Origin of the sequence: Aeromonas genomosp. paramedia (assembly GCF_023093515.1) — a bacterium.
Taxonomy (GTDB): Bacteria; Pseudomonadota; Gammaproteobacteria; order Enterobacterales; family Aeromonadaceae; genus Aeromonas.
Genome location: NZ_JAAROG010000003.1, coordinates 115,344 through 228,637, shown reverse-complemented (window position 1 = coordinate 228,637; position 113,294 = coordinate 115,344). Strand labels below are relative to the sequence as shown.

The window sequence follows — 113,294 nt, the reverse complement described above, 5'->3', positions numbered from 1 at the left end:
CATCAGCCCGAGGGTCGGGAACCCCTGCCCGCCGAGCCGACGCAGCCAGCCCTGGCTTTGGGCCAGATGCCCGGCGAGATCCACCTGACCAAAGGCCAGGGCGAATGCCTCCGGCGCTATGCCCTGCTCCTGCGCCAGCCGCGCGAGATGGGCCTGGTCGCCGACCCACTGACCGTCAAGGTAATGGGACTGCTGAATGCGATGCAGCAGGCTCAAACCATCACCACCCAGCTCGGTGACCGCCAGTATGGCCCGGATGGGGGGCTCTGAGTCGAGCAGGAGGCCGTCCCTGAGCAAGAGATCGTTGAAGTAGCGCTCACCAAAAGGCTGGCCGGTCAGGGCCTGGATCCGTTCGTCATGGGGGCGGACATGGTCCCGCAGGGCCTGGCCCATAGGCTGGCGGCGCGGGCCCAGCCAGAGGCCGCCCGCATGCAGCGCGATCTGCAAATCCGGGATCCCGGCTGCGGCCTCGAGCAGGGGGGCGGCGCCATAGCACCAGCCACAGAGGGGGTCATAGACATAGTGCAGTGTGATGTCGTTCATCTGAGTGATCCTCGGCAGTTGATCAAAAAACCGGGCAGTCAATGCCCGGCAAAAAACACAGGGAAAGGGACTCAGGCCATTACCACTTCATCTCGCCCATGTTGACCTTGGCACCTATGGCCAGGCCATCGTCCACCGGCAGGGACGGGAACGCCTTCTTCAGGCCGTCGATCAGCTGATCGCTGTTCTTGGCGGAGGCCAACGCCTGCTCGAAGCGCTGGACGTAGTCACGGGTAAAGGTCACGGCGGCAGTGCCTTTGGGTGCGGTGCCCAGGAAGTGGCCCGGTACCACGCGCTCGGGTTTCAAGGTCAGCAGGTTGTCCAGCGCCTTGACCCAGTTGCTGCGGGCCGCCTTGGTCTGGCTGTCCGCCATCCAGACGTGCACCCCGCTGTATACCGGCACGCCGCCAAACGCCGTCTTGATGGAGGGAGCCCAGAGGTAGGCATTCGGGGTGTTCATCTCCTTGATTTCAATCTTCTCGCCATCCAGGGTCAGGTGGGAGGCCGTCATCACCTGCGGCACGGTCAGACTCTTCGGTGCGCCCTCGCCCAGGATCGGGCTCCAGTAGCTCAGCTTGGCATCCTTGGTCTGGTTGATATGGTCAACCACATGCTGGTCGGCCAGCACTTTGACATCCGGGAACGCCGCCATGACGGGCTCCAGACCGAAGTAGAAGTCGGGGTCACCGGCACTGATATAAACAGTGGTCAGCTTCTTGCCGCTCTGCTTGATCATCTCGACCAGCGCCTGGCCATTTTGCACGTCGAACTGGGCATCGATCAGGATCGCCTCCTTGTCACCGGTCACCAGTGAGGAAGAGACCGGGAAGATCGCCTTCTCGCCAGGGTTGTAGACGGTCACATTCAGGGGAGCGGCCAGCGCGGCGCCACCGAGCAGGGTGGTAGCCAGAGTCAGGTTGCGGACCAGGGTGTTGTTCATCATCTATTCCTCATTAAGTATTCGGGGTTCATTTGATGGACACAGTGTATTGGATCGCCTAAGGTGCAAATACAGCATAAAAAGCGCATCACTGTTGCACATATCGAACATATAGAGGCACTGAGCATGGACCGACTGACCGCATTGCGGGTCTTCGTCTGCGTGGTCGAACAGGGCAGCCTGAGCGGCGCCGGAGAGAAACTGGAGATGTCCCGCGCCATGGTCTCGCGCTATCTGGCCGAGCTGGAGCGCTGGATGGGGGCCAGATTGCTGCACCGCACCACCCGTCGGCTGAGCCTGACCGGACCGGGGGAAGAGGCACTGAACCGGGCCAGGGCCATGCTGGCGCTGGGGGAAGAGATGGAGCATCTGGCCATCCGCAGTGACGAGGCCCCCAAGGGGCAACTGCGCATCACCAGCAGCTACTCTCTCTCGGAAGCCCTGCTGGTCAAGGCGGCGGACGACTACCTGGCTCGCTACCCCGGTACGGCCATCGACATCCTGCTGCTGGACAGAACCGTCAACCTGGTGGAGGAGCGGATCGATCTCGCGGTGCGCATCACCAACGATCTGGATCCCAACCTGGTGGCGCGCCGCCTCGGCACCTGCCACTCCGTCGTCTGCGCCAGCCCCGCCTATCTGGCCCGCCATGCGCCTTTGCAGCAGGTGCAGGATCTGGCCCTGCACAACTGCCTCACCTACACCTATTTCGGCAAGAGCCTGTGGGAATTTCAGGGACCCGGGGGCCCGGAGTCCGTGCCGGTGAGCGGCAACCTCAGCGCCAACATCTCCAACCTGCTGCTGGCGGCAACCCTGGATGGGGCGGGGATCAGCCTGCAGCCACGCTACTCGGTGCAGGCCCACCTGGAGAGCGGCGCCCTGGTGCCTCTGCTGACCCAGTGGCAGCCCAAGCAGCTGGGCGTCTATGCCGTCTATGGCACCCGCAAGCAGATGTCCCCCCTGCTGCGCAGCTTCCTCGACTTCCTGATCGCGCACATGGCGGACGATCCCCTGTGGCAGGCCAGCTGAGGGCCCATGAAAAAGGGGCCTGTCGGCCCCTGTCATCCTGTGTCGGTTTATGCCTCGAAGCCAAACGCCTTGACCGGCGACTCGCCGTCGTCGGCAGCCTCCTCGTCCACATAGATGTCGCGATAGGCGGCGTAGATGGAGTAGTTGATGGCAGGCAACACCACCAGCAGACCCACCAGCATCAAAAGCGCACCAAAGAAAATCAGCACTGCTCCCAGCAGCCCCCACCAGAGGAAGGGCCACATATTGCACAGACAGCCCTTGAAGCTGAGCCTGGCAGCCTGCCAGGCCCCCACGCCGTGGAAGAAGATGAGGGCGGGAGCAAAGGTGATGGCCATCAGCACGGGCACCAGCAAGGCCAGCCCCAGCAACAGGCAGAGCAGGAACCCCTGCGCCTGTTCGGGCGTCAGGGTCAGGGTCTCCGGATCCTGGGAGAGCAGGCCGGTCAGGCCCCACTGATGCAGCATGAAGGCGCAGATGAGCAGTATCCCCATGAACAGGGCGAGCACCATCAGCCCCCCCAGCATCAGCGGGGTCAGCCGGTGACGAAAACCGGCGAAGAAGTCGGCGAACTGCAGGGGGTGACCCTCATGACCCCGGCGGGCCACCGCCACCCAGCCGGCGCCCCACACCATGTAGAGCAGCTGGGAGATGAAGCCCCCTGCCGGCAGCTGTTCCAGCAACATGCCCACCAGGAACCAGATCACTATCATGGCCACGCTGGCACCCATGCCCCTGTTGAAGATGTCGAACCCGGTGCGGATCCAGATCCAGCCCTGCCCTATGGTGTGGCGTCTGGGTTCGCGGCGCAGGGCGCTGTCACTGTTCATCATTGACCTCGTCGAAAATAGGGGCAGATAACCCTGTCATCAGGGCACGCTCACCGTGACCATGATGGTGCCCGTGTAAGCACCGGTGCGCACCACCTGACCCGGCAACCGGGTCGGATACAGCCTTACCTGATATTGGGTGTTGTGGCTGGCCGCCGAGTAGGGTACCGCGATGGCAGTATCAAATGGAATAGGGGTCAGCGTATCCTGCTCGACCATGCCCACCCCGACCCCGGCCAGGCTGGTGGTGATGAAGCGATTCTGGCTGCTGAGCGTCCCCCCGAAGCTGTATTGCAGCGGCACCAGGTAGTCACTCGGGATCTGGCTGCAGGTCACGCTCACATTGACGCTGCGCGGGGCATACCCCCTGGGGATCTCCCCCTCGACGAAGGCACTCTGCGCCACGGCGCCAAGATCGATGGGAATGCTGGTGCCGGCGGGGAACTGGCAGGTCGGCGTCGAGGTGACGCTGATGTTCATCGCCAGGGTGCTGAAGGCATTGACCGGGCTGGTGTCCGGCGCACTGGCGCGGCGCACGAAGAGATGGGCGACGGTGCCGCTGAAGGTCTGGGTACCCGTGATCCCCTTGAGCAGTTTCAGGGTATAGCGGCCGCCGTTAACATCAATCCCGCCCAAGGCCAGATTCAACACGTTGCCGATGCAGACGGCCAGCAACCCGCTGCTGGTCGCGTTGAAAGGTATAGTCCGATAATTCCCTGCCGCATTGAACTCGACCTTGAGGCCGAAATAGGGATTGAGCTTGATGAGTGTCCCCAGAGGATCGGAGACGGTGGGCAGACTGGTGGTGCCCTGGTAATAGACGGTCACAAACAGCCCCACCGAGATGCCGGTGCAATCACAGGTGGCCGTGCCCGTGGTCGAGAAGGAGGTGGCAGCATTGGTCCCTCCGGGCTGATAGAGACCGCTATCGGCGGTGATGGCGCCGGTCGCCACGAAGGGACTGGTGCACTGGCCATTGACGGCCCGTGCTTCGCCCGCCCACAAGCTCCCCAGCAACAGCAGCGCCGCCACCAGCAAGGAAGGCAGGCCCAGGTTTCCGACGCCGTCACTCATCCCGCTCTCCTCCCTTCCTGCCCAGGACAAATTCCTGCTCATGATAATTGCCATCGTCGTCGATCCAGCGCAGCCGCCCGCGGGCCCCCGCCGGCACGGCGTCCGCCATGGGAAGCGACAGGGAACCATAAGGCGGCAGCACCCCGCCCTCGCGCCAGGCGAGGTGCGGTGCGCGCAGCAGCACCTCGCTCAGGCTGATGTGAAAGGGGCCAGGATTGCTGACCCTAAGTCCGCCCCCCGCCAGCCCCTGCCAGCCAAGCCGGCTAACCGCCTCGGCCGGGGAGCCCGCCAGGCCGGACGGCCGATAGAACAGCTTGATGCGGGTGCGATACGCCAGCTGCACGCTCCCCTGCGAGGCCTGTGCCTTGGGGGGCAGTCCGAGGACATTGAGCCAGAACAGGGACTCCCTGTCTTGGGGAAGCCCGCTCAGATCCGCTCCCAAGATGCGCAGCACCTGCCCCTTCTGCGACCCCAGCCGCATCATGGGCGGCACCACCAGAAAGGGGGTCGAGACATCGGCCGGCCCCTGCTGCTCATTGCCGCCATCGACCCAGGCCTGCAGCAGGCTGGGCTCGCTGCCGTCGTTGCGCACCATCAGACTGGCCTCTGAGCCCCCTTCATAGATCACCCGGGTACGCATCAGGTTCAGGGCGGCCTCGCTGCTTGAGCACCACAGCAGGGAGCACAACGCCAACCATGACAGCATGGCGTATCCTTCCAGGGCCCGGCGCCAGCCATGGCAATTAAGGGGGTCTCTCATGAACTTGCTCCCAAAGCGAGGCAGCGGGCGGCGACCTGCTGATAGGGCACGGCAGGATCCGGCCGAGGAACCCGATAATCGAGCCGACACCGCTCATCCCCCTCCCTGCCCCACTGGACATGGAGGGTCCCCTGCTCGCCACGCACGAAGATGAGCCCCCCCTGACCGACCACGGCCACGGCATCGCCGCGGCCATCGACCACCTCGGCACCAAAGGGCGGCGCACTGCCATCCTGACGCACGGCCTTGAGCAGCAAGGGCTGGCCGACATGGGTCTCGTATGCCAGCTTGACGATGGCCCCCCGGCGCGGGGCGACCATCTGGGCGCTGCCATCTATCTCCACATCCAGCGGCAAGCCGCTGGGATCCAGGCCTATGATGTTGGTGCGATAGGGGTTGAGCCCGGCCAGCACGGCATAGCCATCCCCGTCCACCTCGCTGCCGATCCCGTGGCTGACCCTGGCCCCCTGGGCTCCCTTGGCTTCCACCAGCGCCATCGTCTCCCCTTGCGTCTGCCCCAGCACCCAGCCCTCCTCATGGACCAGCAGGGTTCCCTTGGCCGAGGCCACGTACTGGGCGTAACCCTCCCCCTGGCTGGTACTCAACCCCAGCTGGGTAGCCGCCGTCTGATACTGCAGGTTGGCGCCATAGCTCAGGGCCGAGCTGCCACTCACCCGACTCTGATTGCCATAGACACCGTAATAGAAGCGTCCGTCCCGGGTCCCTCCGTTGAGATCCAGTCTGGCGCTGGCGCCCTGGCCTTCCTGATAGGAGAGGGTGCTGCCAAGACGCGGCGACCCCAGCTTGTCCCCGATGGGGATGCTGAGGCTCAGCACGTATTGATCCCCCACCCCCTCGTCCAGGGAGTGGCTGGCCGACAGGGTAAGGCTGCCCCAGTCAAACCCCCGGTTGTAGCCGAGCTGGAAGCTGCTGCTCTCCCCCTGGCCCCCCCAGTAGTCGCGGCGAATGCCGTTGAAGTAGAGATCCCCCCACTCCCCCACCGGCTGGTTGATGTTGAGCTGGAAGCGATTGCGCTCCCGCTGCAACCTGTCCAGCGCCTGGACCTGTATCGCCGCCACGTCGTTGAGGTCGAGATAGCCTTCGCTGGAGAAGCGATAGGCGGCCAGGGTGAAGTAGGTCTGGGTCCTCTCCATCTGCTTGCTGTAGGTGAGGCGATAGCTCTGACCGGCGAGGGAATCGGGCACGTTCGCGCTGGCGGGCAACGCCCGCGCCCAGGAGCCGGTCACATCCAGGGCCAGGGCGCCGTAGTCCGAGCCCATGGCCACGCCCCCCAGCAGGGCACCATAATCCTCGGCGGCTATGGTTCCGCCATACAGGGTCAGGGCATCCGAGAAGCCGCGCCTGTAGGTGCCTTGCAGAAAATCCGGACCATCGGGGCCCGCATCATTGCGATAGCGTCCCAGGGTCAGGCTGAAGCGGGAGGTGTCGTCTCGCAACATCTGCACCACGGAGGAGAACGGCAGGGTGAAGCTGCGCTCGCTGCCATCCGCCTCCGTGATGGTCACATCCAGATCACCGGCAAAGCTGGTGGCGTAGAGATCGTCTATGGCAAAGGCGCCGGGGGCGACCTGGGTCTCATAGATGAGGGCGCTGCCCTGCCGTATGGTGACCCTGGCATTGCTCTGGGCCACCCCGCGCACCACGGGGGCAAAGCCCCGCTCGAAATCCGGCAGCATGGCGTCGTCGCTGGCGAGCTGCACGCCGGTGAAGGGCACGCTGTCGAAGCTGTCGCCCGGGGTGAAGTACTCCCCCAGGGTCAGCTGGGCTTTGCGGGAGGTGACATCCCGCTGTACATAGCTGTTGAGGGGCTGATAGCCGCCTCCCTGGTTGCCCTGCCAGGAGCCGTTGTGGCGCAGGCGCCAGGCGCCGAGGTTGATGCCGGTGTTGAGGTTGACGCTGCTGCTCAATGGCTCCCCTGTGCTCCCCTGCTCGCTGTAATAGAGGTTGGCGTTATAGCCGACGAAGGCCGCATTGATCCCCTGCACCCACTGCTCAGGCCCCACATAGTCCCGCCTGGCCTGACCGAGATAAGCCTGGGGCAGGCTGAGTGCCCCGCTCAGACTGGCCAGATCGAAGGTGAAGCTGGCGCCGGGCACCAGGGCGCCCACCTCGATGCAGTCGCTCCGGAGTTGCTGCTGCACCGCCCCCTGGTCGGGCAGCTTGTCGACCAAGAGCCCCCACTGGGTCAGCTGATCCGGATGAAAGCAGAACAGGGGCGTCCCGGGATCCTGCCCCGCTCTCACCTCCACCTGCTGGCTTATCCTCTCCTTGCCATTGATGGTGATGTCGAGCTGATAGCGCCCGGGGGGGATGAAGTCGGCACGGGAGAAGCGGGCCAGGTCGATGTTGACCCCCAGGCTGTCGAGCAGGCGGCTGTCAAACTCGATGTCAGCGGGTGGGCTGATCGCTTGTCCGTCCAGCTCCTCCCCCATGGCAAGGGCGCCCCAGAGCAACAGGGAGAGACCGCAGGCGGGGTGCCAGAGGACGGTGGTATGAAGGCAGCAAGAGAGGGGCATTCTGGCTGTCACGGCAAACCTCCCCCTCAGCGCCGGCCTGTGCACCGGGAGCGCCGACCCCTGGGGCCCGCTCCGGCATCTTCCGGGATCAATTGAAGACGAATTGGCCCACCTCGCGGGCACCATAGTCGTTGAGCCAATAGAAGGTCACGGCCTTGGCATGGACGACCCCGGACAGCGGCTCAAGGGGAAAATCGAAGCTGCCCCCCGGCGCCACCATGCCGCCACTTGAGTTGCTGTAGCGCTGCGACGACGCCGTCGCCTGCAGCTCCAGATTGCTGATGCTGACGTGATAGAGGCTGGGGTTGCTGGCACGCAGTGCGTAACCGTCCCCCTGCCGGATCAGGCGCCAGCTCAACTGCTTGGCGGAACGCTCGACATTGCCAGGCAGCCCGGAAGGCCGGTAGAACATCTTGATCCGTGAGCGGAAGGCGAGCTGCACCAGATTCTGACCCGCCTGGGTCGACTTCACGCTCGGCGGCACCTCCAGCACGTTCAGCCAGAACACCGACTCGCGATCCTGGGGCAGCCCCTGCCCCACATAGGCCAGGCGCAGGGACTGGCCACGCTGGGCCTCGATGCGGGTGATGGGAGGGGTTACCAGGAAGGGGAGTGCCTCGGCGCCGGGCCGGATGCGGCGATCGCCCGCATCTATCCACACCTGTACCAGCGAGGGGGTGCTCCCCTTGTTGGTCAGCTCCAGGGTGACCTCACGGGCGTTGGCCGGGTAGATGACCCGGGTGCCCGAGATCTGGACATGGCCCCAGGCCAGCCAGGGCAGGAGCAGCACGCACCAGAACATGAGCATCAGCCCCGCCCTGCGGGGCCGATGGATGCGAAGCGCCTTCATGGCAGAGCGCTCAGTGGTAGTCCAGGGAGTAGATGAGATCCGCCGAGACCAGGCCGGCACCGACGGCACCTGTGGCTATGTACTGGGCGCTGTAGTAGAGGGTTGCCCCCCCGGTGGCACTGAAGTTGACCAGCACGTTGTTGCCTGTGTTGGTCCTCAGATCGATGGGGGTGCTGTTGGCCGAGAGGATCTGCACCTCGACGTTCTGGGCCGGGTTCTTGCCGCCCGAGGCGACGGCCTTGTTGCTGAGGTTGCCCGTGGTCTGCTCCACCCCGATGTTTTCGAAGTAGGCCCGCACCGACCCCGTGGTCGGGCAGCTGGTGAGGGCGAGGTTGAAGCCTGTCGCCCCCGCGGTCTGGCCTATGCTGCCGAGCGCATTGGTGCTGACGGTCGGCAGGGTCACGGTCGCCGACGCCGTCCCACCATTGACCGCGATGGCACAGGTCCCGGCGGTCACCTCGCCATTGATGGTAATGACCCCGTTGAAGGCGGCAACGGGTGCCGACATCCCCATGGTGAGTCCGAGTATCAAGAGAGCCTTCGTCTTCATCACAACCTCCACCTGTCCCTGGATGTCGCTGGCGACTGCTTTTCTCCTGCCAGTGCCTTGCTGCCTGCCGCCATAGGTGCCATTCAAAGACACCTTTAGTGACACATTAGTAAATAGCACAGAGTTCTCACTCCTGCCCTGTTCCAGGCAATCCCTGACGCACCCCATGACCCGAGGTGACGGACAGCCGGGCAAGAATGTGGCATCATTTTCCCCCTTTTATCTCACCGCCTTGTTCGATGGAGCCACCATGCGCCGCCTGTTCTTCCTCGTTCTGCTGCTCGGCAGCGCCTCCCTTCATGCCGAACCCGGCTTCATCAGCCGATTGCTCAACCACCCGGTGCCGGGGGGCGTGGCCGTGGTGCCGCTGGGGGATGGGCCCAAGGCGCCCGCCGCGCGCTATCAGGACAAACCGGTCCTGGTGGTGCGGGAAGAGGGGCGGCACTGGATTGCCATCGTCGGCATTCCGCTCAAGAGTCAGGCGGGCCCCCATCAGCTGCAGGTGAGCGATGGCCGCACCCTGGGCTTCACGGTCGGCAACAAGCACTATCGGGAGCAGCACATCAAGCTGAAGAACACCCGCCAGGTCAATCCGCTGGCCGAGGACATGGCCCGCATCAACCGTGAGCTGGCCGAGCAGAACAAGGCCTACCAGACCTTCAGCCCGGCCCAGCCGAGCAACCTGCTGTTCGACAAACCGGTCTAGGGCCCCCTCTCCAGCCCGTTCGGGCTGCGCCGCTTTTTCAACGGCGAGGAGCGCAACCCCCACTCCGGTCTCGACTTCGCGGTCGGTGCCGGTACCCCCATCAAGGCACCGGCCGCCGGCAAGGTGATCCTCATCGGCAACTACTTCTTCAATGGCAATACGGTGTTCGTCGATCACGGTCAGGGGCTCATCAGCATGTTCTGCCACATGTCCAAGGTGGACGTGAAGCTGGGCCAGAGCCTGCCCCGCGGCGGCATCGTCGGCCGGGTCGGCGCCACCGGTCGCGCCACAGGTCCCCACATGCACTGGAACGTCAGCCTCAACGATGCCCGCGTCGACCCTGCCATCTTCATCGGCGCCTTCAAGCCCTGATCCGGGCAGCACGAAACGAAAAAGGCAGCCCGGGCTGCCTTTGTCGTTCATGGAGAGAGGGGCTAGTCACGGGGCTGCGGCATGCTGCCCGGCCTCCTTGCCCATGGCCCGCCACATCACCAGTACCAGCAAAGTGCTGCAGGTGGGCAGTGCCAGCCAGACCCCGGCCACTCCCCACAGGGAGGAGAAGCCCCACAGGAAGCCGCCAATCAGCACCAGCTTGCCCCCGGTGAGCAGGGAGGCGATGCGGGCCCGGTTGATGGCCTGGAAATAGGTGGCCCCCACCAGCAGCAGGCCTTCCATCGGCAGCCCCCAGAAGTAGAGCCAGATCCCGAGCGTCGCCACCGGCAGGAGGGCCGCGTTGTCCCCCGCAAACAGATAGACCACCCCCTCGGGCCAGACATAGAGCGGTATCATGCCGCACAGCGCCACCGCCAGGGTCACCCCCAGCGCCAGGTTGCGCACCCGCAGCACCCGCTGCCAGTTGCCCGCCCCGGCATTGAAGCTGGCGATGGGCTGGATGCCCATGGCGATCCCCTCGAAGATGAGATAGAAGAAGGCCTCGCTGTAGCTGATGACGCCGTAGGCGGCCACGTGCAGGGAGCTGCCGACCGACAACAGCGCCTTGTTGTGCAGCGCCAGCACCACAGAGAGATAGAGGTACATCAGGAAACTCGACACCCCGAGTCGCAGCGTCTCCCCCATCAGGCGCCAGTCCGGCACCAGGGTATCCAGGCGAATGCGCAGCTGGCTGCGGGGGGTGAAGAAGTGCCACAGGCAGAGGCCCCCGGTCACCGCCTGGGAGAGCATGGTGGCGATGGCCGCCCCCGCCAGTCCCCAGGGGATCACCGCCATCAGCAGGTAGTCGAGCAGCACGTTGAGCACGCCGCCCCCCACCAGGATCCAGGTGGTGAGGCCGGGTCGCCCGTCGTTGCGTAGCAGGGCGGTGAACGCCATGGAGAGCACGGCAAAGACCCCGAGCCAGGCGTACCACTGCAGGTAAGCGAACCCGGCGTCGAAGATGACCCCCTCGGCCCCCATCCAGGTCAGCATCTCCTTGCCGTACCGGATGCCGATGAAGGCGAGCACGGCGGAGGCGATGAGCACCATCACCAGGGCATTGCCGACGATGTGGCGCGCCTTGGCCTGCTCCCCCTTGCCCAGATAGAACGAGGCGAGCGACGAGGAGCCCATGCCGATCAGCGCCCCCACCGCATAGAGCACGGCGCAGATGGGGTAGGCCAGCATCATGCCCGCCAGGCCGTCCTGACCCAGGATATGGCCGACGAAGATGCCGTCTATGGTGACGTAGATGCCGGTGACCAGCATGGCGGCGACCGTCGGGGTGACGTAACGCAAAAAGAGACGAGAGAGGGGGGCCGTGCCCAGATCGACAGTGGACATAAATTGCTCAAGGGAGGGGAACGGCCAGAATAATAGCCAAACAAGACCCGGATCACCCGTTATTTATGTTGCAGATCATTAATGTGGAAGGCTTTACCCACCCCTGCCCCTGCTTTAGGCTAAGGCGACTTCTCATGAACGGAAACGTGCGCCATGTTGCAACGCCTGCTCTGCCTGATGCTCTGTCTCAGCCTGCTCCCCTTCTCCGCTGCCCAGGCCGATGATGCCGTCACCCAGGTGGAAGAGTTGCTGCAAAGCGTCCCCAAGACCGACAGCCCCGAGAACCAGCAACTGCGGGAGAGCTATCAGCAGGCACTGCAGTATGCCCGGGATGCCCAGCGCTACCGGGAGCAGGGCAAGGCCTATCAGCAGATCCTCATCGACTATCCCAAGGAGTCGGCCCGCCTCAAGGAGAGCCTGCACAACTATCAGCCCCAGTCACGCCCGCCCCTCTCCTCCCTCAAGGAGGAGGCGCTGCGCCAGGCCATCAGCCTGAGCAGCAACCGCCAGATCAACCTGCGCAAGGAGCGCCAGGCGGTGACCGACAGCCTCAACCAGCTGGAGAGCACGGGCCAGGAGTACCATGTGCGGGTCGATGAGCTGCGCAAGCAGTTGCTGCAGACCCGCTCCCAGCTCGATCGCTTGAGCTTCAGCAACGAGTCGGACAGGCTGCAGGAGGCCCAGCAACTGGCCACCCGCCTCAAGGAGCAGAGCCTCTCCGACCGGATCCAGATGCTGGAGCTGGAGCAGCTCTCCGCCCAGCAACGCAACGATCTCGGCAAGCTGAAGCTGCAGGAACTCAACCTTGCCATCACGGACGAGGACGAGTGGCAGAACAGCCTGCTCAACCAGCAAAACCAGCTTAGGCGAGAAAAAACGGAGCAGGCGCTGGCGGAAAGCGAGCGGCTGCGCCGGCAGCTCACCTCGGATCTGCCCCTGCTGCAGGAGCAGCAACAGCAGAACCAGGCGCTCTCCCTGCAACTCGGCGCCCTGGAAGATCAGATAGAGCGGGTACAGGACGAGCAGCGCGGCATCGACACCTCCCTGTCAGGGCTGAGCGATCTGGTCAACTCGGTGCGGGAGCAACTGGAGTGGCTGCAGATAAGCAACGCCTACGGCGAAAACCTGCGCAGCAAGCTGGCGGATCTGCCTGCCTACTTCCCCCTGGAGAAGCTGGAGTCCGACATCGTCAAGGCGCGCATGGCGAAGTACCAGTACGAGACAGAGCAGGATGCCCTGAAGGATCCCGTGCAGATCCGCAACAACCTGCTGAGCGGGGATGAGATCACCCTGGACAGGGCCCAGCGCGCCGTGCTCGACAACCTGCTCAAGGCCAGACGCCAGCTGCTGACCCGGCTCAACGACGCCTCGGATACCCTCATTCAGGAGCAGACCCGGCTCAAGCTGCTCTACAGCCGCCAGAACAGCAAGATCGACGAGATCCGCGAGATCAGCGCCAGCCACCTGTTCTGGATGCCGGACGTACGCCCGCTCACCCCGGCCGTCCTGCTCGGCGTGCCCACCGCCCTGAGCCTGCTGCTCGATCCCGTCAACTGGCTGCAACTGCCCAGGGCCATAGTGGAAAACAACCCCATGACCCTGACCCTGGCGGGGCTCGGCCTGCTGGTGCTGGCCTGGTGCTGGGCCAAGCTGGGGCGCCACCTGGTGCAGTACAGCCACTACATAGCCCCGCGCATCGGCAAGGTGACCCAGGACAAGTTCAGCCTCACCAGCCGGCTGCTGGTGCGCTCCCTGCTCGCGGCCCTGCCGCTGCCCGCCATGGTGCTGATGATGCGCGGCCTGCTGGACGGCGCCTGGCAATACCCCTTCGCGGTGGCGGTGGCCCGGGGCCTTGGCGAGATCTGGTTCCTGCTGCTGGCGCTGCTGGTCGCCCGCCATCTGACCCTGGAGAAGGGGATCCTCATCCTCCATTTCCGCTGGCCAAAGGAGTCGGTACAGCGGGTCTGGGGCCAGTTCCGCACCCTGCTGCTGGTGCTGATCCCCAGCTTCTTCGTGCAGGGCATGGCCAACAGCTATCAGGAGCACGCCGTCTACGACTCCCTGGGTCGCCTCGCCTTCATCATCGGTGCCCTCTGGCTGCTGCTCTTCTTCGCCCGCCTCAACCGGGAGAGGCTGCCGCTCACCTGGGGCCAGGCGGACATGACCAAGCCCCACCTGCTGCACCACTTCATCTGGAACAGCCTGATGCTGGCCCCCCTGCTGGCGGTGCTGGGCTCCCTGTTCGGCTACTTCTATACCTCCCGCATCCTGCTGCGCCAGCTGGAGCTGAGCCTGCTGGCGGGGCTCGGCTGCCTGCTGGTCTACTACCTGGCCCATCGCTGGATGCTGATCCAGCGCCGTCGCCTCGCCTTCGATCGCGCCAAGAGCAAGCGGGCCGAGATCCTGGCCCAGCGGGAGCGAGAGGATGACGACTTGAGCTCCGAGATCCCGGACGCGGTGGAGGAGCCCGAGCTGGATCTGGACACCATCAGCGCCCAGTCCCTCGGCCTGGTGCGCACCCTGCTGATGCTGGGCTTCACCATGCTGGTGGTGGTGCAATGGTCGGATCTCAACTCGGCCTTCAGCTTCCTCAGCAGCATCGAGGTGTGGCAGGTGAGCAGCAAGGTGGCCGGCATAGAGCAGCTCTCCGCCATCACCCTGCAGGATCTGATGCTGACAGCCTTCGCCTTCATCCTGACGGTGGTCACCGCCCGCAACCTGCCGGGGCTGATGGAGCTCACCCTGCTCCAGCACCTGAGCCTCTCCCCCGGCACCGGCTTCGCCCTGACCACGGTCAGCAAGTATCTGGTGATCCTCATCGGCGCCCTCACCGGCTTCTCCATGCTCGGCATCGACTGGTCCAAGACCCAGTGGCTGGTGGCGGCGCTCTCGGTGGGGCTGGGCTTCGGTCTGCAGGAGATCTTCGCGAACTTCGTCTCCGGCCTCATCATCCTGTTCGAGAAGCCGATCCGGCTCGGCGACACCGTCACCATTCGCGATCTGACCGGCACTGTCACCAAGATCAAGACCCGCGCCACCACTATCGTGGACTGGGACAGGAAGGAGATCATCGTCCCCAACAAGGCCTTCATCACGGAGCAGTTCATCAACTGGTCCCTGTCCGATGCCATCACCCGGGTCAAGCTGCGCATCCGCATCGGCCTGACCCAGGAGCCCAAGCGGGTGCAGCAGCTGCTGGAGCAGTGCGTGCAGGAGTCCACCCTGGTGCTGGATACCCCCACCCCAGAGGTGTTCCTGATCGAGTTCACCGACTCGGCCCTCATCTACGAGATCCGCCTCTACGTCAACAACATGGATCACCGGATGCCGATCACCCATGAAGTCCATTCGCTGATCCTGGAGAAACTCAACCAGCTCGGCATGCCTCTGCCCCACCAGCAGATCGACATTCGGATGAGCCGGGGATGATGGACCCCTCCCCTTGTGAAGGGGAGGGCCGGGGTGGGGTTATCACCATCCCCCAAAGACGACAACAGGAGCAACGAATGCAGATCATTGCCCATCGCGGTGCCAGCAAACTGGCGCCGGAGAACACCCTCAAGGCGATGGAGATAGCCATCGCACTCGGAGTCGGCGCCATCGAGCTCGACGTGCAGTGGGCAGACGGCGAGCTCTGGGTCTTCCACGACCGGCGGCTGGAGCGTTGCACCGACGGCCACGGGGTGCTGACCGAGCAGTCCCGGGACTATCTGGCGAGCCTGGATGCGGGGGACGGGGAGCGGATCCCGACCCTGTGGCAGGTGATGGGCCTGGTGGCGGGACGCTGCGAGCTGCACATCGAGCTCAAGGGGGCGCACACCGCCGAGCCGGTGGCGGCCCTGACCCTCCGCGCCGAGGCGGAGCTTGGCTTCACCCCGGCCCACTGGATCGTCTCCTCCTTTCACCATCCCGAACTGGCGCGCTTCAAGGCACTGCGGCCAGAGATCCGGCTTGGCGCCCTGACCGCCAGCCTGCCGCTGCACGGTGCCCGTTTCGCCGAAGAGCTGGGAGCCTGGTCCCTGAATTGCGACGTGGATTTTGTCGACGCCGGGCTGGTGGCGGATGCCCATCGCCGTGGGCTCAAGATCCTGGTCTACACGGTCGACGAACTGAGTGATGGGGCTGCCTTGGCGGCCATGGGTGTCGATGGCATCTTTACCAACCGACCAGATCGATTCAGCTGAGTATCGGCGCGCCCTGGCGGCCCATCAGGAGGTGAAAAAAGATCGAAAATTTCCTGTGCACCGGGATACATAAAGTCCACTTTCAGCCGATACAGAGTTGGCTCATAACAATAACAAACACCACACAGATCTCAGACCGACGCTCACAAGGATGTAAACATGAATCTATCCATCAAGAACAAGCTGGTCCTCGCCATCGGGGCCATTATCCTGGTCATCTCCAGCCTGCAGGTCTGGTACAACACCACCCAGCTGCGCAGCGAAACCCAGCGGCTGATCTGGAGCTTCATCGACGACAGCTCCATCTCCAACGTCAAGGGGATCTCCCGCTGGCTCGATGCGCGCATCAATCTCGTCACCGCCACCAAGGAAGCCTTCACCAAGGAGGATGAGCCCCTCAGCCACCTGGCCCAGTCCATGAACGCAGGCAACTTCGACCTGGTCTATGTGGGTACCAAGGATGGCCGGATGATCCAGAGCAAGCAGACCAACCTGCCTGCCGGTTATGATCCGCGCCAGCGTCCCTGGTACAAGGACGCCATGGCCGCCGGCAAGCTCGCCATCACGGCCCCCTATGCCGATGCCTCGTCTGGCAACCTCATCATCACCATCGCCGAGCCCTTCAGCCGTGGCAACACCGACGGCGTCATCGCCGGTGACGTCTCCATCGACGGCCTGGTGCGCGACGTGCTGGCCATCAACTCGGAAGGCACCTACGCCATCCTGGTGGACAGCAACGGCACCATCATAGCCCACCCGGACAAGGCGCTGACCCTCAAGCCCGCCACCGCCCTCTCCCCCGAGCTGACGGCGGCCAAGGTCAACGAGCTGGCCCATGACAACACCATCTCCGAGATGGATATCAGCGGCAAGGCCAGCGTGTTCGACCTTACCGAGATCCCCAATACCAACTGGTATTTCGGCATAGTGGTGGACGAGGCGGTCGCCTACCAGTCCGTCTCCCGCATGGTCACCTCTGCCCTGCTGCAGGGCCTGCTGACCATACTCATCGTCGCGGGCTTCTCCTACGTGGCCATCAACAGCTCCCTGGCCCCGCTGAAGACCCTCGGCGAGGCGATCGCGGATCTCTCCCGCGGCAACGGCGACCTGACCCGCCGCATCAAGATCGAGCGGGAAGACGAGGTCGGCACCGTCGCCAAGCACGTCAACACCTTCATCGAGCGCATCCACGTCATGGTGCAGGACATCTCCAACTCCTCCGGGCAGCTGAACCAGCAGGCCAGGTCCTCCCACGACATGGCGGAGAAATCCAACCAGGGTCTGGCGCGCCAGCAGAACGAGATCTCCCAGATAGCCACAGCGGTGCACGAGATGTCCGCCACCGCCGTCGAGGTCGCCAGCAATGCCGAGCAGACCGCGGAGGCAGCCCGCAGCTCCTCCAGCAGTTGCGAGCACGGCAAGCAGGTGATCGCCCGCAACCAGCGTTCCATCACGGATCTCGCCACCCAGGTCAAGCAGGCCTCCGGCATCATCCAGGAGCTGGAGAAGAACGCCCAGGAGATCAACACCATACTCTCCACCATCCAGGGCATCGCCGAGCAGACCAACCTGCTGGCACTGAACGCCGCCATCGAGGCCGCCCGGGCCGGTGAGCAAGGTCGCGGCTTTGCGGTGGTCGCCGACGAGGTACGGGTGCTGTCACAACGCACCCACAGCTCCACCGTCGAGATCCGCAGCATGATAGAGACGCTGCAGCGCAACACCCAGGGGGCCGTCAGCACCATGCACGAGGGCCAGCTGCTGGCCCAGAACAGCGTGGAAGATGCGAACGATGCCACCCAGGCCCTGGAGCAGATCACCACCTCCATCAACCAGATCTCCGACATGGCGACCCAGATCTCCAGTGCCGCCGAGGAGCAGCGGGCGGTGACCGACGAGGTCAGCCGCAACATCCAGGCGGTCAAGGACGTCTCGGACGAGCTGGCGGTGGATGCGGACAGTTCACGCAATCTGTCGGCTCAACTTAAAAATATTTCAGGTGAGCTCAACAATCAGGTCGGTATGTTCCGCATCTGATCGAACCAATCAAAAGGGGCCGTCCAGGCCCCTTTTTTTATATAAACCCTTTTCGTTTCAATGGTTATAATTCCCTTTCGACACCGGACACCCTGTGATCCGCCTCTCCATTCGAGTATCATTCTGACGCGACTGGTGCCTGCCCTGACTATATTCGCATTACTTTTTTCGATGTTTTTTCAGCATCCCCAAGGTGATAATAGTTATCACTAAACATTTCTGATAAAAAACTTAAAAACTTTAGGGGTAATACCTAAAAAGAGAGGCATTTCTCATTTTTTTGAAAGAAAACTACGTACAATCTTGGGGTTAAAATCACCAGAGTAGCGAGTACGGCTGATCCAGATCACTGATGGATGGCGATAATGACGGCATTTTCATCCAAGGAATGGGGTGGTTGTAATAAAAATCACCGTTGCCAAGCACTAAAACAAAGCAGTTTGACTTGCATCAAGCCTGAATTTTTTTCATAGAGCAAAATCGTGCCCAGCAAATCTATCCCTAAGGAGGCAGATGTGGATATTATCAAGACCGATGTTGCCATCATCGGTGCCGGTGGCGGTGGCCTGCGTGCCGCAATCGCCATTGCAGAAGCCCACCCGGAGCTGGAAATCGCCCTGATTTCCAAGGTTTATCCGATGCGCAGCCACACCGTGGCCGCCGAAGGTGGCGCCGCAGGCGTCGTCCGTGATGACGACTCCCTCGAAAACCACTTCAACGACACCGTCTCCGGTGGCGACTGGTTGTGTGAGCAGGACGTGGTCGAGTACTTCGTCAACAATGCCACCAACGAGATGATCCAGCTGGAGCACTGGGGCTGCCCCTGGAGCCGCAAGCCGGATGGCAAGGCCAACGTCCGCCGTTTCGGCGGGATGAAGATCCCGCGCACCTGGTTCGCCGCAGACAAGTCCGGTTTCCACATTCTGCATACCCTGTTCCAGACCTCCATCAAGTACCCGACCATCAAGCGCTATGACGAGCACTTCTGTCTGGATCTCATCGTGGACGATGGCCGCGTCCAGGGGGTACTGACCTTCGACATCCAGAACGGCATCACCCGCTTCATCCAGGCCAAGTCCGTGGTGCTGGCCACCGGCGGTGCCGGTCGCGTCTACCGCTACAACACCAACGGCGGCATCGTCACCGGCGACGGCATGGCGCTGGCCTACCGTCACGGCGTGCCTCTGCGTGACATGGAGTTCGTCCAGTATCACCCGACCGGCCTGCCGGGCACCGGCATACTGATGACCGAAGGCTGTCGTGGCGAGGGTGGCATCCTGCTCAACAAGGATGGCTACCGCTACCTACAAGACTACGGTCTGGGCCCGGAAACCCCGGTCGGCCAGCCGAAGAACAAGCACATGGAGCTGGGTCCGCGCGATCGTCTCTCCCAGGCATTCTGGCAGGAGCAGCAGAAAGGCCGCGTGATCCAGGGCCCCATGGGCGACGTGGTTCACCTCGACCTGCGCCACCTCGGCGAGAAGTACCTGAAAGAGCGTCTGCCCTTCATCTGCGAACTAGCCAAGGCCTACGTGGGTGTGGATCCGGTCAAGGAGCCGATCCCGGTCCGTCCGACTGCCCACTACACCATGGGCGGCATCGAGACTGACGGCAAATGCGCCACCCGCATGCCGGGCCTCTACGCCGCTGGCGAGTGCGCCTCCGTCGGTCTGCACGGCGCCAACCGTCTGGGCTCCAACTCCCTGTCCGAGATCGTGGTGTTCGGCAAGGTGGCCGGTGAGCAGGCAGCCGAATTCGCGGCGACCCAGCAGCACGGCAACACCCAGGCGCTGGCCGCCAAGGCCGAGGCACTGATCAAGCAGCACCTCTCCCTGCTCGACATCGACGGCACAGAAAACCCGGCCGATATCCGCAACGAGCTGGGCATGTCCATGGAAGCCGGCGTCGGTATCTACCGTACCGAAGAGCTGATGCAGGGCACCATCGACAAGATCAACGAGCTCAAGGCCCGTTACAAGAAGGTCAAGATCAACGACAAGTCCTCTGTCTTCAACACCGACCTGCTGTACGCCATCGAACTGGGCTACATGCTGGAAGTGGCCGAAGCCATGGCCCACTCCGCCCTCAACCGCAAAGAGTCTCGTGGCTCCCACCAGCGTCTGGACGGTTACGAGGAGCGGGATGACGTGAACTACCTCAAGCACACCCTCTCCTTCTACAACCAGGAAGGCGCCCCGACCATCGATTACTCCGATGTGAAGATCACTAAATCCCAACCGGCAAAACGTGTGTACGGTTCCGAGGGTGAGAAACAAGACGAGGCTAAGAAGAATGGCTGAGATGATCGAAATTGAAATCCTGCGCTACCGTCCCGAGCAGGATAACGAGCCCTGGATGCAGACCTTCCAGGTACCTTACCTCAAAGAAATGTCCCTGCTGGATGCCCTGCAATACATCAAGGATCAGCTGGACTCCACCCTGAGCTTCCGCTGGTCCTGCCGGATGGCGATCTGCGGCTCCTGCGGCATGATGGTCAACGGCATTCCGAAGCTGGGTTGCAAGACCTTCCTGCGGGACTACCTGCCGGGCAAGATGACCATAGAGCCCCTCAACAACTTCCCGATCGAGCGCGACCTGGTGGTCGACATGTCCGATTTCATCGAGAAGCTGGAGAGCATCAAGCCCTACATCATCCCGAGCGAGCCGCGCAGCCTGTGCGACGGCGAGTACACCCAGACCCCGGCCGACATGGCGAAGTATCACCAGTTCTCCATGTGCATCAACTGCGGTCTGTGCTACGCCGCCTGCCCGCAGTATGGCATCAACAAGAAGTTCACCGGCCCGGCGGCCCTGGCGCTGGCCTATCGCTACAACGCCGACAACCGCGACAGCGCGTCCAGGGAGCGGATGAAGATCATCAGCCAGGACGAGGGCGTCTGGGGCTGTACCTTCGTGGGTTACTGCTCTGATGTCTGTCCGAAGGGCGTGGACCCGGCCGCCGCCATCCAGCTTGGCAAGGTCGAGAGCGCCAAGGACTACATGATCGCCATGTTCAAGCCGGATTGAGGAGTGAGACCATGAACAACACAGAGAGCAAACGTAAGCCCTACGTGCGCGAGATGAAGAAAGACTGGTGGCTGAAGAATGCCTTCTACACCGGCTACATGATCCGCGAAGGCACCAGCATCTTCGTCTCCATCTACGCCGTGGTGCTGATGTGGGGTCTGATGCGTCTGGTGCAAGGTCAGGAGGCGTTCAACGGCTGGCTGGAGTCCCTGCAGAGCCCCATCGCCATCCTGTTCCACGTCATCGCCCTGGCCGCCTGCCTGTTCCACGCCAAGACCTGGTTCGCACTGGCCCCGAAAGCCATGCGCATCTTCCGTGGCGAAGACCTGGTGCCGGAGAAGCCAATCGTCATTGCCCAGTATGTGGCACTGGCGGCGGTATCCCTGCTGATCCTGATCATCGTGGCTTGAGGAGATTAATGATGAGACGTTCTGACGAACCCATTTACTGGGGACTCTTTGGTGCCGGTGGCATGGTGGTTGCCATGCTGCTGCCGGTGATTGTCCTCATTACCGGTCTGCTGGTGCCCATGGGCATCATGGACGTGGAGACCATGAGCTACGAGCGCGTGCTCGCCTTCGCCAGCTCCTGGTGGGGTGCCTGCATCCTGCTGGTCATCATAGCCCTGCCCATCTGGCACGGCATGCACCGCATCTACCACGGCCTGCATGATCTGGGGATCCACACCACCAAGCTGCACCACTACGTGTTCTATGGCTTCGCCTTCCTGGTGTCCGCCATCACGGTCGGCCTGCTGATGGTGCTGGTGCTCCAGTAATCCTTAAGTTGCCAGCAACAGATGATAAAACCGGGCCCAGTGCCCGGTTTTTGTTTGGCTGATATGCAGCGGCGGGCTAAGGGCCCGGCGTTGGCCACAGGGCCAGCAGGGGCGCGGGGATGGCGCCAAGTTTCAGGGTCGGGGTCTGGTGCCAGTCGGCCAGCTTTTGCAGCGCCTTCTCCAGATCCTGCGCCAGGGTGCGCGTCACCCTGACCCCGTCTTCCAGATAGAGGCTCTTGACCTCGAACACCCCCTCCTTGCGATGGGCCTTGGCGTCCATCCTGCCCACCAGCTTGCCGCGATGCAGCAGGGGCAGCACGAAGTAGCCGTACTGGCGCTTGGGGGCCGGGGTGTAGCACTCGATGCGGTAGTCAAAGCCAAAGAGCTCGCTGGCACGCTTGCGATCCCACACCAGGGGATCGAAGGGTGAGAGCACGGCGGTGTGGGTCGCCTTGAGGCTGCCAGCCTGGGCCTGGGCCAGCTCATCGGCCAGAGAGGCGTGAACGAAAGCGCCGTGCTGCCACCCCTCCACCCGCACCGGCAACAGCTCCCCCTCGTCCGCCAGCTGATGGAGCAGAGCATCGTATTTGCCTCGCTTGAGCCGGTAGTAATCCGCCACCCAGCCGGTCTTGACCAGCCCCAGCGCCCGGCAGCTGGCCCGCACCATGTCCCGCTGGGCCTGCTCGACACTCGGCAGATCCCGCTCGTCGTTCCACTCAGGCATGACCCGCTCGGCGAGATCGTAGACCCGCTGGAAGTTGCGCCGCTCGCGCACCATCAGGCGCCCTGCGGTGAACAGCACCTCCAGGTGGCGCTTCTCGGGCTTCCAGTCCCACCAGCCGTTGCCCTTGCCCTCCTTGCGTTCGAAATCGCTGGCCCGCACCGGGCCATCCCGGCGAATGCGCTCGACTATCTGCTCTATCTCGCCGCCGTGGGTCTTGAGCCACTGGGCGGAGAACTTCCAGCCCATGGCGGCGGGATCCAGCATGCGATGGCGCAGCAGCCGGTAATCTTCCCGGGGGACGAAGCAGGCCTCGTGGGCCCAGTATTCATAGATTTCGCCATCGGCCAGCAACTGCTCCAGCCAGCGCGGATCGTAATGGCCGAGCCGGCTGAACAGCACCAGATAGGGGCTGCGGGCCACCACAGATATGGTGTCTATCTGCAGCAGCGCCATGCGCCTGATGCAGGCCAGCAGATCGGAGGGAGAAGCCTTGGCGCGGCGCGGGGTCAGCAGCCCCTGGGCGGCGAGTTGCAGGTGGCGGGCGTCTTGCAATGACAAATGGGGGATCGACATGGAAATAGGGGCATCCGTTCCTGGGTTTCAGGCCACCAGCATGCCCAACTCATGGCCAAATGAAAACGCCCGTCTCAGGGTTTGACGAGCACGGCCACATCGGCGTGGGGAAACTCGAGCTGCGCCTGCCAGCGGGCCGCCAGGGCGCGGAACGAGGCCTCGGCGAAGAAGACGATGTGGGTCGGATCGTGACGGTAGCGCCAGCTCTTGAAACGCTCGTCCCCCAGCACCCGCTGGGTCTGCAACACCAGCACCCCGCCGGGGTTGAGGCAGGCCCAGAGCCCGTCCAGCACGGCGCGGGGAGCGGCCAGGTGCTCTATCACCTCGGTGCTGGTGATGAAATCGTAGCGACGGGTGAGCAGCTCGGGCTGGTCGGCATAGAACTTGTCGTAACCCGCCATATCAAAGCCCGATTCCCGCCCCATGGCGATGAGGGCAGGCCCGGGACCGCAGCCGAAATCGAGGCCGCTGGCAGGAGGGCTCACCCGGGAGAGCACCTCGCCGAAGGCCCGCATCAGAAAACCGCGATAACGGGGATCGTCCACTTGGTTGTCGTGCCCGTCATAGACCGCCTTCTCGGCGCCCTCGTCAAGGTGATCCGCCTCATCCAGCCAGACCAGCTCGCAGTCCAGACAACGGTGATAGCGCTTGCCCGCCACCGGCAGGGGGTAGCTGTGGCGAGCCGAGCAGAGGGGGCAGCTGGCGCTTGATGACATGACGGATCCTCCTGGGTGACAGCCGCGCAGATTGCCTGCCCGCCGCCTCCCTGACAACTTTTTTTACTCCTTAAGGGTTTCTTAAGTTTGCCCTTTTACTCTCAAGCCATCCCAAGAGAAGGAGCCAACCATGACCATAGAGATCCAAGCCCCCTACAGGTTGATCCTGGCCGACTCCCCGCAGCAGGTCATGGCGCTGCAAGTTTATATCCAGGCCGCCTACACCCTCGAATTCAACGCCCGCATCCCCCATTTTCTGCCCTGCCTGCTCGGGCTCTACCGGGCCGATGGGGTGCTGGTCGGCGCCTGCGGCCTCAACCAGGCCTGCAACGGTGAGGGCGAGCAGCCCCTCTATCTGGAGCAGTATCTGGAGCAGCCCATCGAGGCCGCCATCGAAACCCGCCTCGGGGTGCGTCCGGCCCGCAGCCGCATCATCGAAGTGGGCAACCTGGCCTGCAGCGAGCCGGGCAATGCCCGCCTGATGTTTGCCGCCCTGTGCCGGCTCTTGTGCGACAACGCCCTCGACTACGTGGTGTTCACCGGCACCGCCAAACTGCGCAACAGCTTTGCCCGGCTGCGCCTCAACCCGGTGGAGCTGGCCCCCGCCCAGGCCTATCAGGTGGGGGAAGACGCCAGCGCATGGGGGGAGTACTACCGCTGCCAGCCCAAGGTGATGGCCGGGGACATCAACCAGGGGCGCGAGGTGCTCGCCCAGAGCAGCCTGCTGCTCAACCTGCTGGGGCCCATGCCCATGCTTTTTAACCAGGCTGGCCATGACAAGAGGTGCGCCCAATGAGCCTGTTCGACGCTATCGCCCGCCACGCCAGCCTGACGCCGCACCAACCGGCGCTGCAAGGCAGCCAGGGGGAGCTGGATTACCAGACCCTGTGGCAGCAGATCCAGCACCTGGCCGACCGCCTGCGGCAAGCCGGCATTCGCCGCCTGGCACTGCAGCTCGACAACGGCCTGCCCTGGGCGCTGATCGATCTGGCCTGCACCCGGGCCGGCATAGTGGTCATCCCGGTGCCCCACTTCTTCAGCCCGGCCCAGCAGTCATGGCTGCTGGAGAGCAGCGGGGCCGATGCCCTGGTGGGCCCCGAGCATGAGGGCTGGCAGGCCGCCGCCCCCCTCATCCTGATGACGGGCAGGCCGGATGAACAGGCGCTGCCCCTGTGGCGCCGCATCCCGGCCAGCCTGCCCGAGCTACCGGCGGGCACCGCCAAGATCACCTATACCTCGGGCACCACGGGCCAGCCCAAGGGGGTCTGCCTCTCCCTTGCCCAGATGACCTCGGTCTGCGAGTCCCTGGCCCTGCGGGTCGCCCCTGCCCGGGTCGAGCAGCACCTGACCCTGCTGCCCCTGGCCACCCTGCTGGAGAATCTGACCGGTCTGTACGTGCCGCTGCTCACCGGCGCCTGCAGCCGCATCCCGTCCCTCGGCGAGCTTGGCTTCACCGGCTCCAGCACCCTCAACCCGGCCATGCTGGGCCAGGCTCTGGCACGCTGGCCCAGCCACAGCCTGGTGCTGGTGCCCGAGCTGCTGCGCCTGCTGCTGGCGCTGTGCGCCAATACCCCGGCCCTGGCCGAGCGGCTCAAGGGGCTGCGCTTCGTCGCCGTCGGTGGCGGCAAGGTGGCCCCCGAGCTCATCGCCCATGCCCGCGCCCTGGGGCTCCCTGTCTATGAGGGCTATGGCCTGTCGGAATGCGGCTCTGTCGTGGCGCTCAACGGCCCGGACGCCGACCGTCCGGGCAGCGTCGGCCGCCCCCTGCCCCACTGCCGGGTATCGATCGCCGCCGACGGCGAAGTCATGGTGAGCGGCAGCGCCATGCTCGGCTATCTGGGGGAAGAGGCGCCCGCCATCCCGCTCATCGCCACCGGTGATCTGGGGCGGATCGACGAGGATGGTTTTCTCCACATCACGGGGCGCAAGAAGAACGTGCAGATCACCGCCTTTGGCCGCAACTTCTCCCCCGAATGGGTGGAGGCCCAGGCCCAGCTCTGCCCGGCCATCGCCCGCATCGTGATCTTCGGTGACGGCCAGCCCGCCAACGTGGCCCTGATCCAGCCGCTGCCGGGCACCCAGTTCCAGCTGGCCGAGCAGATTGCCCGGCTCAACCAGCAACTGCCCGACTACGCCCGCATCCATCACTGGCTGCCGGTGGCGCTGGATCAGCACCCCGGCCTGCTGACCGCCAACGGCCGCCCCCGTCGCAACGAGATTTATCACCACTTTTCCCGGCAGATCGACCAATGCCTGACCCAAGGCCTCACAGGAGAGACCTCATGAGCTTCTACCAGACCCTGCAACAAGCCACCGCCTGCGAGCGCGAGCACCTGTTCAACGCCCCCATCATCGAGGCCTGCCGCCGCGGCGACATCAGCCGGGAGACCTACCTCGCCTTCCTGGCAGAGGCTTACTACCACGTGCGCCACACTGTGCCGCTCCTGATGGCTACCGGCGGCAAGCTGGGACAGGAGTACGAATGGGTGCGCGGCGCCATCCGGGAGTACATCGACGAGGAGTACGGCCACCAGGAGTGGATCTTAAGCGACATCCGCGCCTGCGGCGGTGACGCCGAGGCGGTGCGCCACGGCCGGCCCGGCCTGCCCATCGAGCTGATGGTGGCCTTCCTCTACGACCAGATCCAGCGCGGCAACCCCATGGGCTTCTTCGGCATGGTACAGGTGCTGGAAGGCACCAGCGTCGCCATCGCCCTGACGGTGGCGGACCAGCTCAAGCGCGGTCTGGGCCTGCCACCCCAGGCAATGAGCTACCTGAGCTCCCACGGCGCCCTGGATCAGGAGCACCTCAAGTTCTTCGAGTCCCTGATGAACCGGGTGGAAGACGTCGCCGATCAGGCGGCCATCATTCACTCGGCCAGGGTGGTCTACCGCCTCTATGGCGACATGCTCCATCAGCTCACGGGATCCTGCCAATGAAGCTTGAAGGGAAACGCATACTGCTCACCGGCGCCAGCGGCGGCATAGGGGAAGCCCTGGCCATGGAGCTGGCGGCCCAGGGGGCGCACCTGCTGCTGCACGGACGCCGGGCCAGCGCCCTGGAGCGCCTGCGCAAGGAGCTGCCTCACTCGGAGCGCCATCAGACGGTGACCGCCGATCTGGGCTCGCCCCAGGAGCGGGCCAGGCTGTTGCAGCACCCGGCGCTGGAAGAGGGGCTGGATGTGCTGATCAACAGCGCGGGCTGCAACCAGTTCGCCTGGCTGGAGGATCAGAGCGGCGAGCAGGTGACGCGCCAGCTGCAGCTCAACATCGAGGCGCCCATCCAGCTCACCCGCGCCCTGCTGCCCCGGCTGCGCAAGCCCGCCGTCATCATGAACATAGGCTCCAGCCTCGGGGCCATCGGCTATGCCGGCTACAGCGTCTATTGCGCCAGCAAGTTCGCCCTGCGCGGCTTTAGCGAGGCCCTAGGGCGGGAGCTGGAGGGCACCGGCATCAAGGTGCTGCACTTTGCCCCCCGCGCCACCCGCACCCACCTCAACTCCGAGGCGGCCTACGCCATGAATGCGGAGCTCGGCACCCGGACCGACAGCCCCCAGGACGTGGCCGAGGAGGCCGTCATCGCCCTGTGCAACGAGACGCGCCGCCGCTGGCTTGGCTGGCCGGAGAAGCTGTTCGTGCGGCTCAATGCCCTGTTACCCGCCCTGGTCGACCAGGCGCTGGCCAGACAGCTGCCCGTCATCGAACGCCATGCCCGCCACCCCGCCCCCCTGGCCACAGATCACGGGGACAACTCCACCTGTGCCACGAACGAGAAGGAACATTGAGATGAAACACGCCACTTTGCGCCCCCGATTTGGTCACAGCCTCCTGCTGCTCGCCCTGGCAAGCAGCCTGGTTCAGGCCGCCGATGCCCTGCCCACCATTCAGCAGCAGTGGGCCCACTGCCAGTATCAGGAGACCGGCAAGGCCAAGGAGAGCTGCCTGGAGGCCCTGAGCGCCCAGGCGGATCAGGCCAGTGCCAAGGAGGCCTTTCGCACCGATCTGCTGATCTGGTCCGCCATCGTCAAGAGCACCTGGGCCGGCGCCAAGGGCGGCCTCGGGGCCCTCAGCCTGGTGAAGGAGGCCAAGGCCAGGCTGGAGATCGCCATCAAGCAGGATCCCAAGGCGCTGGAGGGCTCCGCCTACACCAGCCTGGGTTCGCTCTACTACCAGGTGCCGGGCTGGCCGGTCGGCTTCGGGGATGACGACAAGGCCGAGCAGTTGCTCAAGCAGGCGCTCGCCATCAACCCCAACGGCATCGATCCCAACTTCTTCTACGGCGACTTCCTGCTGGATCAGGGGGACAAGGCCCAGGCGAAGCGCTACCTGGACAAGGCCCTGGCCGCCCCGGCCAGACCGGGCCGCGAGCTGGCGGACGAAGGGCGCAGGACGGAAATCCGCGAGCGTCTCGCCAAGCTATAAACGCAAGCAGATCAGTGCGCTATTTAAACTCTGCCCACCAACTTGCATACTGGTGGGCAGCGTCATTTGAGGGAGAGAACAATGCGGATCCTGTTGGTGGAAGATGATGTGATGCTGGGGGATGGCATGGTGGATGCCCTGCGCAGCAGCGGCTACACGGTGGACTGGCTGCAGCAGGGGCTGCCCGTCCTGTCGGTGCTCAAGAGCGAGGAGTTCGCCGCCTTAATCCTGGATCTCAACCTGCCGGACATCGACGGCATCAGCCTGCTGCGCAAGCTGCGCCGGGAGGGGCAGACGCTGCCGGTGCTCATCCTCACCGCCCGGGATGCCCTGGACGATAGGGTGCTGGGGCTGGATGCGGGCTCCGATGACTACATGGTCAAGCCCTTCGCCCTGCAGGAGCTCAACGCCCGCCTGCGCGCCCTGGTGCGCCGCAGCAAGGGGCAGGCCCAGGCGGTGCTGGAGTATGGCGACATCCTCATCTACCCCGAGTCCCAGCAGGTCACCTATCAGGGGGAGGTGGTCAGGCTGACCCCCCACGAATACAAGCTGCTGCAGGAGCTCATCACCCAGAGCGGCCGGGTCCTGAGCCGGGATCAGCTGCAGCAGAGCCTCTATGGCTGGGACGAGGGGGCCGAGAGCAATGCGGTGGAGGTGCACATCCACCACCTGCGCAAGAAGTTCTTCCCCGAGCTCATCCGCAACATCCGCGGCGTCGGCTACATAGTGCCGCAGCCAGATACCCCGGGCAGCAGAGGGATGCCCGCCCGATGAGTCGCGTCCGCTCCATCCGCCGCTTCCTGCTCTCCGGCATCCTGGCCCTGGTCAGCGTCAGCCTGGCCGTCAGCGGCCTCATCGGCTACCTGGAGGCCAACCACGAGATGGAGGAGCTGTTCGATGCCCGTCTCGCCCAGTCCGCCCGCATCACCAACCAGCTGCTCAGCCGTTATCTGAAGCAGCGCGGCGAGCTGCCCAGCAACGGGGCCGTCTACCAGGAGTGGGAGCAGGCCGTGCCCGACGACCCCCATCAGGAGAAGCGCAGCTTCAGCCAGCTGGGGCGGGACAACGAGTTCACCCCCTACGGCCACGAGTTCGAGCGCAACCTCACCTTCCAGCTGCTCGACGAGCAGGGCAACATACTGCTGCGCTCACCCAATGCGCCGAGTCAGCCCCTGGCCACCCTGGAGCGCGGCTTCGGCAGCGAGACCAAGGATCACCACGAGTGGCGCACCTTCACCCTCTACAACGAGGATGAACACACCTGGCTCATCGTCGCGGAGCGGGATGACGAGCGCGGAGAGCTGGCCAGCAAGATGGCCACCCTGACCATGCTGCCGCTCTTCATCACCCTGCCCTTTCTGCTCGCCCTGCTGTGGTGGCTGGTCACCCGGGGGCTGGCCCCGCTGCACCAGCTGACCCAGGCCATAGGGGAGCGCCATCCCGCCAACCTGAGCCCGCTCAACCTGGCCATCAAGGCCGAGGAACTGACGCCCCTGGTGGCGGAGATCAACCGGCTGATGCATACCCTGGCAGACACCATAGAGCGGGAGAAACAGTTCACCAACGAGGCGGCCCACGAGCTGCGTACCCCGCTCGCGGTGCTGCGCATCCACAGCGAGAACGCCCTGGCCGCCGAGGATGAGCAGAGCCGGGAGCAGGCACTGCGCAAGATGCTGCTGGCGCTCGATCGCAGCGACCGCCTGATCCGCCAGCTGCTGACCCAGGCCCGCATCGACAACCAGCAGGCCCCCGCGCTCGGCAAGCTGGATCTGAGTCTGCTGTTGCAGGGCACCCTGGCCACCCTGGCCCCCATCGCCCTGAAGAAGGATCTGCAGCTCTCACTGGAGGGGGACGAGCATCTGCAGGTGATGGGGCAGGCCATGTTGCTGGAGCTGATGTTTGGCAACCTCATCGACAACGCGCTGCGCTACACCCAGGTGGGCGGCGAGGTCGCCGTGGTGATCAGCCAGGAGGGCAACAGGGTCAGGGTGGATGTGCGGGACAACGGCCCCGGCATCCCCACCGCCGCCCTGTCGCGCCTGTGCGAGCGCTTCTTCCGGGTCAACCCCCAGCAGGGGGACGGGGTGGGCCTTGGCATGGCCATAGTCCAGCGCATAGTGCAGCTGCACGGCGCGGATCTCGACATCCACAACCGGCCAGAGGGGGGGCTTGAGGTGAGCGTGCTGCTGCCCGCCCCGCCGCGCCCGGCATAGGTGGCGCAGGCCTCAGCAAAGAAAAAGCGCGGGGGCCCAAGCCCCCGCGCACCATAGATGATCCCAACGCGGCCTTCCTAGCCGCAGCTCGGCTGCACCGTGAAGGTGCGGGAAGAGTCCACCGGCCCCAGCTCCGCCAGCAGGCGACGACCCAGCAGCACGGGATAGATCATGTCGCTGCGATCCCGCAGGGTGAACCACTCCTTGTAGACCTTGTCACCGACACAGATGGACATGGTGACCGTGGGGCGCTCCTCCATGCCACCGGCGCCGCGCACCGTCACGCTGCGCTCCACCGGCCGCTCCAGGGTCTGGCGCACCTCCTTGTCGGTGTTGGCATCGGTCAGTGCCAGGGTGAAGCGCACCCAGGGCTTGCCGTCACGCTTGAAGTGGTGCAGCTCCCGTGCATCCAGCGAGGACGTGAGGGCGCCGGTATCCAGCTTCATCTTGACCGCCACCCCACCGGGCATGAGCACGCCCTTCTCTATCCAGCCATAGACGGTGGGGGCGGCCCAGGCGCCCGATGAGAGGCAGAGGCTGGCCAGCAGCAACCAGCCGGCTTTGTGTGATACGGACAATGTGTTCTCCTCGTCGAAGCGGGCCCACGCTGGCCCTCTGCGCCAGAGTGGGCAGCACGCAGGCCCCTGTCAACTGACAAACGCGGCTCAGGCGCCCAGAACCCGGGCTTCTGGCGTTCACGGCATGGGGGATCCGACAGCCGTTGACTCTGAGGCAGGGGCAATAAAGAGGGGAGAGAGGGGCCATGGCGAGGTGCTGGATGAAGCTGGTGGCCAACCTCGGGTTGTGACGCCAAAGGCTACCACAATGATGAGCGAATTATCAGTCTTGTTCTGGCGGGATTTTTGCCTAGACTGTTGTAAACCGGAGGCCTTGAAAACCTGCGGTTTTTTTGTGCCTGCCGAAAATAAGCCACTGCAAAGTGACGTTCACAAGGCTCAATAAGGAATTTGCAATGCGTATCGAAGAAGACTTGAAGCTCGGTTTCAAGGATGTCCTGTTTCGTCCCAAGCGCTCTACCCTCAAGAGCCGTTCCCAGGTCAGCCTGACCCGCCAGTTCACCTTCAAGCACACCCGGACCCAGTGGCAGGGGGTGCCCGTCATCGCCGCCAACATGGACACCGTCGGCACCTTCGCCATGGCGCGCACCCTGGCGGGCTTCGAGATGATGACGGCGGTACACAAGCACTACAGCCTCGCGCAGTGGCAAGCCTTCGTGAACGACACAGATCCGGCCCTGCTCGGCCATGTGATGGTCTCCACCGGCACCTCGGAAGAGGACTTCATCAAGACTCGCCAGATCCTCGCCATGTCCGAGGCACTGCGCTTCATCTGCGTGGACGTGGCCAACGGCTACTCCCAGCACTTCGTCGAGTTCCTGCGCAAGATCCGTGAAGCCTGCCCGAACCACGTCATCCTGGCGGGCAACGTGGTCACCGGCGAGATGGTGGAGGAGCTGATCCTCTCCGGCGCCGACATCGTCAAGGTGGGCATAGGCCCGGGCTCGGTCTGCACCACCCGGGTCAAGACCGGCGTCGGCTATCCGCAGCTATCCGCCATCATAGAGTGCGCCGATGCGGCCCACGGCCTCGGCGGCCAGATCGTCGGTGACGGCGGCTGCACCTGCCCGGGTGATGTGGCCAAGGCGTTCGGCGGCGGCGCCGACTTCGTGATGCTGGGAGGCATGCTGGCGGCCCACGAGGAGTGCGGCGGCGAGGTGGTGGATGTCGATGGCGCCCCCTTCATGAAGTTCTACGGCATGAGCTCCTCCAGCGCCATGGACAAGCACGCCGGTGGCGTCGCCGAGTACCGTGCCTCCGAGGGCAAGACGGTGCTGCTGCCCTACCGCGGCCCGGTCGAGAACGCCGTGCGCGACATCCTTGGCGGCGTGCGATCCACCTGCACCTATGTCGGCGCCAGCCAGCTCAAGGAGCTCACCAAGCGCACCACCTTTATCCGGGTCCGCGAGCAGGAGAACAACGTCTACGGCAAGGAGTAACCTGCCGCAGCCACCGTCACGCGCTGACGGTTAGAAGCCAAGTCACCGGTGTGCTACCCTGCGCACCGGTTTTTTGCATCTGGAACCCCGAGCCATGACAAGCCCCCTGCCCCCCTTTGACTGGGACATCTTCTGCACCGTGGTGGACAACTTCGGCGACATCGGCGTCACCTGGCGGCTGGCCCGCCAGCTGGAGCGGGAGGGGCATGGAGAGGTGCGACTCTGGGTGGACGATCTGGCGAGCTTCGCCCGCATCTGCCCGGGGCTGGATCCCGCGCGGGATCGCCAGTGGGTTGAGGGAATTCACATCCAGCGCTGGCAGGGCCCCCTGCCAGCGGATGCCATCCCGGCCAAGGTCGTCATAGAAGCCTTTGCCTGCGAGCTGCCCGCCCCCTTCATCGAACGCATGGCCGAGCAGAGCCCGCCCCCCTGCTGGATCAATCTGGAGTATCTCTCGGCGGAGAGCTGGGTCGAGGATTGCCACGGCCTCGCCTCCCCCCAGCGGGTGGGTAACCAGAGTCTCAACAAATACTTTTTCTTCCCGGGCTTCACGGCTAAAACCGGTGGCTTGCTGTGCGAGCAGGGGCTCATCGCCGAACGGGAGCGGTGGCAGCAGGATGAGGCTGGCCTTGCCGCCTACTGGGCGAGCCTGGGGCTGTCGCCCAGGGCGCAAGACGAGCTGCGGATCAGCCTCTTCACCTACGAGAGCGAGGCGCTGAAAAGCCTGGTCCAGTGCTGGAGCCAGGGCGCCACCCCGGTCACCCTGCTGCTGCCCATGGGGCGCGCCCTCCCCGACGTGCTCAGCGGCGCAGGGCTTGAGAGTGCCATCGGCACGGCCCGGGCGGGGGATCTGCTGCAATCGGGCCAGCTCGCCATCAAGCTGCTGCCGATGACGAGCCAGGCGGGCTACGATCGGCTGCTGTGGAGCTGCGATCTCAACCTGGTGCGCGGCGAGGACTCCTTCGTGCGGGCCCAGTGGGCGGCACGGCCCTTCCTGTGGCACATCTATCCCCAGGACGATCAGGCTCACATTGCCAAGCTGGATGATTTCCTCGATCACTATCTGGGGGCGCTGCCCGCCGATGGCGGCCAGTGGCTGCGCGCCTTCAACCATGCCCTCAACCATGGGCAGGATGTGCGCGAACTCTGGGCCCAATGGCCGCAATTCGGTACTATTTGGCAACAACATGCGCGAAGCTGGTCACAGAAGTTGCTTGCCGATGGGGATCTCGTCACTCGGCTGGTGAAATTTTTAGAAAGCCGTATATAATCTGGCAGTTTTTATCTGCCCGTATACGAACAGGAATTTTTACATGAAAACCGCACAGGAAATCCGCGCTGGTAACGTCGTCATGATCGGTACCGAGCCGATGGTGGTCCAGAAAGCCGAATTCAACAAATCCGGCCGTAACTCCGCCGTGGTCAAGATGAAGCTGAAAGGCCTGCTGAACGGCAGCGCCACCGAGACCGTATTCAAGGCCGACGACAAGCTGGAAGTCGTTCAGCTGGAGCGTAAAGAGTGCACCTACTCTTACTTCTCCGACCCCCTGTATGTCTTCATGGACACCGAGTACAACCAGTACGACGTCGAGAAAGACAACCTGGGTGACGCCCTGAACTACATGGTTGACGGCATGGAAGACATCTGCGAAGTGACTTTCTACAACGAGAAAGCCATCTCCGTCGAACTGCCGACCACCATCGTTCGCGAAGTCGAGTACACCGAGCCGGCCGCCCGTGGCGACACCTCCGGTAAAGTGACCAAGCCGGCCCGCCTGAAAGGCACCACCTACGAGCTGGCCGTTGCCGCCTTCGTAGAGATCGGCGACAAGATCGAAATCGACACCCGCACCGGCGAGTTCAAGCGTCGCGTCAACTGAGTTGACGGCTTCACGCCCGTGTTGAAAAAAGCGAGCCCCAGGCTCGCTTTTTCTTTATGGGCACCGGCCCTGCGATCATTCAGCCCCGGTCAGTGACAGCGGCCCGCCCATTGAGGGAGAATTCCCCTGCCCCCTTTCGTCTCGCGCCGATTGGGGCTACACCATGAAGTCAGGTTCTTCCTTCGCCACAGGCTCCCTATGACATCTCATCAAAAACTCCTGCTGTTGCTGCTCACCCTGGTCCTGCTGGTGCTCTCCGGCTGGCAACCCTATGACAGGGTCACCTGGCTGCTGGAAGTCGCCCCCGTGCTCATCGTCGTGCCGCTGTTGCTGCTGAGCCAGCGCAGCTACCCCCTCACCAGCCTGCTCTACTTGTGCATCTTCCTGCACGGGGCCGTGCTGATGCTGGGGGGCGCTTACACCTATGCCCGGGTGCCGCTCGGTTTCGATCTGCAGCAGTGGTTCGATCTCAGTCGCAACCCCTATGACAAGATTGGCCACTTCTTCCAGGGATTCGTGCCCGCCCTGGCCTGCCGCGAGATACTGCTGCGCGGCCACCACGTGCAGGGCAAGAAGATGCTGGTGTTTCTGGTGATCTGCGTGGTGCTCGCCGTCAGCGCCAGCTATGAGCTCATCGAGTGGGGCGCCGCACTGGCACTGGGTCAGGGCGCCGACGAGTTCCTCGGCACCCAGGGGGATCCCTGGGATACCCAGTCCGACATGTTTTGTGCCCTGGTGGGGGCCGTCAGCGCCCTGTTGCTGCTCTCCCCCCTGCACGACCGCCAGCTCGGCAGGCTTGCCCGGCCCTGAGCCCGTCGAGGGAAGGGCTTGCCCCTTCCCTCTTTCTCGTGGATTCCCCCGACCCCCTTCAGAAATCCGGCACGCCGCCGCTAACCCAGTCAACCGGGGAGCGCATCATGGCCAGATTATCCTTACCACTGCTGTTTTTGACCCTGCTGGCGAGCACCACCTTGCCGGCCAACGAGATCTCGCCCCCAGCCCCGCTCGATCACTGGCAGGAGAGCGACTGGAAGGGGATGTCTGACAGTACCCGGATCGACAAGCAGCGGGTGCTCTTTGCCAAGCACGACGGCGACAGCTACCTGGGGCTCGCCATCCTGCTGCCGGACTGGCAGCGCAGCGGCCAGCTGTGGCAGCTGACCCGGGAGCTGGGGCGACTCGGCTTCGACACCCTGCTGCTGCTCCCCTCCCCCCAGCAGACAGAGCTGGATCCGGCCTCCGAGAAGAAGCAGGAGAACATTGACGCATTTCGCCAGCAATTTGCCGAGCGCATCGTCAAGCTAGGTGACGCCAAGCTGCAGGAGGGCGGCTTCAAGCTGCTGCTGGCGCAAGGCACCAGCGCGGCCTGGGCCGCCAACCTCATCACCAGCGAACAGTTGCCCGCCCCCGATGCCCTGGTGCTGCTCGACGGTTTCTTTCCCAACCAGCTGAGCAACCAGACCCTGGCCAAGCAGGTGGCCCAGGCCAGCATTCCCACCCTGGATCTCTATCAGGAAGACGGGGGGCGCTGGCCCCTGCTGGCGGCCGAGGCGCGCCAGAGCGAGAGTCGCCGCAGCCACAAGCTCAACTACCGCCCCTATGCCCTGATGGCACTGGACGAAACGCCGGGGCGCATCCAGGGCTGGCTGACCCATCTGGGCTGGATCTGACCCGAACTGCTAGAGAGCATGGAGTTGGGCCATCCGGCCCGTCTGCATCCGTGCTGGTCAGCCGCCCCCCATCTTTGGCATCATGGCGACTCCCACGCGGCAGCGAACGGCAGGAGGCTTCATGCAGCAAATCGTGTTTCTCGACAGTGACACCCTGGACGCCGGCATCAATCTGCGTCGCCCCGATTTCCCCCATCACTGGCAAAGCTACCCCGAGACGAGACCGGAACAGGTGGTGGAGCGGCTCAGGTGCGCCAGCATCGCCATCATCAACAAGATCCGCATCGGCAAGGACGAGCTGGCCCAGCTGCCGGAGCTGCGCCTGATCGCCCTGGCGGCCACCGGCAGCGACAACCTGGATCTGGAGGCGTGCCGCGCCGCCAATGTCGCCGTGTGCAACATCCGCAACTATTCGGGCCCCTCGGTCCCCGAACACGCCATGGCACTGATGCTGGCCCTGTCACGCAACCTGTTCGCCTGGCACCAGTCCCTGCAAGAGGGGCGCTGGCAGCAGAGCGGCCAGTTCTGTTTCTTCGATCACCCCATCATGGATCTGCACGGCAAGCACCTCGGCATCATAGGCAAGGGCACCCTGGGTCAGGCCCTGGGGCAGCGGGCCAGCGCCATCGGCATGGAGGTCTTCTATGCCCAGAGCCAGGTCGGCGCCCCCGGGGATGAAGACAGACTGCCCCTGGAGGCCCTGCTGCAGAGTTCGGATGTGATCAGCCTGCACTGCCCGCTCACTCCCTACACCCACCACCTCATCGGGGAGCGGGAGCTGGCCATGATGAAACCGGGGGCCCTGCTCATCAACGTGGGCCGCGGCGGCCTGGTGGACGAGCAGGCCCTGCTGGAGGCGCTCGGCAACGGTCGCCTCGGCGGTGCCGGGTTCGACGTGGCAAGCGTGGAGCCGCCGCCCCCCAACCACCCCCTGATGCAGGCGCTGCGTTACCCCAACTTCATCCTGACGCCCCATGTGGCCTGGGCCAGCGAGGAGTCGATGCAGCGCCTCGCGGATCAGCTGATCGACAACATCAACGCCTTCGCCCTCGGCAGGCGCCAGCACCGACTGGTCTAGAGGACGGACACGAAAAAGGGGCCCCTGGGCCCCTTTCTCTCTCCTGGCAGATCTCAGTCGTCGTCATGCCATCTGTGCTTGCGGTGCTTCTTGTATTTCTTGTGGTGCTTGTGATAGCGCCTGTCGTCGTAATAGCGTTCGTTCTTGCTCTCGTGGCTATCGCCGGTTCTGGCACCGATGGCGGAGCCACCGGCCCCGCCAATGCCGGCGCCGATCAGCTGGCCCGTGCTGCCACCCACGCTCTTGCCGATGGCGGCGCCACCCAGGGCACCGACGGCGCCACCCAGGGCAGCCTCATTCTTGTTGCCCCTGTCGGCCGTCGCCGCACCGCCCGCCGCGCCGCCGACGGCGGCCCCCACCAGGGCGCCGGTGTCGCCCCCCAGCTGCTTGCCTATCATGGTGCCCGCCACCCCGCCGACACCGCCGCCGAGTATGGTGTTGAGGGTCTCGGACGCCTGCGCCTGACCATTGCCCAACAGCAGCGCGCCCAGCAGCGCCACCGCGCTCATGCCGTATTTGTTCATCTCCATGGGGTACTCCTGTCAAACCTGATGTCTGATTGATTATTTTTCCCTGCACTATACAAAGCGCCCCGGACTCCGCTACCGGGATTACGGCGTCTTCGCCGACAGGCTGACTGTCTCTCCTTCGCGACATTGCCCAATCACATGGGCTAACCGACTGAAAATGAATTAAAAAAAAAGGTCACATGGGAAATTATCCCCACCGTGACCCCTTTCCCGGCCATTCAGGCCCTTTTTCTCCCGATGGCGGTCAGACAGATACTGTCACTACAGCCCCTTTGGAGGGAGGCGAAGTGGCGGACAGATGCCAGCAGTCCCGTCCCTGCCGCTTGCTCTGGTACAGGCACTCGTCCGCTCGATCGAGCAGGGCTGCGGCGTCATCCGGGTAGTGTGCTCCGCCCGCACTCAGGGTGATGGACTCCTCAAACTCGCGCCACTGCAGCGCCCGCACCCGGGCCAGCAGACGGGTCAGGCGATCCTCGACCTCCTCCCGCTCCCAGGGCAGCAGGGCCGCGAACTCATCCCCCCCGATGCGGTAGACCTGGGCCTCTCCCAGGGTTCTTGCCATGATGGTGGCCACCCGGAACAGCACAGCATCCCCCACCCCGTGCCCCCAGCTGTCATTGACGCGCTTGAAGCAATCCACATCAAACAGCACCAGCCAGTGGGGCCTATCCTCCTGCGCCAGCCTGGCCCTGTCCTGCTCGAAGGCACGCCGGTTCATGATGCCGGTGAGAGGATCGTGCAGCAGGGCATCCTGCCCCTGCAGCAGGCTGTTTCTCACCTGATGGATCTCCCCCAGGCTGCCGTGCACGAACCAGGTGCGCTGGCGCAGCTGGATCTCCATCAGCGCCTCATCCTGAACGAGGCCGCTGAGGGAGCGCTGCACCAGGGTCTGCTCCTGACGAAAGATCCGCACCAGAAACAACAGGCTGCACAGCCAGATACCGAGCAGCGCCAGTGCGGGCAGCACCACCATCAGCAGGGTATCTTGCAGGTTGCCATGAAAGTGGGCGGGGGGCAGATAGATGTTGAGATCCCAGTCGATATCCGACAGCGGCTGCTTCAGGTAGCAGCCCTCCCGGATCACGTTCAACACGGCGCCCTGGCTCGGCGTGCCGGACACCGCGGGCAGCAGTGACAGATTGTGCCCGACCACCAGCCGGCCGCCCTTGCGCTCTGTGATGTAGATGGCGGCCTGATCGCTGCCCATCGCCCGTCGCAGCGCCGCCTGCAGCGAGTTGAACGACATGTCGACCATCAGCAGGCCCAGCAGCTGCCCCTCGTCATCCTTGACCCGCTTGATCAGGGTCAGGACCTCTGCGTTGCCGCCGAACTCCTGGTAGGGACCAAACCAGACCAGTTCGTCGCTGTCGCTGGCCAGGGTCTGATACCAGGGGCGCTTCTGCACCTGGTAGCCGGTCGGCATCTGCCAGTCGGGATAGCTGTCGAAACGGTCGAAGCGGGTGTTGTAGAAGTAGAGGAAGTGGGCGTCGTGCTTGAACTGGTGGGCTATGGCCCAGATCCCGTTGATGGCCGAGCCGCCCCTCGCAATGGCCTGCTTGTCCAGGGACGCTTCCAGCACGCCGAGCTGCCGTCGATTGGCCAGCACCATCTCGTGGATCAGGGTGGCATCGATGGAGGTGAGCATGTGGTTATAGCCGGCCAGGGTCTTGTCGATGCTGCGCAGGTAGCTGGTCGCCGCCAGCAACAGGGTGGCGACCAGCACCAGGGCACCGAGCAGAAACGACAGCGGCGTCAGTATGTAGTAGCGTTCCTTGATGATGGTTGCAGCCATGCCACTCTCTATAAAATGTCGTGTGGCATGCATTTTATAGTTGAAAACACCACCAACATATTGATTGAAGTCATTAACCCCACCGTTAATGACAACAAAGACATCAAGGGGGCATACCCGCTTTGGTCATGTGAATATCCATAAAAAGTAGAAACAGTCATCACCCAGCGTTGACGGTTTCTTGCACAGAAGGTGTTATAGTCCATCACTCGAGAAATCGGAGCCAGATGACCTTTGTCGGCAACGCTGGCAGCCACGATTCATCAACCAAGGAGATGTTATGAGCAGTCCGTTTATCGAACAGATCAAAGTACGTCGTACCATCTATGCCCTGGGTGACCAGGTGACCCATTCCGAGGCCCAGCTGACGGCCCTCATCAAGGATGCCGTCAAGCACAGCCCCTCCTCCTTCAACTCCCAGAGCTCCCGTGCCGTCATCCTGTTTGGCGAGCAGCACCACAAGCTGTGGGACATCGTCAAAGCTGAACTGAAAAAGATTGTGCCGCCAGAGGCTTATCCCCAGAGCGAAGCCAAGGTCAACGGCAGCTTCCGCGCCGGTTTCGGCACCGTGCTGTTCTTCGAGGACACCGCCGTCATCCAGGATCTGCAGCAGAAGTTCGCCCTCTATGCCGACAACTTCCCCATCTGGTCCGAACATGCCACCGGGATCGCCCAGTTTGCGGTCTGGACCACCCTGGCCCAGGAAGGCATTGGCGCCTCCTTGCAGCACTACAACCCGCTGATCGACGAGGCGGTCCGCAAGGAGTGGGACCTGCCCGCCAGCTGGCTGCTCCGTGCCCAGATGCCCTTTGGCAGCATAGAGCAACCGGCCGGTGACAAGACCTTCATGGATGACGAGGTCCGTTTCCGGGTCTTCGGCTAACCCCTCAGGCCCCCTCGCCGAGGGGGCCTTTGCCCCTGCTTCCCCCGCATTTTCCATGGTGTGCAACCATACTCAGGGCTATCACGCCAACCGCCCTCAGGAGAGACGCATGGGAGAAGCCAGACGCCAGCGTATCTTGTCCACTCTCTATCCCTTGTTTGCCCTGCTCTGTGTCGCCACCATCATCCTGCTGTTTTCACTTGTCGGCATCTTCACCCGGCCTCCCAGCCTGCTGGCGGCCTTCTGGCCCGCCAATGCCGTCCTGCTCGGCATACTGCTGCGTTACCCGCGCCTGGCCTCGCCCCCAGGCTGGCTGGGGGGCCTGCTGGGCTATCTGCTCGCCTCCCTGTTCACCGAGGACCCGCCCCTCAAGACGGCACTGCTCACCCTCGGCAACCTGGCTGGCGTCAGCGTCGGCTACCTGCTGTTCCGCCGGCTGGATCTCGAAGACAAGCGGCTCCGGCGGCCCGCCTCCATCGTCTATCTGCTGCTGATCGCCATGACGGCCTCCCTCGCCGCCGGCCTGGTGGGGGCGGCGATCAACCCCATGCTGTTTCAGGGCTCACACCTCTACGGGCTCGGCTTCTGGTTCGCCAGCGAGCTGGTCAACTACATGGCCATACTGCCGGTGATCCTGACCCTGCCCCCGCCGGGCACACTGCCGGACTGGCGCCGCCTCCTGTATCAGACGAATATCTCCTGGCGCAGGCTGCTGCCCCTGCTGAGCCTGGTTGGCACCCTGCTGCTGACCCTGCTGATCGAGGGGCCTGGCTCCATTGCCTTCCCGGTCCCGGCCCTGCTCTGGTGCGCCATCAACTACTCCGTCTTTGCCACCAGCCTGCTCTCGCTCTCCTTCAGCACCCTGATCCTGCTCGCCCTCTCCAACGGCTATCTGACCATCAGTCAGGATGTCCAGACCCAGTACTGGATGTTCTCGGTGCGGATCGGCGTCATGCTGATTGCCCTCACCCCGCTCACCGCCGCCAGCATAATGGCGACACGCAATAACCTGCTGCGCAGGATGGAATACCTGGCGCACCACGATCACCTCACCGGCGTCCTCAATCGGGCCGGCTTCTGGCCCGGTGCCGAACAGATGGCGGAGAAGCTGGAACGGGGGAAACGCCCCCTCGCGGTCTGCATGCTGGATCTGGACAACTTCAAGGGCATCAACGACCACCATGGTCACGAGACGGGCGACAGGCTGTTGAAGGCCTTCACCACCACGGTGAGCCAGCATCTGCGCCAGGAAGACCTGTTCGGCCGGCTGGGGGGCGAGGAGTTTGCGGTGCTGCTGCCCGATGCCACCGGGGCCCGGGCGCTGGACGTGGTCGAGCGGCTACGGGAGGCGGTTGCCCGGCTGAAGGTTCTGGATGGGGAAGGCAAGCCGGTCTCGGTCACTGTGAGCGTAGGGATAGCCTGCCAGCACCAGGGTCACTTCAATCTGGACAGGCTGCTCTCCCGCGCCGATCAGGCCCTCTATCGGGCCAAGCATCATGGCCGCAACCGGGTGGAGCTGCACGGGGGCGAGGAGGCAGACAGGTGCTCGGGGGAGGCGGCGCCCGCCATGGACTCGGATCCCCCTTGACTCAAAGAGGGCAGCCTCAGTCCGGCAGCAGGCTTGCCATGCAAAGCTGCAGGCCAGCCTCGTCCTCGGTCAGCCGGATCTGCCGCCAGTCCTCCAGCCGCGCCCTGACCCCGCCATCGAACCGCTTGTCGCCCCCGATCTGCACCACCTGACAACCGGCCTGCAGGGCGCTGCGTATCCCCGCCGGGGCATCCTCGAACACCAGACAGTCGGCAGGGGCAAGGCCAAGGTGGCGCGCCGCGAGCAGGTAAGGCTCGGGATCCGGCTTGCCCCGCTCCACATCTTCTGCCCCAATCAACCATCTCGGCAACGGCAGCCCGGCACTGGCCAGGCGGTGCCGCGCCACCCGCTGGCTCGCGGAGGTCACCAGCGCCCAGCGCGCCGGCGGCAGGGCTGCCAGCAGGGTGCGGGCCCCGGCGATCGGCTCGGCCACTCCCGCATGCTGGATCTCCAGCTCGTCGAGCAGCGCCACCTCCCTGGCCAGACCCAGCTGTGGCGCCAGTGCGCGTATCACCTCCCGCGAGCGCACCCCGTGGCACATGGCCAGCACAGGCGCGGGATCCAGCCGATGGCCCTGGCACCAGAGCCGCCAGACGGTCTCCACCTCGGTGGTGGAGTGCACCAGGGTGCCGTCCATGTCCAGCAACAGGGCCTCGGCCCTCAGGGTGAGCACTGTCATGGGGTTCTCCCCGCCAGCACGTCGACGAAGGCCTGTCGCTGGGCCGACTGCTCATAGCAGGCGAGCGCCTGCTCGGTATTGCTCGCCCACACCGGCAGGGGCCCGACGGCAAATCCCTGCTGCAACAGGCTGGTCAGAAGCTCCCCCGTCTCCGGCGCAGCCAGTGGCTGGGCCATTACCAGGCTTCCCTTGATCAAGAACAGATAGCGTTCGCTCGACATGACATGACTCCTTGTGGCTGGTCAGAGGGCCAAAGGCCCGTTTCGAGACCATTAGAACAAGGGTGTTAGATAATTTATAATCAATAAATCGCCACATTAGATAACCAAATGGAATGAAATTCGACTTAAGACAGCTGCAGGCCTTCGTCATGCTGGCCGAGACCGCCAACTACCGGGAGGCCGCCAGTCGGCTCTTCATCACGCAACCGGCGCTGACCAAGCAGATCCAGGGGCTGGAGCTGGCGCTCGGCAGCACCCTGTTCAACCGGGGCCGCCACGGCGCCGAGCTGACCGCCATCGGCACCCAGTTGCTGCCCCAGGCCCGCGCCCTGGTGGAACACGGCAAGGGATTCGAGCACCACGCCCTGGCGCTGGCGAGTGGCGCTGCCGGGCGCCTCAAGATAGGGTTCGGGCTGTCGAGCTTCGCACTGGCCCCCTCCCTGGTGGCCCGCTTCAAGCAGCAGGCCCCGGATGTGATGGTGCACCTGCAGGACATGACCTCCGCCGTCCAGCACGATCTGCTGCTGGCGGGGCGGCTGCAGATCGGCTTTATGCGAAGGCCGCAGGCGCCACAGCTGAGGGAGCACAGGTTGCTGACCGACCGGCTGGTGCTGGCGGTGCCGAGCCAGATGACGGGGCCGGATCCGGCTGCGTTCGACGTGGAGCGGGCGCTGACCACGCAGCCGCTGTTGCAGATGGTGGGCCACCGCTGCCCCGGCCTCAGCCAGCAGATCGCGCGCTTCCTCGGCGCCAACCGGCTGACCGGCATGATCCAGGAGGCGGAAGACATCCAGACCCTGGTGGCCCTGGTGGCCGCCGGCATAGGCAACGCCATACTGCCCCGCAGCGTCGGCTTCATCGCGGGCAAGGACGTGACCCTCTATCCCCTGTCCGGCCCCTGGTCCGAGTGGGAGATAAGCCTGGTGTGGAACCCCGACTTTGCGGATCCCATTCGGGATCGCTTCCTGACCCTGGTCAGGGTCATGCACCCGGAGGCGGAACAAAACGGCGGCAAGGCAAACGGATGAGCACGCACTCTCGTGCTGGCAGGAAGGGCGGGAGAAGGGACACACACATCATCTGATGTGCGCGCCCTCAAGGCTCAGCCGGGATCTGACAACAGCCGGGCCACCTTGATCACCTCGGCGATGCGGCCGAGCTGGCGCAGGGAGGCATGATGCTCATTGGCATCGGCGGCGGCGCAGGCATCTTCCAGTATGGTGATGGCGTAGTCCCGATCGTGGCCATCCCGGGCGGCGGCCTGAATGGCCCAGCCGGTGCTGACGCCGCACAGATAGAGGTGATCGATGTGATTGGCCCGCAGTGCGGGCTCCAGCGCCGTGCCGTAGAAGGGGCTGACCCTGGGCTTGGTCAGCACCAGATCCCCGGGTTGCACGTCGAGCTCGGGGTGAAAGTCGGTGCCTGCCTCAGCCAGGGAGAGGGCGCCGAGCTGGTGGGCCCGGCCAAACATGGGGGAGCCCTTGGGCTGCAGCAGATAGCCGCCATCGAAGCCGACCTTGATGAGCACCACCAGCCAGCCCCTCGCTCGGGCATGGGCCAGCGCCTGGTTGGCATGGAGAATGGCATCCTGCTCCTGCACATGGGCCGCCGAGGCGGCGATGCGTCCGTCCGGGTGGGCGATGTCGTTGATAAAGTCGATCACCAGCAATGCCTTGTTCATGGGTCTGCCTCCTCGGCGTCAATATCCGGCCCCTTACACCAGCCCCAGAGCATAGCGCAGCGCCATCTCCTTGAGCGGGCCCGCCTTGTCCGCCAGGGTCAGGGCCAGGTTGCGGGTCAGGCGCAGCGGCCCTATGTCGTTGCTGAACACCCCGTAGAAGAGATCCATCCCAGACTGCATCAGCAGGTTGTCGGGGTGCCGACGCCGCTCGTAGCGGCTGGCCAGGGCGATGTCGTGCCAGTCAGCCCCCGCCTTGCCGAGCAGCTCGGCCCAGCAGGCCACGTCCTTGAAGCCGAGGTTGACCCCCTGCCCCGCCAGCGGGTTGATGGTGTGGGCGGCGTCGCCGAGCAGCAGCACCCGTCCGGCGTGGTAGTGGTTGGCGTGGCGGCGCACCAGGGGGAAGCTCCCCTTGCCGGTGACGGTGAAGCCGCCGAGCCGGGCCGGGAAGTGACGACGCACCTCCTCCCCCAGCTTCTCGTTGCTCATGGCGGTGAGCGCCCGGATGCGGGCCGGGCTGTCGTACCACACCAGGGAGCCGTGCCGGCCGGGCAGCGGCAGGAAGGCGCGCGGGCCCTGCGGAGTAAACTGCTGCCAGGTGATGTCTTCCTGCTCGAACTCGGTGTCGATATTGATCAGCATGCAGTGCTGGCGGTACTCGAAGCGCGACACCCCGATCCCGGCGAGGCGGCGGGTGAGCGACTCGGCGCCGTCGCAGGCCAGCACCCAGCGCGCCTGCAGCTCGGTGCCGTCATCGAGCAGCAGGCTGGCGTGCTCGGCACCTTGCTGCAGCCGGACCACAGCCGCCGGGGTGTGGGTCTGGATGTTGGGGAAATCCTCCATTCGCCTCAGCAGGGCGATCTGCACCAGCCGGTTCTCTATGATGTAGCCGAGCTGGGGCAGCCCCAGATCCGCCGCGTCGAAGCGGGTGGCAAAGCCGTCCAGCTCCCAGGTCTCCAGCCGGCGGTAGGGGCACAGCCGCATCTGCTGCAGATGCGACCAGGCGCCGGCCTTGTCCAGCAGCGCCACCGAGGCCTGGCTGATGGCGGAGACCCGCAGATCCAGCGGCTGATCCGGGGCGTAATGTTCCGGCAACCGGGTCTCGATGACCCGCACGTTGAGACCCTCTGCCGCCAGCAGGCAGGCGGTGGCGGCGCCCACCATGCCGGCGCCGACGATGGCGATATCACACTGTTCCATAACTTGATTCCTGCAAGGGGTCGCCCCGAACAAGGAAGAGAGGGGCGAACCGAATGGGGCATGATAACGCAAGGAGACCGGATAAACAGTGCGTCAGGCGGGCAATTGCCGCGACGGGCCAGACCATATGGCGGCGGCGCGGCCCCAGACTGGTCAGCACCGGGATTGCGGAGTAAAATGGCCGGTCCTTTGACCCTGCCGATCTCAAACACAGTCAAGAGTAGCAATGAGCAAGAAACTTCATATCAAGACCTGGGGCTGCCAGATGAACGAGTACGACTCGTCCAAGATGGCCGACCTGTTGGACGCCAGCAATGGTTACACGCTGACCGAAGAGCCCGAGGAGGCAGACGTCCTGCTGCTCAACACCTGCTCCATCCGTGAAAAGGCCCAGGAGAAGGTGTTCCACCAGCTCGGTCGCTGGAAGAAGCTCAAGCTGAAAAAACCGGGACTGGTGATCGGCGTGGGGGGCTGTGTCGCCTCCCAGGAGGGGGAAGCCCTGCGCAGCCGGGCGCCCTATGTGGACATCGTCTTCGGCCCCCAGACCCTGCACCGCCTGCCCGCCATGATCAAGCAGGTCCAGGAGGGACGCGGCGCCCAGGTGGACATCGCCTTCCCCGAGATAGAGAAGTTCGACAACCTGCCGGAGCCCCGCGCCGAGGGGGTCACCGCCTTCGTCTCCATCATGGAAGGCTGCTCCAAATACTGCTCCTTCTGCGTGGTGCCCTACACCCGCGGCGAGGAGGTGAGCCGGCCGCTCGACGACGTGCTCTACGAAATCGCCCAGCTCGCCCAGCAGGGGGTGCGCGAGGTGAACCTGCTCGGTCAGAACGTCAACGCCTACCGCGGCCCGACCTTCGATGGCAATGACTGCACCTTCGCCGAGCTGCTGCGCCTGGTGGCCGCCATCGACGGCATCGACCGCATTCGCTACACCACCAGCCATCCCATCGAATTTACCGACGACATCATCGAGGTCTACAAGGACACGCCGGAAGTGGTCAGCTTCCTGCACCTGCCGGTGCAGAGCGGCTCGGATCGCATCCTGACCATGATGAAGCGCCCGCACACAGTGCTGGAGTACAAGTCCAAGATCCGCCGCCTGCGCGCCGCCCGTCCCGACATCACCATGAGCTCCGACTTCATCGTCGGCTTCCCGAACGAGACGGACGAGGATTTCGAGGCCACCATGAAGCTCATCGAGGAGATCAACTACGACATGAGCTTCAGCTTCATCTACAGCCCGCGCCCCGGCACCCCGGCCGCCGATCTGCCGGACGACGTCGACATGGAGGTGAAGAAGGCCCGTCTCACCCGCCTGCAGAACCAGATCAATCACCAGTCCATGCTCATCGGCCGCGCCATGCTGGGCTCGGTACAGCGCATCCTGGTGGAGGGCCCCTCCAAGATGGATCCCATGCAGCTCAGTGGCCGTACCGAGAACAACCGGGTGGTCAACTTCGAGGGGCCGCACCGCCTCATCGGCGGCTTCGCCGACGTGGAGATCACCGACGTGCGCCCCTACTCCCTGCGTGGCCGCTTCATCCGCGGCGAGGACGAGATGAATCTGCGCATCGCCACCGCGCCGAGCGAAATCCTGGCTCGCCGCCCGGATAACGTCCCCGATGATCTCGGGGTGGCGGCCTTCAGACCCCATTAATTTTCTCCCCCCTCCCGAGGGCGGGGGGAACAGCCGATACGAGGACATTTTGAGCCGACACATCTCGACCCTGAACCTGCACCTGGAGCCCGCCGACAACCTGCGTCTCGCCAGCCTGTGCGGCCCCTTTGACGACAACCTCAAGCAGCTGGAGCGCCGTCTCGGCATCGAGATAAGCTACCGTGACAACCACTTTCAGGTGCTCGGCAAGCAGGCCCAGATTGATGCGGCGGCCGCCATCCTCAAGCACCTCTATGTGGAGACCCAGCCCCTCAAGGGGGGCAAGGTGAATGACATCACCCCGGAGATGGTGCACCTGACGGTGCAGGAGTCCCGTGTGTTGGAGCAGGACGATGAAGCGGTCTCATCCCAGCCCTATGGCAAGGAGGTGACGGTCAAGACCAAGCGTGGTCTCATCAAGCCGAGGAGCCCGAACCAGGCCCAGTACATCGCCAACATAGTGCGCCACGACATCAGCTTCGGTATTGGCCCGGCCGGTACCGGCAAGACCTATCTCGCGGTGGCCGCCGCCGTGGATGCCCTGGAGCGCCAGGAGATCCGCCGCATCCTGCTGACCCGCCCGGCGGTGGAAGCCGGTGAGAAGCTCGGCTTCCTGCCCGGGGATCTCTCCCAGAAGGTGGACCCTTACCTGCGCCCCCTCTACGACGCCCTGTTCGAGATGCTGGGCTTCGAGCGCGTCGAGAAGCTGATGGAGCGCAACATCATAGAGGTGGCACCGCTTGCCTACATGCGCGGAAGAACCTTGAATGACGCCTTTATCATCCTGGACGAGGCCCAGAACACCACCACCGAGCAGATGAAGATGTTCCTGACCCGCATCGGCTTCAACTCCAAGGCGGTGGTCACCGGCGACATTACTCAGGTGGATCTGCCGCGCAGCACCAAATCCGGCCTGCGCCACGCCCTGGAAGTACTGCAGGGGGTCGATGGCCTGTCGTTCAACTTCTTCGAATCCAAAGACGTGGTGCGCCACCCCGTGGTGGCCCGCATAGTGCAGGCCTACGAGGCGTTCGACGCCCAGCAGGCGGCCGAGAAGAGCGCCCCCAATACCCGTAACGAGAACACCAGCAAAGAGAGTGCCCAATGAGCGTGACCCTGGATCTGCAGCTGGCCTGCGCCAGCACCGACGGCCTGCCGACCGAAGCCCAGCTGCAAGGCTGGCTCGATGGCACCATTTCGGGTTTCCAGGACGAGGCCGAGGTGACGGTGCGCCTGGTGGACGAGGCGGAGAGCCGCGAGCTCAACCACACCTATCGCGGCAAGGACAAGCCCACCAACGTGCTCTCCTTCCCGTTCGAAGCCCCCCCCGGCATGGAACTCCCCCTGCTCGGGGATCTGGTGATCTGTCGCCAGGTGGTCGAGGCCGAGGCGGTCGAACAGGGCAAGCCCCTCATGGCCCACTGGGCTCACATGGTTGTGCACGGCAGTCTGCATCTGCTAGGTTATGACCATATCGAGGACGAGGAGGCCGAGGAGATGGAGGCGCTCGAGCGCGACATCATGCAGGAACTCGGTTTCCCCGACCCCTATCTAAATGATGAAGAGTAAGGGCTGACGAGGCGATCACGGCATTGAAACACGCCGCTGTCATCCTTATATAACCAAGACAATATCCCCTGTGTTCACACGAGTAACCAAGAGAGAAAATGACCGACGATCACCCTAGTACCGGCTCGCCGAAGAAAACCTGGCTCGACAAGCTCAGCCAACTCTTCCAGGGCGAGCCAAAAGACCGCAACGATCTGGTGGAAGTCATCGCCGATGCGGAAGAACGTGACCTCATCGATCAGGACACCAAGGACATGATCGAAGGCGTGCTCGAAATTGCCGAGCTGCGCGTGCGTGACATCATGATCCCCCGCTCCCAGATGGTGACCATAGAGAAGTCCCAGCCGGTGGACGACTTCCTGCCCGTCATCATCGAATCCGGCCACTCCCGCTTCCCGGTGATCAACGAAGACAAGGATCACGTGGAGGGTATCTTGCTCGCCAAGGATCTGCTGCCGTTCGGCTTTGGCGGCCATCACGCCAGCGAGCCGCTGCAGCTCGAGAAGATCCTGCGCCCCACTGTGATAGTGCCGGAGAGCAAGCGGGTCGATCGCCTGCTCAAGGAGTTCCGCGAAGAGCGCTACCACATGGCCATAGTGGTGGACGAGTTCGGCGGCGTCTCCGGTCTGGTGACCATAGAAGACATACTGGAACTTATCGTCGGCGAGATCGACGACGAGTTTGACGACATCGAGGATGAGCCGGAAGAGATCCGCCGCATCAGCAAGCGGGTCTTCTCCGTCAGCGCCCTGACCGAGATCGAGGATTTCAACGACTTCTTCGGCACCCAGTTCAGCGATGAAGAGGTGGATACCGTGGGCGGCCTGGTGATGCACGCCTTCAGCCACCTGCCCAAGAAGGGCGAGGAGATTGAGCTGGACGGCTATCTGTTCAAGGTGATGCACGCGGACCGTCGCCGCCTGCAGCAGTTGCAGGTGAAGATCCCGGAGAATCACGCGGCGGCCCAGCCGGAGTCCTGATCCCGCCCTCTCCGCGCCGTCAATCAACGCCCCTGCACTCAGGGGCGTTTGTCATTCTGCCGCCCTTGCGCCTTCCCATTCCCCTGCTGCGCGCCCCTTCGACATCCGGCTGGCCGGGAGGCTCGTCGTTGGCGCGGTTTGCGGTTAAGATGTCGGCCATTCCACATTATTCAGCCCAATTCGAGCCCCGATCCCCCGTGAAATCGAAACTTCTGACAAGCCTGTTCGCCCTGGCCTCTGGCGCCATCGCCGTGCTGGCCTTCTCCCCTTTCGGCTACTGGCCTCTGGTGATCCTCTCCCTGCTTGGCCTCTATGCCCTGCTGGACAAGGCCAACCCCAAACAGGCGGCCTGGCGCGGCTTCGGTTATGCCATGGGGCTGTTTCTGCCCGGACAGTGGTGGATCCATGTCAGCATGACGGAGTTTGGCGGCATCCCGCTGCCCGCCGCCTTCGTGCTGCTGGCCGGCCTCTGCGCCTATCTCTCCCTCTACCCGACCCTGGCCTGCTGGGTCTTCGCCCGCTTCTTTGGCGGCCGCCACTGGAGCCGCTGGCTGCTCGCCTTCCCGGCGCTCTGGCTGATGGCCGACTGGCTGCGGGGCTGGGTGATGACCGGCTATCCCTGGCTCTGGTTTGGTTATACCCAGATAGACGGCCCCCTCAAGGGCTTCGCCCCCATCCTCGGGGTTCAGGGCATCACGCTCGCCCTGCTGCTCACCACCTCCGCCCTCTGGCTCACCTGGCAGAGCCGCAAGCCCGCCTGGCTGCTGCTGCCCGTCGTGCTGGTCGGTGCCGCCCAGGGGCTGATGCAGCTCAACTGGGTGACCCGGGGCGAGCCGGTCAAGGTGGCCCTGGTGCAGGGCAACATAGCCCAGTCCCTCAAGTGGGATCCCGAGGCCCTGATCCCCACGGTGCGCACCTATCAGGATCTCAGCCGCGAGAATCAGGACGCCGACATCATCATCTGGCCTGAATCGGCGATCCCGGCCATCGAGAAGGAGATGGGCACCTATCTGGAGAGCCTGGACAAGGCGATGAAGGTGAACGACACCGGCCTGCTGGCGGGGATCATCCATTACGATCTGAAGCAGCAGCGTTTCTTCAATACCGTGCTCGGCATGGGGGTGCAGGATCTGGACGGCAAGGAGTCCTATCACTACGAGCACAAGAACCGCTACTACAAGTACCACCTGCTGCCCATCGGCGAATATGTGCCGTTTGAAGATCTGCTGCGCCCCATAGCCCCCTTCTTCAACCTGCCCATGTCCTCCTTCAGCCCGGGAGATGCGGTGCAACCGAACCTGATCGCCAAGGGGCTCAAGTTCGCCGCCGCCATCTGCTACGAGATCATCTTCCCGGACGAGGTGCGCCGTAATGTGCAGCCGGACACCGACTTCCTGCTGACCGTCTCCAACGACGCCTGGTTCGGCACCAGCATAGGCCCCTGGCAGCACATGGAGATAGCCCGGATGCGCGCCCTGGAGCTGGCCCGTCCGCTGCTGCGCGACACCAACACCGGCATCACCATAGTCACCGAGATAGACGGCAGCATCATCGCCCAGATCCCCCAGTTCGAGGCGGGGGTATTGAGAACCGAGGTGCGCCCCGCCCACGGCGCGACCCCCTACCTGCGCTTTGGCAGCTGGCCCATGTACGCGCTGGCCGCCCTGCTGCTCGGCCTGGCGCTGGTGCTGCGCCCCCGCGCCCACCCCTGGGCGCGCAAGCTCTGAGCATGTTAAGAACATAAAAAGAGGCGCCCAAGGGCGCCTCTTTTTTATAACCTCATCACCCTATGTCAAGGTGAGAGCGGTTCGCGATGATACTCGTTGGCCCCGCACTCTGGGCAGGTACCGAGCTGCTGCGGGTGCAGCACAGTCTGGCGCCACTCGCAGTGATCGCATACCAGCACCCCCAGCCCCACCCAGTCGCCAGCCCGATAGATGCCCTTGTGTTCCAGCTCGTCCGCCAGCTCGCTCCACTCCACCTGGGCGCGGTCGGTCACGTCCGCCAGCCAGGACCACACTGTATCCTTCAATGCCAGCATAAAGGCGGACTCGGGCACCTCGGCGCGGCTCTCGTCATAGTTGCCGAGATCCCGCTTCACGTATTCTGCGATCAGCGCCAGCTCGTCCTGGGTCAGATCGCCGGCCGCCTCCAGATAGGCCTGTACCTTGGCGATCATCCGGTTGAGGCGCTCTCCCTGAAACTCTTCGGTCTCCTCCCACTGCTTCTTGAGCTGGGCGATGAAGGCTTCATACCCTTGTCGACGTTTGTCCATGGCCATTACTCCTCTGCTGAACCCTGATCGTGCCCGGCCTGAGCCAGAGACTGAGCCGTGCTGGCGGTGGTTGCCGCCCTCTGTCACCCCTGCTGCTCCGTGAAACCTCGATGCTGCCCGGGGCGGCCTGAGGCCGGGCGGATGCTGGCGGTTGTTGCCGCCGCAGGATATGGGTATTCTATCGGGATTTCCCAGCTGATTTATCTATTCATTTCACAGATCCGGATGTCACCAATGCAAGAGCAATACGTTCCCCAATCCATAGAACCAGCAGTGCAACAGCACTGGGATGCCAAGAAAACCTTCAAGGCCGTGGAGAAAGTAGACAAGGAAAAGTTCTACTGCCTCTCCATGTTCCCTTATCCGTCTGGTCGTCTACACATGGGGCACGTGCGTAACTACACCATAGGTGATGTGATCTCCCGTTATCAACGGCTCAATGGCAAGAATGTGCTGCAACCCATCGGCTGGGACGCCTTCGGTCTGCCGGCGGAAAACGCCGCCATCAAGAACAGCACGGCACCGGCCCCCTGGACCTACGAAAACATCGAATACATGAAGAACCAGCTGAAGATGCTGGGTCTGGGCTATGACTGGGACAGAGAGCTTGCCACCTGCAAGCCGGACTACTACCGCTGGGAGCAGTGGTTCTTCACCAAGCTCTACGAGAAGGGTCTGGTCTACAAGAAGACCTCCTCCGTCAACTGGTGCCCGAACGACATGACGGTGCTGGCCAACGAGCAGGTGATCGACAACTGCTGCTGGCGCTGCGACACCCCGGTGGAGCAGAAAGAGATCCCCCAGTGGTTCATCAAGATCACCGACTACGCCGAAGAGCTGCTCAGCGACATCGACAATCTGGAAGGCTGGCCGGAGATGGTCAAGACCATGCAGCGCAACTGGATTGGCCGCTCCGAAGGGGTCAACATCAGCTTCAATATCGAGGGTCAGGACGAGCAGCTGGAGGTCTACACCACCCGCCCGGACACCTTCATGGGCGTGACCTATGTGGGCATTGCCGCCGGTCACCCGCTGGCCGCCCAGGCTGCCGCAACCAATCCCGAGCTGGCTGCCTTTATCGAGGAGTGCAAGCACACCAAGGTCGCCGAGGCTGACATGGCGACCATGGAGAAGAAGGGCATGGCCACCGGCCTGTACGCCATTCACCCGCTGGATGGCCGCAAGGTGCCGGTCTGGGTCGCCAACTTCGTGCTGATGAACTACGGCACCGGCGCCGTCATGGCTGTGCCGGGCCACGACCAGCGTGACTTCGAGTTCGCCACCAAATACGGCCTCGACATCAAGGCGGTGATCAAGCCGGTCGATGGCGACGTGGACGTGAGCGAAGCGGCTTACACCGAGAAGGGCGTGCTGTTCAACTCCGGCGAATTCGACGGTCTGGACTTCCAGGGCGCCTTCGATGCCATCGCCAGCAAGCTGGAAGGCCTCGGTCACGGCAAGCGTACCGTCAACTACCGCCTGCGTGACTGGGGCGTCTCCCGTCAGCGTTACTGGGGTGCCCCCATTCCCATGCTGACCCTGGCTGACGGCACCGTGGTCCCGACCCCGGAAGATCAACTGCCGGTGCTGCTGCCCGAAGACGTGGTGATGGACGGCATCCAGAGCCCCATCAAGGCCGACGCCGAGTGGGCCAAGACCACCTACAGCGGCCAGGAAGCGTTCCGGGAAACTGACACTTTTGACACCTTCATGGAGTCCTCCTGGTACTACGCCCGTTACTGCTCCCCGGACTACGACAAGGGCATGCTGGATCCGGCGGCCGCCAACCACTGGCTGCCGGTGGATCAGTATATCGGCGGTATCGAGCACGCCTGTATGCACCTGCTCTACGCCCGTTTCTTCCACAAGCTGCTGCGGGACGCAGGCCTGGTGAACAGCGACGAGCCGTTCAAGCGCCTGCTCTGCCAGGGCATGGTGCTGGCCGACGCCTTCTACTACAAGGACGAGAAGGGCGGCAACGTCTGGGTCAGCCCGACCGACGTCAAGGTGGAGCGTGACGACAAGGGCCGCATCACCAAGGCCGTCGATCTTGAGGGCCGCGAGGTGATCCACTCCGGCATGACCAAGATGTCCAAGTCCAAGAACAACGGCATAGACCCGCAGCTGATGGTGGAGCGTTACGGCGCCGATACCGTCCGCCTGTTCATGATGTTCGCCTCCCCGGCCGACATGACCCTGGAGTGGTCCGACTCCGGCGTAGAGGGCGCCCAGCGCTTCCTGCGTCGCCTGTGGCGCACCACCTTCGAGCACGTCTCTGCAGGTGCCGCACCGGCACTGGATGCCGCCGCCCTCTCCAACGAGCAGAAGGCTGTGCGCCGCGAGCTGCACAAGACCATCGCCAAGGTGAGCGATGACGTGGGTCGCCGTCAGACCTTCAACACCGCCATCGCCGCCATCATGGAGCTGATGAACAACCTGGCCAAGCTGGGCTCTGACGAGCAGGACCGCGCCCTGATGCAGGAAGCGCTGGAAGCCGTGGTCGTCATGCTCTACCCCATCACCCCGCACATCGGCTTCGAGCTGTGGAAGATGCTGGGCAAGGAAGGGGACATCGACGTCGCGGCCTGGCCGGTGGCGGATGAAGCGGCCATGGTCGAGACCGAGAAGCTGGTGGTGGTGCAGATCAATGGCAAGATGCGCGGCAAGCTGACCGTCCCGGCCGAGATAAGCCAGGCCGACCTCGAGAAGCTGGCCATGGCCGATGCCTCGGTGCAGAAGTTCACCGAAGGCCTGACAGTACGCAAGGTGGTCTACGTACCGGGCAAGCTGCTCAACATAGTCGCAAACTGAGGATGACCAGCACTCCCGACCTCCTCCCCCTGTCGGGGGAGGAGGGCTGCCGGGGTCTGAATCCATATGTGACGGCGGGCAAGCGCCCGCCGTTCTTCACTTGATGCAAAGAGGAATTCACATGGGCATGTCCCTCACTCGCTGGATTGCCATCATGCTGACGGGCCTGCTGCTGCAGGCCTGCGGTTTTCAGATGCGGGGAACCGCCATCCCCCCGGAGCTGATGACCATGAAGGTGGTCGGTGACAACAAGAGCGACTTCTATCGGCTGGTGACCACCCGCCTCAAGGCCTCCGGGGTGACCCTGGCAGACAAGGAGGGCATTCCGGTGCTGACCCTGTCCGGCGTCGGCAGCACCAGTCAGGTTGCCTCGGTCGACTCCATCGGCCAGGCCCGTGAGTACCTGCTGGGCTACAACACCCAGTTCACCGTCTCCATGCCGGGCAAACCGACCCAGGTCTTCCCCATCACCTTCAACCGCAGCTTCCTGAACAAGCCGGATGCGGCGCTGGCCTCCTCCCGCGAGCAGGAGCAGCTTGGCAAGGAGATGCAGGAGCAGGCCGCGAACCTGGTGATCCGTCAGCTGAGCCAGGTCAAGTTCTGATGTGCGTATCTTGATGAGAGTGTGTTGATGAGAGTCTATCCCGAGCAGTTCAGCGATCATCTCAAGGCAGGGCTCAAGCCCTGCTATCTCGTTTTTGGTGACGAGCCGCTGCTCAAGCTCGAGGCCATCGACGCCGTGCGCCAGGTGGCCCGCAAACAGGGGTTCGATGAACGCCACAGCTTCGTGGTGGAAGCCGGGCTGGACTGGAATCAGGTCTATGATGCCTGTCAGGCCATGAGCCTCTTCTCGGCCCGCCAGATCATCGAGCTGGAGCTGCCCGCCAAGGTCGACAAGGATCTCGCCGCCCGCATCACGGAGATCGGCAAGCAGCTTCATCCCGACCTGCTGCTGGTGCTCTCGGGGGGGCGTCTCAACCAGACCCAGATGAAGGCAGCCTGGTTCGACAAGCTGAGCCAGAGCGGCACCTATGTGCCGGTCAATCACCCCGAGCCCCGTTTTTTCCCGCGCTGGATGAGCGCACGATTTCAGCGTTTCGGCCTCAAGGCGCTGCCGGATGCGGTCAACTTCATGTGTCACGCCTTTGAGGGCAACCTGCTGGCCGCGAGCCAGGAGATAGAGAAGCTGACCCTGCTCGGCCCGCCCCAGCCCATCAGCGTCGCCTATCTGCAAGAGACCATCATACGGCACGCCCACTTCACCCCGTTCCAGCTCGTCGATACCCTGCTGGAGGGCAAGGTGAACCGGGCCCAGCGCATCCTGCTGGCGCTGCGGGCCGAGGGCACCGAGCCCGGCATGCTGGCCTGGACCCTGTGCCGGGAGCTGGAGCAGCTCACCGAGCTGGCCCTGGCCGCCCGCGCCGGTCAGCCGCTGGTGGAACACTTCAGCCGGTTGCGCATCTGGCAGAGCCGCCAGCAACTCATTCAGCAGGCCCTGACCCGGCTGCCCGTTGGCAAGATACAGCAGCTGTGGCAACTGATGGCCCGGCTCGACGACGCCCAGCGCCGGTTCGACACCGAGCAGGCCTGGCTGATGTTGCAGACCATAGCCCTGGGTTTTCGCGATGGCACGCCGCTGCCCCTGCTGGAGGCAGGACCATGCTGAGCGCCCCGGTTGAACGCAGGGCCAGCCCCTTGGGGACCCTCCATGATCTGACTGGGAGAATCTCATGCTGAAGGCCCCCATCGGCATCCTGGGCGGCACCTTCGACCCCATCCACATCGGTCATCTGAGGCCCGCTATCGAGGCCCGCGACGCCCTGGGCCTGGCCGAGGTGCGCCTGCTCCCGAACCATATCCCGCCCCATCGCGCCAACCCCTTCTGCTCCAGCGAGCAGCGGCTCGCCATGGTCGCACTGGCGGCGGCGGAGAACCCGGGCTTCGTGGTGGATGAGCGGGAGCTGCAACGGGACAAGCCCTCCTGGACCATAGACACCCTCATCGAGCTCAAGCAGGAGCTGCCGGATACCCCAATCTGTTTCCTGATGGGCATGGACTCCCTGCTCGGCTTGCCGAGCTGGCATCGCTGGCAGGAGCTGCTCGATCATGCCCACCTGGTGGTGAGCAAGCGCCCGGGCTGGCAACCGGATTACCCGGGCGAAGTGGCCAGCCTGCTGGCCCGCCACCAGACCCGGGATGTGCAGGATCTGCATCGACACCGCCAGGGCCATGTCTGGATCGCCGACAACCTGCCCATAGAGCTGTCGGCCACCCGGCTGCGGGCTCTGCTGGCGGCGGGGCAGGATCCCAGGTACCTGCTGCCGGCCCCGGTCGCCGACTACATCCGGCAGCACCGGCTCTATCAGCCATCGCCAGGCCGGTGAGCGGCGCCACGCGGGTTTGTCAGCCGACACCCTGAGGCGCAGCCGGCACAGGCTTGACTATTGTCCCGCCCGGTTGCGCACTATAGTGATCAACAGGGGCCTGCCTTGCCCACGGGCGGCGGCCCCGGATCCATTCCCCTTTGCCAGACTGGGAAACGGGAGTGACCATGATATAATCCGCCGCCCTCTGGCGCCGGAAGATAGGAGAAGACATTGCAAGGCCAAGAACTGCTCGCCTTTATCGTCGACAAGATCGATGACATGAAAGGCCGCGACATCATCACCCTGGATGTACGCGGCAAATCCAGCATCACGGACACCATGATCATCTGCTCCGGCAACTCCAATCGCCACGTCAGCGCCATCGCCCACCACCTGGCCAGCGAGGCCCGCCATGCGGGGCTCGATCTGCTCAGCGTGGAAGGTCAGCTCACCGGTGAATGGGTGCTGGTGGACATGGGTTCCGTCATCGTCCATGTGATGCAGGATGAGTACCGCGACTTCTACCAACTGGAGAAACTCTGGGGTGGCACCCAGGTGCAAGCGTAACGAACGATGAAGATCCAGTTGATTGCAGTGGGCACCAAGATGCCTGCCTGGGTAGAGCATGGCTTCGAAGAGTACCGTCGCCGTTTCCCGAAAGACATGCCGTTCGAACTCGTCGAGATAGGCGCGGGCAAACGCGGCAAGAATGCCGACATTCCCCGCATCCTGCAAAAGGAGGGGGAAGCCATGCTGGCCGCCGCCGGCCGCTCGCGCATCGTCACCCTGGACATTCCCGGCAAGCCCTGGACCACGGAGCAGCTCGCCGTGCAACTGGAAGCCTGGAAGCTCGATGGCCGGGATGTGGCGCTGCTGGTGGGCGGGCCTGAAGGCCTGTCCCCCGAGTGCAAGGCCGCCGCCGAACAGAGCTGGTCCCTGTCACCGCTGACCCTGCCCCATCCATTGGTGCGGGTGCTGGTGGCCGAGAGCCTCTACCGGGCCTGGAGCATTACTACCAATCATCCGTATCACAGGGAATGAGCCATGATCCCTTGGCACATCACGCCCCCATACACCCAGTACCACAGGGAATAGTCCATGTGGTACCCGCCCTTGCTCCCCGTCAGCCATAAGGTAACGGCATGCTGAAGAATCGCATCGAAATGCGCGATCACAGTGCCGAGGGACGTCTGTTCTTCCGGCGCACCCTGGTAGCCTACATCGGCATGGTCGTCCTCATGCTGGTGCTGCTGGGTAATCTCTACTACCTGCAGGTAGAGTCTTACGAAACCTATCAGACCCGCTCCAACGACAACCGGATCCGGGTCGTGCCGGTGGCACCGCCACGGGGCCTCATCTATGACGCCAACGGGGTGCTGCTGGCGGAGAACCGCCCTGTCTACAGCCTGGAGATAGTGCCGGAAGAGACCGAGGATCTGGAGAGGACGGCCGACGAGCTGATCACCCTGCTGGCCCTGCCGGAGGGGACCAAGGAGCGGTTCCTGGCCGAGGTGAAGCGCCAGCGCCGCTTCAAGCCGGTGCCCCTGTTCGAGAAGCTGACCGAGTATCAGGTCGCGCTCTTCTCGGTCAACCAGCACAACTACCCGGGCGCCAGCATTGAGGCCTATCTCAAGCGCTACTACCCGTTTGGCGATACCCTGACCCATGCGCTGGGCTATGTGGCCAAGATCAACACCCGTGACGTGGAGCGCCTCGACAAGGAGGACAAGCTCGCCAACTATGCCGCCACCAAGGACATCGGCAAGCAGGGGGTGGAGAAGTTCTACGAGGATCAGCTGCACGGCGTGGCGGGCTACCAGGAGGTCGAGGTCAACAACCGCGGCCGGGTGGTGCGCACCCTCAAGTTCCAGCCGCCGGAGCCGGGCAAGGACATCTACCTCAACATCGACATCCGCCTGCAGTTGAAGGCGCAGGAGCTGCTGGCCGGCCGTCGGGGCGCAATCGTCATGATGGATCCCAATACCGGCGCCATCCTGGCCATGGAGTCGAGCCCGAGCTACGACCCCAACCTGTTCGTGACCGGCATCTCCAACACCAACTACTCGGCGCTGCTCAACGATCCGGCGCGCCCGCTGGTGAACCGCACCACCCAGGGCATCTATGCTCCCGCCTCCACCGTCAAGCCCATGATGGCGGTGATGGGGCTGAACGAGGGGGCCATCACCCCCAACTATCGCTACTTCGGCGGTCCCAGCTTCTCCATCCCGGGCACCACCAAGAAGTTTCGCGACTGGCGCCGCTGGGGCCATGGCTGGCTCGACGTCTATCGCGCCATCGAGGTATCGGCTGACACCTACTTCTACGATCTCGCCTACCGGGTCGGCATCGACAAGATCCACAGCTACATGACCAAGTTCGGCTTCGGTCAGTACAGTGGCGTCGACCTCTATGAAGAGACCAAGGGGGTCATGCCGTCCCGCGACTGGAAGATGGCGCGCTGGCGTCAGCCCTGGTATCAGGGGGACACCATCTCCATCGGCATCGGTCAGGGCTACTGGAGCTCCACCCCCATCCAGCTCGCCAAGGCGATCAGCATACTGACCCAGAACGGTCACGACGTGACGCCGCACCTGCTCAAGAGCACCGCCTCGGCGGATGGCGTGGTCAACGCCCCCATCAACCCGAACGTGGCCATCGCCGCCAAGAGCGACACCTACTGGCAGGTGGCCAAGGATGGCATGTGGCGCGTCATCAACGGCCATGAGGGCACCGGCCGCCGCGCCTTTGCCAATACCCCCTACAAGGCGGCGGGCAAGTCCGGCACCGCCCAGGTGGTGGGCCTCAAGGAGAACCAGGTCTACAACGCAGCCACCACCAAGGTGGAGCACCGTGACAACGCCCTCTTCGTCGCCTTCGCACCGTTCGAGGCCCCCAAGGCCGTGGTGGCCCTGGTGCTGGAAAACGCCGGTGGCGGCAGTGCCATGGGGGCGCCGGTCGCCCGCCACATGCTGGACGCCTACCTGCTGCCGCCAGAACCCCAACTGCCGCCGGCGCCCGACAAGCCGTCCACCCAAAGCCCGGATCAGAGCGAGGCCGTGCCCAATGAATAACGTCGCACGCCCGCCTCTTGCCTCCCCGCCCGAGGCCATCCATGCAGAACGAGGTCTTCTCTCATGAGTAACTCCGCCCGCCAGCAGAGTATCTGGTACAAGCTGCACATCGACCTGCCGCTGCTGCTCGGCCTGCTGGCGCTGATGACCCTCTCCATGGTGGTGCTCTACTCCGCCTCGGGCCAGGACTTCGACTCCATAGTGCGCCAGCTGGTGCGTGGCGGCCTCGCCTTCGGCCTGATGATAGGCCTGGCCCAGCTGCCCCCCTCCCTCTATGCGCGCTGGTCCGTGCCCCTGTTCACCCTGGTGGTGCTGCTGCTCATCGCGGTGGACGTGTTCGGCCATATCGGCAAGGGGGCCCAGCGCTGGCTGGACCTCGGTTTCATGAAGTTCCAGCCCTCCGAGGTGATGAAGCTCTCCATGCCCATCATGGTGGCAGCCTGGCTCAGCCGGCATTCGCTGCCGCCGAAGTTCAGCCATGTGATGATAGCCCTGGTGATGGTGCTGCTGCCCACCCTGCTCATCGCCGCCCAGCCCGATCTCGGCACCTCCATCCTGGTGGCGGCCTCCGGCTTCTTCGTCATCTTCCTGGCGGGGATCAGCTGGTGGCTGATCGGGCTCGCTGTCTTGCTCATCTGCGCCTTCATGCCGGTGCTCTGGTTCTTCCTGATGCACGACTACCAGCGCCAGCGGGTGCTGATGCTGCTGGACCCGGAGAAAGATCCCCTCGGCCGCGGCTACCACATCATCCAGTCCAAGATAGCCATCGGCTCAGGCGGCGTGTTCGGCAAGGGCTGGCTGCAGGGCACCCAGTCCCAGCTGGAGTTTCTGCCCGAGCGCCACACCGACTTCATCTTTGCGGTGTTCAGCGAGGAGTTCGGCCTGGTGGGGGTGGCCCTCTTGCTGGTGATCTACCTCTATATCATCAGCCGCTGCCTCTTCATCTCCATGCAGGCCCAGAACAGCTTCGAGCGCCTGCTCGGCGGTGCCCTGACCCTCACCTTCTTCGTCTATGTGTTCGTCAACATGGGCATGGTGAGCGGCATCCTTCCTGTGGTGGGGGTGCCCCTGCCCCTGGTGAGCTACGGCGGCACCTCCATGGTGACCCTGATGGCAGGCTTCGGCATCCTGATGTCCATCCAGACCCACAGACGACTGCTGGCCTGATGAGAGCTGGCTGGCTGGTGCTCTGCGCCTGTTCGCTCACGGCGGGCGCGAGCGTCTCCCCCGAGCGGCTGAGCCTGCTGGCCGAGCAGCAATCCGTGCCGCTGGCCGAGTTGCAGGCCGCGACCGCCCAGGCGCGGCTGCGCCAGGAGGTGCTCGACACCATCAGCCGTCCCTGGGAGGCCAAGCCCTGGCATCGCTACCGGCCGCTGTTCGTCACCCCGGAGCGGATCCGGGACGGGGTCGGCTTCTGGCAACGCCACGCCGCCACCCTGACCAGGGCCGAGCAGCACTACCGGGTGCCAGCCTCCCTCATCGTCGCCATCATCGGCATAGAGACCTTCTATGGCCGCCAGATGGGCCGCCACCCGGTGCTCGACAGCCTCTATACCCTGGGGTTCCACTACCCCGCCCGCGAGGAGTTCTTCGCCAAGGAGTTCGCTCAGCTGGTGCTGCTTGCCCGGGAAGAGAAGTGGCCACTCACCGCTCTCAAGGGCTCCTATGCCGGCGCCATGGGCATGGGCCAGTTCATGCCCTCCAGCTATCGCCACTACGCCGTCGACTTCGATGGCGACGGCAAGCGGGATCTGTTTGCCAACCCGGCGGACGCCATCGGCAGCGTGGCCAACTACTTTGCCGAGCACCGCTGGCGCTGGGGGGAGTCTGTGGTGGAACCCGCCTTGATCGGATTGGCGCCTGTAGGTACCCTGCTTGCGCCCGAGCCCGAGCTCAAGCAGCGCTGGGCCGAGCTGGCTGCCGCCGGGATTGAACTCGCCACCCCGCTGGCACCGGACACGCCAGTGAAACTGCTGGCATTGGAGCAGGCCGATGGACCGGAATACTGGGTCGCGCGCCACAATTTTTATGTGATCACCCGCTACAACCGCAGCCCTCTCTATGCGATGGCGGTGCATCAACTCAGTCAAGCCATCCAGGACGCATATGCATTACAGCCACAAACTTCTCCCCCTCACGCTGACCTTGTTGCTGGCCGCCTGTAGCAGCCAACCGGAGCAGGCTCCCCCGCCGCCGGTCCAGGTGCAGCCGGAAAAACCCCAGGTGATCGAGATACCGCAGGCGACCGGCGCCATCCCGCGCCCCGAACCCATGAGCGAGAGCGGCAACCGGGACTACTGGATCGGCAAGCAGAAGTACGAGGTGTGGCGCGACATCAAGCACTACAGTGAGGAGGGCACCGCCAGCTGGCTGTCCCAGGATCTCGATGGCAACAAGACCGCCAACGGCGACGTGCAGGACAGCACCCTGTTCAGCGCCGCCCACCGCAACCTGCCGCTGCCGAGCTATGTGCGGGTCACCAACCTGGACAACGGGCTGGAGACCATAGTGCGGGTCAATGATCGCGGCCCCTTCGGCAGCGAGCGCCTGATCGATCTCTCCCATGCCGCGGCCAAGCAGCTGGAGATGGTCGATGGGGGCGAGGCCAGGGTGCGTCTCGAGCTCATCACCGATCAGCCGGATCAGATGGTCGAGATGGTGCCCATGACACCGATGCAACCCATGCAGCCGGCTGCCCAGGAGGCCGCCTTCCTGGGTGAGGCCCAGCCTGCGGCTGCAACCACAGTCACCCCGGCCAAGGCGGCTCCCGCGGCCGCCGCCACGGCGACCGGCACCCTCTCCACGCCCAAGGCCGCAACCGGCCAGGGCAAGATGATCCAGGTGCTGGCCAGCGGCTCCCAACCCAGGGCCGAGGCCATGGGCAAGGTGATGACCCAGCGCTACGGCGTGCCCTACCAGGTGGTGGCCCACGACGCCATCTTCCGGGTGCTGCTGGGACCGGTCGCCGCCGATCAGCAGGCAAGCCTGCTGGAACAGATCCGGCAGGGAGGGCTGGAGCAGGCCTTTATCGTTCCTTGATAGAAACGGAACACAACCTTATCCAGGCGTCACGTCGTTTCCCGGCGTGACGCCGACAACCGATGGATAAAAAACCAGACCAGATGGCACACCGGACTATGACCGACCGGCACATCTGGTATAGTGGAGCCCGCTTTTTTTCAACTTGGGTAATCCCCATCCAGGCACCAGGAATTTCAAGATGTCCAAATTTGCCCGTTCCGTTATTCTGGCCTCCCTGCTAAGCGCGACCGCCCAGGCCAACCAGCCGGTACCGACGCCGGATTCGGCGCTGCCGACTGCCCAGCCGGTCCCCACCCTGAACAGCGCCCCCATGGTGGTGCCTGCCGCGCCGGAGATCTCCGCCAAGGCCCATATTCTGATCGACTACTACTCCGGTCAGGTGCTGGCAGAGCAGAACGCCGAAGAGCGTCTGCCCCCCGCCAGCCTGACCAAGATGATGACCTCCTACATCATCGGCCAGGAGCTGCTGAAGGGGAACATCAAGCGCACCGACATGGTGACCATCAGCCAGAACGCCTGGTCCAAGAACTACTCCGACTCCTCCAAGATGTTCATCGAGGTGGGCAAGCAGGTCTCGGTCGATGATCTCAACAAGGGCATCATCATCCAGTCCGGCAACGACGCCTGCGTCGCCATGGCCGAACACCTGGCGGGCAGCACCGACTCCTTCGCCAGCCTGATGAACTCCTGGGCCGCCAAGCTCGGCATGAACGACAGTCACTTCATGAACCCCCACGGTCTGGATGCGGAAGGCCACTACAGTACCGCCCATGACATGGCCCGCCTGGGTCAGGCGCTGATCCGCGACCTGCCGGAGGAGTACAAGATCTACTCCCAGAAGTCGTTCGTGTTCAACGGCATCACCCAACACAACCGCAACCGCCTGCTGTGGGATCAGTCCCTGCAAGTGGATGGCATCAAGACCGGCCACGTCAGCCAGGTCGGCTACAACCTGGTCTCCTCCGCCACCAACAACGAGGGCATGCGCCTGATCGCCGTGGTGCTGGGCGCCAGCAGCGAAGGTTCCCGCGCCGCCGAGAGCAAGAAGCTGCTCACCTACGGTTTCCGCTTCTTCCAGAGCCTGACCCCCTACAAGGCGGGTACCGAGCTGGTGACCCAGAAGATCTGGATGGGCGACAAGTCCGAAGTGAAACTGGGCGTCGATCAGGATGTCTCCGTGCTGGTCACCCGTGGCCAGGGCAACAACCTGAAGGCGGACTTCCAGCTCGAGAGCGAGCTGAAGGCCCCGCTGGCCAAGGGTCAGCGCGTCGGTACCGTGTTCCTCAAGCAGGGTGACAAGGAGATCAAGCAGGTTCCGCTGGTCGCCCTGGAAGAGGTGCAGGAAGGTGGCCTGATGAGCCGTCTGTGGGATTACCTGGTGATGCTGGTCGCCAGCTGGTTCAAGTAACCTGCGCACGATCCTGACCAAGCAGCGGCGCCAACAGGCGCCGCTGCTGTCTTTACCGCATCATGGCAGTGAATAACCCTGCAATCTGCAGGTTCCGCCGACGCTCCATTTGTGGTAAAAAGCAGCATTCCCACGTCCTGTCGACCTGGCGGGCTTGATCCCGCGCCGGGCAGTGCCCATATAAGATGGAGCCGTGCCCATGATTGACGCGACTGGCGGCCCGAGTCCCTCGGCCAGACAAGATGCAAGATGAAGTCGTTTCGTGACGACGCTAAAGGTGAGTGAGATGAATACCAAGTTTGATGAGCTGCTGGAGTTCCCCTGCAAGTTCCCGTTCAAGGTGCTTGGCGTGGCCGATCCCGCCCTGCCGGATCAGGTGGTTGAAGTGCTGCAGCAACATGCCCCGGGCACTTACAGCCCGACCGTTCAGCCCAGCACCAAGGGCAACTATCACTCGGTACGAGTGACGGTCACTGCCCAGAGCAAGGAGCACATCGAAGCCATGTACACCGCACTCGGCAAGATCGAGCTGGTTCGCTACGTTCTGTGAGTCGCCTCTCTCGCCCCGCCATCGGGGCGAGCGATTATTTGCCATTCTGTTTTGCCGACGCAAGCGCCAGTCAGTGAGGAAAGATGTCATCACAGATCCCCGCCCAGCCACGGCTGTTAGTCAGACAGTTGGGCCGTCGCCCCTACCAGCCGGTGTGGGACGCCATGAAGGCCTTCACCGACAACCGCACCAGCGAGACACCCGACGAGTTCTGGGTGGTGGAGCACGATCCCGTCTACACCCAGGGCCAGGCCGGCAAGGCCGAGCATCTGCTCGCCCCCGGTGACATCCCTGTGGTGCAGAGCGATCGCGGCGGCCAGGTGACCTATCACGGTCCCGGCCAGCTGGTGCTCTATGTGCTGGTGGACGTGCGCCGCAGCAAGCTCTCGGTGCGCGAGCTGGTAACCTGCCTGGAAACCGCCATCATCAACACCCTGGCCAGAAGCGACATCCAGGCCTATGCCAAGGCCGATGCCCCCGGCGTCTACGTGAAGAATGACCTCGGCATGGAGGCCAAGCTCGCCTCCCTGGGCCTGAGGATCCGCAAGGGCTGCTCCTTCCACGGACTGGCCCTCAATATCAACATGGACATGACCCCCTTCCTGCGCATCAATCCGTGCGGTTATGCGGGCATGGCCATGACCCAGACCAGCGCCCTGGGCGGCCCGCAGAGCGTGGCCGAGGCGCAATCCATTCTGGTGGCCGAACTGGCCCGCCTGATTGGCTACCAAACGATCACCCATACCGAAGAGGCGGCATGAGCAACCCCATGCCGTGCAACCATGAGGGCTCAGAGCAGACCCTAATGGCTACCAATCAGACAATAACAAACACCGAGAGTGAATCATGAGCAAACCCGTTCGTATGGAGCCGGGCGTCAAGCTGCGCGATGGCGACAAGATGGCCCTGATCCCGGTGAAATTCATGCCGGATCCCAACGAGGAAGTGCTGCGCAAGCCGGACTGGATGCGGATCAAGCTGCCGCCGTCGAGCCAGAAGATCGAGCACATCAAGAGCACCCTGCGCAAGAACAAGCTGCACTCGGTATGTGAGGAGGCCTCCTGCCCCAACCTGGCGGAGTGCTTCAACCACGGCACGGCCACCTTCATGATCATGGGCGCCATCTGCACCCGCCGCTGCCCCTTCTGTGACGTGGCCCACGGCCGCCCGCTGGCGCTGGATCCCGAAGAGCCGAAGAAGCTGGCGCTCACCATCAAGGAGATGGGACTGAAATACGTGGTCATCACCTCGGTGGACCGCGATGACCTGCGGGACGGCGGTGCCCAGCACTTCGCCGACTGCATCAAGCAGATCCGCGAGCACAGCCCCCAGACCCGCATCGAGATCCTGACCCCGGACTTCCGCGGCCGCATGGAGCAGGCGCTGGAGGTGTTCCGCGAGACGCCTCCTGATGTGTTCAACCACAACCTGGAAACCGCTCCGCGCATGTACCGGGTCGCCCGCCCGGGTGCCGACTACAAGTGGTCCCTGGAGCTGCTGCGCCGCATCAAGGAGATGCACCCCCATGTGCCGACCAAGTCCGGCGTCATGATGGGTCTTGGCGAGACCAACGAAGAGATTGTCCAGGTGCTCAAGGATCTGCGCGAGCACGGCGTCAACATGCTGACCCTGGGCCAGTACCTGCAGCCGAGCCGTCACCACCTGCCGGTGAAGCGCTACGTGCCGCCCGCAGAGTTCGACGAGCTGAAAGAGGTCGCCATGGATCTCGGCTTCAGCCACGCCGCCTGCGGCCCCTTCGTGCGCTCCTCCTACCACGCGGATCTGCAAGCCAAGGGTGAAGAGGTCAAATGACCTCACCCGAAAGAGGGGTCAAATAACCTCTCCTGCTAAAAGAAGAGCGCCCAAGGGCGCTCTTCTTGTTGAACCTGTCTGACTCGACACGCCCGACCAATCCCTTGGCTAATTCCCGGCGCCGGGGTTAAGGTGACGACTCCCTTTCCTTGAGTGACACTCAGATGCCAACCCCTATCGTTCGGCTGATCCCCATGGATGAGGCGGCATTCCCCGCCTATCGCGACTACTTCATCGACGACTACGCCCAGGATCTTGCCAGCAATCACGGGCTGATCCTGGCCGATGCCCGCCAACAGGCCGAGGCCTCCTTGCTGCAACACCTGCCCCAAGGGGCCGCCACGCCGGGCCAGAGCCTGCTCTGCATCCTCCCTGTGAGTGACAGTGTCGGGGGCGCAGTCGCACCGACGACGGCCATCGCCGGCTATCTCTGGCACTGTGTCGACAGCGCCGCCCACACCACCTTCATCTATGACTTCTACATATTCCCGACCCATCGCGGGCTGGGATATGGCAAGACCGCCATGGCGGTGCTGGAGGCCGAATTGAAGTGCCTTGGCGTCAGCCAGATCAAGCTGAGGGTCGCCCATGACAACCCCAGAGCCAGGGCGCTCTACGAAGAGATAGGCTTTCGCATCACGGGCTACAACATGGCCAAGACGCTGGGTTGATGGCCCCCGTCATCAACCCCCTTCCGTCATGCCATGGCGAGCCGACGCTCACAGCGAGATCCCGGAAAACGACATGAAGCCGAGCGACATCAGCCCCGCCACTATGAAGGTGATGCCGATGCCCCTCAATCCCTCTGGCACGTCCGAATACTTCATCTTCTGGCGCAGGCCGGCGATGGCGACTATGGCCAGCAGCCAGCCGAGCCCGGAGCCAGCCCCGTAGACCACGGATTCGATGAAGTCGTAATCCCGCTGGGCCATGAACATCACCCCGCCGAAGATGGCGCAGTGCACCGTCAACAGCGGCAGATAGATCCCCAGGGCCTGATGGAGCGCCGGGAAATGCTTGTCCAGCACCATCTCCATCACCTGCACCAGGGCCGCCAGCACGCCTATGTAGATGATGAAATCGAGAAAGCTCAGGTCAAACTCCCCCAGGAAGGTGCTGTCCGGGCGCAGTATATGGCGGTAGATCAGGTTGTTGAGGGGGATGGCGATCACCATGACCACCAGCACCGTCATGCCAAGGCCGAAGGCTGTGTTGATGTTCTTCGACACCGCGAGGAAGGTACACATGCCGAGAAAGAAGGCCAGGGCCAGGTTTTCCACAAAGATCGACTGAATAAACAAATTGACGTAATAGTCCATGAAGGCAGCTCACCACGAGATTGTGCAAAGAGAGAGTCCGCCCCTGGCCAGGGGCCAGCGGCAGAAACCGGATGACAGTCAGCACGGGCGCGATCGCAGACGACGGGGGTCGGCGGATCAACAAAAAGGGATCAGCGCCAGAGACGGCGTCGGCGTGCGCCCGGCGAGGCGAGCAGCGCTAGTCGCCCTGGCAGAAGCGAAATTGCAGGTGATGGCAGAGCAGTTGCCGCTGGTGCAGATGACCAAGGCAGTTCGGCCATTGCCTGAGATAGATGAGGGGCAGGAAAAACAGCAGGCCGCAGAGCAGACCGAGGATCTCGTGCTGGAACCAGGCCAGCAGCATCTGGTAGAGATCCGGGTCCCTGGTCCCTTCCAGCCGCCGCCCCTGCTCGACGCTGAGCCGCCACTGGGAGGCGGGAGGCAGGCTGACGCTGTCGGCCAACTCCGATGCGGGAGGCTCGTGCAGCTGCATCGAGGATGTCGATGTCCCCTGGGTCGACAGTGCGGGCGCACCTGGCCCTGCCGCGGCAGAGGCGGCAAGCCACAGCAGGCAGGCGACGGCGATCGCCATCGGCCAGCGCAATGATCGGCCAAGGGGTGGCAAGGGACGGGCTCCTTGAAAAGGCAAGGGGTTGAACGGGGCCGAATATATCACAATTCCCCTTCATATTGAATTTTGGCATCCGCTAACCTGGAAAATTCGATACAAACAACCTGCTTTCTCCACAAAGAGGGCATTTAACGCCCTCAATGAAAACCGCGGGGAACGACTACCATCCTAGACCCTGGGGCCCTATTCTGTGGGGGCATAGCCGAGCCGGCAACAAAAACGGCCACCCCAGGGTGGCCGCTGTCATCGTCAGGGTGGAGTCGCCGCCGGCTCAGAGACCGGCGGCCTCCAGATGCTCCACCAGCAGCTGGACGCTGCGGTTGCCGCGCCACTCGTTGACATCGAGCCGGTAGACCAGCCGCACCCGTTTCACCGAGGCATCGGGCCAGCGCTTGAGATCCACCCCGAAGGCGATGGCATCCACCGCATGGCCGGAATCCGTGGTCAGCATCATCTTGAGGTGCTTCTCCCCCACCAGCCGCTGCGCCACCAGCACGAACTCGCCGTCGAACAGCGGCTCGGGGAAGGCCTGGCCCCAGGGGCCGGAGGCACGAATGAGCTCCGCCAGCTCCAGGCTGAGCTCGTCCGGCAGCAGCTCGCCGTCGGTGAGCAGCACCCCGGTCAGCAGCTCAGGGGTCACCAGCTCGCCGATCACCGCCTCAAATGCGCGACCGAACGCCTCTATATTGACCTTGGGCAGGGTCAGCCCGGCCGCCATGGCGTGGCCGCCAAACTTGCCCATCAGGCCCGGATGGCGGGTATCGAGCAGCTCGAGGGCATCGCGCAGATGTACTCCGGGGATGGAGCGGCCCGAGCCCTTGAGCTCGGTGTCGCTACTCTCGGCAAAGGCGATCACGGGTCTGTAGTACTTCTCCTTGATCTTGGAGGCCACCAGCCCCACCACCCCCTGATGCCACTCGTCCCTGTGCAGCACTATGCCGGAGGGGACTTCACCATCACGAAAACGGATCTGCTCCAGGGTGGCGAGGGCCTCCTGCTGCATCCCCTGCTCTATCTCCTTGCGCTCCTGGTTGAGGCTGTCCATCTCGGCCGCAAGCTGGCGCGCCAGGTTGATGTCATCGCTGAGCAGACAGGCGACCCCGAGGGACATGTCATCCAGGCGACCCACCGCATTGAGGCGGGGCCCCAGGGCAAAGCCGAGATCGGCGGCGCACAGGCGGCGGCCGTCGCGGCCGGAGACATCCACCAGCGCCTGGATGCCGGGGCGGCAACGGCCGGCCCGGATCCGCTGCAAGCCCTGATGCACCAGGATGCGGTTATTGCCATCCAGCGCCACCACGTCGGCGACAGTGCCGAGGGCCACCAGATCCAGATAATCCGCCACGTTGGGGGCACGAATGCCCTGGCGCTCATACCAGCCGCACTGACGCAGGTGGGTGTTGAGGGCCGCCATCAGATAGAAGGCCACCCCGACCCCGGCCAGAGACTTGGAGGGAAAATCGCAGCCACGCTGGTTGGGGTTCACTATCGCATCGGCATCAGGCAGCTCCTGGCCCGGCAGGTGGTGATCGGTAACCAGTACCCGCATTCCGGCCGCCTTGGCCGCCGCCACCCCGGCAATGCTGGAGATGCCGTTGTCCACCGTGATGAGAAACTCGGCGCCCCTGGCCACCGCCAGCTCGACGATTTCGGGGGTGAGGCCGTAGCCGAACTCGAAGCGGTTGGGCACCAGAAAATCGATGTGGCGTCCCCCCATGGCCCGCAGGGCCAGCACGCACAGGGCCGAGCTGGTGGCGCCATCGCAGTCGAAGTCGCCGACGATGAGGATGCGCTGCTGCGCCGTCAGGGCATCCGCCAGCAGGGGCACCGCCTGCTCCATGCCGAACAGGCGCTGGGGCGGCAGCAGCTGACTGGCGCTGCGCTCCAGCAGGGCGGGATCTTCCACCCCGCGGCTGGCGAAGATTTGGCGAAGCAGGGGGTGCAGGGTGGCGGGCAGATGGGAATCATCAACTCGCGGACGACGACGGATTTGCAGGGGCATTGATGTGATCCAGTATCTTGAGCAGTTGTTCGGGGCTCTGATATCCCCGCACCAGATCCCCGTTTGGCAGGACCCAGCTCGGTGACGCCTTGATCCCGAGCCACTGGCTCAGGCCGATATGATGGGCAAGGATCTCATTACATCCGGCCGCAGGCAAACGATCACTGAGGCTGAGTTCACCCAGCAGCGCGGGATCGCACCAGAGCGCCTGCGTCTCGGCCAGTTCGGCGAAGGGGGTAGCCAGGGGCAGCAACTGCACGCTCACCCCCCTGGCCTGCAACTGGGGCAGCTCGTCCAGCACGGCGTGACAGCGGCGACAGCCGAGATCGGTAAACAGGGTCACCTGGTAGCGCTCGTTCGGCGCCTTGAGCCAGAGTCGCGCCTCGCCTACCTGCGCCAGCGCCAGCCGGCGTTGCTGCTGCTGGCTGAGGCGAGTGAGGTTTTGCATGTCGTGGGCCAGATCCAGCATGGAGCCCTGCAACACATAGTTTCCCCTGGCATCGCTATAGAGCAGCCCCTGGGCTGTGCCCAGCAGATAGAGCCCGGGCACCGGGGTCTCGTCCACCAGGAAGACCTGCACCCCGAGGCGCTGTCCTATGGTCTGTTTCAACAGCTGGGGATCCATCCCCGCGCTGGCAGCAAAGGTGCACAGCAGCATCATTCCCAGCAGTAAATGTCGCACTTGATGACTCACCTGGCATGATTGAATGGATTCATAAGGTAACTCAGTGCACATCCTTGCCCCAACCTCTTAATTAGCGATTGATTAATAGAGTGGATCGCAAAAAAATCCCGATCTGACAGGTTGCCAATCGGGCTTGAGCCCCGCAAGCTAATCAGGACGACGGGAGACATCATGGTCATCCCTCTGTTTTATTGATGTTTTATTATCCAGATTCGACGTGCGGCCTGACCTCACGCCGTCCATTTTTAGGGGGAAAAATGAGTCTGATTCAAGAGTTCAAGGCCTTTGCGGCCAGAGGCAACGTCATCGACATGGCGGTCGGTATCATCATAGGTGCCGCCTTCGGCAAGATAGTCTCCTCCTTCGTGGGTGACGTCATCATGCCGCCCATCGGTCTCATCCTGGGGGGGGTGGACTTCAGCGATCTGGCAGTCACCCTGAAGGCCGCCGAAGGTGACATCCCTGCCGTGGTCATCGCCTACGGCAAGTTCATCCAGACCATCATCGACTTCCTGATCATCTCCTTCGCCATCTTCATGGGGCTCAAGGCCATCAACACCCTGAAGAAGAAGCAGGAAGAGGCCGCCGCCCCGGCCGGCCCCACCAAGGATCAGGAGTTGCTGACCGAAATCCGCGATTTGCTCAAATCCCAGCAGGGGAAATAGACGCCATCTCCTGTCGTGCAGTGATGAAAAAACCGCCATCTGGCGGTTTTTTATTGGCGGCGGCACGGATCAGGCCCGGGGATGGTGCTCCCCATGGAGCGCCTTGAGCCGCTCGTTGGCCACATGGGTGTAGATCTGGGTGGTGGAGAGATCCGCGTGCCCCAGCAGCATCTGCACCACCCGCAGATCGGCGCCGTGGTTGAGCAGATGGGTGGCGAAGGCGTGGCGCAGGGTGTGGGGGGAGAGCTCCCCCCTGATCCCCGCCCGCTGGGCATAGAGCTTGATGCGATGCCAGAAGGTCTGGCGGGTCATCATCCTGGCCTGCTTGGAGGGGAAGACCACGTCCGAGCTGGTGCCCCCCAGCAGCAGGGTGCGCCCCTCCCGGTAGTAGCGCTCCAGCCAGTACACCGCCTCCTCCCCCATGGGCACCAGCCGCTCCTTGTTGCCCTTGCCCACCACCCGCACCAGCCCCTGGCGCAGGCTAACATGCTCGGCGGTGAGCCCCACCAGCTCGGAGACCCGCAGCCCGGTGGCATAGAGCAACTCGAGCATCGCCTTGTCCCGCAGCTCCAGCGGATCGTCCACCAGGGGCGCCGTGAGCAGCGCATCCACCTCGGCCTCGCTGAGATCCGAGGGCAGCTTCTTGGGCAGCTTGGGCCCCTCCAGCAGCACTGTCGGGTCGTCGCTGCGCAGCTTCTCGCGATTGAGATACTGATAGAAGCGGCGCAGGGCCGAGAGGAAGCGGGCCGTGCTGCTCGCCGCAAACTGCTGGTCCACCCGCCAGGCGAGGTAGTGCTGGATGTCATCCATCCCCGCCAGCAGCAGGGAGCCACCCTGACCATCGAGCCAGAGGGCAAACTTTTCCAGATCCGTGCGATAGGAGCTCACCGTATTGTCGGACAGCCCCCGCTCCAGCCAGAGGGCATCGAGGAAGGGCTCGATCAGGGGATGGTTGTGCACGGCAGGGGCAGGCTTGGTCATGGGGTGTCGGTCTTGGGCAAACGGTGGCCCATTGTAGCCTGCCAGGCCGGCGCATACACCAGGGGCAGGCACACCAGGCGGTGAAGCGCGAGGGGCAATCTGCTAGACTGGCGCCCTCACTCGGGCGGTCCGACCCCATGGTTGCCCGACACCCCCTTGCCTACTGCGATCAAGAGAAGAGCGATGAAGATAGGTTTGTTTTACGGCTCCACCACCTGCTACACCGAGATGGCCGCCGAGAAGATCCGCGCCCTCATTGGCCCCGAGCTGGTTGATCTCCACAACATCAAGGACGTGCCCCTGGCCCGCATGCAGGAGTACGACATCCTGATCCTCGGCATCTCCACCTGGGACTTCGGCGAGCTGCAGGAAGACTGGGAATCCCGCTGGGAAGATATCAAGGATGTGCCTCTGGAAGGGCGCATCATCGCCCTGTTCGGCATGGGCGATCAGCTGGGGTACGGCGAGTGGTATCAGGATGCCCTCGGCCTGCTGCACGATCAGCTGGTGCCCAAGGGGGTCAGGCTGGTGGGTTACTGGCCCAACGAAGGGTACGAGTTCGATGCTTCCAAGGCGCTGATCGACGATGGCCGTCACTTCGTCGGCCTGGCTCTCGACGACGCCAACCAGTACGACCAGACCGAATCCCGCATCGAGCAGTGGGTCGACCAGATATTAAGCGAGATCCACGAGCTGCTCTGAGTCAGGTAGCTTGCATCTTCGATGATCCCTTGGATGCGGAGCGACGATGGCCATCATCTTGTCGTCGGCCTGACTCTCGATGACGCCAACCAGTACGACCAGAGCGGATCCCGCATCGAGCAGTGGGTCGACCAGATATTAAGCGAGATCCACGAGCTGCTCTCAGCCCGCCAGGTGGTACCAAAAAGCATCGACGGTTCGGCTCCCTCATCGCTCCTCGAAAGCGACGTTGATCTCCCCTGCCGGCAGCCAGCCACACTGGCTGCCGGTCGCAGTTATCGCACCGATTCTCTCAATCGGTATCATCGCATGACGCTATAGCGACTTTTTTGTGCTGGTCTGCAACAATGCAACCGACACCCCATAACACAATCAGAACGGGTGTCGGAAGCAAACAGGAAACAGACCAGAAAAGGAAATTCTATGACCTCATTCTCCCTGTTGGCCCCCACCATAGCCCGCGACGTGCTCGATCACGCCCTGGCGCTGGGTGCCGACTTCGCCGAGCTGTTTGTGGAGCGCAAGCGCCGCAGCCAGCTCAGCCTGCTCTCCAGCCAGATAGAGAACATCAGCGGTGGCCTCGATTTCGGCATAGGCGTGCGCCTGTGCTACGGCCACAAGGTGCTCTACGGCTACACCAACCTCGCCAGCCGCGAGGAGCTGCTGCGCATCGTCACCCTGCTGGCGGCCAAGGACAGGCGTGACCCCGTGGTCACCGCCACCGCCTTCGACTTCACCCGCTTGACCGATCGCAATCCGGTGGCCCTGCCGCTCTCGGCCGACAAGCTGCTGGAGCAGAAGATCGCCTACCTGCACGCCATGGATGCCGTGGCTCGCGCCGAGAGCAGCAAGGTGAGCCAGTTCTCCGGCAACGTGCTGGGCTGGGAGCAGGAGGTGGAGATCTTCAACAGCGAAGGACTCCAGGTGGCAGATCGCCGCCACTACAACCGCATCATGGCCCAGACCATCGCCCTGGACGGGGGCGAGCAGAGCGTGGGCTACGAGGCCCCCGGTGCCCTGATGGGCTGGGAGCATGCCGATCGCATCGATCCGCGGGAGCTGGCCCTCACCGCCACCCGTCAGGCGCTGGTGAAGCTGGGTGCAGCCCCCTGCCCGAGCGGCAAGCTGCCGGTCATCATGGAGAGCGGCTTTGGCGGCGTCATCTTCCACGAGGCCTGCGGTCACCTGCTGGAGACCACCTCGGTGGCCAAGAAGGCCTCGGTATTCCACGACAAGATGGGCCAGCTCATCGCCAATCCGGCGGTCAGCGCGGTGGACGAGGGCTTGCAGAGCAACGCCTGGGGCTCCATCAACGTCGATGACGAGGGAATGGCGACCCAGCACACCCAGCTCATCAAGGAGGGCGTGCTCACCGGCTTCCTGGTGGACAGAATGGGGGCCATCAAGACCGGCCATGCCCGCACCGGTTCCGGGCGACGCGAGTCCTACAAGTTCGCTCCCACCTCGCGCATGCGCAACACCTATATCGAGCCGGGCAACCACAGCCTGGACGATATGCTGGCCACGGTCGAGCACGGCATCTACGCCAAGAAGATGGGGGGCGGCTCGGTGCAGCCGGGCACGGGCGAGTTCAACTTCAACGTGCAGGAGGCCTACCTCATCGAGCACGGCAAGATAACCCGGCCCCTCAAGTCGGCGACCCTGATCGGCACAGGCCCGCAAGTGCTGAAAGAGATCTCCATGGTGGGACGCAATCTGGCGCTGGCCGCCGGCATGTGCGGCTCCATCTCGGGCTCTGTGCCCACCTCGGTGGGCCAACCGGCTCTCAAAGTGGACAACATTCTGGTGGGAGGGAACGCCTGATGAGCCAGCTCGACATGAACCAACTGCTTGCACGCCTGCTGGACAAGGTCGCCGATTTGGACGCCGAGGCAGATGTCATCGCCAACCAGGAGAAAGCCTTCTCCCTCAAGGCCGACAAGGGCGAGCTCGGCGAATACAAGGTCACCAGCAGCCAGCAGATAGGCATTCGCCTCATCAAGGAGGGCCGGGTCGGCATCGCCTACTCGGAATCCCTCGATGAGCCGGCGCTGGATGCCATGGTGCAGGATGCGCTCGATGCCAGCCGCTTCGCCAAGGTGGACCCGGATCAGCGCATCACTGTGCAGCAGAGCCGGCTCACCACCGACTGCGCCGAGATACACCAGGCCGACACCACGGCGGTGGAAGAGAAGATCGCCCTGGCCCTGCGTCTCGAATCGGACATGCTGGCCCTGCCGGACGTGACCGGCGCCCCCTACAACGGCTTCTTCGAAGGGGAGAGCCGCCTCTGGCTCGCCAACAGCCAGGGCACGTTCTGCGAACATCAGGAATTCAGCGTCGGTTGCCACAGCTCCGCCCTCATCGAGCGGGAGGGGCGCCAGTCCATGCACTACCAGGGACAATATGCACGGCGCTTCGACGAGCTGGAGAGCCAGCCCCTCATCCGGCAGATCCACGCCGTGGCCGACGGCCTGCTGATGGGTGAGGCGGTGCCGAGCGGTCGCTACAGCGTACTCTTCAGCACCAACTGCTTTGCCAGCCTGTTTGGCTGCTTCCAGGGGGCGCTGTCGGGCAAGTGGGCCCAGCAGGGGATCAACCCCTGGCGCGGCAAATTGGGGCAAAACGTGGCCTCCCGCTGGCTCACCCTGGAGAGCCGGGCCTATATGCCGGGGGGCATGAACATCAAGGCGTTCGATGGCGAGGGGGCGGCTACCTCGGATCTGCTGCTGATTGGCGAAGGGGAGCTGAAGACCCTGCTGCACAACAGCGCCACCGCCCGCCACTTTGGGGTGGCGAGCAATGGCTCGGCGGCCCGCAGTGCCCGCAGCGCCCTGGATGTGACCGCCCGCCACCTGGTGTTTGGCACAGGCCCTCACAGCGAGGGCGAGGTGCAGAGCGGCGACTATCTGGAGCTGCTCAAGCTGGACGGTCTGCACTCCGGTGCCGATGCGGTGAGCGGCGACTTCTCGTTCGGCGCGTCAGGGTTCCTGTGCCGGGACGGTGTACGCGTCCAGCCGGTGCGCGGCATCACGGTCGCGGGCAACTTCTACCGTCTGCTCGGGGAGCTGGAAGCGGTCGGCAACCGGCTGCACCACAACGATGGCAAGGGCTTCTATGCCCCCCTCATCCGTTTCGGTGGCTTGAATGTCGCAGGCAAATGACAACCAATGAATGACAAGGCGCTCTATGCTCCTTCATCCATCCGTTTCGGTGGCGTGAATGTCGCAGGCAAGTGACAACCAATGGATGACAAGGCGTTCTATGCGCCTCCATCCATCCGTTTCGGCGGTTTGAATGTCGCAGGCAAGTGACAGCCAATGGATGACAAGGCGCTCTATGCTCCTCAATCCATCCGTTTCGGTGGCTTGAATGTCGTAGGCAAGTGACAGCCAATGGATGACAAGGCGCTCTATGCTCCTCAATCCATCCGTTTCGGTGGCTTGATTGTCGCAGGCAAGTGACTGTATATAGAGGGAAAATCGGTTATCTTCCCCATCCAAAAGCGGCGCCATCAGGCGCCGCTTTTTCATTGATGGCGTCTCTCATCCCCCACTCCTAACCTCTAAGAACCAGTCCAAGACCTGTCGCGAGACCGTCAGCAAGGTAAAGAGCTGCGCATGAGCCTTGATCACGGTCTCGCAGCAAGATCGCAGATTGATTCCAAGAGCCGCCGGTCGCCTCGGCCGGAACATGCTGGAGAATACGAAGATGGACAACACCCTGGTCTGGGCCGACATTCCGACGCGGGATCTGGATCGCGCCATGGACTTCTACTCGGCCCTGCTCGATGTGCAGGTCACCCCCATACAGGAGGAGGAGATGCGCTTTGCCATGCTGCGCTACGATGGCAGCAACGCGGCGGCCTGTCTCGGCCCCATGGACAAATACCACCAGCCCGGTGGCGCCGGTCCCCTCATCTATCTCTCCCTGGGTGACAGGCTGCAGGAGGCCGAGCAGCTGGTTCCCCGGCTCGGCGGGCGGGTGCTCGAACCCCTGCATTCCATCGGCAGCGGCCACGGCTCCCGGGTCATCATCGAGGATACCGAAGGCAACTGGCTGGCCCTCTATGCCCCGCCCGCTCCTTGAGCCGCATAAACAATAACGGCGACCCTGGGGTCGCCGTTATTGTTACCTGACACCAATCAGAAGCGATCAGGCTTCGGGATTGAGGCGGGTCGGCATGCCGGTACGCTGTTCCAGCACCTGCTTGACCACGTTGGAGTCGCTGTCCATGTGGGCGATGAAGCGGGTGGTGGCCGGGGTCATGGGGAGCGGTACCGAGGCGGTGGAGTTGAACTCCTCCTCGGTGCGCGACAGCGGCTCGTGCACTTCCATGTAACGACCGCCATCCGGCTCGACCGTGGTCTTGACCGGCTGGTTGACGAACTGGACGCGGGTACCGACCGGCACGTTGTCGAACAGGTACTTGATGTCATCGGCGCGCAGACGCACGCAGCCGCTGCTCACCCGCAGGCCGATGCCGAAGGTGGCGTTGGTGCCGTGGATGGCGTACAGGTTGCCGATATAGAGGGCGTGCAGGCCCATGGGGTTGTCCGGACCGGCCGGCCAGACCGCAGGCAGTGTCTTGCCCTGGGCGGCGTAGCGGCGACGGATGTTCTCGGTCGGAGTCCAGGTCGGGTTGGCGCGCTTGCGCTCCACCTTGGTGATCCAGTTCTCCGGGGTGTTGACCCCCAGCTGGCCGATGCCGATGGGCAATACCTGCACCACGTTCTTGCCTTTCGGGTAGTAGTAGAGACGCATCTCGGCCACGTTGATGACGATCCCCTCGCGCGGCGCATTCGGCAGGATCAGCTGATGCGGAATGGTCAGCTTGCTGCCCGGCGTCGGCAGATAGGGGTCGACGCCCGGGTTCGCTTCCATGATGTTGGTCAGGCCCAGCTGGAAGTCGGCGGCGATCTGCTCCAGCGGACGGTTGTCCGCGGGCACCACGTATTCCTGGTTCTCACCGATCAGACGGCTGTTGGCGGCCGGCAGCGCGTATTCAACGGCGGCGGCCTGCTGGCTGACCAGGGTCAGAGTGCAAAAAAGGGCCGAAGCGGCAATGCGAAGGGGATTCATAAAATTCCTGTATGGTTTCCTGTACCTGTTGGCCTGAAGCCGGTTCATCCTCGGTCTGTCCCTTGTCACGAGTCACGCTCGCCCGAGGCCAATACCGAGCGCGCATTCTTTCCCGAGTCGGACAAAATTTCAACTTGAAGAGGGGGCTTTTTCACGGAAAAGATCCATTCTCCCCCCAACAATCGGCCGTATCGGGTGCCTGTTACCCTAACATCGCCAATCTGAGCACAAAATGAACATGCATCCGGCCCGCCACCCTAGCGCCAAATTGCATGATGGCGCCGTCACGAGTACAATCTCGCACCCCTTTTATCAGGAGTATCGAGTCATCTCGTGCTCTGGGTGTACCTCATCGGGTGGCCGTGCGTCGAGTACGGTCGCACCATGCCGATGACCCTATACGGCGCCATCAGGTGGCGCCGTCCTGATTTGCAATCAGACAGAAAGAGTCCAACATGTTCAGACCAGAATTGCTCTCCCCCGCCGGGACCCTCAAGAATATGCGTTACGCCTATGCCTATGGCGCCGACGCCGTCTATGCGGGCCAGCCGCGCTACAGCCTGCGGGTGCGCAACAACGAATTCGATCACGAGAATCTGCAGCTCGGCATCAACGAGGCCCATGCCCTGGGCAAGCAGTTCTATGTGGTGGCCAACATCCAGCCCCACAACTCCAAGCTCAAGACCTTCATCCGCGACATGCGCCCCGTGGTGGACATGAAGCCGGATGCGCTGATCATGTCCGACCCCGGTCTCATCATGATGATGCGCGAAGCCTTCCCGGACATGCCCATCCACCTCTCGGTGCAGGCCAACGCGGTCAACTGGGCCACGGTGAAGTTCTGGCATCAGATGGGCCTGACCCGCGCCATCCTCTCGCGCGAACTGTCGCTCGACGAGATCGAAGAGATCCGCATGCAGGTGCCCGAGATGGAGCTGGAAGTCTTCGTCCACGGGGCGCTGTGCATGGCCTACTCGGGCCGCTGCCTGCTCTCCGGCTACATCAACAAGCGTGACCCCAACCAGGGCACCTGCACCAACTCCTGCCGCTGGGAGTACAAGGTGCATGAGGGCAAGGAAGATGACGTGGGCCAGATTGTCCACCGTCAGGAGCCCATCGCCGTGCGCCCGGACAACACCCTGGGGCTCGGCAAGCCGAGCGATGCCCTGGTGCTGCTGGAAGAGTCCAACCGCCCCGGCGAGTACATGACGGCGTTCGAGGACGAGCACGGCACCTACATCATGAACTCCAAGGATCTGCGCGCCGTCGAGCACGTGGAGCGCCTGACCAAAATGGGCGTTCATTCGCTGAAAATCGAAGGCCGCACCAAGTCCTTCTACTACTGCGCCCGCACCGCCCAGGTCTATCGCAAGGCCATCGACGATGCGGTCGCCGGTCGTCCGTTCGATCCGACCCTGATGGGCACCCTCGAGAACCTGGCCCACCGTGGCTATACCGAGGGCTTCCTGCGCCGTCACAACCACAGCGAGTACCAGAACTACGACTACGGCTACTCCGTCTCCGACACCCAGCAGTTCGTCGGCGAGATCACCGGTCGCCAGGGCGACATGGTGGAAGTGGAAGTGAAGAACAAGTTCCTGGTGGGCAACAGCCTGGAGCTGATGACCCCCCAGGGCAACGTCAGCTTCAACCTGGAGCAGATGCAGAACCGCAAGGGCGAGCTTATCGACACCGCGCCGGGCAACGGCCACGTGGTCTATGTGCCCGTCCCCAAGGAGATCGACGTCAACTACGGCATACTGCTGCGCAACCTGGGCGATCGCCAGGACACCCGTCAGCCCCACTCGGCGGCCTGAGATGGCGCTGCTCATCACCGACAAGTGCATCAACTGTGACATGTGCGATCCCGAGTGTCCGAACCAGGCCATCAGCCTGGGGGAGAAGATCTACGAGATAGATCCCAGTCGCTGCACCGAGTGCGTCGGCCACTATGAGAAGCCCACCTGCATCAGTGTCTGCCCTATCGACTGCATCATCTGGGATCCCGCTCACGTGGAGACCGAAGAGCAACTGATGGACAAGTTTGTGCTGATGCACCGGCAGTAGTGCCGGACCTGCGGGCCATCCAGAAATAGAAAAAGCCGGGCATGCCCGGCTTTTTCTATTGCGCTACAGCCCACTCAGGGCTTGACCAGCTTCTGCAGCGCCTCAAGCTCGCGCTGGGCTTCCAGCAGCTCGGCCTGGGATGCCTCCAGCTTGGCCTGCTTCTTGGCGATCTTGTCCGGCTTGCCCGAGACCCGGGCGCTCTGCAGATCCGCCAGACGCTCCTCCACCTCTTGCTTCTGCTTGGCCACCTTTCGCTGCTGCTCCTCGAGGAGCCCGGCATCGGTGCAATGGGTCTCGATGTTGCGCAGGGCCTGCTCCAGGCCCGCCACCTGCTGCGCGTTATCGTGCGCCCGGGCGAAGCTCAACTGCTCGGTCACTGCCTGATGCCTGGCCTTGCAGCCGACGTTTTCACTGCCATAGGCCTGTCCGGCCAACAGCAATAATCCTATTCCGGCGATCTTCCACATAACGACCTCTTTGCTCTGTCATACTGGATGGCCGCCTATGAAACCTGACTCATACCCCGAGGTCAAGGCACAGGGAAAGGGCTACGACAGAGTTTGCACTGGGTCATGCCGCCGCCATGCCGGCGACGCTACAATGCCCCTTTCAACCCGGAGAGTCCCATGAAGCAACAGATCGTCATCATCGCCAACGGTGCCCCCTATGGCAGCGAAACCCTGTTCAATGCCCTGCGCCTGGGGATAGCCCTCAACGAGCAGGAAGACATCGACCTGAAACTCTTCCTGATGTCAGACGCAGTCAGCGCCGCCCTGGCGGGCCAATCCCCCGCCGAGGGTTACAACCTGCGCCAGATGCTGGAGATCCTGCTGGCCCAGGACACCCGGATCCGGCTGTGCAAGAGCTGCACGGATGCGCGGGGCATCACGGCCCTTCCCCTCATCGAGGGCATAGAGGTAGGCACCCTGCCCCTGCTGGCCCAGTGGACACTGGCGGCCGACAAGGTGCTGACCTTCTAGAGATCAGGGCTCGGCCCGGACCAGCGCAGGGCGTGAGGTCCGGGTACTCAGGCCATAGAGCATCAGGATCGCCAGGCAGAGCAGCGCCATGCAGCCATAGAGCCAGCTGCCCCCCCAGTTGGCCAGGATCCAGCCCCCCAGCAGGGCGCCGATGGCGATCCCGAGCCCGGACATGGAAGCCGCCCCGAAGTAACTGCCCTTGAGGTGCTCCGGCGCCATCTGATCGACCAGCACATTGAGCAGCGGGAACAGGATGCACTCGCCGATGCTGAGCAGGATCACCGCCACTATCCAGTGCCACCAGATAGCGGTATCCCCGAGCGCGAACTGCAGCTGGGCGCTGAGGAAGAAGGCGACCCCGAGCTGCAGTCGGCGCTTGATAGACCAGTTGGCAGTCAAGTGCAGCAGCGGGAACTGCAGGATCACTATGGTCAGCGCATTGGTGCTCACCAGCCAGCCGATGAGGCGCTCCACCTCAGGGGTCCCCGCCCGGGTCAGGTACTGGATGAGCGGTGACTCGAACTGGGCATAGACCAGCATCAGCAGCATGTTGGCCATCGTCAGCAGCAGGAAGCCCCTGTCCTGCCAGAGCACCCGCAGCACGGCGCGCATGCCCGGGCCGGCGGCATGGCTTGGCTGACAGGCGGCCAGTCGAAAACCGACGAAGAAGATGAAGCCGAGCAGCAGATAGCTGGCACTGAGCAGCAGGAAGGTCTCCTGCCGTGCGCTCAGGCCGTAGCTGACCCCGAGCAGGGGACCGATGGCCGCCCCCAGGTTGAGCAGAAAGTAACGCAGGTGCAGCGCCAGCTCGCGGGCCTTGGGCTCGGCCAGGCTGTCGGCCATCAACGCCTTGCCAGGGGAATCGATGAGCCCGTAGGAGAGTCCGCTGCCGATCACCCCGAGAGCCAGCCAGATCACCTGATGGGAGAGGCCGAGCAGGGCGACGCTCAGGGCGGACACCAGGCAGCCGAACAGCAGTATGTTGCGCCGCCCCCATTTGTCCGACAGCCAGCCGCCATAGAAGCTGACCAGGGTGGAGAGGGCCGCCGTGGCCCCCAGGATGAGGCCGATCAGGGTCGCCGACAGCCCGTAGTCGCGATAGAGCAGGATGGAGAGAAAGGGCCAGACCATGAAGAAGGTGGTGCGCACCATGAAGGTGCCCAGGATGACGATCCAGACTAACGGGGGAAACTGCCTGAGATAGGCCCATGACATGCTGCACTTCCTTTTGACAACGTGACGGCGAGTCGTCCCTTATAGCAATTGGCGCCAAAAGGAACAAGGCATCTTCTCTCTGGTCTCCACAGGCAGACAGGCACAAAAAAGCCGACCCTGAGGTCGGCTCTTCACAGAACGGGTGCCTTATTCGGCAGCCGGCTCTTCGGCAACGGCCACGTCGGCAACCGGGGCGACGGCTTCGGTCGGTGCATTCGCTTCCTTGATGGAGAGACGCACGCGGCCCTGACGGTCCACTTCCAGTACCTTCACCTTCACCACGTCGCCGATCTTCAGGAAGTCGGCCACGTTCTGCACGCGGGCATCGGTGATCTGGGAGATGTGCACCAGACCGTCTTTACCCGGCAGTATGTTGACGAAGGCGCCAAAATCGGCCAGACGCACAACCTTGCCTTCATAGATGCGGTTCACTTCGATCTCGGCGGTGATGGCCTCGATGCGACGGATGGCTTCCATGGCGGCTTCGTTGGCAACGGCAGAGATGCGGACGGTACCGTCATCATCCAGCTCGATGTTGGTGCCGGTCTCTTCGGTCAGGGCACGGATCACGGAACCGCCCTTGCCGATGACATCCTTGATCTTCTCGGGATTGATCTTGATGGTGTGGATGCGCGGGGCGAAATCGGAGATTTCGGCACGGGGAGCCTGGATCGCTTCGTCCATGACCTTCAGGATGTGCAGGCGAGCGCCACGAGCTTGCTTGAGGGCAATCTCCATGATCTCTTTGGTGATGCCTTCGATCTTGATGTCCATCTGCAGCGCGGTGATACCCTGGGTAGTACCGGCCACCTTGAAGTCCATGTCGCCCAGGTGATCTTCGTCACCCAGGATGTCGGACAGCACCACGAAACCTTCTTCTTCCTTCACCAGACCCATGGCGATACCGGCAACGGAGGCCTTGATCGGCACACCCGCGTCCATCAGCGCCAGGGAAGAACCACAGACGGAGGCCATGGAGGAGGAACCGTTGGATTCGGTGATTTCAGAGACCACGCGCACCACGTACGGGAACTCGGCGGCGCTCGGCATCACGGCAGCAACGCCGCGCTTGGCCAGACGACCGTGACCGATTTCACGACGCTTGGGGCTGCCCATCATGCCGGTCTCGCCGACGCAGTACGGCGGGAAGTTGTAGTGCAGCATGAAGCGGTCGGCACGGTGGCCAGACAGCTCGTCGATGTTCTGGGCGTCACGCTCGGTACCCAGGGTCGCAACCACGATGGCCTGAGTCTCGCCACGGGTGAACAGGGCGGAGCCGTGAGCGCGCGGCAGGATGCCGGTGCCGACGGACAGGGCGCGGATCATTTCCGGATCGCGACCATCGATGCGCGGCTCGCCACGGACCACACGGCCACGGACGATGCGGCTTTCCAGGCTGTGGAACTCTTCGCCGATCTTCTTGGCATCTTCTTCCACGCCGGAGGCGATGACCTGCTCGACCACGCGCGCCTTGATGGCACCGATGGCGGCGTAACGCACTGCCTTCTCGGTGATGCGGTAGGCTTCACCCAGTTCGGCGGTCGCCAGCTCGGCAACCTTGGCTTTCAGCGCTTCGTTGACGGCAGGCGGGGTCCAGTCCCAGGGCTGGGTACCCACGTCGGCGGCAAATTCGTTGATGGCGTTGATCACCACCTGCATCTGCTCGTGGCCATAGACCACGGCGCCCAGCATCACCTCTTCGGACAGGATGGCCGCTTCGGATTCCACCATCAGCACCGCGTTGGCGGTACCGGCAACCACCAGGTCCAGATCGCTCTGGGGCAGTTCGGTGGTGGTCGGGTTCAGCACGTACTGACCGTTCATGTAACCCACGCGGGCAGCAGCAATGGGGCCGCCGAACGGGATACCGGAGATGGCCAGGGCAGCAGAGGCACCGATCATGGCAACGATGTCGGGGGACACGGCCGGGTTCACGGACATGACGGTGGCAACCACCTGAACCTCATTGAGGAAGCCTTCCGGGAACAGCGGACGAATAGGACGGTCGATCAGGCGGGAGATGAGGGTCTCACCTTCGCTCGGACGGCCTTCACGACGGAAGAAACCACCCGGGATACGACCAGCAGCATAGGTACGCTCCTGATAGTTGACGGTCAGCGGGAAGAAATCACGGCCGTGATCGGCCTCTTTCTTGCCGACGACGGTCACAAATACGCAGGTATCGTCCATGCTGACCATGACGGCCGCAGTGGCTTGACGGGCCATCACACCGGTTTCCAGGGTGACGGTGTGTTGACCGTACTGGAATGACTTTACAATAGGATTCACGTGAATTTCCTTTTTACAATTTGGCGCTTTAAATTCGCGTGCAAGTATACTTGATTCGCATCAAAAGGTAAGCGGTGGCACGCATTCTGTGAGGCAGGCAACGGTTTGCCGCGCGATAAAAATGATCCATAAAAAAGGGGAACCTCACGGTTCCCCTTTTTCGCGAAATCTGATGGTCGATTAACGACGCAGACCCAGCTTGGCGATCAGAGCAGCGTAACGCTGAACGTCTTTACGCTTCAGGTAGTCCAGCAGCTTGCGACGCTGGGAAACCATGCGCAGCAGACCGCGACGACCGTGGTGATCCTTGGCGTGCTCCTTGAAGTGACCTTGCAGATGGTTGATCTGGGCAGTCAGCAGGGCAACCTGCACTTCGGGGGAACCGGTGTCGTTGGCGCAACGAGCGTTGTCAGCAACGATGGAAGCTTTGATCTCAGCATTTAGAGACATGGTATTACTCCAGTAGAGTGTTTAAAGGTTCACAGCCAATCTCTAATTCAGCCGTGAAATGAGGGCGGTATCATAATCGCAGCCGCCCCTTTTCGCAACGATAAAGAGGAGCGAGCTGCATGCGCCCTGGCCGGTGAGCCAGGGCGATACCGCCAGAGGATCACTCCTCGTCGCGATCGTCGTGATAACGCACCAGCCGCTTGGGGGCGACCCGCCCTTCGTCGTCGATCTCGCCGACGCCGATGAACTCGCGCTCAGGACCCACCGTCATGCGGACCTGGCCGCTTTGCGGCGCACCCGCCACCTGCACGGCCTGGCCCTGGTTCACATAGGCGGCCACGGCCGTCAGCATGTTCACCTCGGGCAGGGACGCCACTGCGGTATCCATCGGCAGCAGCAGGGGATCCAGCTGCTCCCGTGGCGGAATGCTCTCGGCCTTGGCCTGCTCGAAGATGCACTCGAGCTGCTCCAGGGTCAGCATCCGATCATACGGATAGCTGGCCACCTGGGTGCGACGCAGCTGGGTGACGTGGGCGCCACAGCCCAGCACTTCGCCGAGATCGTCCACCAGGGAGCGGATGTAGGTGCCCTTGCTGCAGTGCACCTCGAGACGCACCTCATCCCCTTCGAAACTCAGCAGTTTGAGCTCGAATACGGTGATGGGACGGGCTTCCCGCTCGATCTCTATGCCTTCACGGGCGTACTCGTAGAGCGGACGACCGTTGTGCTTGAGAGCGGAGTACATGGACGGCACCTGCATGATGGGGCCGCGGAACTGGTCCAGCGCCTCGATCAGGGTACCCACGGCCACGTTCACCGGACGGGTGGAGACCACCTCGCCGTCGGAGTCGCTGGTGTTGGTGCGCTCGCCCAGCTTGGCGGTCACCTCATAGCGCTTGTCCGCCTCCAGCAGATACTGGGAGAACTTGGTGGCCTCGCCCAGGCAGATCGGCAACATGCCGGTCGCCAGGGGATCCAGGGCGCCGGTGTGGCCGGCCTTGGCCGCGTTGTAGATCCGCTTGACCTTCTGCAACACATCGTTGGAAGTCAGACCGGTCGGCTTGTCCAGCAGCAGGATACCGTGTACGTCACGGCCCTTGAAACGACGTCTTCGAGACATCTCAGGCTTTGTCCTCAGTAGTATCATCCGGTGCGGCTTCGTCTTCTTCACGACCGGCTTCGGTCATGCGACGCTTGTCTTCACGCACAGTGTTGGTCACCAGGTTGGAGAGGCGCATCCCCTCGACCAGAGTCTGGTCGTAGTAGAAACGCAGCTCCGGCACCACCCGCAGACGCATGGCGCTGCCAAGCAGGCTGCGAATGTAACCGGCCGCCTCGGTCAGGCCCTTGAGCCCTTCCGCGATACGCTCGGCGTCATTCTCCAGCTGCAGGAAGGTGACGTAAATCTTGGCATAGTTGAGGTCCTTGGACACTTCCACGTCGGAGACGGTCACCATGCCGATGCGCGGGTCTTTCACCTCGCGCTGCAGGATCAGCGCGATTTCACGCTGGATCTGCTGCCCGACCCGACGGGTCCGGCTGAATTCTCTGGCCATATTCTATCCTGCGATAAAAGGGGGCCGCAGCCCCCTATTTGTTCTAACGCTCGGCTTACAGAGTCCGCTGAATTTCAATGGTCTCGTAAACTTCGATCTGGTCGCCTTCGCGCACGTCGTTGTAGTTCTTGACCGCGATACCACACTCGTAACCGTTGCGGACCTCGTTGACGTCATCCTTGAAGCGACGCAGGGATTCCAGCTCGCCTTCATAGATAACCACGTTGTCACGCAGAACGCGAATACGGTTGGAACGCTTGACCACACCTTCGGTGACCATACAGCCGGCAACGGCGCCGAACTTCGGTGACTTGAAGACGCTACGGACTTCAGCCAGACCGATGATCTCCTGACGATACTCAGGGGCCAGCTTGCCGCTCATGGCCTGCTTCACTTCGTCGATCAGGTCATAGATGACGGAGTAGTAACGCAGATCCAGGCTCTCGGATTCGATGACCTTGCGCGCAGAAGCGTCGGCACGGACGTTGAAGCCCACCAGGATGGCGCTGGAAGCAGCCGCCAGGGTAGCGTCGGTTTCGGTGATACCACCGACCCCGGAACCCACGATCTTGACCTTGACTTCGTCGGTGGAGAGCTTGACCAGCGCATCGCAGATCGCTTCCACAGAACCCTGTACGTCGGCCTTGATCACCACGTTCACTTCGGACACTTCGCCCTCGGTCATGTTGGCGAACATGTTTTCCAGCTTGGCCTTCTGCTGGCGAGCCAGCTTGACTTCGCGGAACTTGCCCTGACGATAGAGAGCCACTTCACGGGCCTTCTTCTCATCACGCACGACGGTGGCTTCGTCACCGGCAGAGGGAACACCGGACAGACCCAGGATTTCCACCGGCAGGGACGGACCCGCTTCCTTGATCTCGCGACCCAGTTCGTCACGCATGGCGCGAACACGGCCGTATTCGAGACCACAGAGCACGATGTCACCCTGACGCAGGGTACCTTCTTGTACCAGTACGGTGGCAACCGGGCCACGACCCTTGTCCAAGAAGGATTCGATCACGACGCCGTTGGCCATGCCATCGACGACCGCTTTCAGCTCCAGCACTTCGGACTGGATCAGGATGGCTTCCAGCAGCTCGTCGATGCCTTCGCCGGATTTGGCGGAGACGTGGACGAACTGGCAATCGCCACCCCAGTCTTCGGACATGACGTTGTAACGGGCCAGCTCGGTCTTGACGCGATCCGGATCCGCTTCAGGCTTGTCGATCTTGTTGACCGCCACCACCAGGGGCACTTCTGCCGCCTTGGCGTGCTGGATGGCTTCGATGGTCTGCGGCATGACGCCGTCATCGGCAGCAACCACCAGAACCACGATGTCGGTCGCCTTGGCACCACGAGCACGCATGGAGGTAAACGCGGCGTGACCCGGGGTATCCAGGAAGGTGATCATGCCACTGTCGGTCTCGACGTGGTAGGCACCGATATGCTGGGTAATGCCACCGGCTTCGCCTGCGGCGACCTTGGCTTTACGGATGTAGTCCAGCAGCGAGGTCTTGCCGTGGTCGACGTGACCCATGATGGTCACGACAGGGGCACGCGGCTTGGCTTCGGAGGTCTCGTCACGATCGGACAGTACTGCCTCTTCCAGCTCGTTCTCGCGGCGCAGCACCACCTTGTGACCCATCTCCTCGGCGACCAGCTGAGCGGTCTCCTGATCGATCACCTGGTTGATGGTGGCCATGGCCCCCATCTTCATCATCACCTTGATGACTTCGACGCCCTTGACGGCCATCTTGTTGGCCAGCTCGGCCACGGTGATGGTCTCGCCGATGACGACGTCACGGTTCACCACGGCAGCCGGCTTGTTGAAGCCGTGCTTCATGGCGTTCGGCATGGCCATCTTGCCACGCTTGCCCTTGCGGGCGCGGGGGTTGCGGGAGTCACGGTCGTCTTCGCGGCGAGTGGCCTTTTTCGGGGCCTTGGCAGCGGCAGCCGTGCGACGGCTGGTCTCTTCCTTACGATCCAACTCATCTTCGGCCGCTTGCGCGTGCTTGTTGGTGGTCAGATGGTAATCGCTGCTCTCTTTGGCACGAGCGGCCTCTTCCTCGGCCCAACGGGCCGCATTCTGTTCCGCCATGACACGAGCCTCTTCGGCTTTCTTCGCGGCGAGTTCTTCAGCTTTTTGCAAAGCTGTCTGTTCCTGTTGGCGCTTCAGTTCTTCTGCTTCGCGCTTGGCCATCTTTTCTGCCTCTTGCTGAGCTGTGCTAGCGGCTACTTTGGCGGGCTGTGGAGCCTGTCGAGCCTTTGATTGTGCCTCGATCCGCGCCTTTTCCTCAGCTTCACGACGAGCCTGCTCAGCCTCACGGCGAGCCTTCTCTTCAGCATCGAGACGGGCCTTGTTTTCGGCCTCGTGACGAGCTTTTTCTTCTGCTTCCAAACGCGCTTTTTCCTCGGCTTCCGCCTGACGCTGTTCATCTTCCAGCGCCGAGCGTTTTACATAGGTGCGAGTCTTGCGCACTTCAACCTGCACTTCCTTGTTCTTGCCGCCAGTCCCTTGAACACTCAGGGTGCTCTTGGTCTTGCGCTGCAAAGTCATGCGGGCTGGTGCGGTGATCTCGTCACCTCCATGCTGTTTTTTCAAGTGAGCCAGCAGAGTCTGTTTCTCAGACTCGCTGACGAGGTCGTCGGCCTTGCTCTTGCTGATACCGGCATCGACAAACTGCTGGAGAAGACGATCAACCGGCGTGTCGATGTCAGTGGCAAGTTGTTTGACTGATACTTCTGCCATTCATTTTCCTCCGTTTGACCTTATTCAGACTGCTCTTCTCCGAACCAACAGATATTGCGAGCAGCCATAATCAGCTCACCGGCTTTCTCAGCGGTCAGCTCTTCAATGTCGGCAAGGTCGTCGATACCTTGCTCTGCCAAATCTTCCAAGGTGCCGACGCCGCGAGCGGCCAGGGCATACGCCATGTCACGGCCAAGGCCGTTGAGATTGAGCAGTTCTTCGGAAGGCTCTACGCCGTCGAAGGATTCTTCTTTGGCCAGGGCCTTGGTGGTCAGGACATCCTTGGCACGCTTGCGCAGCTCTTCCACCATGTCTTCGTCCAGACCGTCGATGGCCAGCAGCTCATTGACGGGCACGAAGGCGATCTCTTCCAGGGTGGAGAAACCTTCTTCCATCAGCAGACCGGCGAAATCGTCGTCGATGTCCAGCGCTGTGGTGAACAGGGTCAGGATGCGGTCGTTCTCGGCCTGGTGCTTGGCACGCATGTCCTCGACGGTCATGACGTTCAGCTCCCAACCGGTCAGCTGGGAGGCCAGACGCACGTTCTGACCGTTGCGACCGATGGCCTGGGCCAGGTTGGCGGCTTCCACGGCGATGTCCATGGTGTGGTTGTCTTCATCGACGATGATGGAGGCCACATCGGCAGGCGCCATGGCATTGATCACGTATTGGGCCGGGTTGTCATCGTACAGCACGATGTCGGCACGCTCACCGCTCAGCTCGGCGGAGACCGCCTGAACGCGGGCGCCGCGCATGCCGATACAGGCACCGATCGGGTCGATACGACGATCGTTGGTCTTGACCGCGATCTTGGCGCGGGAACCCGGATCACGGGCAGCGCCCATGATTTCGATCATCTCTTCGCCGATCTCCGGCACTTCGATGCGGAACAGCTCTTTCAGGAAGTCCGGGCTGGAGCGGCTGACGAACAGCTGGGAACCACGGGCTTCCGGACGGACTGCATACAGCAGGCCACGGATGCGGTCACCGGGACGGAAGGTCTCACGGGGCAGCATGTCGTCACGGAAGATCACGGCCTCGGCATTGCTGCCCAGATCCAGGATCACGTTGTCGCGGTTGCTCTTCTTGACCACGCCGCTGATGATGGTGCCTTCCTTGTCCTTGAACTGGTCAACGACTTGGGAACGCTCGGCCTCGCGCACTTTCTGCACGATGACCTGCTTGGCGGTCTGGGTGGTGATGCGGTCGAAGGTGACAGAGTCAATCTGGTCTTCAACATAGTCGCCGATCTGGATATCCGGCTGCTCGATCTGAGCGGCTTCGAGGGTGATTTCCCCGTACGGGTTCTCCATGGAAGCCTGATCGGCCACCACGACCCAACGGCGATAGGTGTCGTAGTCACCGGTCTTGCGATCGATCTCGACCCGAACTTCAATCTCGCCTTCGTATTTTTTCTTGGTCGCAGTCGCCAGCGCAGTCTCCAGAGCCTGGAAAATCTTCTCGCGGGGGACAGCCTTCTCGTTGGACACAGCGTCAACGACCAGCAAAATCTCTTTATTCATATCCGATAGCCTCGTTAACCAAAGTTCGGCACTATGTTCGCTTTTTGGATATTGGTGAAAGCCAACACCTCGTCCTTACCATCTACTGTCAGGGTGATCATGTCCCCCTGCACAGCTTTGATTACGCCTTTGAACTTGCGGCGGTTGTTTGTTGCCATCCGAAGCGAAACCGCCGCCTCCTGGCCAACGTATTTTTCGAACTGGGCAACCTTGAACAGCGGACGATCCAGGCCCGGGGAGGACACCTCGAGGTAATACTCCTCGGTGATGGGATCTTCGACGTCCATGATGGCGCCAACCTGGCGGCTCACCTCGGCACAGTCTTCCACCGTCACGCCTTGCTCCGAGTCGATGAAGACGCGCAAGGTCGAGTGCTTACCCGCACGGATAAACTCGACACCCCAAAGTTCAAAACCCAAGGCAACGACCGGAGCCTCGAGCAGATCGGTCAAACGTTGTTCCAACGTAGCCAAAGTCACCCTCCGAAAAACAAAAAAAGGGCATATAGCCCAGATAGAGATCGATTCAGAGTAAATCGCACATAACAAAAAGCCCCGATGTCAAATCGGGGCTTGGCGCTTTACCCTGATTGTCGCCTCGCAGCGACCGCCTTCCTGAGCGTAGGAAATGCGTGAAATTTGGTTGCGGGGGCCGGATTTGAACCGACGACCTTCGGGTTATGAGCCCGACGAGCTACCATGCTGCTCCACCCCGCGTCCGAAATCGTGCGAGATTATAGCCACTTCATTCTCATTACACAAGACTGACAGGCTATAACTTCCCGGTTACCCGGGTTCACTGCTTAATTGGTGCCGTGGGCGGGACTCGAACCCGCACACCCTAGAGCACTACCCCCTCAAGATAGCGTGTCTACCAATTCCACCACCACGGCAAAAACTCTTTACTCGGGAACGTCAGTGTCTTTCTTCACTGGCGCTTTGGTCTGCTCAACTTGCTGAGTCTGTTGCAGATTTTCCCATTCGCTACCCTGTTTTACCTTGTTGCTTGACATGGAGCCAAGCACCAGGCTGATCAAAAAGAACAGAGTGGCCAAAATTGCAGTTGTGCGGGTCAGGAAACTGCCTGAACCACCGGAGCCGAATACGGTATTCGATGCCCCTGCGCCGAAGGAGGCGCCCATATCAGCCCCTTTACCTTGCTGAATCATCACCAGACCGATCAGAGCCAGTGACACCAGCAGATAAACGACTAAAAGAATCTCGTACATTTAACTTGCACCCTTTGCCGCTTCAACAATTCCTAAAAACGCATCGCTGTCGAGGCTTGCTCCACCTATCAGTCCGCCATCAATGTCGGGCTGGGCAAACAAATCTCTCGCGTTGGTCGGCGTCACGCTCCCACCATAGATGATTCTGACTTTCTCACCTATTACCGGAGTATCCTCCGCCAAGCGACCACGTATAAAGGAATGAACCTCTTGTGCCTGCTCGGGTGTGGCGCATTTACCTGTACCTACAGCCCAAATCGGCTCGTAGGCGATGATAGCATTATCGAAAGCCATCGCGCCATTTTTCTCTATGACGATATCCAGCTCTTCGGCGATCACCTCGAAGGTTCTTCTCGCCTGTCTCGCCGCACCTGACTCCCCCAGACAAAGGATGGGAATCAAACCTGCCGCTCTGACTGCCGCAAACTTCTCTGCGACGATAAAGCTGGTCTCACCAAAGAGACGCCTGCGCTCGGAGTGACCGACCAGTACGTATCGGCACCCTGCCTGGACCAGCATCTCACACGAGACTTCACCCGTATAAGCGCCCTGTCTGTGCTGGCTCACATTCTGAGCCCCCAACCTTATCACCTTCTGCTCATCGAGCAGTCGTGCGGTAAAGTCGAGATGCACATGGGAAGGACAGAGAACAACATCTACATCATCACCAACACCCTTCAGGCATTGACTCGTAAACTGCTCTAACTGCGACCTACTACCGTGTAACTTCCAGTTGGCTGCTACAAACGGCTTGCTATGTCCCATCGGCAACTCCCTTGCGAAAGCGGGGCTGATAATATCCAGAGGATGATCAGCTGACAAGTGCTATTTTCAAATTTTCGAATCGTTTGAACAAGATACAACCAGGGCGATTAAAAAATCACCCTGGCTGCTCATTAAAACGCCGATTCGACCTGTTGGGCGATGCGTTGTGCCATGTCACGCACCTGTTGCTCATGCTCCCCTTCCACCATGACCCGGATCAGGGGCTCGGTGCCGGATTTGCGCAGCAGGACACGGCCACGGCCGCCCAGTTCCTGTTCCACCTTGGCCACTTCCTGCTGCACGGCTTCGGCCGCCAGCGGATCCTTGCCCTCAGCAAAACGTACGTTCACCAGTACTTGGGGGAACTTGCTCATGCCGGAGCGCAGCTTGGCCAGCGGCATCTCCGCAGAGCACACCGCCGTCAGTACCTGCAGGGCGGCGACTATGCCATCCCCTGTGGTGGTCTGGTCCAGGCAGATGATGTGACCCGAGTTCTCGCCACCGATGCGCCAGCCCTTCTCGTTCATCATCTCGAGCACGTAGCGGTCACCCACCTTGGCACGGGCAAACGGAATACCGAGCGTCTGCAATGCCAGCTCCAGGCCCATGTTGGCCATCAGGGTACCGACCACGCCGCCCTTGAGGCGGCCGTTGCGCAGAGCATCGCGGGCGATGATGTAGAGGATCTCGTCCCCGTCGATGATGTAGCCAGTGCTGTCTACCATCACCAGGCGATCGCCGTCACCGTCGAAGGCAACACCGAGATCGGCCTTGCACTCCAGCACCTTGGCGGCCAGCGCCTCTGGTGCGGTGGAGCCCACCCCATCGTTGATGTTGAGGCCATCCGGGCTGCAACCGATGGCAATCACCTCGGCGCCCAGTTCGCGGAACACCGAGGGGGCTATGTGATAGGTGGCGCCATGGCCGCAATCCACCACCATCTTCACCCCTTCCAGGCTCAGATGGGTGGGGAAGGTGCTCTTGCAGAACTCGATGTAACGGCCGGCGGCATCGTCGATGCGCTGCGCCTTGCCAAGTTCGGCGGACTCCACGCACTTGAGCTCGTGATCCAGTTCGGCCTCGATGGCCAGCTCCACCTCATCGGGCAGCTTGGTGCCGTCGGCGGAGAAGAACTTGATGCCGTTGTCGTAATAGGGGTTGTGGGAGGCGCTGATGACGATGCCGGCCTCGGCACGGAAGGTGCGAGTCAGGTAAGCCACCGCCGGCGTCGGCATGGGGCCCATCAGTATGGCCTTGAGGCCCGCAGCGGAGAGGCCCGCTTCCAGCGCCGATTCCAGCATGTAGCCGGAGATCCGGGTGTCCTTGCCAATCAGCACCTTTTTAGTGCCCTTCTTGGAGAGCACCTTGCCGGCGGCCCAGCCCAGTTTCATCACGAAATCCGGGGTGATCGGGTATTCACCCACCTTGCCGCGCACACCGTCTGTGCCGAAGTACTTTCTGGTCATTGTCTGTTCTCGTTATTTTATCTGGATACGAAATCTTGTCCCGTCATGGTCATCCAGCCTACGCGCAGCGCGTCCATGGTGGCTCGCACGTCGTGCACCCGGATGATCCTGGCGCCATGTTGCAACCCGATCAGGGCGCAGGCCAGGCTGCCGGCCAGCCGCTCATCAACGGGGCGGCCAAGCAGATTGCCTATCATAGACTTTCGCGACATCCCCACCAAGAGCGGCAGACCGTAATCCAGCAACTTCAGCTGCCCGGCCAGCAACTGATAGTTGTGTGCCACCGTCTTGCCAAAGCCGTAACCCGGATCCAGCAGCAGGTGCCGGCGCGGGATCCCGGCATCCAGGCAAGCGGCTATCCGCTCGTCGAAGAAGGCCCTCACCTCCCCCAGCAAGTCCTCGTAATGAGGTTCCGCCTGCATGGTTCTCGGCTGCCCCTGCATGTGCATCAGGCACACGGGCACGTCAGCCTCTGCCGCGGCAGCCAGGGCGCCGGGTTCGAGCAGGGCCCGCACGTCATTGATGAGGTGGCCCCCTGCCGCGCAGCCCGCCCTCATTACGGCAGCCTTGGAGGTGTCGAGAGAGATCATCACATCCAGCTCCTGCGCCATCCGCTCGACCACGGGGATGACTCTGTCCAGCTCCTCCTGCTCGCTCACGTCGGGGGCGCCGGGGCGGGTCGACTCGCCGCCGATGTCGATGAGGGTGGCCCCCTCCTCCATCATCTGGCGAGCATGGGCCAGGGCCAGTTCAAGCTGCTTGAAGCGGCCACCATCGGAGAAGGAGTCCGGCGTCACGTTGAGGATCCCCATGACGTGGGGACGCTCCAGGGAGAGGCTGCGCCCCTTGCTGATTAGTTGCATCTTTACATCTACCTGTCACAAGAAAATCTGGATATCCGCACAAAGAAAAACCCCGGGCAAGCCCGGGGTTTGGATCATGAAAGCTTATTTGGCCGGCACATCGTTCGCCTTGTCGATATCATTCAGCGGTGCGCTGTTGTCATCGGCCTGCGCCTTGACCTCGGGCTCGCTGCTCACGCTGGCGCCCCCTTGCGGGGTGTCACCGTGTTCATCGTGCCAGTTGCTGGGAGCACGTACCTCACGACGAGCCATCAGATCGTCGATCTGCTTGGCATCTATGGTCTCGTACTTCATCAAGGCATCCTTCATGGTGTGCAGCACATCCATGTTGTCCTGCAGGATCTGCTTGGCACGAGCATAGTTGCGATCGATGACCTGCTTGACCTCGGCATCGATGACGCGCGCGGTGTCGTCGGACATGTGCTTGGCCTTGGCCATGCTGCGGCCAAGGAAGACTTCACCGTCTTCTTCGGCATAGAGCATGGGGCCCAGACGCTCGGACATACCCCACTGGGTCACCATCTTGCGGGCGATGTCGGTGGCACGCTCGATGTCGTTGGAGGCACCGGTCGATACCTTCTCGGCACCGTAGATCAGCTCTTCCGCCAGACGACCACCGTACAGGCTGGAGATCATCGACTCCAGATGCTGCTTGGAGTGGCTCCAGCGATCCTGCTCCGGCAGGTACATGGTCACCCCAAGGGCACGGCCACGGGGAATGATGGAGACCTTGTAGACGGGGTCATGATCCGGCACGACCCGACCGATGATGGCATGACCGGCTTCATGATAAGCCGTCATCTCCTTCTCGGACTCCTTCATCACCATGGAGCGACGTTCCGCCCCCATCATGATCTTGTCCTTGGCCTTCTCGAACTCGTTCATGGACACCACGCGGCGGCTCTCACGGGCGGAGAACAGGGCGGCCTCGTTGACCAGGTTGGCGAGATCGGCACCGGAGAAACCGGGCGTACCACGGGCAATCAGCGCCGGATTGACGTCATCCGCCAACGGAACCTTGCGCATGTGCACCTTCAGGATCTGCTCGCGGCCGCGGACATCCGGCAGACCGACCACGACCTGACGGTCGAAACGACCTGGGCGCAGCAGAGCGGGATCCAGCACGTCTGGACGGTTGGTCGCGGCGATGACGATGACGCCTTCATTGCCTTCGAAACCATCCATCTCGACCAGCATCTGGTTCAGGGTCTGCTCACGCTCATCGTGGCCACCACCCAGACCGGCGCCACGCTGGCGACCGACCGCGTCGATTTCATCGATGAAGATGATGCAGGGGGAGGACTTCTTGGCCTGCTCGAACATGTCGCGCACCCGGGAGGCACCGACACCCACGAACATCTCGACGAAGTCGGAACCCGAGATGGTGAAGAAGGGCACCTTGGCCTCACCCGCGATGGCCTTGGCCAGCAGGGTCTTACCTGTGCCGGGGGGGCCGACCAGCAGCACGCCGGTGGGGATCTTGCCGCCCAGTTTCTGGAACTTGGTCGGATCGCGCAGATAGTCGACCAGCTCTTTGACCTCTTCCTTTGCCTCGTCACAACCCGCCACGTCAACGAAGGTGGTCTTGATCTGATCTTCACTCATCAGGCGAGCCTTGCTCTTGCCAAACGACATGGCACCCTTGCCACCGCCGCCCTGCATCTGACGCATGAAGAAGACCCAGACACCGATCAGCAACAGCATCGGGAACCAGGAGATGAAGATGGACGTGATCAGAGACGGCTCTTCCGGCTTCTCACCCATCACCTTCACGTTGTGGTTGAGCATGTCGTTGAGCAGTTGGGGATCCGGCGCAGGGATGATGGTGGTGAAACGTTCACCGGTGCGCTTGACGCCATTAATGACCTTGCCATCCATCCGCACTTCACGGATCTGCTCTTGGGTCACTTCTTTCACGAAGCTGGAATAGTCCAGCTGGCGACTGGTGGTATCGCTGGGGCTGAAGCTATTGAACACCGACATCAGCACGACGGCGATGACCAGCCACAGGATTAGGTTTTTCGCCATGTCACTCAAATCAATGACCTCGCAGACTGACAGTTAACGATGAGGGTTAGGGTACTACAGTTTAAAACCGGTAGCCACAATGTAGACTTCTCGTGAACGGGCACGGGAGGAGTCTGGTTTACGAATCTTGACGACAGAGAAAAGTCTACGAATTTCATTGAGATAGGCGTCAAACCCCTCCCCCTGGAATACCTTGACCACGAAACTGCCATTACTGCGCAAGACCTGATTGCACATGTCCAGCGCCAGCTCGATCAGATACATGGAGCGAGCCTGATCCACCTGCTGGGTCCCGCTCATGTTGGGGGCCATGTCAGACATGACCACATCGACCTTGTCCGGGCCAACCCGGGCCAGCAAGGCGGCAAGCACAGTTTCCTCCCGAAAGTCCCCTTGCAGGAAATCGACACCGGCAATGGAATCCATCGGCAGAATATCGCAAGCAATCACTCGTCCCTTTTCACCCACCTGCTCGATGGCGAACTGGGACCAGCCACCGGGGGCCGCCCCCAGATCCACCACCGTCATGCCCGGCTTGAGCAGTTTGTCCTTGCCCTGGATCTCATCGATCTTGAACACGGCGCGGGAACGCAGTCCCAACTTCTGGGCTTTTTTGACGTAATGATCGTCAAAATGTTCTTTTAACCAGCGGGTTGAACTGGGGGAATGTTTTTTCTGGGTCATGATTGTCGACTTTAAAAAACCACAAGGGTTATTAGTATTAAGGGCTAAGTGGGGGTAGAATACGCCCCTTTCAACCCTGACTTATGAAGAAATTGCCATGATTCTCAACAATAAACAGAAACAGTACCTCAAGGGCCTCGCCCACAGCCTGAAGCCGGTCGTCCTGCTGGGACAACACGGCCTGACCGAAGGGGTGCTGGCCGAGATCGATCTGGCGCTGAACCATCACGAGCTGATCAAGGTTAAGGTGTCGTCTGAAGATCGTGAGATGAAACAGCTGGTGATGGAAGCCATCGTCCGTGAGACAGGCGCCATCAAGGTACAGAGCATGGGCCATGTACTGACCATCTATCGTCAGGCCACAGAACCCAAGATCCAGTTGCCCCGCAAGTAACAGGAAAGAGCGTTCGCTCTTTCCTTCATTTCCCTTCTTCCCAAGTCGCTTGCCAAAATAGTCGTCAGGCCCTTAACCTGCGATGAATACTTGCGGACACCCACTATGGACAAGCATCAGATTCTCACCGACGAGGAGCTGGCCATGCTGCAGGACTTGGGAGACGCCGAGGACATGGCCGCCGGCCAGTTCCTGCGAGGCAACCTGAGTCTTCCCCTACAGAGCCTGTTGCAACGGGCCAGCCCCCTGACGATCGAGGCCCGCATCGCCGGCCACCAACTGCGTTTTCCGCTGCATTGTACCCTGGCGGCGGAAGGCCACACCGAGCTGCGCATCGCCGCCCCCACCATCACTGAGCTGGGCTCTCCTCACCTGCGCGCCTGGCGACTCGATGAGAAAGCCGTCCTGCATACCAGCGATGCCGAGTATGAGGTGCACAGCCTCTCCCTCGGTGGTCTCATCGTGGCCGGTTTGCCACCGACGCTGGCCAAGGGCGACCGGCTGCACGGCACCCTCGGCATAGAGGGCTTGCCCCCCCTGGCACTGAGCGGCACCCTGATAAGGCATGTCCAGTCCCACCAGAAGCACCATGACTGGGCCTTGAAATTCCAGCTGGACAAGGGAGACCAGGAGCAACTGCGGGACTGGCTCTTCCAGCGTCATCAGGACGCCTTCGTCCAGACCTATCAGGGGGACTAAATGCAACAGGGGAGCCGGGGCTCCCCTGTCTGTCTCTGTCAAAACTCAATCAGAGATAGGCGACTTCCAGGATCTCGTATTCCACATCGCCACCCGGCGTCTTGACGATGGCCACGTCGTCCACTTCCTTGCCGATCAGGGCACGGGCAATGGGCGAGTTCACGGAGATCATGTTCTGCTTGATGTCCGCCTCGTCGTCACCCACGATGCGGTACACCACTTCCTCTTCCGTCTCGCTTTTCAGCAGGGTCACGGTCGCACCGAAGATGACGCGGCCATTGTTGGCAATCTTGGTGATATCGATCACCTGGGCATTGGAGAGCTTGCTCTCAATCTCCTGAATGCGGCCTTCACAGAAACCTTGCTGCTCGCGAGCGGCATGGTACTCGGCGTTTTCTTTCAGATCACCATGTTCACGGGCATCAGCAATCGCTTCGATAATCTGGGGACGCAGCTCGCTCTTCAGATAGTCGAGCTCTTGACGCAGCTTTTCAGCGCCGCGAACAGTCATCGGAGTATGATTCATAGTCGAAACCTGGGTTGCTTTATAAAGAGAAGCTGCGGCAATCAAAGAGAGCCGCAGCTATCGGTTCGGATGAGGCATCTTAATATGAAGCCGTCACAAAATCCATGTCAGCCCCTGCGAGCGGGATCGCGCTTCCTGGCGAAAGCTACTTGGGATCCGCCACCCCGATAGGGGCAGATACCGTCGGTTTACCCTGCATGATGGCGATCTCCACCCGCCGGTTCACGCGCCGGTTCTCCGGGCTGTTGTTCGGCACCAGCGGCTGGGAATCCGCCATGCCCTGCACCACCAGGCGGTTGCCGTCAAAGCCGGGCACCTTGATCATCTGGTGGGCCACCGCCACCGCCCGCTGGGACGAAAGCTCCCAGTTGGACTGGAACAGCTCGTCTTCGGTGGCGACGTCATCGGTATGACCGGAGACGGTGATCTCCCCCGGCACATCCTTGAGCAGGATCGCGACTTTACGGATCACCGGCCAGAACTGGGGCTGCAGGAAGGCGGAGCCCGCCGGGAACGCCGCCTTCTCGCGGATGCGAATGATGATCTGCTGGCCCAGCGCCTCTATCTCGATGGCACCGTCCTGGATCTGGGCCTGCATCTGCTCGGCCAGCGCCTTGGCCAGTTCGTTGGACTGCTGCTGCGCCTTCTGGGCCTGCTGGGCTGTGTCGCCCCCGCTCTGCTGACCCTCGGTCTTGTCATGCCCCCCCGCCTGATCCGCATCCCCGGGCTGAAAATCCAGCTCGGTCTGGGTCATGTCTATGGTCTGCTGCATGATGGTGTCGATGGGCGTCGGTTCAGGCCGGCCGGGGCGAAACTCCTGGGCGATGACCGAGGTCCCCTTAGGAATATCCTTCACCTCCAGGATGTTCTGCACCCCGAACGCCTTCTCCATGGAGCCGGCGATCTGCTTGAACTTCTGCACATCCATCTCCGCAAAGGAGAGCAGCAGCACGAAGAAGCACATCAACAGGGACATGAGATCGGCGAAGGTACCCATGTAACCGGGCAGGCCGGGCGGCGGACACTTGCACTTTGCCATGGGGCCTCCTATTCAACCCCGTTGTTGCGTTTGGACTGATTCAGGTAGTTCTGCAGCATGGCCTGGATCACGCGAGGGTTCTGGCCATCCTGAATGCCCATGATGGCGTCGAGGATCAGGGTGCGGCTCAGCTGCTCCTCGCCGCTGCGCAGCTCCAGCTTGTCGGCGATAGGGATGGCGATCATGTTGGCTTCAATCGCTCCGTACAGCGTGGTCAGCAAGGCCACCGCCATGGCCGGGCCGATGGACTTGGGATCACTCATGTTCGCCAGCATGGCCACCAGCCCCACTAGCGTACCTATCATCCCCATGGCGGGGCCGAGGTCGCCCAGGGAGCGAAACACCTTGACGGCGATGACGTGGCGTTCAGAGGTCAGCTCTATGTCTTTTTCCATCACGGCGCGCACCACGTCGGCGTCATGGCCGTCCACCAGCATGTCGATGCCCTTCTTCATGAAGGGATTGGGGATCTCCGCCGCCTCCAGCGCCAGAAAGCCTCCCTTGCGGGCCGCGTCCGCCAGCTCCACTGCCTTGGCAATCAGATCGTCGAGCTTGTCGCCCTTGTACATGAAGGCCTTGCCCGCAACCTTGAACGCCATCAGGAACTGGCTGAGGTTGAACTTCATCATGCAGATGAAGAGGGAACCCAGTATGGTGATATAGACCGAGGGCATATCCACATACATGCTCATGGGGCCACCCAGCAGCATGCCGTACACCACCACCCCGAATCCCAGCACTATGCCTATCAGACTGCCTAAATCCACATCCCTACTCCTGTCACCGAACTTGCCATCTATTTATATTTTGTTGAATTTTCTGCTATTGCGCCCCTGGCAGCAAGCCCGGCACACCTCAATAACCCATCGGCAGTACATGGATGCCAGCCCCTTTCTATCGGCCGCGGTCAGGATAGTTTGAGGACGGCACACTTTTCTGCCTCCCCCCTGTGCCCGGTCGATGTTAAGATGAGCCGTTTTTTTCAATCCCCGAGGATGGACATGGCCAGTAAAAAAATCGACCGTCTGAGTTTTGATGCCACCCTGGAAGAGCTGGAAACCATAGTGCATCAACTCGAACAGGGGTCGCTCCCCCTCGAGGAGGCACTCAAACAATTCGAACAGGGCATCCATCTGGTGCGGGCCGGCCAGCAGAAGCTGGAGCAGGCCGAGCAGAAGATCCAGATCCTCCTGACCCAGGCCGACGGCAGCGAACAGGCGGTCCCCTTTCGATCAGAGCAAGGAGAGGAGTGAGTGACCCTGGACGATTTCTCCCGCCTGCACCGGCGCCGCATCGACGACTGCCTCTCGGCACAGCTTGAGGCTCTGCCCGCCATGGCGCCGCGCCTGCGGGACGCGATGAAATACGGCCTGCTGCTCGGCGGCAAACGGGTACGCCCCTTCCTGGTCTACGCCGTGGGCGAGATGCTGGGGGTGCCAAGCGAGCGGCTCGACGGCCCTGCCGCCGCAGTGGAGTGCATTCACGCCTACTCCCTGCTGCACGACGATCTGCCCGCCATGGACAACGACGATTTGCGCCGCGGCCAACCGACAGTCCACAAGGCGTTCGATGAAGGCACCGCCATCCTGGCCGGTGATGCCCTGCAGACCCTGGCCTTCTCCATCCTGGCGGATCATCCCCTCCCCGACGAGCTGCTGGCCAACCGGGTACGGATGCTGAGCGCCCTGGCCCGCGCCTCCGGTTATCTCGGCATGTGCGGCGGTCAGGCGCTGGATCTGGAGGCCGAAGGCCGCCGGATCAGCCTCGCCGAACTGGAGCAGGTGCACCGCCACAAGACGGGCGCGCTCATCGAGTGCGCCGTCACCCTGGGGGCCCTGTGCAAGGCCGACGTGGAACCCGCCACCCTGGCCGCGCTGCAAACCTATGCCGCCGCCATCGGGCTCGCCTTCCAGGTGCAGGATGACATCCTCGACATCACGGGCGACACCGCCACCCTGGGCAAGCCGCAAGGCTCGGATCTGGCGCAGGAGAAGAGCACCTATCCAGCCCTGCTCGGTCTCGACCCTGCCCGTGAGCTGGCTCGCGAACTGCATGACAAGGCCTTAACAGCCCTGCAATCCTTGCCCTACAATACCGACATTCTGGAAGCGTTTGCCGATTACATCATCGAGCGAACCCACTAAACGCTGGATAACAGTAACAATATGAGCGTTGATATTAGCGATTTCCCCAACCTGGCCCTCGCGGATACGCCGGTCGAGTTGCGATCCCTGCCCAAAGAGCGGCTGCCCATTCTGTGCGAAGAGCTGCGCGAGTATCTGCTGCGCTCGGTGAGCCGCTCCAGCGGCCACTTCGCCTCCGGCCTCGGCACAGTCGAGCTGACGGTGGCGCTGCACTACGTCTACAACACCCCCTTCGATCGATTGGTGTGGGACGTAGGCCATCAGGCCTATCCCCACAAGATCCTGACCGGTCGGCGCGAGCGCATTCACACCATTCGCCAGAAAGATGGCCTGCACCCCTTCCCCTGGCGGGAAGAGAGCGAGTATGACGTGCTCAGCGTGGGCCACTCCAGCACCTCCATAGGTGCCGCCCTCGGCATGGCGGTTGCCGCCGAGAGCGAAGGGCTGGGCCGCAAGGTGGTGGCCGTCATCGGTGACGGCGCCATCACGGCAGGCATGGCCTTCGAGGCCCTCAACCATGCAGGCGATGTCCACAAGGACATGCTGGTGGTGCTCAATGACAACGAGATGTCCATCTCCGAAAATGTCGGGGCGCTCAACAACCACCTGGCCAGGCTGATGTCCGGCAAGCTCTACACCACCATCCGCGAAGGCGGCAAGAAGGTGCTGGCGGGGCTGCCGCCGGTCAAGGAGCTGGCCAAGCGGGCCGAGGAACACCTCAAGGGCATGGTGGTGCCGGGCACCCTGTTCGAGGAGTTCGGCTTCAACTACATAGGCCCCATCGACGGCCACGACATCCACGCTCTGGTCGAGACCCTGCGCAACATGCGCAACCTCAAGGGTCCCCAGCTGCTGCACGTCAAGACCAAGAAGGGCAAGGGCTACGAGCCCGCAGAGAAAGACCCTATCGGCTATCACGCCGTCCCCAAGTTCAACCCGGACGAGTGCGCCCTGCCCAAGAGCGCCGGTGGCAAGCCCACCTTCTCCGCCATCTTCGGCCAGTGGCTGTGCGACATGGCGGCGAAAGACGAGAAACTGGTCGGCATCACCCCCGCCATGCGCGAGGGCTCCGGCCTGGTCAAGTTCAGCCAGCAGTACCCGGATCGCTACTTCGACGTGGCCATCGCCGAGCAGCATGCGGTCACCTTCGCCGCCGGCCTTGCCATCGCCGACAAGAAACCCGTGGTCGCCATCTATTCGAGCTTCCTGCAACGGGCCTATGACCAGCTGATCCACGATGTGGCGCTGCAGAACCTGCCGGTGCTGTTCGCCATCGACCGCGCCGGTCTGGTAGGCGCCGACGGCCCCACCCATCAGGGGGCGTTCGACATCAGCTTCCTGCGCACGGTGCCGAACATGGTTGTGATGACGCCGTCCGACGAGAACGAGTGCCGCCAGATGCTCTACACCGGCTATCAGTGCAACCAGCCTGCTGCGGTGCGCTACCCCCGTGGCAGCGGCTGCGGCAGCGAGATCATGAGCGAGATGCAGGCACTTGAACTCGGCAAGGGCCGGATTATTCGTCAGGGCAAGGGCACCGCCATACTGGCGTTCGGCACCCTGCTGCATCAGGCGAGGGCCGCCGCCGAGGCGCTGGACGCCACCCTGGTGGACATGCGCTTCGTCAAGCCCATGGACGAGGCCCTGGTGCTCTCCCTTGCCGCCTCCCACGATCAGTTTGTCACTCTCGAGGACAACGCCATCATGGGCGGTGCCGGCTCTGCGGTGAACGAGCTGCTGATGCATGCCAAGCAGTGCAAGCCTGTGCTCAATCTGGGGCTGCCGGATCGCTTCGTGGAGCAAGGCACCCAGGAGGAGATCTATGCCCAGCTGGGGCTGGATGCCGCAGGTATCCAGGCCAGCATCGAGACCTGGCTGCTGGTCTGACGCAGAACGGCAGGCCCGACAAGGGCAAACACGAGCAATAAAGAAGGGCGCCATCAGGCGCCCTTCTTGTCATTCATGATGTCAAACCGGTTCACGGGCCGCCGCAGCGCACTCGTGAACCACCTTCCATCAACCCTTGTAGATCTTGGGGTTGAACACATCCCGCAGCCAGTCACCCAGCAGGTTGATGACCAGCACCAGCACCACCAGGCAGATGCCCGGGAAGGCGGTGATCCACCAGGAGCCGGAGAAGATGTAGTTGAAGCCCACGCTGATGAGCGACCCCAGCGATGGCTGATCCACCGGCATGCCCAGCCCCAGGAAGGAGAGTGCCGCCTCGCTCATGATGGCGTTCGCCACCTGCACGGTGGAGATGACCAGGATGGGCGACAGGCAGTTCGGCAGTATGTGGCGGAACATGATGCGCGGGGCACGGAATCCCATCACCTGGGCCGCTTCCACATACTCCTTCTTCTTCTCTGCCAGCACGGAGGCGCGCACCGTCCGGGCATACTGGGGCCATTCGGCGATGCCGATGATCACCACCAGCATCAGGATGGCGAACTTCGAGTAGAACTCGGAACCAAACGTAGCCTGGAAGATGGCGGAGATGATGATGGCCACCATCATGGTGGAGAACGACAGCTGCACGTCGGCAAAGCGCATCAGCAGGTTGTCGATGCGACCACCGAAGTAACCGGCGATGAGACCGATGACGATGCCGAGCACCAGCTGCAGGCCGACGGCGAACAGGCCTATGGTCAGCGAGATGCGGGCGCCATAGAGGATGGTGCTCCAGATGTCCCGTCCCTGGTTGTCGGTACCGAGCCAGAAGCGCGCCTCGCCCCCTTCCAGCCAGGAGGGCGGCAGCTCCGCATCCATCAGATCGAAGCTGGTCTGGTCATAGACGTTGTGCGGTGCCAGCCAGGGCGCCAGCAGCGCCGCCAGCACGAACACCACAAACACCGCAAAGCTGAACATGGCTACCTTGTCCCGCAGGAAGTAGTAGACGATGTCAGAGTTCTTGAATCGCGCCCAACGGCTTGGGCTTGCAGTTACAGCGTTAGTCATCTGTTACCCCTTGGCGGTCAGGTTGACGGTCGGGTTGATGAACCCGTAGAGCAGGTCGACCAGGGTATTGGTCACCACGAAGATAAGGCCCACGAAGATGACGTAAGCGGTGATCAGCGGGGTATCGACCCGGTGGATCGCCTCGAGGAACAGGAAGCCCGTCCCCGGCCACTGGAACACGCTCTCGGTCAGTATGGTGTAGGCCACCATGGTGCCGATCTGCACGCCGCCGACGGTGATAACCGGCAGCATGGTGTTCTTCAGGGCGTGCTGGTAGTAGACCTTGTTATTGTCCAGCCCCTTGGCACGGGCGAACTTCACGTACTCGGAGGAGAGCTGCTCCAGCATCTCGGAGCGTACCAGCCGGATGAACAGCGGCAGCATGATGGAGGAGAGGGACACCGCAGGCAGGATCAGGTGCAGTATGCCGTCCCAGGTAAAGAAGCCCGACTCCCAACCCAGCAGGTTGTAGGTCTCGCCACGGCCATAGGCCGGCAGCCAGCCGAGCTGGATGGAGAAGAGGTACATCAGCATGATGGCGGTCAGGAAGACCGGGATCGAGATGCCGATGCTGCTCACCGCCATGATGAGCTTGGTCAGGAAACTGCGCGGTCTTATCGCCGAATAAACCCCCAGCGGAATGGAGACTACGACGATGATGAGCGCAGCGGCAAACACCAGCTCAAGGGTAGCCACCAGCTTGTCGAGGATCACCTCGAGGGCCGGTCGCTTGAAGAAATAGGAGGTGCCCAGATCCCCTTGCACCGCGTTCTGCAGGAAGCGGCTGTATTTCACCAAAAAGGGATCGTTGAGGCCCATTTTGTCGCGCAGCTCCTGGCGCACGGACTCGGAGACGGATTGTCCCACCAGCTCGCGCAGCGGATCCCCCAGGTTGTCCTGGATGGAGAAGGCGACCAGGCTGATGACGAACATCACTATCACGGCCTGATAGAACCGTTTCAGCAGGAATGTAAACATGCTTGTCCTTCTACGTGGCCTGTGTCTTGGCACAGGCTTCTGTTAATGGCGGGGCACCCATGGACGCCCCGCCAGGTCCTTCCTTAGCGCTTCACTTACTTGTTGACCACCAGGTCACCCAGGTAAGGGAAGTTCATCACGTTGACCACAGGCTTGATGTCGACGTTCTTCTTGGCACCGTAGGCCAGGTCTTCCCAGTGCAAGGGCACATAGGCAGCGTCGTCGATCAGCATGGCTTCCACCTTCTGCAGGATGGCGGCACGCTTGGCCGGGTCGGTTTCGGTGTTCGCTTCCATCACCATCTTGTCAGCCTCTGCGTTGGCATAACCGCCGCAGTTGTACTGACCCATGCCGGTCTTGGCATCCTTGGTGAAGGTCAGGAACTCGAAGAAGTTCGCACTGTCTTCGGTGTCGGAGTGCCAGCCGATCAACTGCATGTCGGAGGCGCACTTGTCAAACTCGGGCCAGTACTGGGCCACCGGCATGGTCTTCAGATCCACCTTGATGTTGATCTTGGACAGCATGGCGGAGACGGCCTGGGCGATCTTGACGTCGTTGACGTAGCGAGCAGCCGGGGAGATGAAGGTCATCTTGAAGCCCTTCTCGTAACCGGCTTCCTTCATCAGCTCCTTGGCCTTGGCCAGATCATACTGGGGCTTGAGCGCCTCGTTGTAACCGGCATAGCCTTTCGGGCTCAGCTGGCCGGCCGGAGTACCGAAGCCCTTGTTGATCTTGTCGACTATGCCCACCTGGTTGATGGCGTAGTTGATTGCCTGACGCACACGCTTGTCTTTGAGCGCCGGGTTGGTGTTCTGGTTCAGCTCGATGATGATGGCGCGGGTACCGGACAGGGTCACCAGCTGGGAATCCTTGCCGTTCTTCACGCGCTCCAGATCGTTCGGGGCAACCGGGTAGATCATGTCCACGTCACCACCCAGCAGGGCGGCTACGCGGGTCGCGTCTTCCTTGATGGGCACCACGGTCAGGTTCTGGACGTTGCCCTTGGAGGCCTTGTCCCAGTAGTTGGCGTTGCGGGCATACTCCAGCTTCACGCCCTGCTCGCGGAACTTGACGCTGAACGGACCGGTACCGGAAACATGGGTAGAGGCATAGGAGTCGCCGTTCTTGACGATGGCGGCCTTGTCCTTGCCGGCTTCATCCTTGCCGCTGTAGAACTTGGAGTCCATCGGGAAGATGTAGGTGACGGTCTGCAGCACCAGCGGGAACGGCTTGGCGGTGACGAGATCCACGGTGAAGTCATCCACCTTCTTGGCTTCGGCGATGGGGTCGAAAATAGCCTTGAAGTCCGGGGAGGCCTTCAGACGGTTGACGGTCCATACCACGTCATCGGCGGTGAAGTCGTTGCCGGAGTGGAACTTGACACCCTTGCGCAGGTGGAAGCGGACGGTCTTGTCGTCGATGCGCTCATACTTCTCGGCCAGACGCGGCTCGAACTGCAGATCCTGGGTGTAACGCATCAGGGGATCGAACACCAGGTGAGACATCTCCAGGGTCTGACCGGAGAGCTGCTCCTGCGGGTCCAGCGAGGTGGCGTCGGAGGCGACGGCAACCTTGATGTCGGCGGCAGAAACGTTGAACGCGAGACCAGCGGCGAACAGCGCCATGGCGATCTTGGATAATCCTTTCTTCATGTCTTTCTCCATGCTTTTGGCTTTTTATTGACAGACAAACCGGCGAACCGGTGCTTTCCTAGCTTGCGATTTCCAGCCCCTCGCGGGACATTCCCTTAAATTCCGGCATGAGGGAGATCAGCTTGCGGCTGTACTCATGCTCGGCATTGGTAAACAGTTTTTCGGTCTCCGCGACCTCCACCAGGTGGCCGTGCTGCATCACGCCGATGCGGTCGCACATCTGGCGGATGACCGGCAGATCGTGGCTGATGAACAGCATGGTCAGCCCAAGCTCCTGCTGCAAATCCTTGAGCAGGTTGAGGATCTGGGCCTGTACCGAGACATCCAGCGCCGAGGTGGGCTCGTCGCAGATGAGGAAGCGCGGCCGGGTCGCCAGGGCGCGGGCGATGGAGATACGCTGGCGCTGACCACCGGAGAACTCGTGGGGATACTTGACCCCGGCCCCGCGGCCGAGGCCGACGTGATCCAGCAGATCGCTCACTATGCCCTCAATCTGGCTCTCGCTGGTCGCCAGTTTGTGGAAGCGGATCGGCTCGGCGATGATGTCACGCACCTTCATGCGTGGGTTCATCGAGGAGTAAGGGTTCTGGAACACCATCTGCATCTGGCGGCGCAGCGGGCGGCGCTCATGCTCCCCTTTCAGGGCGGTGAGATCGATCCCCTCGAAGAAGATCTTGCCGGTATCGGGCGGATAGAGGCCGGTGATGGCGCGGGCTATGGTGGATTTGCCGGAACCCGACTCCCCCACCAGACCGAAGGTCTCCCCTTCGAAGATCTCGAAGCTGATGTTGTTGCAGGCGCGCACGTACTGGCGGCGGCTCGGGAAGATGGAATCCTTGGTGACGAACTTCAGATCCACGTTCTCCACCCGCAGCAGGGCCCCTTCATAGGCGCGCTCGTCCTGACTCTGGCCGAGCCAGTGGGTCTTGAGATCGATGCTGAGATCCGGCGCACCGGCATCCTCTATGTAGGAGACCAGGGGGAAGCGCACCAGCTTCACATCGGAGCGGGGCACCGCCGAGATGAGGCTGCGGGTATAGGGGTGGCTGGGGCGACCCAGCACCTGTTCTGTGGTGCCGAACTCCACCAGATCCCCGCGGTACATCACAGCCACCTTGTCGGTGACGTTGGAGACCACGCCCATGTCGTGGGTCACCAGCATGCAGCCCACCTGACGCTCCTTGCAGAGGTTGCGGATGAGCTGGAGGATCTGATCCTGAATGGAGACGTCCAGCGCCGTGGTCGGCTCATCGGCGATGATGAGCTCGGGATCCCCAGACAGCGCGATGGCGATGACCACCCGCTGGCGCATGCCACCGGAGAACTGGTGCGGGTACTGCTTGATGCGCACTTCCGGCTGCGGGATCCCGACCGCCCCCATCAGCTCGAGGGCCTTGGCAAAGGCGGCCTCGCGATTGAGATCGGTATTGGCCAGTATGGTCTCCACCAGCTGCTGTTCAACGGTGAACAGCGGATTGAGGGAGGTCATGGGATCCTGGAAGATGAAGCCGATACGGGAGCCACGGATGGCCCGCATCTCGTTCTGGCTCTTGCCGGAGATGAGTTCGCCGTTGAGGTAGATATCGCCACGGGCGATGCGACCGGGCGGGCTCAACAGATCGATGACGGCATTGCCTATGGTGGACTTGCCGGCACCTGATTCACCGACTACGCCGACGATCTCGCCTTTTTCCACGGAAAAAGAGAGATCCTTGACCGCGGCCAGCACCCCATAGCGGGAGGGGTACTCGATCCGCAAGTTTTTCACTTCGAGCAAGGACATGGTTACCTCTGCGGGGGACATCCGTCCCAAATAATTCGTCCGTAAATCAGCCGCAGATGCTGGTTGTGCCTTGGTACTTAATGTTGAGAGCTTCTCTTGTGCAGTAAACGCTCAATCCATGAGGCAGCCAAACCAGCGATCCGGGCGGGTTTTTTGCATTTTTTTGGAATAACCCGCGAGTAAGTTAGTCGGTTTGCCCGCGGGTGTAAATGATCCAGTTATACAATTTCGCAATACTTTGCGCAGATAACGCACTCGCCATTGGCGCAAAATGTCGATAAATATCACATTAACAGAGATTGTGATGGCAATGCGAGAGATTAGCTTATTTAAATTTCAACAAAGATGTAACAAGCAATCGAATCCACTATTCAACGCAGAGTACGCGGCTTCGAATGAGTAGTGAATATTTATGTGAAATGATTTTTTAACGGCAGCATATCTGGATGAAGGAAAACTAAGCAGAGATAAATAGGGTCAACTCAGAATGATCTGCCAGAGCCCAATTCGCCATCACCGGACAAGGCGGGGGGATTGCATACAAAAAGGCGCAGTCCCATCAAGGAACTGCGCCTGAGGCTTAATTGTATGGAAAGAGCGGGCAGACAGACGATGAAATTGCGCGGCAGGCCCGCCATGGCGGCCGTGATCGCCGACCCGCCTTACCAGCGAGCCAGCAGCTGCATGCAGAGCAGGGCGAACAGGCCGGCGATGAGATCATCCAGCATGATGCCGAGTCCGCCGTGGATACGGCGATCGAACCAGGAGATGGGCCAGGGCTTGAGCACGTCGAATAGCCGGAACAGCACGAAGCCGGCCAGCACCCACTCCCAGCCGGCGGGGGCCGCTATCATGGTGACGCCGAACCCTATCACCTCGTCCCAGACGATGGCGCCGTGATCCGGCATGCCGATGGCATCGGTGGCCGCCTGGCAGATGCGGATGCCCGCCATGAACCCCACCGCCAGCAGGGCGATGAACCAGGGGGTCGGCAGACCGCTCACCAGCAGGTAAAGAGGGATAGCGGCGAGCGTCCCCATGGTGCCCGGCGCCCTGGGGGAAAGACCGGCACCAAAACCCAGCGCCAGCAAGTGGAGCGGGTTCTTCAGGCTCAGGCTTGTCAGCTCGGGCCTTATCTTGAAAAAGCTCATGCGAAGTGATCCCAGCCCTTGATATGCAGCTCGACCGGCTGCTCATCCTGCACATAGTCGATGCCGGGGTCGCCGGCCTGGATGCGGCCGATGCGGGTGAACCTGACGCCACAGTTGGCCAGCGCCGTGTCCAGGGCACCGTGATGCTCTTGTGGCACGGTGAAGCAGAGCTCGTAGTCATCCCCACCGGCCAGCGCCAGCTGCCAGGCATCCCGTGCGGGCACGGCGTCCTGCAACACCGGCGAGAGGGGCAGCAGGTCGAGATCGATCTGGGCCCGCACGCCGGATGCCTTGAGGATGTGGCCGAGATCGGAAGCCAGGCCGTCGGAGAGATCCAGCGCGCTGCTTGCCAGCCCGCGCAAGGCCTGACCGGCCAGGATGCGGGGATGGGGATGATCGAGCCTGGGCAGCACGGCCGCCAGCTGGTTCTCGTTGAGGGTGCGCTTGCCCAGCAGATGGGAGAGGGCCAGGGCCGCATCCCCCAGGGTGCCGGTAACATAGATGCCGTCCCCTACCCTGGCGCCGCTGCGCATCAGGGCACGACCGGCCGGCACGGATCCCTTCACCGAGACGGTGATGGAGAGTGGCCCGCGGGTCATGTCCCCCCCCACCAGGGCCACATTGTAATATTCGGCGAGCTCGAGGAACCCTTCCGCAAAGCCCGCAACCCAGGCCTCGTTGACGGCGGGCAGGGTCAGCGCCAGGGAGACCCAGCGTGGCTCTGCCCCCATAGCGGCGAGATCGGAGAGGTTGACCGCCAGCGCCTTGTAGCCCAGATCCACCGGATCCATGTCCGGGAAGAAGTGCACGCCGCTCACCAGGGTATCCGTGCTCACCGCCAGCAGGGTATCGGCGGGCAGGGTCAGCAGGGCACAGTCATCCCCTGGGCCCATCACCACGTCCTTGCGGGCGTGGGGGACCTTGAAGTACTTCTCAATCAGCTCAAATTCACCCATACAGTAAAAAGCCAGCGGTTAGGCTGGCTCCTCTCTTAATGCTGATGGACGTCAGGATCAACGCTTGGTCAGCGTCT

The 113,294-nt window shown here is 62.7% G+C and carries 108 protein-coding genes, 2 tRNA genes and 1 pseudogene (2 of these 111 cut by a window edge); 58 read left to right on the top strand and 53 right to left on the bottom strand.

All coding sequences use genetic code 11. The features are described 5' to 3' along the window. Together HB860_RS03545 and HB860_RS03540 are read right to left on the bottom strand one after the other, a co-directional pair. Window positions 1-543, bottom strand: partial view of a DsbA family protein gene (locus tag HB860_RS03545; protein ID WP_247625761.1) — the 5' portion only. Its footprint begins 93 nt before the window's first position; 543 of the gene's 636 nt are visible here — the first part of the coding sequence; it begins with the start codon at window positions 541-543; its stop codon lies beyond the left edge, outside the window. 79 nt (window positions 544-622) lie between these two features. Beyond that, window positions 623-1,483, bottom strand: a complete 861-nt coding sequence (locus HB860_RS03540; protein ID WP_247625760.1) for a Vmh family MBL fold metallo-hydrolase — start codon at window positions 1,481-1,483, stop codon at window positions 623-625. Between the two features lie 126 nt (window positions 1,484-1,609). Between HB860_RS03540 and HB860_RS03535 the strand changes: the two genes are divergently transcribed. Continuing rightward, window positions 1,610-2,512, top strand: a complete 903-nt coding sequence (locus HB860_RS03535) for a LysR family transcriptional regulator (protein WP_139435713.1) — start codon at window positions 1,610-1,612, stop codon at window positions 2,510-2,512. Window positions 2,513-2,559: 47 nt separating this feature from the next. Here HB860_RS03535 and HB860_RS03530 read toward each other — a convergent pair whose 3' ends face one another. The 6 genes from HB860_RS03530 to HB860_RS03505 form a co-directional block, all read right to left on the bottom strand. After that, on the bottom strand, window positions 2,560-3,342 hold the full coding sequence (locus HB860_RS03530; protein WP_139435716.1) for a BPSS1780 family membrane protein: 783 nt from the start codon (window positions 3,340-3,342) through the stop codon (window positions 2,560-2,562). A 39-nt stretch (window positions 3,343-3,381) separates the two neighbouring features. After that, complete coding sequence (locus HB860_RS03525; RefSeq protein WP_247625759.1) at window positions 3,382-4,416, bottom strand: fimbrial protein; 1,035 nt, start codon at window positions 4,414-4,416, stop codon at window positions 3,382-3,384. After that, on the bottom strand, window positions 4,409-5,122 hold the full coding sequence (locus tag HB860_RS03520) for a fimbrial biogenesis chaperone (protein WP_247625758.1): 714 nt from the start codon (window positions 5,120-5,122) through the stop codon (window positions 4,409-4,411). The genes HB860_RS03525 and HB860_RS03520 overlap by 8 nt, the downstream gene beginning before the upstream one ends. A 50-nt stretch (window positions 5,123-5,172) precedes the next feature. After that, window positions 5,173-7,725 (bottom strand): fimbria/pilus outer membrane usher protein, encoded by a 2,553-nt coding sequence (locus HB860_RS03515; protein ID WP_247625757.1) that lies wholly within the window; start codon window positions 7,723-7,725, stop codon window positions 5,173-5,175. A gap of 76 nt (window positions 7,726-7,801) precedes the next feature. Next, complete coding sequence (locus HB860_RS03510) at window positions 7,802-8,521, bottom strand: fimbria/pilus periplasmic chaperone (protein WP_247625756.1); 720 nt, start codon at window positions 8,519-8,521, stop codon at window positions 7,802-7,804. Between the two features lie 52 nt (window positions 8,522-8,573). Further along, window positions 8,574-9,113, bottom strand: a complete 540-nt coding sequence (locus tag HB860_RS03505) for a fimbrial protein (RefSeq protein ID WP_025326137.1) — start codon at window positions 9,111-9,113, stop codon at window positions 8,574-8,576. 250 nt (window positions 9,114-9,363) lie between these two features. Between HB860_RS03505 and HB860_RS03500 the strand changes: the two are divergent. Continuing rightward, window positions 9,364-10,191 (top strand): annotated as a pseudogene (locus HB860_RS03500) (peptidoglycan DD-metalloendopeptidase family protein). A 66-nt stretch (window positions 10,192-10,257) separates the two neighbouring features. On the opposite strand, the gene HB860_RS03495 reads toward HB860_RS03500, so the two are convergent. Further along, a complete protein-coding gene (locus tag HB860_RS03495) occupies window positions 10,258-11,595 on the bottom strand; it encodes an MATE family efflux transporter (protein ID WP_247625755.1) in 1,338 nt (445 codons plus the stop codon). Between the two features lie 153 nt (window positions 11,596-11,748). Between HB860_RS03495 and mscM the strand changes: the two genes are divergently transcribed. From mscM to frdD, 7 genes are all read left to right on the top strand, one after another. After that, a complete protein-coding gene (mscM, locus tag HB860_RS03490) occupies window positions 11,749-15,024 on the top strand; it encodes a miniconductance mechanosensitive channel MscM (RefSeq protein WP_247625754.1) in 3,276 nt (1,091 codons plus the stop codon). A gap of 77 nt (window positions 15,025-15,101) precedes the next feature. Further along, window positions 15,102-15,779, top strand: coding sequence for a glycerophosphodiester phosphodiesterase (locus HB860_RS03485; RefSeq protein WP_247625753.1), 678 nt, complete (start codon window positions 15,102-15,104; stop codon window positions 15,777-15,779). Window positions 15,780-15,938: 159 nt separating this feature from the next. Then, window positions 15,939-17,816: a methyl-accepting chemotaxis protein gene (locus HB860_RS03480; protein ID WP_139435729.1), complete on the top strand. Its 1,878-nt coding sequence runs from the start codon at window positions 15,939-15,941 to the stop codon at window positions 17,814-17,816. A gap of 515 nt (window positions 17,817-18,331) precedes the next feature. Further along, a complete protein-coding gene (frdA, locus tag HB860_RS03475) occupies window positions 18,332-20,116 on the top strand; it encodes a fumarate reductase (quinol) flavoprotein subunit (protein ID WP_247625752.1) in 1,785 nt (594 codons plus the stop codon). Continuing rightward, window positions 20,109-20,843 (top strand): succinate dehydrogenase/fumarate reductase iron-sulfur subunit, encoded by a 735-nt coding sequence (locus HB860_RS03470; protein ID WP_139435732.1) that lies wholly within the window; start codon window positions 20,109-20,111, stop codon window positions 20,841-20,843. The genes frdA and HB860_RS03470 overlap by 8 nt, the downstream gene beginning before the upstream one ends. Window positions 20,844-20,854: 11 nt before the next feature. After that, entirely contained in the window at window positions 20,855-21,253 is a 399-nt protein-coding gene (locus HB860_RS03465) for a fumarate reductase subunit C (RefSeq protein WP_139435736.1), read from the top strand. An 11-nt stretch (window positions 21,254-21,264) separates the two neighbouring features. Further along, entirely contained in the window at window positions 21,265-21,621 is a 357-nt protein-coding gene (gene frdD / locus HB860_RS03460) for a fumarate reductase subunit FrdD (protein ID WP_025326128.1), read from the top strand. A gap of 76 nt (window positions 21,622-21,697) precedes the next feature. Here frdD and HB860_RS03455 read toward each other — a convergent pair whose 3' ends face one another. Both HB860_RS03455 and HB860_RS03450 read right to left on the bottom strand, forming a co-directional pair. After that, window positions 21,698-22,918: a winged helix-turn-helix domain-containing protein gene (locus HB860_RS03455; protein WP_247625751.1), complete on the bottom strand. Its 1,221-nt coding sequence runs from the start codon at window positions 22,916-22,918 to the stop codon at window positions 21,698-21,700. A 74-nt stretch (window positions 22,919-22,992) separates the two neighbouring features. Continuing rightward, window positions 22,993-23,634 carry a class I SAM-dependent methyltransferase gene (locus tag HB860_RS03450; protein ID WP_247625750.1) on the bottom strand — a complete coding sequence of 214 codons (642 nt, stop codon included), beginning with the start codon at window positions 23,632-23,634 and terminating at the stop codon, window positions 22,993-22,995. A 130-nt stretch (window positions 23,635-23,764) separates the two neighbouring features. Between HB860_RS03450 and HB860_RS03445 the strand changes: the two genes are divergently transcribed. The 7 genes from HB860_RS03445 (at window position 23,765) to HB860_RS03415 (ending at window position 30,268) form a co-directional block, all read left to right on the top strand. Continuing rightward, window positions 23,765-24,430: a thermostable hemolysin gene (locus tag HB860_RS03445; RefSeq protein WP_247625749.1), complete on the top strand. Its 666-nt coding sequence runs from the start codon at window positions 23,765-23,767 to the stop codon at window positions 24,428-24,430. Then, complete coding sequence (locus HB860_RS03440) at window positions 24,427-25,920, top strand: AMP-dependent synthetase/ligase (RefSeq protein ID WP_247625748.1); 1,494 nt, start codon at window positions 24,427-24,429, stop codon at window positions 25,918-25,920. The genes HB860_RS03445 and HB860_RS03440 overlap by 4 nt, the downstream gene beginning before the upstream one ends. After that, entirely contained in the window at window positions 25,917-26,573 is a 657-nt protein-coding gene (locus tag HB860_RS03435) for a TenA family transcriptional regulator (RefSeq protein ID WP_247625747.1), read from the top strand. The genes HB860_RS03440 and HB860_RS03435 overlap by 4 nt, the downstream gene beginning before the upstream one ends. After that, complete coding sequence (locus HB860_RS03430; protein ID WP_247625746.1) at window positions 26,570-27,418, top strand: SDR family oxidoreductase; 849 nt, start codon at window positions 26,570-26,572, stop codon at window positions 27,416-27,418. Before HB860_RS03435 ends, HB860_RS03430 begins: the two co-directional genes overlap by 4 nt. A gap of 1 nt (window position 27,419) precedes the next feature. Then, a complete protein-coding gene (locus tag HB860_RS03425; protein ID WP_139435762.1) occupies window positions 27,420-28,055 on the top strand; it encodes a tetratricopeptide repeat protein in 636 nt (211 codons plus the stop codon). Window positions 28,056-28,136: 81 nt separating this feature from the next. After that, window positions 28,137-28,829 carry a response regulator gene (locus HB860_RS03420; protein ID WP_247625745.1) on the top strand — a complete coding sequence of 231 codons (693 nt, stop codon included), beginning with the start codon at window positions 28,137-28,139 and terminating at the stop codon, window positions 28,827-28,829. Further along, the gene (locus tag HB860_RS03415) at window positions 28,826-30,268 is read left to right on the top strand and encodes an ATP-binding protein (RefSeq protein ID WP_247625744.1); all 1,443 of its coding nucleotides are present in this window, start codon (window positions 28,826-28,828) and stop codon (window positions 30,266-30,268) included. Before HB860_RS03420 ends, HB860_RS03415 begins: the two co-directional genes overlap by 4 nt. 77 nt (window positions 30,269-30,345) lie before the next feature. Here HB860_RS03415 and HB860_RS03410 read toward each other — a convergent pair whose 3' ends face one another. Next, complete coding sequence (locus tag HB860_RS03410; RefSeq protein WP_139435768.1) at window positions 30,346-30,846, bottom strand: ATP-dependent zinc protease family protein; 501 nt, start codon at window positions 30,844-30,846, stop codon at window positions 30,346-30,348. A 395-nt stretch (window positions 30,847-31,241) separates the two neighbouring features. Here HB860_RS03410 and HB860_RS03405 point away from each other — a divergent pair, with 395 nt between their 5' ends. The 6 genes from HB860_RS03405 (at window position 31,242) to HB860_RS03380 (ending at window position 36,913) form a co-directional block, all read left to right on the top strand. Continuing rightward, on the top strand, window positions 31,242-32,285 hold the full coding sequence (locus HB860_RS03405; RefSeq protein WP_247625743.1) for a GMP reductase: 1,044 nt from the start codon (window positions 31,242-31,244) through the stop codon (window positions 32,283-32,285). Window positions 32,286-32,379: 94 nt separating this feature from the next. After that, complete coding sequence (gene earP, locus HB860_RS03400) at window positions 32,380-33,555, top strand: elongation factor P maturation arginine rhamnosyltransferase EarP (protein ID WP_247625742.1); 1,176 nt, start codon at window positions 32,380-32,382, stop codon at window positions 33,553-33,555. A 43-nt stretch (window positions 33,556-33,598) separates the two neighbouring features. Then, a complete protein-coding gene (efp, locus tag HB860_RS03395) occupies window positions 33,599-34,165 on the top strand; it encodes an elongation factor P (RefSeq protein ID WP_011707002.1) in 567 nt (188 codons plus the stop codon). 198 nt (window positions 34,166-34,363) lie between these two features. Continuing rightward, window positions 34,364-34,975 carry a DUF2238 domain-containing protein gene (locus tag HB860_RS03390; protein WP_247625741.1) on the top strand — a complete coding sequence of 204 codons (612 nt, stop codon included), beginning with the start codon at window positions 34,364-34,366 and terminating at the stop codon, window positions 34,973-34,975. Window positions 34,976-35,082: 107 nt separating this feature from the next. Continuing rightward, complete coding sequence (locus tag HB860_RS03385; RefSeq protein ID WP_247625740.1) at window positions 35,083-35,835, top strand: DUF3530 family protein; 753 nt, start codon at window positions 35,083-35,085, stop codon at window positions 35,833-35,835. Between the two features lie 121 nt (window positions 35,836-35,956). Beyond that, window positions 35,957-36,913 carry a D-2-hydroxyacid dehydrogenase gene (locus HB860_RS03380; RefSeq protein ID WP_247625739.1) on the top strand — a complete coding sequence of 319 codons (957 nt, stop codon included), beginning with the start codon at window positions 35,957-35,959 and terminating at the stop codon, window positions 36,911-36,913. 53 nt (window positions 36,914-36,966) lie between these two features. On the opposite strand, the gene HB860_RS03375 is transcribed toward HB860_RS03380, so the two are convergent. Together HB860_RS03375 and HB860_RS03370 are read right to left on the bottom strand one after the other, a co-directional pair. Further along, window positions 36,967-37,443, bottom strand: a complete 477-nt coding sequence (locus HB860_RS03375) for a glycine zipper domain-containing protein (RefSeq protein WP_139435782.1) — start codon at window positions 37,441-37,443, stop codon at window positions 36,967-36,969. A 244-nt stretch (window positions 37,444-37,687) separates the two neighbouring features. Further along, window positions 37,688-39,235 (bottom strand): sensor domain-containing diguanylate cyclase, encoded by a 1,548-nt coding sequence (locus HB860_RS03370; RefSeq protein WP_247625738.1) that lies wholly within the window; start codon window positions 39,233-39,235, stop codon window positions 37,688-37,690. Window positions 39,236-39,515: 280 nt separating this feature from the next. Here HB860_RS03370 and HB860_RS03365 point away from each other — a divergent pair, with 280 nt between their 5' ends. Both HB860_RS03365 and HB860_RS03360 read left to right on the top strand, forming a co-directional pair. Continuing rightward, on the top strand, window positions 39,516-40,118 hold the full coding sequence (locus tag HB860_RS03365) for a nitroreductase family protein (RefSeq protein ID WP_139435787.1): 603 nt from the start codon (window positions 39,516-39,518) through the stop codon (window positions 40,116-40,118). 109 nt (window positions 40,119-40,227) lie between these two features. Next, a complete protein-coding gene (locus HB860_RS03360; protein WP_247625737.1) occupies window positions 40,228-41,706 on the top strand; it encodes a sensor domain-containing diguanylate cyclase in 1,479 nt (492 codons plus the stop codon). A 16-nt stretch (window positions 41,707-41,722) separates the two neighbouring features. Here HB860_RS03360 and HB860_RS03355 read toward each other — a convergent pair whose 3' ends face one another. Together HB860_RS03355 and HB860_RS03350 are read right to left on the bottom strand one after the other, a co-directional pair. Beyond that, entirely contained in the window at window positions 41,723-42,385 is a 663-nt protein-coding gene (locus HB860_RS03355; protein ID WP_247625736.1) for an HAD-IA family hydrolase, read from the bottom strand. Then, the gene (locus HB860_RS03350; RefSeq protein WP_247625735.1) at window positions 42,382-42,606 is read right to left on the bottom strand and encodes a hypothetical protein; all 225 of its coding nucleotides are present in this window, start codon (window positions 42,604-42,606) and stop codon (window positions 42,382-42,384) included. The genes HB860_RS03355 and HB860_RS03350 overlap by 4 nt, the downstream gene beginning before the upstream one ends. Window positions 42,607-42,719: 113 nt before the next feature. Between HB860_RS03350 and HB860_RS03345 the strand changes: the two genes are divergently transcribed. Then, on the top strand, window positions 42,720-43,634 hold the full coding sequence (locus HB860_RS03345; protein ID WP_247625734.1) for a LysR family transcriptional regulator: 915 nt from the start codon (window positions 42,720-42,722) through the stop codon (window positions 43,632-43,634). Window positions 43,635-43,708: 74 nt separating this feature from the next. On the opposite strand, the gene HB860_RS03340 is transcribed toward HB860_RS03345, so the two are convergent. Further along, entirely contained in the window at window positions 43,709-44,287 is a 579-nt protein-coding gene (locus HB860_RS03340) for a cysteine hydrolase family protein (RefSeq protein ID WP_139435802.1), read from the bottom strand. 33 nt (window positions 44,288-44,320) lie between these two features. Continuing rightward, window positions 44,321-45,484 carry an FAD-dependent monooxygenase gene (locus tag HB860_RS03335; protein ID WP_247625733.1) on the bottom strand — a complete coding sequence of 388 codons (1,164 nt, stop codon included), beginning with the start codon at window positions 45,482-45,484 and terminating at the stop codon, window positions 44,321-44,323. Between the two features lie 226 nt (window positions 45,485-45,710). Here HB860_RS03335 and miaB point away from each other — a divergent pair, with 226 nt between their 5' ends. From miaB to lnt, 5 genes are all read left to right on the top strand, one after another. Beyond that, window positions 45,711-47,144 carry a tRNA (N6-isopentenyl adenosine(37)-C2)-methylthiotransferase MiaB gene (gene miaB, locus HB860_RS03330; protein WP_139435807.1) on the top strand — a complete coding sequence of 478 codons (1,434 nt, stop codon included), beginning with the start codon at window positions 45,711-45,713 and terminating at the stop codon, window positions 47,142-47,144. A 49-nt stretch (window positions 47,145-47,193) separates the two neighbouring features. Beyond that, a complete protein-coding gene (locus HB860_RS03325; protein ID WP_139435810.1) occupies window positions 47,194-48,252 on the top strand; it encodes a PhoH family protein in 1,059 nt (352 codons plus the stop codon). Then, complete coding sequence (gene ybeY / locus HB860_RS03320) at window positions 48,249-48,713, top strand: rRNA maturation RNase YbeY (RefSeq protein ID WP_247625732.1); 465 nt, start codon at window positions 48,249-48,251, stop codon at window positions 48,711-48,713. Before HB860_RS03325 ends, ybeY begins: the two co-directional genes overlap by 4 nt. A gap of 98 nt (window positions 48,714-48,811) precedes the next feature. Further along, window positions 48,812-49,693: a CNNM family magnesium/cobalt transport protein CorC gene (gene corC, locus HB860_RS03315; RefSeq protein ID WP_005329827.1), complete on the top strand. Its 882-nt coding sequence runs from the start codon at window positions 48,812-48,814 to the stop codon at window positions 49,691-49,693. 149 nt (window positions 49,694-49,842) lie between these two features. After that, window positions 49,843-51,420, top strand: coding sequence for an apolipoprotein N-acyltransferase (lnt, locus tag HB860_RS03310; RefSeq protein ID WP_247625731.1), 1,578 nt, complete (start codon window positions 49,843-49,845; stop codon window positions 51,418-51,420). 65 nt (window positions 51,421-51,485) lie between these two features. On the opposite strand, the gene HB860_RS03305 is transcribed toward lnt, so the two are convergent. After that, entirely contained in the window at window positions 51,486-51,968 is a 483-nt protein-coding gene (locus HB860_RS03305; protein ID WP_247625730.1) for a zinc ribbon-containing protein, read from the bottom strand. A gap of 234 nt (window positions 51,969-52,202) precedes the next feature. Between HB860_RS03305 and leuS the strand changes: the two genes are divergently transcribed. The 15 genes from leuS to HB860_RS03230 all read left to right on the top strand — a co-directional run bounded on the left by leuS (window position 52,203) and on the right by HB860_RS03230 (window position 67,699). Further along, window positions 52,203-54,779, top strand: a complete 2,577-nt coding sequence (leuS, locus tag HB860_RS03300) for a leucine--tRNA ligase (RefSeq protein ID WP_247625729.1) — start codon at window positions 52,203-52,205, stop codon at window positions 54,777-54,779. Between the two features lie 121 nt (window positions 54,780-54,900). Beyond that, on the top strand, window positions 54,901-55,383 hold the full coding sequence (lptE, locus tag HB860_RS03295) for an LPS assembly lipoprotein LptE (protein ID WP_247625728.1): 483 nt from the start codon (window positions 54,901-54,903) through the stop codon (window positions 55,381-55,383). Between the two features lie 27 nt (window positions 55,384-55,410). Next, window positions 55,411-56,445, top strand: coding sequence for a DNA polymerase III subunit delta (holA, locus tag HB860_RS03290; RefSeq protein WP_247625727.1), 1,035 nt, complete (start codon window positions 55,411-55,413; stop codon window positions 56,443-56,445). 64 nt (window positions 56,446-56,509) lie between these two features. Continuing rightward, the gene (gene nadD, locus HB860_RS03285) at window positions 56,510-57,163 is read left to right on the top strand and encodes a nicotinate-nucleotide adenylyltransferase (protein ID WP_247625726.1); all 654 of its coding nucleotides are present in this window, start codon (window positions 56,510-56,512) and stop codon (window positions 57,161-57,163) included. Between the two features lie 213 nt (window positions 57,164-57,376). Then, window positions 57,377-57,712: a ribosome silencing factor gene (gene rsfS / locus HB860_RS03280; RefSeq protein ID WP_139434100.1), complete on the top strand. Its 336-nt coding sequence runs from the start codon at window positions 57,377-57,379 to the stop codon at window positions 57,710-57,712. 6 nt (window positions 57,713-57,718) lie between these two features. Beyond that, window positions 57,719-58,186 carry a 23S rRNA (pseudouridine(1915)-N(3))-methyltransferase RlmH gene (gene rlmH, locus HB860_RS03275; protein WP_005298242.1) on the top strand — a complete coding sequence of 156 codons (468 nt, stop codon included), beginning with the start codon at window positions 57,719-57,721 and terminating at the stop codon, window positions 58,184-58,186. A gap of 101 nt (window positions 58,187-58,287) precedes the next feature. Continuing rightward, window positions 58,288-60,216, top strand: a complete 1,929-nt coding sequence (gene mrdA, locus HB860_RS03270) for a penicillin-binding protein 2 (RefSeq protein ID WP_247625725.1) — start codon at window positions 58,288-58,290, stop codon at window positions 60,214-60,216. Between the two features lie 63 nt (window positions 60,217-60,279). Continuing rightward, a complete protein-coding gene (gene rodA / locus HB860_RS03265) occupies window positions 60,280-61,383 on the top strand; it encodes a rod shape-determining protein RodA (protein ID WP_139434103.1) in 1,104 nt (367 codons plus the stop codon). Then, window positions 61,383-62,381 carry a lytic murein transglycosylase B gene (gene mltB / locus HB860_RS03260; RefSeq protein ID WP_247625724.1) on the top strand — a complete coding sequence of 333 codons (999 nt, stop codon included), beginning with the start codon at window positions 61,383-61,385 and terminating at the stop codon, window positions 62,379-62,381. The genes rodA and mltB overlap by 1 nt, the downstream gene beginning before the upstream one ends. Then, entirely contained in the window at window positions 62,323-63,255 is a 933-nt protein-coding gene (locus tag HB860_RS03255) for a septal ring lytic transglycosylase RlpA family protein (RefSeq protein ID WP_247625723.1), read from the top strand. The genes mltB and HB860_RS03255 overlap by 59 nt, the downstream gene beginning before the upstream one ends. Before the next feature lie 181 nt (window positions 63,256-63,436). Continuing rightward, window positions 63,437-64,666, top strand: a complete 1,230-nt coding sequence (locus HB860_RS03250; RefSeq protein WP_005329807.1) for a D-alanyl-D-alanine carboxypeptidase family protein — start codon at window positions 63,437-63,439, stop codon at window positions 64,664-64,666. A 286-nt stretch (window positions 64,667-64,952) separates the two neighbouring features. Beyond that, window positions 64,953-65,216, top strand: coding sequence for a DUF493 family protein YbeD (gene ybeD / locus HB860_RS03245; RefSeq protein WP_005329804.1), 264 nt, complete (start codon window positions 64,953-64,955; stop codon window positions 65,214-65,216). 83 nt (window positions 65,217-65,299) lie between these two features. Next, window positions 65,300-65,977 carry a lipoyl(octanoyl) transferase LipB gene (gene lipB, locus HB860_RS03240; protein ID WP_247625722.1) on the top strand — a complete coding sequence of 226 codons (678 nt, stop codon included), beginning with the start codon at window positions 65,300-65,302 and terminating at the stop codon, window positions 65,975-65,977. A gap of 85 nt (window positions 65,978-66,062) precedes the next feature. Continuing rightward, window positions 66,063-67,028 (top strand): lipoyl synthase, encoded by a 966-nt coding sequence (gene lipA / locus HB860_RS03235; RefSeq protein WP_202046512.1) that lies wholly within the window; start codon window positions 66,063-66,065, stop codon window positions 67,026-67,028. A gap of 164 nt (window positions 67,029-67,192) precedes the next feature. Next, window positions 67,193-67,699 (top strand): GNAT family N-acetyltransferase, encoded by a 507-nt coding sequence (locus HB860_RS03230; protein ID WP_247625721.1) that lies wholly within the window; start codon window positions 67,193-67,195, stop codon window positions 67,697-67,699. Between the two features lie 48 nt (window positions 67,700-67,747). Here HB860_RS03230 and nqrE read toward each other — a convergent pair whose 3' ends face one another. From nqrE to HB860_RS03210, 4 genes are all read right to left on the bottom strand, one after another. Next, window positions 67,748-68,347, bottom strand: coding sequence for an NADH:ubiquinone reductase (Na(+)-transporting) subunit E (gene nqrE / locus HB860_RS03225; RefSeq protein ID WP_042649628.1), 600 nt, complete (start codon window positions 68,345-68,347; stop codon window positions 67,748-67,750). Window positions 68,348-68,525: 178 nt separating this feature from the next. Beyond that, on the bottom strand, window positions 68,526-68,918 hold the full coding sequence (locus HB860_RS03220; RefSeq protein WP_247625720.1) for a hypothetical protein: 393 nt from the start codon (window positions 68,916-68,918) through the stop codon (window positions 68,526-68,528). A gap of 310 nt (window positions 68,919-69,228) precedes the next feature. Beyond that, complete coding sequence (gene recJ, locus HB860_RS03215) at window positions 69,229-70,959, bottom strand: single-stranded-DNA-specific exonuclease RecJ (RefSeq protein WP_247625719.1); 1,731 nt, start codon at window positions 70,957-70,959, stop codon at window positions 69,229-69,231. Continuing rightward, window positions 70,925-71,641: a disulfide isomerase DsbC N-terminal domain-containing protein gene (locus HB860_RS03210; protein ID WP_247625718.1), complete on the bottom strand. Its 717-nt coding sequence runs from the start codon at window positions 71,639-71,641 to the stop codon at window positions 70,925-70,927. The genes recJ and HB860_RS03210 overlap by 35 nt, the downstream gene beginning before the upstream one ends. Before the next feature lie 260 nt (window positions 71,642-71,901). On the opposite strand from HB860_RS03210, the gene mscL reads away from it, so the two are divergent. After that, window positions 71,902-72,309: a large-conductance mechanosensitive channel protein MscL gene (gene mscL, locus HB860_RS03205; protein ID WP_139437368.1), complete on the top strand. Its 408-nt coding sequence runs from the start codon at window positions 71,902-71,904 to the stop codon at window positions 72,307-72,309. A gap of 69 nt (window positions 72,310-72,378) precedes the next feature. On the opposite strand, the gene xerD is transcribed toward mscL, so the two are convergent. Continuing rightward, the gene (xerD, locus tag HB860_RS03200) at window positions 72,379-73,290 is read right to left on the bottom strand and encodes a site-specific tyrosine recombinase XerD (protein ID WP_247625717.1); all 912 of its coding nucleotides are present in this window, start codon (window positions 73,288-73,290) and stop codon (window positions 72,379-72,381) included. 183 nt (window positions 73,291-73,473) lie between these two features. Here xerD and fldB point away from each other — a divergent pair, with 183 nt between their 5' ends. From fldB to HB860_RS03180, 3 genes are all read left to right on the top strand, one after another. Beyond that, window positions 73,474-73,992, top strand: coding sequence for a flavodoxin FldB (gene fldB / locus HB860_RS03195; protein ID WP_005326670.1), 519 nt, complete (start codon window positions 73,474-73,476; stop codon window positions 73,990-73,992). A gap of 423 nt (window positions 73,993-74,415) precedes the next feature. After that, window positions 74,416-75,816, top strand: a complete 1,401-nt coding sequence (locus tag HB860_RS03185) for a TldD/PmbA family protein (protein ID WP_247625716.1) — start codon at window positions 74,416-74,418, stop codon at window positions 75,814-75,816. Further along, on the top strand, window positions 75,816-77,156 hold the full coding sequence (locus tag HB860_RS03180) for a TldD/PmbA family protein (RefSeq protein ID WP_247625715.1): 1,341 nt from the start codon (window positions 75,816-75,818) through the stop codon (window positions 77,154-77,156). The genes HB860_RS03185 and HB860_RS03180 overlap by 1 nt, the downstream gene beginning before the upstream one ends. A gap of 33 nt (window positions 77,157-77,189) precedes the next feature. On the opposite strand, the gene HB860_RS03175 is transcribed toward HB860_RS03180, so the two are convergent. Next, window positions 77,190-77,525 (bottom strand): hypothetical protein, encoded by a 336-nt coding sequence (locus tag HB860_RS03175; protein WP_247625714.1) that lies wholly within the window; start codon window positions 77,523-77,525, stop codon window positions 77,190-77,192. A gap of 160 nt (window positions 77,526-77,685) precedes the next feature. Between HB860_RS03175 and HB860_RS03170 the strand changes: the two genes are divergently transcribed. Next, on the top strand, window positions 77,686-78,081 hold the full coding sequence (locus HB860_RS03170) for a VOC family protein (protein WP_162519240.1): 396 nt from the start codon (window positions 77,686-77,688) through the stop codon (window positions 78,079-78,081). A 66-nt stretch (window positions 78,082-78,147) separates the two neighbouring features. Here HB860_RS03170 and HB860_RS03165 read toward each other — a convergent pair whose 3' ends face one another. After that, the gene (locus HB860_RS03165) at window positions 78,148-79,074 is read right to left on the bottom strand and encodes a L,D-transpeptidase family protein (RefSeq protein WP_005326662.1); all 927 of its coding nucleotides are present in this window, start codon (window positions 79,072-79,074) and stop codon (window positions 78,148-78,150) included. 455 nt (window positions 79,075-79,529) lie between these two features. Here HB860_RS03165 and yegQ point away from each other — a divergent pair, with 455 nt between their 5' ends. Both yegQ and HB860_RS03155 read left to right on the top strand, forming a co-directional pair. After that, the gene (gene yegQ, locus HB860_RS03160; protein ID WP_041205198.1) at window positions 79,530-80,891 is read left to right on the top strand and encodes a tRNA 5-hydroxyuridine modification protein YegQ; all 1,362 of its coding nucleotides are present in this window, start codon (window positions 79,530-79,532) and stop codon (window positions 80,889-80,891) included. Window position 80,892: 1 nt separating this feature from the next. Then, a complete protein-coding gene (locus HB860_RS03155; protein ID WP_202046522.1) occupies window positions 80,893-81,141 on the top strand; it encodes a YfhL family 4Fe-4S dicluster ferredoxin in 249 nt (82 codons plus the stop codon). A 74-nt stretch (window positions 81,142-81,215) separates the two neighbouring features. Here the strand turns inward: HB860_RS03155 and HB860_RS03150 are convergent, their stop codons facing one another. Further along, window positions 81,216-81,608, bottom strand: coding sequence for a DUF1090 domain-containing protein (locus HB860_RS03150; RefSeq protein ID WP_202046523.1), 393 nt, complete (start codon window positions 81,606-81,608; stop codon window positions 81,216-81,218). 159 nt (window positions 81,609-81,767) lie between these two features. Here HB860_RS03150 and HB860_RS03145 point away from each other — a divergent pair, with 159 nt between their 5' ends. Beyond that, window positions 81,768-82,121: a DsrE/DsrF/TusD sulfur relay family protein gene (locus HB860_RS03145; protein ID WP_247625713.1), complete on the top strand. Its 354-nt coding sequence runs from the start codon at window positions 81,768-81,770 to the stop codon at window positions 82,119-82,121. Between the two features lie 3 nt (window positions 82,122-82,124). Here the strand turns inward: HB860_RS03145 and HB860_RS03140 are convergent, their stop codons facing one another. The 16 genes from HB860_RS03140 to rlmE all read right to left on the bottom strand — a co-directional run bounded on the left by HB860_RS03140 (window position 82,125) and on the right by rlmE (window position 98,937). Further along, a complete protein-coding gene (locus HB860_RS03140) occupies window positions 82,125-83,336 on the bottom strand; it encodes an MDR family MFS transporter (protein WP_247625712.1) in 1,212 nt (403 codons plus the stop codon). A 147-nt stretch (window positions 83,337-83,483) separates the two neighbouring features. After that, window positions 83,484-85,625: a polyribonucleotide nucleotidyltransferase gene (gene pnp, locus HB860_RS03135; protein ID WP_139437353.1), complete on the bottom strand. Its 2,142-nt coding sequence runs from the start codon at window positions 85,623-85,625 to the stop codon at window positions 83,484-83,486. Between the two features lie 180 nt (window positions 85,626-85,805). Then, on the bottom strand, window positions 85,806-86,075 hold the full coding sequence (rpsO, locus tag HB860_RS03130; RefSeq protein WP_005317514.1) for a 30S ribosomal protein S15: 270 nt from the start codon (window positions 86,073-86,075) through the stop codon (window positions 85,806-85,808). A gap of 160 nt (window positions 86,076-86,235) precedes the next feature. Further along, window positions 86,236-87,195, bottom strand: coding sequence for a tRNA pseudouridine(55) synthase TruB (gene truB / locus HB860_RS03125; RefSeq protein ID WP_042648796.1), 960 nt, complete (start codon window positions 87,193-87,195; stop codon window positions 86,236-86,238). 1 nt (window position 87,196) lies between these two features. Further along, entirely contained in the window at window positions 87,197-87,631 is a 435-nt protein-coding gene (rbfA, locus tag HB860_RS03120; protein WP_005326642.1) for a 30S ribosome-binding factor RbfA, read from the bottom strand. A gap of 55 nt (window positions 87,632-87,686) precedes the next feature. Then, the gene (gene infB, locus HB860_RS03115; RefSeq protein WP_139437351.1) at window positions 87,687-90,380 is read right to left on the bottom strand and encodes a translation initiation factor IF-2; all 2,694 of its coding nucleotides are present in this window, start codon (window positions 90,378-90,380) and stop codon (window positions 87,687-87,689) included. A 20-nt stretch (window positions 90,381-90,400) separates the two neighbouring features. Continuing rightward, window positions 90,401-91,903 carry a transcription termination factor NusA gene (gene nusA, locus HB860_RS03110; RefSeq protein WP_042648795.1) on the bottom strand — a complete coding sequence of 501 codons (1,503 nt, stop codon included), beginning with the start codon at window positions 91,901-91,903 and terminating at the stop codon, window positions 90,401-90,403. Window positions 91,904-91,917: 14 nt separating this feature from the next. Continuing rightward, window positions 91,918-92,376 carry a ribosome maturation factor RimP gene (gene rimP / locus HB860_RS03105; protein WP_025326064.1) on the bottom strand — a complete coding sequence of 153 codons (459 nt, stop codon included), beginning with the start codon at window positions 92,374-92,376 and terminating at the stop codon, window positions 91,918-91,920. A 166-nt stretch (window positions 92,377-92,542) separates the two neighbouring features. Then, a tRNA-Met gene (locus HB860_RS03100) sits at window positions 92,543-92,619 on the bottom strand. A gap of 91 nt (window positions 92,620-92,710) precedes the next feature. After that, window positions 92,711-92,795, bottom strand: a tRNA-Leu gene (locus tag HB860_RS03095). Window positions 92,796-92,804: 9 nt separating this feature from the next. Beyond that, window positions 92,805-93,131, bottom strand: coding sequence for a preprotein translocase subunit SecG (gene secG / locus HB860_RS03090; RefSeq protein WP_025326063.1), 327 nt, complete (start codon window positions 93,129-93,131; stop codon window positions 92,805-92,807). Beyond that, window positions 93,132-93,896: a triose-phosphate isomerase gene (tpiA, locus tag HB860_RS03085; protein ID WP_247625711.1), complete on the bottom strand. Its 765-nt coding sequence runs from the start codon at window positions 93,894-93,896 to the stop codon at window positions 93,132-93,134. Window positions 93,897-94,027: 131 nt separating this feature from the next. Continuing rightward, entirely contained in the window at window positions 94,028-95,362 is a 1,335-nt protein-coding gene (glmM, locus tag HB860_RS03080; RefSeq protein WP_106887617.1) for a phosphoglucosamine mutase, read from the bottom strand. A gap of 17 nt (window positions 95,363-95,379) precedes the next feature. Next, the gene (folP, locus tag HB860_RS03075; protein WP_247625710.1) at window positions 95,380-96,225 is read right to left on the bottom strand and encodes a dihydropteroate synthase; all 846 of its coding nucleotides are present in this window, start codon (window positions 96,223-96,225) and stop codon (window positions 95,380-95,382) included. 84 nt (window positions 96,226-96,309) lie between these two features. After that, a complete protein-coding gene (gene ftsH, locus HB860_RS03070) occupies window positions 96,310-98,262 on the bottom strand; it encodes an ATP-dependent zinc metalloprotease FtsH (RefSeq protein ID WP_139437347.1) in 1,953 nt (650 codons plus the stop codon). A gap of 45 nt (window positions 98,263-98,307) precedes the next feature. Continuing rightward, on the bottom strand, window positions 98,308-98,937 hold the full coding sequence (gene rlmE, locus HB860_RS03065) for a 23S rRNA (uridine(2552)-2'-O)-methyltransferase RlmE (protein ID WP_025326058.1): 630 nt from the start codon (window positions 98,935-98,937) through the stop codon (window positions 98,308-98,310). A 97-nt stretch (window positions 98,938-99,034) separates the two neighbouring features. Here rlmE and yhbY point away from each other — a divergent pair, with 97 nt between their 5' ends. Then, on the top strand, window positions 99,035-99,331 hold the full coding sequence (gene yhbY, locus HB860_RS03060; RefSeq protein ID WP_025326057.1) for a ribosome assembly RNA-binding protein YhbY: 297 nt from the start codon (window positions 99,035-99,037) through the stop codon (window positions 99,329-99,331). A 105-nt stretch (window positions 99,332-99,436) separates the two neighbouring features. Beyond that, window positions 99,437-100,030: a PilZ domain-containing protein gene (locus tag HB860_RS03055; RefSeq protein WP_247625709.1), complete on the top strand. Its 594-nt coding sequence runs from the start codon at window positions 99,437-99,439 to the stop codon at window positions 100,028-100,030. A gap of 49 nt (window positions 100,031-100,079) precedes the next feature. Here the strand turns inward: HB860_RS03055 and greA are convergent, their stop codons facing one another. The 3 genes from greA to pomA all read right to left on the bottom strand — a co-directional run bounded on the left by greA (window position 100,080) and on the right by pomA (window position 102,362). Next, on the bottom strand, window positions 100,080-100,556 hold the full coding sequence (greA, locus tag HB860_RS03050) for a transcription elongation factor GreA (RefSeq protein ID WP_139437343.1): 477 nt from the start codon (window positions 100,554-100,556) through the stop codon (window positions 100,080-100,082). 145 nt (window positions 100,557-100,701) lie between these two features. After that, window positions 100,702-101,595: a flagellar motor protein MotB gene (locus HB860_RS03045; protein ID WP_247625708.1), complete on the bottom strand. Its 894-nt coding sequence runs from the start codon at window positions 101,593-101,595 to the stop codon at window positions 100,702-100,704. A gap of 8 nt (window positions 101,596-101,603) precedes the next feature. Further along, the gene (pomA, locus tag HB860_RS03040; RefSeq protein ID WP_139437339.1) at window positions 101,604-102,362 is read right to left on the bottom strand and encodes a flagellar motor protein PomA; all 759 of its coding nucleotides are present in this window, start codon (window positions 102,360-102,362) and stop codon (window positions 101,604-101,606) included. Between the two features lie 234 nt (window positions 102,363-102,596). On the opposite strand from pomA, the gene xseB reads away from it, so the two are divergent. The 3 genes from xseB to dxs are packed head-to-tail and all read left to right on the top strand — an operon-like array spanning window position 102,597 to window position 105,626. Beyond that, window positions 102,597-102,848 carry an exodeoxyribonuclease VII small subunit gene (xseB, locus tag HB860_RS03035; protein WP_025326041.1) on the top strand — a complete coding sequence of 84 codons (252 nt, stop codon included), beginning with the start codon at window positions 102,597-102,599 and terminating at the stop codon, window positions 102,846-102,848. Beyond that, window positions 102,849-103,739 (top strand): (2E,6E)-farnesyl diphosphate synthase, encoded by an 891-nt coding sequence (ispA, locus tag HB860_RS03030; protein ID WP_202046532.1) that lies wholly within the window; start codon window positions 102,849-102,851, stop codon window positions 103,737-103,739. Window positions 103,740-103,760: 21 nt separating this feature from the next. Beyond that, window positions 103,761-105,626, top strand: a complete 1,866-nt coding sequence (gene dxs / locus HB860_RS03025; protein WP_247625707.1) for a 1-deoxy-D-xylulose-5-phosphate synthase — start codon at window positions 103,761-103,763, stop codon at window positions 105,624-105,626. A 129-nt stretch (window positions 105,627-105,755) separates the two neighbouring features. Here dxs and HB860_RS03020 read toward each other — a convergent pair whose 3' ends face one another. From HB860_RS03020 to nusB, 7 genes are all read right to left on the bottom strand, one after another. Then, a complete protein-coding gene (locus HB860_RS03020; RefSeq protein WP_025326038.1) occupies window positions 105,756-106,697 on the bottom strand; it encodes an ABC transporter permease in 942 nt (313 codons plus the stop codon). 3 nt (window positions 106,698-106,700) lie between these two features. After that, window positions 106,701-107,675, bottom strand: coding sequence for an ABC transporter permease (locus HB860_RS03015; protein ID WP_202046534.1), 975 nt, complete (start codon window positions 107,673-107,675; stop codon window positions 106,701-106,703). 95 nt (window positions 107,676-107,770) lie between these two features. Beyond that, the gene (locus HB860_RS03010; RefSeq protein ID WP_106887629.1) at window positions 107,771-109,327 is read right to left on the bottom strand and encodes an ABC transporter substrate-binding protein; all 1,557 of its coding nucleotides are present in this window, start codon (window positions 109,325-109,327) and stop codon (window positions 107,771-107,773) included. Window positions 109,328-109,385: 58 nt separating this feature from the next. After that, complete coding sequence (locus HB860_RS03005) at window positions 109,386-111,110, bottom strand: dipeptide ABC transporter ATP-binding protein (protein ID WP_139437331.1); 1,725 nt, start codon at window positions 111,108-111,110, stop codon at window positions 109,386-109,388. A 662-nt stretch (window positions 111,111-111,772) separates the two neighbouring features. Further along, complete coding sequence (locus tag HB860_RS03000) at window positions 111,773-112,261, bottom strand: phosphatidylglycerophosphatase A family protein (protein WP_139437329.1); 489 nt, start codon at window positions 112,259-112,261, stop codon at window positions 111,773-111,775. Further along, window positions 112,258-113,217 carry a thiamine-phosphate kinase gene (gene thiL / locus HB860_RS02995; protein ID WP_247625706.1) on the bottom strand — a complete coding sequence of 320 codons (960 nt, stop codon included), beginning with the start codon at window positions 113,215-113,217 and terminating at the stop codon, window positions 112,258-112,260. The genes HB860_RS03000 and thiL overlap by 4 nt, the downstream gene beginning before the upstream one ends. Before the next feature lie 57 nt (window positions 113,218-113,274). Next, window positions 113,275-113,294, bottom strand: partial view of a transcription antitermination factor NusB gene (nusB, locus tag HB860_RS02990; protein ID WP_139437325.1) — the end only. The gene runs 394 nt beyond the window's last position; 20 of the gene's 414 nt are visible here — the last part of the coding sequence; its start codon lies off the right edge, out of view; the stop codon is at window positions 113,275-113,277.

Bases quoted from the DNA above. Each gene is read 5' to 3' on its own strand.
- HB860_RS03540 (WP_247625760.1), bottom strand. From the start codon at position 1,483: ATGAACAACACCCTGGTCCGCAACCTGACTCTGGCTACCACCCTGCTC.
- HB860_RS03535 (WP_139435713.1), top strand. From the start codon at position 1,610: ATGGACCGACTGACCGCATTGCGGGTCTTCGTCTGCGTGGTCGAACAG.
- HB860_RS03530 (WP_139435716.1), bottom strand. From the start codon at position 3,342: ATGAACAGTGACAGCGCCCTGCGCCGCGAACCCAGACGCCACACCATA.
- HB860_RS03525 (WP_247625759.1), bottom strand. From the start codon at position 4,416: ATGAGTGACGGCGTCGGAAACCTGGGCCTGCCTTCCTTGCTGGTGGCG.
- HB860_RS03520 (WP_247625758.1), bottom strand. From the start codon at position 5,122: ATGCTGTCATGGTTGGCGTTGTGCTCCCTGCTGTGGTGCTCAAGCAGC.
- HB860_RS03510 (WP_247625756.1), bottom strand. From the start codon at position 8,521: ATGCTCATGTTCTGGTGCGTGCTGCTCCTGCCCTGGCTGGCCTGGGGC.
- HB860_RS03505 (WP_025326137.1), bottom strand. From the start codon at position 9,113: ATGAAGACGAAGGCTCTCTTGATACTCGGACTCACCATGGGGATGTCG.
- HB860_RS03495 (WP_247625755.1), bottom strand. From the start codon at position 11,595: ATGTCCACTGTCGATCTGGGCACGGCCCCCCTCTCTCGTCTCTTTTTG.
- mscM (WP_247625754.1), top strand. From the start codon at position 11,749: ATGTTGCAACGCCTGCTCTGCCTGATGCTCTGTCTCAGCCTGCTCCCC.
- HB860_RS03485 (WP_247625753.1), top strand. From the start codon at position 15,102: ATGCAGATCATTGCCCATCGCGGTGCCAGCAAACTGGCGCCGGAGAAC.
- HB860_RS03480 (WP_139435729.1), top strand. From the start codon at position 15,939: ATGAATCTATCCATCAAGAACAAGCTGGTCCTCGCCATCGGGGCCATT.
- HB860_RS03470 (WP_139435732.1), top strand. From the start codon at position 20,109: ATGGCTGAGATGATCGAAATTGAAATCCTGCGCTACCGTCCCGAGCAG.
- HB860_RS03465 (WP_139435736.1), top strand. From the start codon at position 20,855: ATGAACAACACAGAGAGCAAACGTAAGCCCTACGTGCGCGAGATGAAG.
- frdD (WP_025326128.1), top strand. From the start codon at position 21,265: ATGAGACGTTCTGACGAACCCATTTACTGGGGACTCTTTGGTGCCGGT.
- HB860_RS03455 (WP_247625751.1), bottom strand. From the start codon at position 22,918: ATGTCGATCCCCCATTTGTCATTGCAAGACGCCCGCCACCTGCAACTC.
- HB860_RS03450 (WP_247625750.1), bottom strand. From the start codon at position 23,634: ATGTCATCAAGCGCCAGCTGCCCCCTCTGCTCGGCTCGCCACAGCTAC.
- HB860_RS03445 (WP_247625749.1), top strand. From the start codon at position 23,765: ATGACCATAGAGATCCAAGCCCCCTACAGGTTGATCCTGGCCGACTCC.
- HB860_RS03440 (WP_247625748.1), top strand. From the start codon at position 24,427: ATGAGCCTGTTCGACGCTATCGCCCGCCACGCCAGCCTGACGCCGCAC.
- HB860_RS03435 (WP_247625747.1), top strand. From the start codon at position 25,917: ATGAGCTTCTACCAGACCCTGCAACAAGCCACCGCCTGCGAGCGCGAG.
- HB860_RS03430 (WP_247625746.1), top strand. From the start codon at position 26,570: ATGAAGCTTGAAGGGAAACGCATACTGCTCACCGGCGCCAGCGGCGGC.
- HB860_RS03425 (WP_139435762.1), top strand. From the start codon at position 27,420: ATGAAACACGCCACTTTGCGCCCCCGATTTGGTCACAGCCTCCTGCTG.
- HB860_RS03420 (WP_247625745.1), top strand. From the start codon at position 28,137: ATGCGGATCCTGTTGGTGGAAGATGATGTGATGCTGGGGGATGGCATG.
- HB860_RS03415 (WP_247625744.1), top strand. From the start codon at position 28,826: ATGAGTCGCGTCCGCTCCATCCGCCGCTTCCTGCTCTCCGGCATCCTG.
- HB860_RS03405 (WP_247625743.1), top strand. From the start codon at position 31,242: ATGCGTATCGAAGAAGACTTGAAGCTCGGTTTCAAGGATGTCCTGTTT.
- earP (WP_247625742.1), top strand. From the start codon at position 32,380: ATGACAAGCCCCCTGCCCCCCTTTGACTGGGACATCTTCTGCACCGTG.
- efp (WP_011707002.1), top strand. From the start codon at position 33,599: ATGAAAACCGCACAGGAAATCCGCGCTGGTAACGTCGTCATGATCGGT.
- HB860_RS03390 (WP_247625741.1), top strand. From the start codon at position 34,364: ATGACATCTCATCAAAAACTCCTGCTGTTGCTGCTCACCCTGGTCCTG.
- HB860_RS03385 (WP_247625740.1), top strand. From the start codon at position 35,083: ATGGCCAGATTATCCTTACCACTGCTGTTTTTGACCCTGCTGGCGAGC.
- HB860_RS03380 (WP_247625739.1), top strand. From the start codon at position 35,957: ATGCAGCAAATCGTGTTTCTCGACAGTGACACCCTGGACGCCGGCATC.
- HB860_RS03375 (WP_139435782.1), bottom strand. From the start codon at position 37,443: ATGGAGATGAACAAATACGGCATGAGCGCGGTGGCGCTGCTGGGCGCG.
- HB860_RS03370 (WP_247625738.1), bottom strand. From the start codon at position 39,235: ATGGCTGCAACCATCATCAAGGAACGCTACTACATACTGACGCCGCTG.
- HB860_RS03365 (WP_139435787.1), top strand. From the start codon at position 39,516: ATGAGCAGTCCGTTTATCGAACAGATCAAAGTACGTCGTACCATCTAT.
- HB860_RS03360 (WP_247625737.1), top strand. From the start codon at position 40,228: ATGGGAGAAGCCAGACGCCAGCGTATCTTGTCCACTCTCTATCCCTTG.
- HB860_RS03355 (WP_247625736.1), bottom strand. From the start codon at position 42,385: ATGACAGTGCTCACCCTGAGGGCCGAGGCCCTGTTGCTGGACATGGAC.
- HB860_RS03350 (WP_247625735.1), bottom strand. From the start codon at position 42,606: ATGTCGAGCGAACGCTATCTGTTCTTGATCAAGGGAAGCCTGGTAATG.
- HB860_RS03345 (WP_247625734.1), top strand. From the start codon at position 42,720: ATGAAATTCGACTTAAGACAGCTGCAGGCCTTCGTCATGCTGGCCGAG.
- HB860_RS03340 (WP_139435802.1), bottom strand. From the start codon at position 44,287: ATGAACAAGGCATTGCTGGTGATCGACTTTATCAACGACATCGCCCAC.
- HB860_RS03335 (WP_247625733.1), bottom strand. From the start codon at position 45,484: ATGGAACAGTGTGATATCGCCATCGTCGGCGCCGGCATGGTGGGCGCC.
- miaB (WP_139435807.1), top strand. From the start codon at position 45,711: ATGAGCAAGAAACTTCATATCAAGACCTGGGGCTGCCAGATGAACGAG.
- ybeY (WP_247625732.1), top strand. From the start codon at position 48,249: ATGAGCGTGACCCTGGATCTGCAGCTGGCCTGCGCCAGCACCGACGGC.
- corC (WP_005329827.1), top strand. From the start codon at position 48,812: ATGACCGACGATCACCCTAGTACCGGCTCGCCGAAGAAAACCTGGCTC.
- lnt (WP_247625731.1), top strand. From the start codon at position 49,843: ATGTCGGCCATTCCACATTATTCAGCCCAATTCGAGCCCCGATCCCCC.
- HB860_RS03305 (WP_247625730.1), bottom strand. From the start codon at position 51,968: ATGGACAAACGTCGACAAGGGTATGAAGCCTTCATCGCCCAGCTCAAG.
- leuS (WP_247625729.1), top strand. From the start codon at position 52,203: ATGCAAGAGCAATACGTTCCCCAATCCATAGAACCAGCAGTGCAACAG.
- lptE (WP_247625728.1), top strand. From the start codon at position 54,901: ATGGGCATGTCCCTCACTCGCTGGATTGCCATCATGCTGACGGGCCTG.
- holA (WP_247625727.1), top strand. From the start codon at position 55,411: ATGAGAGTCTATCCCGAGCAGTTCAGCGATCATCTCAAGGCAGGGCTC.
- nadD (WP_247625726.1), top strand. From the start codon at position 56,510: ATGCTGAAGGCCCCCATCGGCATCCTGGGCGGCACCTTCGACCCCATC.
- rlmH (WP_005298242.1), top strand. From the start codon at position 57,719: ATGAAGATCCAGTTGATTGCAGTGGGCACCAAGATGCCTGCCTGGGTA.
- mrdA (WP_247625725.1), top strand. From the start codon at position 58,288: ATGCTGAAGAATCGCATCGAAATGCGCGATCACAGTGCCGAGGGACGT.
- rodA (WP_139434103.1), top strand. From the start codon at position 60,280: ATGAGTAACTCCGCCCGCCAGCAGAGTATCTGGTACAAGCTGCACATC.
- mltB (WP_247625724.1), top strand. From the start codon at position 61,383: ATGAGAGCTGGCTGGCTGGTGCTCTGCGCCTGTTCGCTCACGGCGGGC.
- HB860_RS03255 (WP_247625723.1), top strand. From the start codon at position 62,323: ATGCATTACAGCCACAAACTTCTCCCCCTCACGCTGACCTTGTTGCTG.
- HB860_RS03250 (WP_005329807.1), top strand. From the start codon at position 63,437: ATGTCCAAATTTGCCCGTTCCGTTATTCTGGCCTCCCTGCTAAGCGCG.
- ybeD (WP_005329804.1), top strand. From the start codon at position 64,953: ATGAATACCAAGTTTGATGAGCTGCTGGAGTTCCCCTGCAAGTTCCCG.
- lipB (WP_247625722.1), top strand. From the start codon at position 65,300: ATGTCATCACAGATCCCCGCCCAGCCACGGCTGTTAGTCAGACAGTTG.
- lipA (WP_202046512.1), top strand. From the start codon at position 66,063: ATGAGCAAACCCGTTCGTATGGAGCCGGGCGTCAAGCTGCGCGATGGC.
- HB860_RS03230 (WP_247625721.1), top strand. From the start codon at position 67,193: ATGCCAACCCCTATCGTTCGGCTGATCCCCATGGATGAGGCGGCATTC.
- nqrE (WP_042649628.1), bottom strand. From the start codon at position 68,347: ATGGACTATTACGTCAATTTGTTTATTCAGTCGATCTTTGTGGAAAAC.
- HB860_RS03220 (WP_247625720.1), bottom strand. From the start codon at position 68,918: ATGGCGATCGCCGTCGCCTGCCTGCTGTGGCTTGCCGCCTCTGCCGCG.
- recJ (WP_247625719.1), bottom strand. From the start codon at position 70,959: ATGCCCCTGCAAATCCGTCGTCGTCCGCGAGTTGATGATTCCCATCTG.
- mscL (WP_139437368.1), top strand. From the start codon at position 71,902: ATGAGTCTGATTCAAGAGTTCAAGGCCTTTGCGGCCAGAGGCAACGTC.
- xerD (WP_247625717.1), bottom strand. From the start codon at position 73,290: ATGACCAAGCCTGCCCCTGCCGTGCACAACCATCCCCTGATCGAGCCC.
- fldB (WP_005326670.1), top strand. From the start codon at position 73,474: ATGAAGATAGGTTTGTTTTACGGCTCCACCACCTGCTACACCGAGATG.
- HB860_RS03185 (WP_247625716.1), top strand. From the start codon at position 74,416: ATGACCTCATTCTCCCTGTTGGCCCCCACCATAGCCCGCGACGTGCTC.
- HB860_RS03180 (WP_247625715.1), top strand. From the start codon at position 75,816: ATGAGCCAGCTCGACATGAACCAACTGCTTGCACGCCTGCTGGACAAG.
- HB860_RS03175 (WP_247625714.1), bottom strand. From the start codon at position 77,525: ATGAAAAAGCGGCGCCTGATGGCGCCGCTTTTGGATGGGGAAGATAAC.
- HB860_RS03170 (WP_162519240.1), top strand. From the start codon at position 77,686: ATGCTGGAGAATACGAAGATGGACAACACCCTGGTCTGGGCCGACATT.
- HB860_RS03165 (WP_005326662.1), bottom strand. From the start codon at position 79,074: ATGAATCCCCTTCGCATTGCCGCTTCGGCCCTTTTTTGCACTCTGACC.
- yegQ (WP_041205198.1), top strand. From the start codon at position 79,530: ATGTTCAGACCAGAATTGCTCTCCCCCGCCGGGACCCTCAAGAATATG.
- HB860_RS03155 (WP_202046522.1), top strand. From the start codon at position 80,893: ATGGCGCTGCTCATCACCGACAAGTGCATCAACTGTGACATGTGCGAT.
- HB860_RS03150 (WP_202046523.1), bottom strand. From the start codon at position 81,608: ATGTGGAAGATCGCCGGAATAGGATTATTGCTGTTGGCCGGACAGGCC.
- HB860_RS03145 (WP_247625713.1), top strand. From the start codon at position 81,768: ATGAAGCAACAGATCGTCATCATCGCCAACGGTGCCCCCTATGGCAGC.
- HB860_RS03140 (WP_247625712.1), bottom strand. From the start codon at position 83,336: ATGTCATGGGCCTATCTCAGGCAGTTTCCCCCGTTAGTCTGGATCGTC.
- rpsO (WP_005317514.1), bottom strand. From the start codon at position 86,075: ATGTCTCTAAATGCTGAGATCAAAGCTTCCATCGTTGCTGACAACGCT.
- truB (WP_042648796.1), bottom strand. From the start codon at position 87,195: ATGTCTCGAAGACGTCGTTTCAAGGGCCGTGACGTACACGGTATCCTG.
- rbfA (WP_005326642.1), bottom strand. From the start codon at position 87,631: ATGGCCAGAGAATTCAGCCGGACCCGTCGGGTCGGGCAGCAGATCCAG.
- infB (WP_139437351.1), bottom strand. From the start codon at position 90,380: ATGGCAGAAGTATCAGTCAAACAACTTGCCACTGACATCGACACGCCG.
- nusA (WP_042648795.1), bottom strand. From the start codon at position 91,903: ATGAATAAAGAGATTTTGCTGGTCGTTGACGCTGTGTCCAACGAGAAG.
- secG (WP_025326063.1), bottom strand. From the start codon at position 93,131: ATGTACGAGATTCTTTTAGTCGTTTATCTGCTGGTGTCACTGGCTCTG.
- tpiA (WP_247625711.1), bottom strand. From the start codon at position 93,896: ATGGGACATAGCAAGCCGTTTGTAGCAGCCAACTGGAAGTTACACGGT.
- glmM (WP_106887617.1), bottom strand. From the start codon at position 95,362: ATGACCAGAAAGTACTTCGGCACAGACGGTGTGCGCGGCAAGGTGGGT.
- folP (WP_247625710.1), bottom strand. From the start codon at position 96,225: ATGCAACTAATCAGCAAGGGGCGCAGCCTCTCCCTGGAGCGTCCCCAC.
- rlmE (WP_025326058.1), bottom strand. From the start codon at position 98,937: ATGACCCAGAAAAAACATTCCCCCAGTTCAACCCGCTGGTTAAAAGAA.
- yhbY (WP_025326057.1), top strand. From the start codon at position 99,035: ATGATTCTCAACAATAAACAGAAACAGTACCTCAAGGGCCTCGCCCAC.
- HB860_RS03055 (WP_247625709.1), top strand. From the start codon at position 99,437: ATGGACAAGCATCAGATTCTCACCGACGAGGAGCTGGCCATGCTGCAG.
- greA (WP_139437343.1), bottom strand. From the start codon at position 100,556: ATGAATCATACTCCGATGACTGTTCGCGGCGCTGAAAAGCTGCGTCAA.
- HB860_RS03045 (WP_247625708.1), bottom strand. From the start codon at position 101,595: ATGGCAAAGTGCAAGTGTCCGCCGCCCGGCCTGCCCGGTTACATGGGT.
- xseB (WP_025326041.1), top strand. From the start codon at position 102,597: ATGGCCAGTAAAAAAATCGACCGTCTGAGTTTTGATGCCACCCTGGAA.
- dxs (WP_247625707.1), top strand. From the start codon at position 103,761: ATGAGCGTTGATATTAGCGATTTCCCCAACCTGGCCCTCGCGGATACG.
- HB860_RS03020 (WP_025326038.1), bottom strand. From the start codon at position 106,697: ATGACTAACGCTGTAACTGCAAGCCCAAGCCGTTGGGCGCGATTCAAG.
- HB860_RS03015 (WP_202046534.1), bottom strand. From the start codon at position 107,675: ATGTTTACATTCCTGCTGAAACGGTTCTATCAGGCCGTGATAGTGATG.
- HB860_RS03010 (WP_106887629.1), bottom strand. From the start codon at position 109,327: ATGAAGAAAGGATTATCCAAGATCGCCATGGCGCTGTTCGCCGCTGGT.
- HB860_RS03005 (WP_139437331.1), bottom strand. From the start codon at position 111,110: ATGTCCTTGCTCGAAGTGAAAAACTTGCGGATCGAGTACCCCTCCCGC.
- HB860_RS03000 (WP_139437329.1), bottom strand. From the start codon at position 112,261: ATGAGCTTTTTCAAGATAAGGCCCGAGCTGACAAGCCTGAGCCTGAAG.
- thiL (WP_247625706.1), bottom strand. From the start codon at position 113,217: ATGGGTGAATTTGAGCTGATTGAGAAGTACTTCAAGGTCCCCCACGCC.